At 74.6% G+C, this 89,591-nt stretch carries 43 protein-coding genes (1 of these 43 cut by a window edge); 22 read left to right on the top strand and 21 right to left on the bottom strand.

The window, feature by feature from the left end; all coding sequences use genetic code 11:
• The 5 genes from FHS34_RS19675 to FHS34_RS19695 form a co-directional block, all read right to left on the bottom strand.
• Positions 1-2,505, bottom strand: the 5' portion of a protein-coding gene (locus FHS34_RS19675) for an NHLP bacteriocin export ABC transporter permease/ATPase subunit (protein WP_184967104.1). 321 nt of this gene lie to the left of the window's left edge; only the first 2,505 of its 2,826 coding nucleotides appear in the window; the start codon lies at positions 2,503-2,505; its stop codon lies beyond the left edge, outside the window.
• 1 nt (position 2,506) lies between these two features.
• Positions 2,507-4,729 carry an NHLP family bacteriocin export ABC transporter peptidase/permease/ATPase subunit gene (locus FHS34_RS19680; protein WP_184967106.1) on the bottom strand — a complete coding sequence of 741 codons (2,223 nt, stop codon included), beginning with the start codon at positions 4,727-4,729 and terminating at the stop codon, positions 2,507-2,509.
• Entirely contained in the window at positions 4,726-5,532 is an 807-nt protein-coding gene (locus FHS34_RS19685) for an HlyD family efflux transporter periplasmic adaptor subunit (protein ID WP_184967108.1), read from the bottom strand. The genes FHS34_RS19680 and FHS34_RS19685 overlap by 4 nt, the downstream gene beginning before the upstream one ends.
• Positions 5,533-5,667: 135 nt before the next feature.
• Entirely contained in the window at positions 5,668-5,886 is a 219-nt protein-coding gene (locus tag FHS34_RS19690) for a type A2 lantipeptide (protein WP_184967110.1), read from the bottom strand.
• A gap of 456 nt (positions 5,887-6,342) precedes the next feature.
• The gene (locus FHS34_RS19695; protein WP_184967112.1) at positions 6,343-6,756 is read right to left on the bottom strand and encodes a PaaI family thioesterase; all 414 of its coding nucleotides are present in this window, start codon (positions 6,754-6,756) and stop codon (positions 6,343-6,345) included.
• Between the two features lie 214 nt (positions 6,757-6,970).
• Here FHS34_RS19695 and FHS34_RS19700 point away from each other — a divergent pair, with 214 nt between their 5' ends.
• Positions 6,971-8,458, top strand: coding sequence for a S1 family peptidase (locus tag FHS34_RS19700; RefSeq protein ID WP_184967242.1), 1,488 nt, complete (start codon positions 6,971-6,973; stop codon positions 8,456-8,458).
• Positions 8,459-8,583: 125 nt separating this feature from the next.
• Here the strand turns inward: FHS34_RS19700 and FHS34_RS19705 are convergent, their stop codons facing one another.
• Positions 8,584-10,734 carry a SpoIIE family protein phosphatase gene (locus FHS34_RS19705; protein WP_184967114.1) on the bottom strand — a complete coding sequence of 717 codons (2,151 nt, stop codon included), beginning with the start codon at positions 10,732-10,734 and terminating at the stop codon, positions 8,584-8,586.
• Positions 10,735-11,956: 1,222 nt separating this feature from the next.
• Between FHS34_RS19705 and FHS34_RS19710 the strand changes: the two genes are divergently transcribed.
• From FHS34_RS19710 to qcrB, 10 genes are all read left to right on the top strand, one after another.
• Positions 11,957-13,165: a cytochrome P450 gene (locus tag FHS34_RS19710; protein ID WP_184967116.1), complete on the top strand. Its 1,209-nt coding sequence runs from the start codon at positions 11,957-11,959 to the stop codon at positions 13,163-13,165.
• A 102-nt stretch (positions 13,166-13,267) separates the two neighbouring features.
• Entirely contained in the window at positions 13,268-14,620 is a 1,353-nt protein-coding gene (locus FHS34_RS19715; protein WP_184967118.1) for a serine hydrolase domain-containing protein, read from the top strand.
• 621 nt (positions 14,621-15,241) lie between these two features.
• Positions 15,242-34,189, top strand: a complete 18,948-nt coding sequence (locus FHS34_RS19720) for a non-ribosomal peptide synthase/polyketide synthase (protein ID WP_184967120.1) — start codon at positions 15,242-15,244, stop codon at positions 34,187-34,189.
• A 13-nt stretch (positions 34,190-34,202) separates the two neighbouring features.
• Complete coding sequence (locus FHS34_RS19725; protein ID WP_184967122.1) at positions 34,203-54,173, top strand: non-ribosomal peptide synthase/polyketide synthase; 19,971 nt, start codon at positions 34,203-34,205, stop codon at positions 54,171-54,173.
• Positions 54,174-54,298: 125 nt separating this feature from the next.
• Positions 54,299-54,502, top strand: coding sequence for an MbtH family protein (locus FHS34_RS19730; RefSeq protein WP_184967131.1), 204 nt, complete (start codon positions 54,299-54,301; stop codon positions 54,500-54,502).
• 137 nt (positions 54,503-54,639) lie between these two features.
• On the top strand, positions 54,640-55,398 hold the full coding sequence (locus FHS34_RS19735; protein WP_225817506.1) for a GNAT family N-acetyltransferase: 759 nt from the start codon (positions 54,640-54,642) through the stop codon (positions 55,396-55,398).
• Positions 55,395-56,648 carry an MFS transporter gene (locus FHS34_RS19740; RefSeq protein ID WP_184967133.1) on the top strand — a complete coding sequence of 418 codons (1,254 nt, stop codon included), beginning with the start codon at positions 55,395-55,397 and terminating at the stop codon, positions 56,646-56,648. The genes FHS34_RS19735 and FHS34_RS19740 overlap by 4 nt, the downstream gene beginning before the upstream one ends.
• Positions 56,649-56,739: 91 nt before the next feature.
• Positions 56,740-59,181 (top strand): SpoIIE family protein phosphatase, encoded by a 2,442-nt coding sequence (locus FHS34_RS19745; protein WP_184967135.1) that lies wholly within the window; start codon positions 56,740-56,742, stop codon positions 59,179-59,181.
• Positions 59,182-59,262: 81 nt separating this feature from the next.
• Entirely contained in the window at positions 59,263-59,535 is a 273-nt protein-coding gene (locus FHS34_RS19750; RefSeq protein ID WP_184967137.1) for a hypothetical protein, read from the top strand.
• Positions 59,532-61,025: a cytochrome bc1 complex cytochrome b subunit gene (qcrB, locus tag FHS34_RS19755; protein ID WP_184967140.1), complete on the top strand. Its 1,494-nt coding sequence runs from the start codon at positions 59,532-59,534 to the stop codon at positions 61,023-61,025. The genes FHS34_RS19750 and qcrB overlap by 4 nt, the downstream gene beginning before the upstream one ends.
• On the opposite strand, the gene ctaF is transcribed toward qcrB, so the two are convergent.
• Together ctaF and ctaD are read right to left on the bottom strand one after the other, a co-directional pair.
• Positions 60,961-61,344: an aa3-type cytochrome oxidase subunit IV gene (gene ctaF / locus FHS34_RS19760; protein ID WP_184967142.1), complete on the bottom strand. Its 384-nt coding sequence runs from the start codon at positions 61,342-61,344 to the stop codon at positions 60,961-60,963. The two genes, qcrB and ctaF, sit on opposite strands and share 65 nt — an antisense overlap.
• Positions 61,341-63,023 carry an aa3-type cytochrome oxidase subunit I gene (gene ctaD / locus FHS34_RS19765; RefSeq protein WP_443732463.1) on the bottom strand — a complete coding sequence of 561 codons (1,683 nt, stop codon included), beginning with the start codon at positions 63,021-63,023 and terminating at the stop codon, positions 61,341-61,343. The genes ctaF and ctaD overlap by 4 nt, the downstream gene beginning before the upstream one ends.
• A gap of 144 nt (positions 63,024-63,167) precedes the next feature.
• On the opposite strand from ctaD, the gene FHS34_RS19770 reads away from it, so the two are divergent.
• Together FHS34_RS19770 and FHS34_RS19775 are read left to right on the top strand one after the other, a co-directional pair.
• A complete protein-coding gene (locus tag FHS34_RS19770; RefSeq protein WP_225817505.1) occupies positions 63,168-63,536 on the top strand; it encodes a DUF6479 family protein in 369 nt (122 codons plus the stop codon).
• A gap of 74 nt (positions 63,537-63,610) precedes the next feature.
• Positions 63,611-63,796 (top strand): hypothetical protein, encoded by a 186-nt coding sequence (locus FHS34_RS19775; protein ID WP_184967250.1) that lies wholly within the window; start codon positions 63,611-63,613, stop codon positions 63,794-63,796.
• A gap of 160 nt (positions 63,797-63,956) precedes the next feature.
• On the opposite strand, the gene FHS34_RS19780 is transcribed toward FHS34_RS19775, so the two are convergent.
• Entirely contained in the window at positions 63,957-64,541 is a 585-nt protein-coding gene (locus FHS34_RS19780) for a hydrolase (protein ID WP_184967144.1), read from the bottom strand.
• 139 nt (positions 64,542-64,680) lie between these two features.
• Positions 64,681-65,118 (bottom strand): MarR family winged helix-turn-helix transcriptional regulator, encoded by a 438-nt coding sequence (locus FHS34_RS19785; protein ID WP_184967146.1) that lies wholly within the window; start codon positions 65,116-65,118, stop codon positions 64,681-64,683.
• Between the two features lie 125 nt (positions 65,119-65,243).
• Here FHS34_RS19785 and FHS34_RS19790 point away from each other — a divergent pair, with 125 nt between their 5' ends.
• Genes FHS34_RS19790 through FHS34_RS19810 form a run of 5 tightly spaced genes read left to right on the top strand, consistent with a single transcriptional unit; the run spans position 65,244 to position 71,603 of the window.
• Positions 65,244-68,297 carry an FAD-binding and (Fe-S)-binding domain-containing protein gene (locus FHS34_RS19790; protein WP_184967148.1) on the top strand — a complete coding sequence of 1,018 codons (3,054 nt, stop codon included), beginning with the start codon at positions 65,244-65,246 and terminating at the stop codon, positions 68,295-68,297.
• A 2-nt stretch (positions 68,298-68,299) separates the two neighbouring features.
• Positions 68,300-69,409, top strand: coding sequence for an enolase C-terminal domain-like protein (locus FHS34_RS19795; protein WP_184967150.1), 1,110 nt, complete (start codon positions 68,300-68,302; stop codon positions 69,407-69,409).
• Between the two features lie 54 nt (positions 69,410-69,463).
• Positions 69,464-70,474, top strand: a complete 1,011-nt coding sequence (locus FHS34_RS19800; protein ID WP_184967152.1) for an SDR family oxidoreductase — start codon at positions 69,464-69,466, stop codon at positions 70,472-70,474.
• A gap of 9 nt (positions 70,475-70,483) precedes the next feature.
• Positions 70,484-70,984, top strand: coding sequence for a metallophosphoesterase family protein (locus FHS34_RS19805; RefSeq protein WP_184967154.1), 501 nt, complete (start codon positions 70,484-70,486; stop codon positions 70,982-70,984).
• A 22-nt stretch (positions 70,985-71,006) separates the two neighbouring features.
• Positions 71,007-71,603: a GNAT family N-acetyltransferase gene (locus FHS34_RS19810; protein WP_184967156.1), complete on the top strand. Its 597-nt coding sequence runs from the start codon at positions 71,007-71,009 to the stop codon at positions 71,601-71,603.
• A gap of 107 nt (positions 71,604-71,710) precedes the next feature.
• Here the strand turns inward: FHS34_RS19810 and FHS34_RS19815 are convergent, their stop codons facing one another.
• Genes FHS34_RS19815 through FHS34_RS19845 form a run of 7 tightly spaced genes read right to left on the bottom strand, consistent with a single transcriptional unit; the run spans position 71,711 to position 79,414 of the window.
• Positions 71,711-72,370 (bottom strand): SRPBCC family protein, encoded by a 660-nt coding sequence (locus tag FHS34_RS19815; protein WP_184967158.1) that lies wholly within the window; start codon positions 72,368-72,370, stop codon positions 71,711-71,713.
• Between the two features lie 23 nt (positions 72,371-72,393).
• Positions 72,394-73,500, bottom strand: a complete 1,107-nt coding sequence (locus FHS34_RS19820; RefSeq protein ID WP_184967160.1) for an XdhC family protein — start codon at positions 73,498-73,500, stop codon at positions 72,394-72,396.
• Positions 73,493-74,701 carry a vWA domain-containing protein gene (locus FHS34_RS19825; protein ID WP_184967162.1) on the bottom strand — a complete coding sequence of 403 codons (1,209 nt, stop codon included), beginning with the start codon at positions 74,699-74,701 and terminating at the stop codon, positions 73,493-73,495. The genes FHS34_RS19820 and FHS34_RS19825 overlap by 8 nt, the downstream gene beginning before the upstream one ends.
• A 5-nt stretch (positions 74,702-74,706) precedes the next feature.
• A complete protein-coding gene (locus FHS34_RS19830; RefSeq protein ID WP_184967164.1) occupies positions 74,707-75,582 on the bottom strand; it encodes an AAA family ATPase in 876 nt (291 codons plus the stop codon).
• A gap of 15 nt (positions 75,583-75,597) precedes the next feature.
• Positions 75,598-76,452 (bottom strand): FAD binding domain-containing protein, encoded by an 855-nt coding sequence (locus FHS34_RS19835; protein WP_184967166.1) that lies wholly within the window; start codon positions 76,450-76,452, stop codon positions 75,598-75,600.
• Positions 76,449-78,935: a xanthine dehydrogenase family protein molybdopterin-binding subunit gene (locus FHS34_RS19840; RefSeq protein WP_184967168.1), complete on the bottom strand. Its 2,487-nt coding sequence runs from the start codon at positions 78,933-78,935 to the stop codon at positions 76,449-76,451. Before FHS34_RS19840 ends, FHS34_RS19835 begins: the two co-directional genes overlap by 4 nt.
• Positions 78,932-79,414, bottom strand: coding sequence for a (2Fe-2S)-binding protein (locus FHS34_RS19845; RefSeq protein WP_184967170.1), 483 nt, complete (start codon positions 79,412-79,414; stop codon positions 78,932-78,934). Before FHS34_RS19845 ends, FHS34_RS19840 begins: the two co-directional genes overlap by 4 nt.
• 255 nt (positions 79,415-79,669) lie before the next feature.
• Between FHS34_RS19845 and FHS34_RS19850 the strand changes: the two genes are divergently transcribed.
• Positions 79,670-81,652 carry an elongation factor G gene (locus tag FHS34_RS19850; RefSeq protein WP_184967172.1) on the top strand — a complete coding sequence of 661 codons (1,983 nt, stop codon included), beginning with the start codon at positions 79,670-79,672 and terminating at the stop codon, positions 81,650-81,652.
• An 82-nt stretch (positions 81,653-81,734) separates the two neighbouring features.
• Positions 81,735-83,582 carry a cellulase family glycosylhydrolase gene (locus FHS34_RS19855; RefSeq protein ID WP_184967174.1) on the top strand — a complete coding sequence of 616 codons (1,848 nt, stop codon included), beginning with the start codon at positions 81,735-81,737 and terminating at the stop codon, positions 83,580-83,582.
• 69 nt (positions 83,583-83,651) lie between these two features.
• On the opposite strand, the gene FHS34_RS19860 is transcribed toward FHS34_RS19855, so the two are convergent.
• Positions 83,652-84,911, bottom strand: coding sequence for a YncE family protein (locus FHS34_RS19860; protein WP_184967176.1), 1,260 nt, complete (start codon positions 84,909-84,911; stop codon positions 83,652-83,654).
• A gap of 140 nt (positions 84,912-85,051) precedes the next feature.
• Between FHS34_RS19860 and FHS34_RS19865 the strand changes: the two genes are divergently transcribed.
• Both FHS34_RS19865 and FHS34_RS19870 read left to right on the top strand, forming a co-directional pair.
• Entirely contained in the window at positions 85,052-85,714 is a 663-nt protein-coding gene (locus FHS34_RS19865) for a TetR/AcrR family transcriptional regulator (protein ID WP_184967178.1), read from the top strand.
• Positions 85,715-85,824: 110 nt separating this feature from the next.
• Positions 85,825-86,850 carry an alcohol dehydrogenase gene (locus FHS34_RS19870; RefSeq protein ID WP_184967180.1) on the top strand — a complete coding sequence of 342 codons (1,026 nt, stop codon included), beginning with the start codon at positions 85,825-85,827 and terminating at the stop codon, positions 86,848-86,850.
• 49 nt (positions 86,851-86,899) lie between these two features.
• Here FHS34_RS19870 and FHS34_RS19875 read toward each other — a convergent pair whose 3' ends face one another.
• From FHS34_RS19875 to FHS34_RS19885, 3 genes are all read right to left on the bottom strand, one after another.
• Positions 86,900-88,129 carry a glycosyltransferase gene (locus FHS34_RS19875; protein WP_184967248.1) on the bottom strand — a complete coding sequence of 410 codons (1,230 nt, stop codon included), beginning with the start codon at positions 88,127-88,129 and terminating at the stop codon, positions 86,900-86,902.
• A gap of 104 nt (positions 88,130-88,233) precedes the next feature.
• On the bottom strand, positions 88,234-88,566 hold the full coding sequence (locus FHS34_RS19880; protein WP_184967182.1) for a hypothetical protein: 333 nt from the start codon (positions 88,564-88,566) through the stop codon (positions 88,234-88,236).
• The coding region (locus tag FHS34_RS19885; protein WP_184967184.1) for a cytochrome c oxidase subunit I at positions 88,563-89,591 on the bottom strand (1,029 nt) is incomplete at its 5' end. The genes FHS34_RS19880 and FHS34_RS19885, both read right to left, overlap by 4 nt.

Below are 89,591 nucleotides of genomic sequence, written 5' to 3' on the forward strand. Positions count from 1 at the left end.
GATCGTGTGCAGCCCCATCGGCATCCGCCTGATGTCCTCCGCGAGCCCCGCCAGCTCCGCCGCCGCCATCGCCTCCTCCGGCGTGTACGGTTCGGTGCCGCAGATGACGTCCAGGATCGAGCCGGTGAACGGCTGCGCGTGCTGCAGGACCACGCCGCACTGGCGGCGCACCGCCGACTGGTCGAGCGCCCCGAGGTCCTGGCCGTCGTACAGGACACTGCCCGAGACCGGCCGGTCGAAGCCGATGAGCAGCCGCAACAGCGTGGACTTGCCGCAGCCGCTGGGGCCGACGACCGCCACGAACTCGCCCGGCCGGGCGGCGAAGGACACGTCGTCCAGGACCAGCGGGCCGTCGTCGGCGTACCGGAAGGAGAGCCGCCGGGCCTCCACGGCACCCGACAGCGGACCGGGGCGGGTGCTCCCCGTGCGCACCTCGGGCGTGGCCTCCAGCACCGGCTTGATCTCCTCGAACAGCGGCAGCGCCGCCACCGCCGACACGAACGCGCCGGTCAGCTGGGTGACCGAGGTCAGCACCATGGTCACCGACGTGTTGAAGGTGAGGAAGTCCGCCGCCGACATCGCGCCCCTGGCCGGGCCCGCCAGCAGCATGAACATCAGCAGGGTGCACACCGGCAGATAGACCGCGCCGAGGACCGTGGTGACGTTCTTGATCCGCCCGGCCCGCTGCTGCAGCTCCCGGCTGCGGGCGAACTCCCGCGCCCAGGCCGCGTACGCGTAGTTCTCGGCCGCCGCCACCCGCAGTTTGGGCAGCCCGCGCAGGGTCTGGAACGCCTGGTTGTTCAGCTTGTTGCCGAGCACCACCAGCCGCCGCTGCCAGCGCACCTGCCACAGTCCGAGCGCCCCGAACACCGCCGCGATCACCACGAGCATGCCGATCGCCGCGAGCGCCATCGGCACGCTGTACCAGAGCAGCAGCCCCAGGTTCATCGCGCCGACGGTCACCGACTGGGCGACCACCGGGCCGACGCCCGCCAGCACCCGGCGGACCGCGCTGATGCCCATCGCCGCACTGGCCAGCTCGCCGGTCGAGCGCTGGGTGAAGAACCGGGTGGGCAGGCGCAGCAGCCTGTCCCACACGGCCGGTTGCAGCGCGGCCTCGATACGGCCCTCCAGCCGCAGGATCGACAGGTTCTCCAGCAGGGTGAACGCCGCCGCGACCACCCCGCTGACCATCACCGCCAGGCACACCTGCACGATCAGGCCCTGCTGCGCCCGGGGCACGTACTCGCCGAGCACCTTGCCGGTGGCGATCGGCACCAGCGCGCCGATCCCCACCGTCACCAGGCCCGCGAGCAGCAGGTTCAGCAGGTCGGCCCGGGTGCCGCGCAGGCTGAACCGCAGCAGTCCGAGCGGTGACAGCCGCTTGTCGGGCAGCGGCCGGTAGAACATCACCGCGCGCGGCTCGAACTCCTCCGCGTTCGCCTTCTCGACCGGTGTCTCACGGCCGGTCGCGGGCTGTACGGCCACATAGCCGCCGCGCCGCCACAGCAGCGCGACCGGCGCCCCGGACAGCGCCCGGTGCCCGACCAGCGGGCCCACGTCCTCCCGCCACCAGCGCCCGTCCAGCCGGACGGACCGGGTGCGCACCCGGGAGGCCAGCGCCACCCGCTCGACCGGATCCAGCCGGTCGCTCCCGGTGCCGCTCTGCGCGGGCTCGGCCAACGTGATCCCGGCCGCCTCCGCGACCAGCTTGCAGGCCGCGTACGAGGCGTCCGCGTCGGCCGCCGTGGTACGGCGGGCCGAGCGCTTGCCGATGGAGGCCAGGAGGGTCTGGTCGGCCTGCGCGCGTACCGCCTCACCGGCCTTGATCCCGGCGGCCGTACGCGTCTCGTGGGCGCGCTCCAGCTGCTCGATCCACCGGTCCAGGGCGGTGAGCAGCCGGTACTGCTGGTCCACCATGCTCTGCCACAGCGCCGGGTCCATCAGCAGATCGGCGGCGGCCTCCGCGCCGTACAGCGAGCCGTACTGCACACTGCCCGGCGGCACCTGCATCCAGAACACGTCGTCGTCGGTCGGCGTGGCGGGGCGCTCCTCGCCCATCGGGGCCTGGAACAGCACGGACAGGCCCCGCCCGACACCGAGCGCGACCGCGTACTCCAGGGGGCTGGTGGCGGGCGGCACGTACTGGGGGTTGCCGTACTCGTCGTACGACCAGGTCTGCGTCTGGGCCGGCTGGTACAGCTCGCGCAGGCTGACGCGGTGCACCACGCAGTCCCGGACCGGGCGCGCCACCAGGGTGTGCTGGGGTCCGGCCACCGGGCCGAGCAGCAGCGCGCCGGGCTCCAGCCGGCCGAGGTGGTGCCAGTGGCCCTGCTGGGCGGCGTCCACCGCGAACAGGTCCAGGGCGCCGGACGTGACCAGCCACAGCACCTGCGGGCCCTCCAGCTCCAGGCGGCCCAGGCCGGCGCAGTCCAGCCGGGTGCCCAGGGAGCCGAGCGCGCCGAGGACGAGGTCGCCTCCGTACCCCTCCTGAACAGTCGTCATCTCACCGCTCCCGGACCAGCGTCGCGTACGCGCCGCCGCGCGCCACCAGCTCCTCGTGCCGTCCGCGCTCCACGACCGTGCCGTGCTCCAGGACGACGATCTCGTCGCTGTCGCGGACCGTGCTCAGCCGGTGCGCGATCACCACACAGGCGCACCCGCGCCGCCGCAGGTTGTCCATCACGACCAGCTCGGTCTCCGCGTCCAGCGCGCTCGTCACCTCGTCCAGCACGAGGATGCTCGGCCGGCGCACCAGCGCCCGGGCGATCTCCAGCCGCTGGCGCTGCCCGCCGGAGAAGTTCCGGCCGTCCTGCTCGACCCCGCTGTGGATGCCGCCGGGCCGGCGCGCCACCACGTCGTACAGGGCCGCGTCCCGCAGCGCCTCGACCACCGCCTCGTCGGGGATCGACGGGTCCCACAGGGCCACGTTGTCGCGGACCGACCCCTCGAACAGGAAGACGTCCTGGTCGACGAAGGAGACGGACGCGGCGAGCGCGCCGCGCGGGATGTCCTCCAGCCGCCGGCCGTCGATGCGGATCACCCCGTCCCACGGGGTGTACAGGCCGGAGATGAGCCGGGACACCGTGGACTTGCCGCTGCCCGAGCCGCCGACCAGCGCCACCTGCTGTCCCGGGCCGACGGTCAGGTCGAAGCCGGTGAGCAGCGGCTGGTCGAGCGGGCTGTAGCCGAAGGTGATGTTCTCCAGCTCGACGTGCCCGTGCAGCCGGCGGGTCGAGTCGCCGTCGCCGGGCCGGGCGTAGAGCGGGTCGGCGCGGAAGTTCTCCACGTCCTTCAGCCGGGCCACGTCGGCCGCGAAGTCCTGGATGCGGCCCGCCACGCCGTTGAGCCGGGTCAGCGGCGCGGTGAAGCGGGTGACCAGCGCCTGGAACGCGACCAGCAGCCCCACCGAGATGTGCCCCTCGACCGCGCGCAGTCCGCCGATCCACAGGATGAGCGCGCTGTTGACGGTGGCGAGCGTCGGCGCCACCACGCCGAGCCAGGCGCTCGGCACGCCGAGCCGCTGCTGCTCCTCCAGTGTGGTGGCGTGCTGGCCGGCCCACTTGCGGAAGTAGCCGTCCTCGCCGCCGGTCGCCTTCATCGTCTCGATCAGCTGAAGACCGGTGTACGAGGTGTTGGTGAGCCGGGCGGTGTCCGCGCGCAGCTTCGCCGTCCGGGTCGCGCGCAGCCGTACGACGAGCCGCATGGCCACCACGTTCAGCAGGGCCACGGCGATGCCGACGACCGTCAGCTGCGGGTCGTAGGTGTAGAGCAGGACCGCGTACAGGACGACCACGATCGCGTCCACGCCGGCCGCCGCGAGATCGCGGGCCAGGGTCTCGGCGACCTGGTCGTTGGACTGCAGGCGCTGCACCAGGTCGGCGGGGGAGCGCTGGCCGAAGAACGTGACCGGCAGCCGCAGCAGATGGCGCAGGAAGCGGGCGCTGGAGAGGGTGGAGGAGATGATCCGCCCGTGCAGCAGATTGGCCTGCTGGAGCCAGGTCAGCACCAGCGTGAGCAGCACACAGGCGGCCATCGAGGTGAACAGCACGCCCAGCAGCGAGGTCTGTCCGCCGATGAGGAACATGTCGATGTAGGTGCGGCTGAGCGCGGGCACGGCCGCGCCGACGGCGACCAGCAGCAGGCTGGCCAGTACGGCGGCGGGCAGGGTGCCCGCGGTTCCGCGCAGCCGCGCCGGCATCGCGCCGAGCACGCCGGGCCGGCGGCCGCCCTTGGTGAAGCCCTCGCCGGGCTCCAGCACGAGCACGACACCGGTGAAGCTGCCGTCGAACTCGTCCATGGGGACGAAACGGCGGCCCTTGGCGGGGTCGTTGACGTACACCCCGCGCCGGCCGAAGCGGCGGCCGATCCCGTCGTAGACGACGTAGTGGTTGAACTCCCAGAAGAGGATGGCCGGTGCCCGCACCTCGGCGAGGGCGGCCAGGTCCATCTGCATGCCCTTGGCCGTCAGACCGTAACCTCGGGCCGCCTTCAGCAGGTTGGAAGCGCGGGAGCCGTCACGGGAGACACCGCAGGCGATGCGCAGCTCCTCCAGCGGGACGTGCCGGCCGTAGTGGCCGAGGACCATCGCGAGGGAGGCGGCGCCGCACTCGACGGCCTCCATCTGCAGCACGGTGGGTGTGCGGACCGTGCCGGTACGGGACTTGGGGGCCGGCCGCTTCGGGGGTGCCGCCCGTCTGCGGCCTCGGGTTTCCTGGGCGGTGGTCACGGGAGCAGCCAATCGACGGGGTGCTGGTCGGCGAGCCGGACGGAGCCGGTGGCGAGGGTCATGGAGTCGAGCCGGAACGGCGGCCCGCCGGCGGTGGACCACCGGTAACCGCTCTTCGTGGACGACGACTTCCCGAGCTCCACCAGGACGGCCACCGGGCGGCCCTTACGGGTGAACTGCTCGCCGAGCTGGCTGTCGCCGAGGAACGCGGCGATCGACTGGGCGGACTGCGCGGTGCGGTCCACCGACTTCACCTCGCCGCGCAGGACGCCGAACCGCTCCGTCGGCACGGAGGACACGGTCAGGTCGACCGTGGCGTGCGCCGGGATGGCGGCGGCGTTCTCGGCGGGCACGTACACGGTCGCGTACAGCGGGTCGGAGGCATGGGCGACCTTCTCGACCGCGGCCACCGTGGTGCCGGTGCGGATGATCTGGCCGATGTCGGCGGCGAGCGTGGTCACCCGGCCGGCGGCGACGGTACGGACCACGGAATCGCCCTGTGGCGTACGGACCTTGAGGACCGGCGCGTTCGCCGGCAGTCGTTCGCCCTGCCGGGCCAGGACGGCCGTCACCTGCCCGGACACCGGGCTCTGCAACAGGTAACTGCCCTGTGCGTGGGTGAGGACGGCCGGCGCGCCGACCGTGGAGGCGACGGAGCCGGTCACCGCCCACACGGAGGCGGCGGCCATGACGACGACGGTGACACCGAGCGCGAGCCAGCCCTGGGGACGGGCGAGCCGCACCGGTAGGTCCAGCTCCTCCGGTGACTGGAGCTTGGCGAGGGCCTGTTGGCGGAACTGCACGGAACTTCCCTCACCTGTGGGAGAGACGCATGTGTATCAGAGGCACATGTGTTGGGGAGTCACATGTGTTTCAGAGCACCCGAGAGTCCCGGAGCCGAGGAACGGCTCCGGGACTTCGGTGACACCGAGGTGCGGTCAGAGACCGGCGACCAGGCCGTTGACCGGGGCGGTGTTCAGGCCGGAGACACCCTCGACGGTGCCGACGACCGTGTTCACCAGACCGGTCACGCCCGGGGCGACCTGGTTCAGGGTGCCCAGGGTGCTGTTGAGGGTGTTCACGGACAGACCGCCGGACACGCCGTCCAGCTCGGCGTCCGAGATCTCGACGGTCTCGACCTGGGGGGTGGAGTTCATGGTGGAACTTCCCTTCGTATGGATATTTCACAAGGGGGAGAGCGGCCCCCTCTGGGGACAGACGGACGGCCGCCGACCGAGGGCGTCGGACCTTCCGTCTCCGGTAGGCCCGCCGAACCCCTGCGGTGCGATGGATCAAAGCACGCACGAGGGGCGCGCTTCCAATCAATCAGGCCTCTCACCTGGGCACTTGGCTCACGAAGGGACTCATCCGTGCAGGCGTGCGCACGGCATGTCGGCGACTCCTTCACATGCCGCGCGGCATCGTCGCACCGGGTGCCTTGTCGGCCGCGGAGCGAATCCGGCACTCCTCGCCAATGGCCTGTCAGGGGGCGCGCGGATGTGCAGATCCCCGGATGGCGGTGACGTCACTGGGCAGTGGATGTGCAGATTCCCTGAAGGTGGGATTCCGCTTCGCGTTCGAGACTGACCGTTACCGATCGGTAGCTGAACGTGTCAGCCCAGAATCGCATAGACCGTGCTCGCCCGGGCGGCGAGCGCCCCCGAGCCGGCATCGCTCAACGTGACATCCGCGAACGCCATCCTCCGGCCCAGCTTCGTCAGGACCGCTTCGATCAGGACATCCGCACCGGCCACCGCCCGCTGGAACGAGGTCGACTGCTGGACCGTCGTCATCGGCACGAACCCGCCCCGGGCGGCCGAGACCGCGATCACCGTCGCCGTGTCCGCCGCCGCCATCAGCGCCTGCCCCGACAGCCCGCCGCCCTCCCGGGCCAGCCGCTCCGACCAGGGCAGACGCAGCACGGCCCGGTCCTCGCCCACCGTCTCCACGGTCAGCCCCAGATCGAGCACCCAGGGGGCGAAGTTGGCGGAGAGGATCTTGTCGGCTTCGGCGGAGGTCATCGTCATATGGGGGATTGTTCCCGCCCGCCCGCCGCGACACGCGCGGCATGGCCGATTCACCGCGCCCGTACCGCCGCCGGGAAGCGGAATTGAACACACCACGCGGCGGGTGCGTACGTACGGCCATCCAGGCGCCCCGATACCAACCCCCCAGACACGAACTGCCCATGAGCGGCAGACCCCCGTCCCCAGGAGGTCGAGAAGGTTGAGTCACAAGCGAATGCCCAAGCGCAAGGCGGCCATAGCGGTGGGCGGTGTCGCGGCACTCGGAGCGGCGGCTCTTCTGCTGCCGAACGCCAACGCCTCGCAGGACAAGGACAACGCGACCGCGGGCGGCACGGCGGACGCCAGGACCCTGAAGGCCGGGGACGCCTCGGACCTCGCCGCCCAGCTGCAGAAGATCCTCGGTGACGCCTTCGCCGGCTCCTACTACGACAGCGGCAAGCAGCAGCTCGTCGTCAACGTGGTCAGCGGCGACGACAACGTCATCGTCCAGGCGAAGCAGGCGGGCGCCGTCGTCCGCCAGGTGGAGAACAGCACCGCCGAACTCAAGGCCGCCGCCCGGACGCTGAAGACCAAGGCGACCATCCCCGGGACCTCCTGGGCCGTCGACCCGCGCACCAACAAGGTCATCGTCACCGCCGACTCCACCGTCACCGGCGCCAAGTGGGACAAGCTCGAGTCCACCGTGCAGGGCCTAGGCTCCGGCACGGCCACCCTGAAGAAGTCCTCCGGCGCCTTCAAGACGTTCGTCTCCGGCGGCGACGCCATCTTCTCCCAGACGCAAGGAGGCAACGTCCGCTGCTCCCTCGGGTTCAACGTGACCGCCTCCGACGGCAGCCCCGCCTTCCTGACGGCCGGTCACTGCGGGGTCGCCGCCAAGGACTGGTCCGACTCCGCGACCGGCCAGCCCATCGCCACCGTCGACCAGGCCACGTTCCCGGGCCAGGGCGACTTCTCCCTCGTCAAGTACAACGACGCGGGCACCCAGGCGCCCAGCGAGGTCAACGTCGGCAACGGCCAGACCGTGCAGATCAAGCAGGCCGCGGACGCCACCGTCGGCGCGACCGTGTTCCGGATGGGGTCCACCACCGGGCTGCACGACGGCCAGGTCACCGGCCTGGACGCCACCGTCAACTTCCAGAGCGAGACCGACCCGGGCGGCGTGGACACCGTCACCGGCCTGATCCAGACGAACGTCTGCGCCGAACCGGGCGACAGCGGCGGCTCCCTGTTCACCCAGGACGGCAACGCCCTCGGCCTCACCTCCGGTGGCAGCGGCGACTGCACCAGCGGCGGCGAGACCTTCTTCCAGCCGGTCACCACCGCCCTGCAGGCCACCGGCGCGACCCTCGGCGACGGCGGCAACGGCGCAGGCGAGGGCGGCAACGGCGGCGGTCAGGCGGCCGACGGCGGTCAGGCGGGTGCCGGTGACCAGGCGGCCGACGGTGACCAGGCGGGTGCCGGTGGCCAGGCGGCCGACGGTGGCCAGGCCGGTGCCGGTGGCCAGGCGGCCGACGGCGGTCAGGCCGGTGCCGGTGACCAGGCCGGCGACGGCGGTCACGCGGGCGCGGGCGACCAGGCCGGTGCCGGCGGTGACCAGATCGGCGGCGGCGCCGCTCCGTCCGACCCGGCCGGCTCGGCGGGCGACCAGTCCGGCAGCGGCACGGCGCACGACGGCTCGTCGTCCCTCACCGGGACCCGCTGAGCGGTCCCCCCGGCGGTCGCTGACGGACCGCCACCCCGTACTCCCCGCCGGCCTTCCCCCCTCGGTCCGGCCGGCGGGGAATGGTCCGGCCCTCCGACGGGAGGGCCGGACCACGGCCGTGCGGGTCAGCCGTCGTCGCGGGCCCGCAGCAGCAGCACCGCCACGTCGTCCACCCGCTGCCGCGCCGCCGCACTGTTGCGGACCACCTCGTCCGCCAGGCTCTCCAGCGGCTGGTCACCGATGTCCGTGAGCAGCTCGCCGAGGCCCACCAGCGCGTCCTCGATGTCGACGCCAGGGGTCTCCACCAGGCCGTCGGTGTACAGGACGAGCACCGAACCGGGGGTCAGGGCCACCTCGGTCGTCGGATACACGGCCCCGGCGTCGATCCCGAGGAGCGGGCCCCCCGCCAGGTCCAGCACCCGCACCTGGCCGTCCGGCCGGCGCAGCAGCGGCGGCGGATGCCCCGCCCGCGCCATGACGGCCCGGCCGTGCGCCGGGTCGAGGCGCAGATACAGACAGCTGGCGAACAGATCGGCACCGAGATCGATCAGCAGCCGGTTGGTACTGCTCATCACCTCGTGCGGCGCCTGCCCCACCGCGGTGAACGCGCGGACCCCGGTGCGGATCTGTCCCATCAAACCGGCCGCCGTGACGTTGTGTCCCTGGACGTCGCCGATCACCGCCGCCGCGAGCGGCCGGGTCGGCACCAGGTCGTAGAAGTCGCCGCCGATCTCCATGCCGTGCGTCGCCGGCAGATAGCGGGCCGCCGCCTCGATACCGGCCGGCGGCGTCAGCGAGTGCGGCAGCAGAGCCTGTTGCAGGCCCTGCGCCAGGCGGTGCTTGGCGTCGTAGAGCAGGGCCCGCTCCAGGGCCTGCGCGATCAGCCCGCCGAGCGAGGTCAGCACCGCCCGCTCGTCGGCGGGGAAGACATGCGGGTCGGCGTAGGCCAGCACACAGGTGCCCACCGGCCGGCCGGACGCGATCAGCGGCAGGTACGCCCAGGCCGCGAAACCGTCCGGGGTCTCGTGCCGGCCCGGATACAGCCGTTGCAGCTCCTGCCGGGAGCCGAAGAACGCCGGCACGCCGGTACCGAGCACCTGTGTGCCCGGTGTGCGCTCGGCCAGCGGGAGCCCGTCGAACCGTTCCACGGTGTGCGGATCCGGGTATCCGCGGTGCCCGAGCACATGCAGCCGCCCGCCCTGAGTGCCGAGGACCGCCAGCGCCTGGCTGCCGACGGCCGGGGCCACCTCGTCCCAGACCAGCTGCACCACGTCCTGCACCCCCACCGCCTCGGTCAGCGCGGCGGCCAGGCTCAGCACCTGGGAGATCGTCACCAGCCGGGACGGGCCCGGACCCGTCCGCGGGGCATCGCGCGCCATCTCCGCCACCGCCCGGGCCCGGCTGATGCGTACGCTCAGGCCGGTGGTGCTCGGATACATCCGGAACGACAGCCAGTCGCCGGGCGGGCGCAGCGCCACGAACGAGGCCACCTCCTGGCTGAGCAGCGCGGCCCGGTAACGGTCCTCGTACATCGGGTCGTTCAGCCAGGGCACCGCCGCCCAGAGCAGCATGCCCAGCAGCTCCGCGGGCGGCCTGCCGAGCAGGTCGGCGGCGGCCGTGTTGGCGAAGTTGATCCGGCCGTGCAGATCCAGTGACACCAGTCCGTACGGCAGCCGGGACACCATCCGCGCCGCCTCGATGGAGCCCAGTGTGTCCGCCACCCCCGACACGGGCGTCGACAGCACGTCGTGCTCCCGGCCGGGCGGCGGACTCGTCCGCCGGGACCGCTCCAGCCGCAGTGCCAGCCGTTCGCAGGCCGCCCACAGATGGTCCCGCTCGCCGTCGGACAGCTCCGGCGGATGCGCACCGGGCCAGGTCACGAACACCGCGCCGTACACCTGCCGCTCCGTCGCCACGGGCACCGCGGCCAGCGCGAACGGGTACGGCAGCACCACCGCGATCCGCGGATAGCGGCGGGCCATCTCCTCCTCGCCGCCCACCCACACCAGCCGCCGTTCACGCACCGCATCCGCCACCGGCAGGGACGCGCTCAGCCCGAGCCGCTCCCACGGCGCCGCGAACGCCCGCGGCATGCCCGCGTGCACCGCCATCTCCAGTACCGGTTCGTCCGGTCTGAGCAGATAGACCGCGCCGGAGTGCGCACCCACCGCGTGCATCAGCGAGACCAGCGCGAGCGACAGCACCGGCTGGGCGGCCGGTGCCCCGTGGGCCGCCGGTGCCGGTTTCGGCCCCGGCCCGTCCGACACGCCGACCACCTCCTCGTACGGCCGCGCGTGGCATCCCGGCCACAAGACTCTCTCGGGGCGGCGCCCCGCGCACGGCGAGCGCTCGTGGAATTCCGCTGATGCACCCGTGCGGCGGATGGCTTCGTGCGGCGGACGGCTCCGGGCGGCGCACGCCCTCCTGCGACGGATGCCGGGGCGCCCGGCCGCGCGGGAGGAGAAGCACGGGTGGTGTGCAGGTGCCTCATGTGCGCCCCCGTCGCGCCAGGATGGCCGATTTCATACGCAGGAGAATGAGACGTCGATTCCCGGACCCCGGAGCGGCCGCGTGTCGGGGTGGCGGCGGGCGGGGTGGCCGGGCGTGTCGTCGGCGTGCCCCGGCCGGCCGACGGCGTGTCGCGCCGTGGTTCCGGGCGGCGGCCGCGACAGGTCCGCCGGCCGGATCATCGCCCCAGATCAGGGGAGGTCCCGACCACCGGTCGAGCGGCGGGGCGGAGCGCCGGATCCGTGCGGTCCGGTGCCGAGGACATTCCGGCCGGTGCCCCGGCGGCATCTTTTTCCCGCGTGCCCGGTTTACGGGTGGGGCGCCGGGGCACACGCGGGTGCGACGATCCGGCCGCGGCGCCATGCGCGCGAGTGACGTGACGAAGTGGCCGGATGGTGACGCAAAAGCACCGGGCGAGTACTCTCCGTTCAACTTCAGGGGGTTGCTTGCGTGTGACTCGCCATGAAGACTGTGGCCGAGTTCCATCGAAACGAAGGTGTCCCGAGGTACGCATCATGCCAATCGTGGGGCGGTACGGCATGCGACTGCGTATTCTCACACCTCGTTTCGAGCGGCGGGGGCTGCGTACCCCGTTGTCCGTTGCACGAGCCGGGAGGGACCCGCGCGGTCGCCGCGCGGGAGGTATCGCCGAGGGGGATGGGTTATGCCGGGTTGGCGCGCCACACGACTGGGCTCGCTGCGGGGCCGTGGCCGGCCGCGCGGACTCCGCGTTCTGCACCGCACGTGTTGAGGGCCTCCGGCCCGTACCGGCGACAGACCGCCGGCGGCTGACCGGCGAAAGACCGACCGCGGCCGACCGTCCCGCCGCGCACGAGTGAGGCCACGCGGATCAGGTGCTTTCCCTGTCCGCATGTCCCCGGTAGGGGCACGGCCGTGCCCGGGACCGCCCGCGGCCCCAGCCGGCCCCGCCCTGACATCCCGCTGTGTGCGCGACTCCTCGGTGCCCGCACGCGCTAGCAAGGAGACAAGGTGATCAGCAGACAATCGACGGGCTCACGGCCCCTCCTGGACGAGTTACCGGACCGCTGGCGGGGCTTACACGACGCCGGGCCGGTGCGGTACGACGACAAACAGGGGGTCTGGCAGGTGCTGGACCACGAGACCGTCGCCACCGTGCTCGCCGACCCGGCGACGTACTCCTCGGACCTCTCCGCCCTCGCGCCCACCCAGTCCGACTTCGAGACCTTCACCCAGGGCAACTTCGTCGGCATGGACCCGCCGGAGCACCGCAAACTGCGCACCCTGGTGAGCCAGGCGTTCACCCCGCGGGTCGTGCACGGGCTCGGCCCCCGCATCGAGGCCGTCTGCGCCCGGCTGCTGGACGCCGTCGCCGACCGCGACCGCTTCGACCTGGTCGACGCGCTGGCCTATCCGCTGCCGATCATCGTCATCGCCGAACTGCTCGGCATCCCCGCCGAGGAGCACCGGCTCTTCCAGGAGTGGGCGAGCGTCCTGTTCGGCGGCGACCAGCTCGGCGAGGCGCCCGACATGGCCGACCTGGAACGGGCGCTGGAAGCCATCGCCCCCACGGTGCGTGAGATGAACAGCTACATGCTGGAGCACATCCGTGCCCGCCGGGCCGACCCCGGCGACGACCTCACGAGCAGACTCATCGCCGCCGAGGTGGACGGCGTCCGGCTCGCCGACCAGGAGATGGTCGGCTTCGTGGCCCTGCTGCTGGTCGCCGGGCACATCACCACGACCGCGCTGCTCGGCAACGCGGTGGTCACCTTCGACCGGCACCCCGGCACGGACGCCGCGCTGCGCTCCGACCCCGCACGCATACCGGCCGCCGTCGAAGAGGTGCTGCGCTGGCTGCCGCCCTTCCCGGAACTGGGCCGCCGCGTGACCCGGCCCGTGACCCTCGGCGGTCACGAGCTGCCGGCGGACGCCCTGCTGATGGCTCACCTGGGCGCCGCCAACCGCGATCCCGCCCGCTTCGCCGCACCGGACGTCCTCGACATCGCCCGGACTCCCAATCCCCATCTGACCTTCGGGCACGGCATCCATTTCTGCTTCGGCGCGCCGCTGGCACGGCTGGAGGCACGGATCGCCCTGCGGATGTTGCAAGAACGATTCCGCATCCTGGCGATCCCCTCCTACGAGGACATCGCCTACCAGAACCCGGCCGTCATCATCGGCGTACGGCATCTGCCCGTCGAGGTCCGCAGACCGTAGCCCGAGCGCGCACAGCGCCCCCGGCCGGCCTCGACACCGCTCGTTCACGGGCCGGACCGGTACACCCGCACATGAGACCCACCCAACGGGAGTCCCCTTCTCATGCCGTACACCATGCCCACCGCTCCGGCCGCTGCCCGGACGCCGTCCCTGTTAGGCCAAGAACTCCAGGACCGTCTCGACACCCTCGCCCGGAACCACCGGGTGCCCGGCGCCCAACTGGTCCTCGACACCGGCACGGACGTCGTCTCCGTGCACACCGGTACCGCCGACGTCGCGACCGGCAGCCCCGTCACCGCCCGGACGGCGGTCCCGCTCGGCTCGCTCACGAAGCCCTACACCGCCGCCCTCGTCATGCTCCTGGCCGACGACGGCGACCTCGACCTGGACGAACCCGCCGCCGGTCACCTCCCGGAGCTGCGCGGGACACCACAGGTGACGATACGTCAACTGCTCAGCCACACCGGCGGGCTGCCCACCGGGCCCGACTCGGACACCGCCGCCTCGACCACCGCCGCACGCTACCTCACGGCCGTCTGCACCGGCCGTGACCTGCTGTTCACGCCCGGCACCGACTTCTCCTACTCCAACGCCGGTTACGTCGCCGCCGGACGGCTGGTGGAGACGGTCACCGGCATGCCGTGGCCCGAGGCGGTCCGGGCGCTGCTCCTCGAACCCCTCGGTGTGCAGGGGACGTTCATCGGCGACGCCGCCCCCACCCGGCCGGTGGCCGCCGGGCACGCCGTCAACACCGCCACCGGGCACGCCCGTCCGGCCCGGCAGAACCTGGCGCCGCTGGAGGCGCCGGCCGGCGCCCTGCTCGCGAGCGCCCTGGACCTGGCCGCGTTCGGCAACGCGCTGATCGGCCGCTCGGACCTGCTGCCGCCCGCCGTCGCCAAGGAGATGCGCCGCCCCGAGACCGCCGCCCGGCCGGGTGCGCTGGCCGACGGCTGGGGCTCCGGGCTCGCCCTCTACCAGCGGGACGGCCGCGTGTGGTGCGGACACGACGGCAACGCCCAGGGCACGTCCTGCCATCTGCGGACCGAGCCGGAGAGCGGGGTGGTCGTGGCGTTCACGGGCAACGCCGGGGGCGCCACCGCGCTCTGGCGCGACCTCGCCGACGAGCTGGCCCGGCTCACCGGCATACGGGTCCCCACCGGGGCGCAGGCCACCGACCGGGGCCGTCCCGTCGCCCTGCCCGACTGCGAGGGCACCTATCGCAACGGCACCACGACCTACCGCGTCGCGCCCGGACCGGACGGCGCGCCGGCCCTCTCCGTGGACGGGGACCTGCCCCTCCCGCTGGTCTGCTACGCCGACCTCTCGTGCGATCTGCTCGATCCGGCCACCGGCCGCCCGGAGCCCGGGGGGCGGTTCCACCGAGATCCGGCCACCGGCAGGGTCGACCGGGTCCAGATATCCGGCCGTACGGCGCGCCGCACCGACGACGGCTGAGCCGCGGCCCGCCGTCGGCACCGGATGCCGGTCCCGATCCCGGCCCGGCCTCCGACGTGCTGCCCGCCGCCGGTTCGGTCTGGTCCGGTTGCCCGCCGCCGGTCCGGGTGCCTGCCGCCGGTTCGGCCTGGTCCACGGTGCCGGTTCGGTCTGGTCCGGGTGCCCGCCGGCGGTTCCGGCTGGTCCGGGTGTCTGCCGCTGGTTCGGCCGGTCCCGGGGGCCCGCCGCGGATTCCGGTTCGGGCAGCCGTCGGCGGCTCCGGCTCCGGTACCGGCTCCGGTCGCGCTCGGGTCGGTCGCCGGGCGGTCCCGGTCCTGGTACCGGCGGACGTCGCCCGCCCGGCCGGCACCGTTCCCGGTTCCGGCAGCCACAGGCGGTTCCGCCCCGACGGTCCTGCGGCCCGGTCACCCGCCGGCCCCGCGCCGTCCGGCGGCCCCGCCCGGAGCACGGGGGCGCCCGCGCAGGGGGCCGGATCGCCCGGTCGGCCCACCACCCCACCACTTCGAAGCACCGCCGCACCGTCGCGCCCGCCCGGTGTGTCACCCCGGCCCAGCGCACCGCTCCCGCGGTGGGCCGGGCGCGCCCGTGCCGCATCGTCCCGCTCTCCAAAGGACTTCACCCATGACGGACCTGCACGACAAGCCCGCACCGGCGTCCTCCCTGCCGCAGGCCGGTGGTTCCGCCGCCGGCACGCCGGAGAGCGTCGCGGCTGCGGAGCACCCGACGCTCGGCGGGCTGTTCGCCGCCTGGGTGGCCCGCACCCCGGACGCACCGGCCCTCACCGACGGCCGGCGGACCTGGACGTACCGAGAACTGGCCGCCCGTGCCGACCGGCTGGCCGGGCACCTGTCACGGCGGGGAGCCGGACCCGACCGGGTGGTGGCCCTGGTGCTGCCGCGCTCCATGGAACTGATCGCGGCGGAACTGGCCGTCGCCCGGGCGGGCGCCGCCTTCCTGCCCGTGGACCCCGCCTACCCCGCCGAGCGCCGGGCCCTGATGCTCGCCGACGCGGCGCCGGCGGTCACCCTCGACGACGCGCGCCTGGTCGGTCGGCTGCTGGACACGGACACACCGCCGGACACCGAGGACGCCGCCGACCCCGAGACCAGAACCGAAGCGGCCACCGACCACGCGGCCGGAGCGGAAGCCGAAGCCGACCATGCGGCCGGAGCCGGAGTCGGCGCTGACCACGCGGCCTACGTCATCTACACCTCCGGGTCCACCGGCACGCCCAAGGGTGTGACCGTCACCCACCGCGGCATCGGTGGCTTCACCTCGGCCGCCGCCGAACGGTACGCGGTGGGCCCCGGCGACCGCGTGCTCCAGTTCTCCTCGCCGAGCTTCGACGCCTCCGTCCTGGAACTGTTCGTCTCCGTCCTGTCCGGCGCCACACTCGTCGTACCGCCGCACGGCCCCTGGCTGGGCGACGAACTCGCCGCGGTCCTGGACGAGCACCGCATCACCCACGCCCTCATCCCGCCCGCCGCGCTGGCCACCCTGCCCGACCCCGCCCAGGGCACCGCGCCCCACCTGCGCACGCTGATCGTGGGCGCCGAGGCCTGCCCGGCCGGGCTCGTCGACCGCTGGGCACCCGGCCGCCGCATGATCAACTCCTATGGTCCGACCGAGACCACCATCGTCGCCACCTGGACGGGGCCGCTCACCGCCGGCCAGGGCACCCCGACGATCGGCGGCGCCCTGCCGCACACCCGGGTCTACGTCCTCGACTCCGCGATGCGGCCCGTACCGCCCGGCGCGGACGGCGAGTTGTTCGTGGGCGGCGACGCGGTGGCCCGCGGCTACCTGGGCCGTCCGGGCCTGACCGCCACCCGCTTCGTCGCCGACCCCTTCGGGACGCCCGGCGCCCGCCTGTACCGCACCGGGGACCGGGCGCGCCGGACCGCCGACGGGGAACTGGAGTTCCTGGGACGGCTGGACCGGCAGGTGAAGATCCGCGGCTTCCGCATCGAGCCGGGCGAGATCGAGGCGGCCCTGCGCCGGGCCGGCGCCGTCGGCGAGGCCGTGGTCGTCGTACGCGAGGACGAGCCGGGACACCAGCGGCTCGTCGGCTACGTCACCCCGGCCGGAGAGCCGGCCTCCGCCGCACCCCCGGCCACCTCCGCCACCGCGGCTCCCGTTCCGGAGGCGGAAGCGGAACCGGAAGCGGAACCGGCCCTGGACCCCGCCGTCCTTCGCGCGGCCGTGGCCGCCGTCCTGCCCGCCCACATGGTGCCGTCCGCGATCGTGGTCCTGGAGCGGATGCCGCTCACCCCGCAGCACAAGATCGACCGGCGGGCCCTGCCCGCCCCCCAACGCACGGTGGCGGCCGGCCGGGTGGCGCCGCGGTCACCCCGGGAGGCGGCCCTCGCCGCGATCTGGGCCGAGGCGCTGGGCGTCGACGCCGTCGGGGTGACGGACGACTTCTTCGACCTCGGCGGCGAGTCGATCCTCGCCGCCCGTGTCCTGTCCCGGATCAGGGACGAACTGGGCGTACGGCTGTCCGTACGGGACGTCTTCACCGCACGTACGGTCGCCGCCCTCGCCCCGCTGCTCACCGACCCGTCGGCCGCCGCCCCGCCGGAGCCGATCCCGCCCGCCCCGCGCGAGGACGGCCTGCCCCTGTCGAGCGCGCAGCGGCGGCTCTGGTACCTCGACGACCTCACCGCGGGCGGCACCGAGTACAACACCGGGGTGGCCCTGCGGCTGCGCGGCCCGGTGGACCCGGACGCGCTGCGCCGCTCCCTGCACCGCCTCGCGGGCCGCCACGCCTCCCTGCGCACCACGTTCACCACGGCCGACGGCCAGGGCGCGCAGCGCGTCGCGCCCGAGCCGGACCTGCCGCTGCGGACGGCCGATCTCACCGGCGTACCCGACGCGCGCCGCGCCGAGTCCGCCGAGGCACTGCTCACCGAGGAACTGAGCCGCCCCTACGACCTGGCGGCCGGCCCGCTCACCCGGGCCCTGCTCGTCCGGCTCGCCGCCGAGGACCACCTGCTGCTCCTGGCCCAGCACCACATCGTCACCGACGGCTGGTCGGTGGGCATCCTCACCCGGGAACTCGCCGCCCTCTACCACGCGGAGACCACCGGCGAGCCCGACCGGCTGCCGCGACCCCCGCTGCAGTACCCGGACTTCGCGGTGTGGGAGCGGCGGCAGCGGGCCGCCGGGGGCGACGCCGCCGACCTGGCCTACTGGAAAAGGCACCTGACGGGCCTGCAGCACCTGGAGCTGCCCACCGACCGGCCGCGTCCGGCGGTGCGCACCACCGCCGGGGCGGCCCACCGGCACACCCTCCCGGCGGAGTTGGTGAACCGGCTGCGGCAACTGGCCGCCGGCCGCGGCACCACCGTGTTCACCCTGTTCGCGGGCGCCTCCGCGCTGCTGTTCTCCCGTTACTCGGGACAGCGGGACGTCGCGTTCGGCACCGTCACCACCGGACGCGGCCGACGGGACCTGGAGGACGTGCCGGGCTTCTTCGCCAACACGGTGGTGCTCCGCGGCGAGGTGGACGAGCGGGCCACCGTGGACCGGTTCGTGGAGAGCATGCGGACGACCGTGCTGGACGCGTTCGCCCACGACACGGTGCCGTTCGACCGGGTGGTCGAGGAACTGGCCCCGCCCCGCGACCCCAGCCGCACCCCGCTGGTCCAGGCGCTCGTCGTGCAGCAGACCGCGCCCGCCGTGCCCCCGCTCTCCGGCGGCCTGCGCTTCGCCGACCACCCGCTGCCCCGCCCCGCCGCCCGCTTCGACCTGGTCCTGGAGTTCACACCGGACGCGGACGGCGGCTGTGTGCTGACCGCCGAGTTCAGCACGGACCTGTTCGAGGCGGCCACCGTGGCCCGGCTGACCGCTCATCTGCACCGCCTGCTGGAGGGCATGGCGGACGGCCCCGGCCGCACGCTGGCCGAGCTGTCCATGCTCTCGGCCGAGGAACAGCGCACGCTGGTGGACACCTGGAACCCGCCCGCCGGCCGTGCCCGGGACACCGGGCACATCACGCTGCCCGCTCTGCTGCACGCCCAGGCGGCCCGCACCCCGGACCGTACCGCCGTCGTCTGCGGCCCGGTACGGCTGGACTACGCCGAGGTCGTCCGGCGCGCCGGCCGGCTGGCCCGGCTGCTCGCCGCGCACGGCGCAGGCCCCGAGCGGCTGGTCGCGCTGTGCCTGCCGCGCTCCGCGGACCTCGTGCCCGTGCTGTGGGGGGTGCTCGCCTCGGGCGCCGCCTACCTCCCCGTCGACCCCGGCTACCCCGCCGAGCGCGTCCGCCTCATGCTCGCCGACGCCCGGCCCGCCCTCGTCGTCGCCACCCGGGAGACCGCCTCCGCCCTGCCCGCCGACTGCGCACCGCTGATCCTGGAGGACCACGCGGACACGGCCGGGTCCGGCCCGGAGCCGACCGACGCCGACCGGACCGTACCGCTGCTCCCGGACCATCCCGCGTACGTCATCTACACCTCGGGCTCCACCGGACGCCCCAAGGGCGTCGTGGTCACCCACCGCAGTGCCGGTGCCCTGGCGCAGTGGGCGCGGGAACGCTTCGGTGCCGAGGGGCTGGCCCATGTGATCGCCTCCACCTCCCTCAACTTCGACGTCTCGGTCTTCGAGCTGCTCTGCCCCCTGGTGGCGGGCGGCACCGTCGAGGTGGTCGCCGATCTGCCCGCCCTCGCCGACGGCACCGGCCCACGGCACGCCGGGCTGCTCAGCGGCGTGCCGTCCGTCGTCTCCCGGCTGATATCGGGCGGCACCGCGCCCCTGACCGCGGACACCGTCGTCCTGGCCGGCGAGGCCCTGCCCGCGCAGACGGTGCACGAGCTGCGCGCCGCCATGCCCGGGAGCCGGATCGCCAACATCTACGGCCCCACCGAGGCCACCGTGTACGCCACCGCCTGGTTCGCCGGCGACCGGCTGCCGGAGCAGGCCCCGCCCATCGGCGACCCGGTGGCGCTCACCCGGGCCTACGTCCTGGACCACGCCCTGCGGCCCCAGCCCGTCGGTGTCACGGGCGAGTTGTACCTGGGCGGCGGTGGCCTGGCCCGGGGCTACCTGCGCCGGGCCGGGCTGACCGCCGTCCGGTTCGTCGCCGATCCGTTCGGCGCGCCGGGGGAGCGCATGTACCGCACCGGCGACCTGGTGCGCCGCTGTGCCGACGGCGGACTGGAGTACGTGGGCCGCACCGACCAGCAGGTCAAGGTGCGCGGCTTCCGCATCGAACTGGGCGAGGTGGAGGAGGCGCTGCGCGGCTGCGCGGGCGTGGCCGAGGCGGCGGCCACCGCCACCACCGACGGCGACGGTCACCGGCGCCTGGCCGGCTACGTCGTCCCGGCCGCCGGGGAACGGGTGGAACCCGAGGCCGTACGCCGCGAACTCGGCCGTACGCTCCCCGACTACATGGTCCCGTCGGTCGTCCTCGTCCTGGACGCCCTGCCCCTCAGCCCGAACGGCAAGCTCGACCGCGGCCGCCTCCCCGACCCCGGCCCCGCCGTGCGCGCGGTACGGCACGTCGCACCCCGCACGCCCACCGAGCGCGCGCTCGCCGCGATCTGGGCGGAGGCGCTGCGTGTGGAACGGATCGGCGTCGACGACAACTTCTTCGAACTCGGCGGCGACTCGATCCTGAGCATCCAGGTGGTGGCCCGCGCCCGGCAGGAAGGCCTGCCGCTGACCTCCCGGGACGTCTACCGGCACCAGACCGTCGCCGCCCTCGCCCGCTGCGCGGACGCCGCCGCCGGCCCGCGCGGGGCGGCCCCCGCACCGGAGGCGGCCACCGGCCCGGCACCCCTGACCCCCATCCAGCACTGGCTGTTCGGCACGGCCGCCGAGCGCGCCGGCCACTTCTCCCAGGCCCTGTCCGTCCGGGTGCCCGACGACCTCGACCCGGTGGCGCTGGAGGACGCGCTGGGCGACCTGGCCGCCCACCACGACGCCCTGCGCTCCCGCTTCGTCACGGGCGACGAAGACGGCGGGGCCGAGTGGCGCGTCGACGACCGGACACCCCGCGTCCGCCTGGCCCGCCACACCGGCCCGGAGACGGACACCCCGCACTTCGGCCCCTTCGACCTGGCCCGGGGACCGCTGCTGCGGGCCGTGCTGCACGACCCCGGGGCCGGCCTGCCCCGCGTGCTGCACCTCACCGTCCACCACCTGGTCGTCGACGGGGTCTCCTGGCGGGTCCTGCTGGAGGACCTGGACCGCGCCTACCGGGCCCGCCGGGCCGGCGCCGACGGCGCCGCCGCGCTGCCCGCGAAGTCCTCGCCGCTGCGGCAGTGGGCACGCCGGCTGAACGCCCACGCGGCGGACGGCGGATTCGACGACGAACGGCCGTACTGGGCCGAGGCGTTCCCCGGCGCCGAGCCCGCCCTCCCCGCCGACCTGCCGGACGGCCGGAACACCTACGCCGACCAGCGCGCGGTCACCGTACGGCTGAGCCCCGAGGTCACCTCGGCCCTGCTGCGCACCCTGCCCGACACCTACCGCACCCAGGCCAACGACGTCCTGCTCAGCGCCCTCGGCCGGGCCCTGTGCGCCTGGAGCGGGCGGGACCGGGTGGTGGTCGACGTCGAGGGGCACGGCCGCGAGGAACTCTTCCCCGAGCTGGACATCAGCCGCACGGTCGGCTGGTTCACCACCCGGTATCCCGTCGCGCTCGCCGTGCCGGAGGACGCCGGCTGGGACACCGTGCTGAAACGGGTCAAGGAGCAGCTGCGCGCCGTACCCCGGCACGGCCTGGGCCATGACGCGCTGCGCCGGCTGGCCGGGCCCGGGGCGGCCCCGCGCACCCCGGACGCGCAGGTCAGCTTCAACTACCTGGGCCGGATGGGGCTGCCGGAGGACCCCGAGGGCCTCTACCGGGGCACCGTACGGCCGCTGGAACTGGACGCCGACCCGGCGGCGGAGCGCCCGCACGCCCTGGAGGTCGTCGGACAACTCGTCGACGACATCCTTGAGTTCACCTGGTTCTACCCGGACCGGCGGTACCGGGAGGACACGGTCGCCGGCCTGGCCGGGCGCTTCGCCGACGCGCTCGCGGACCTCGCCCGGCACGCCGCCCGTCCCGGGGCCGCCGGACGCACCCCGTCCGACTTCCCGCTGGCCCGGCTCGACCAGGCCGCCGTGGACCGCGTCACGGCCCCGGACCCGGCCGCGGTGGCCGACGTCCTGCCGCTCACGCCGACCCAGGCGGGCATGCTCTTCCACGGCCTGTCCCAGGACGACCGCGGCGTCTACTTCCAGCAGCTGACGTTCGTCCTCGACGGCGTGCCCGACCCGGAGGCCCTCGCCGCCGCCTGGCAGGACGTGACCGACCGCACCGAGGCGCTGCGCGGCCGGGTCGTCTGGGAGGACGTACCCGAACCGCTCCTCGTGGTGCAGCGCCACGCGACCCTGCCGGTCACCCACCTGGACTGGCGCGGCCTGCCGGCCGAGGAGAGCCGCGCCCGGCTGGACGACGTGCTGGCCCGGGACCGCGCGCGGGGCATCGACCTCGGGCGGGCCCCGCTCCAGCGCCTGCTCCTCGCCCGCGTCTCCGGCACCGCCGTGCGCGTGGTGTGGTCGTTCCACCATCTGCTCCTGGACGGCTGGAGCCTGTTCCAGGTGCTCTCCGACGTCTTCGCCCGGCACGCCGGTGCCGGACCCGACACCCTCCCGCACCGCCCGCCGCACCGCGACTACGTCGCCTGGCTGCGGCAACGCGACCAGGCCGCGGCCGAACGCCACTGGCGGCAGCGTCTGTCCGGCCTCATCGAGGCCACCTGGCTGCCGTACGACCGTGAGCCGCGCGAGGCCCACCGCGCCGAGTCCACGCACGAGGTCCGCGGCACACTGCCCGCGGCCGCCACCCGGACGCTGGAGGAACTCGCGCGCACCGGCGGCCTCACCCTGAACACCCTGGTGCAGGGCGCCTGGGCGCTGCTGCTGGCCCGGCAGGCGGGCCGGGACGAGGTGGTGTTCGGCACCACCGTGTCCGGACGGCCGCCCGAGCTGCCCGGCGCCGAGGCCATGACCGGCCTGTTCATCACCACCCTGCCCACCCGGGTCACGGTTCCCGGCGACGGCACCCTGCTCGACTGGCTGCGCGACCTTCAGCAGGACCAGAGCGAGGACCGGCGCTTCGACCACCTGCCGCTCACCCGGATCAAGGCCCTCACCGAACTCCCCGAACGGGTCGCCCTGTTCGACAGCATCGTCGTCTTCGAGAACTACCCGGTGGACGACGATCTCGCCGCCTCCCACGGACTGCGCCTGAGCGGCCTGGAGGGCATCGAGACCACCAACTACCCGCTGAGCCTGACCGCTTACCCGGGGCCGGAGCTGACGCTGCGCCTCGGCTACGACCCCGAGCTGTTCGACGCCGGCACCGTCGAGCGGATGGCCGAGTACCTGACCGCGCTGCTCGCCGGCCTGGCCACCGGCTCCGGGAACCCGCCCGACCGGCTGCCCCTGCTCACCCCGGACCGTCGCGAGCAGGTGCTGCACGCCTGGAACGACACCGCCACCGACCTGCCCGACACCACCGTCGCCGCCCTCTTCGCCGAGCAAGTGTGCCGCACCCCCGACGCGGTGGCCCTGGAAGCCGGCGACGAACACGTCACCTACCGCGAACTCGACACGCGGGCGGCCCGGTTGGCGGCCCGGCTGGCCGGCCTCGGCGTGCGGCCGGAACGCCCGGTCGGTGTCCTCATGGACCGCTCCGCGGACCTGATCGTCACCCAGCTGGCCCTCGTCCGCACCGGCGGCGTGTGCGTGCCGCTCGACGGCAGGGCCCCGGCCGAGCGGCTGCGCCGCACACTGACCGAGGCCGGCGCCGCCCTGCTGCTGACCGACGCCGGCTGGGAGGAGACGGCCCGGGAGGCGCTGCCCGGCGACGGCGTCCTGCGCGTCGACGACACCTCCGGCACCCCCGCCCCGGCCCCCGCCCGCACGGTCCACCCGGACAACATCCAGTACCTGATGTTCACTTCGGGCTCCACCGGCACCCCCAAGGGGGTCGCGGTGCGCCAGCGCGACGTCGTCGCCCTCGCCCTGGACCGGGCCTTCACCGGGCACGACCGGGTCCTCGTGCACTCGCCGGGGGCCTTCGACGCCTCCACCTACGAGGTGTGGGTGCCGCTGCTGCGCGGCGGCACGGCCGTCCTCGCCCCGCCCACCGACCTGGACGCCGCCCAGGTCCGGCACGCCATCACCGAACAGCGGGTGAACTGCCTGTGGCTGACCGCGGGCCTGTTCCGGCTGCTCGCCCAGGAGGACCCCGCCTGCCTGCGTGGCGCCCGCGAGGTGTGGACGGGCGGCGAGGCCGTGCCCGGCGCCGTCGTGCGCCGGGTCCTTCAGGCCTGCCCCGGCCTGACCGTCGTGGACGGCTACGGCCCCACCGAGACCACCACGTTCGCCACCCGCCGCGTCTTCCGGGCCGGCGACCCGCTGCCCGCCGTGCTGCCCATCGGCCGCCCCCTCGACAACACCCGCGTGTACGTCCTGGACGCCGCCCTCCAACCGCAGCCGCCGGGCATCCCCGGCGAGTTGTACGTCTCCGGCGCGGGCCTCGCCCGGGGCTACACGGGCCGCCCGGGGGCGACCGCCGCCCGCTACGTCGCCGATCCCTACGGCCCGCCCGGCGCGCGCATGTACCGCACCGGCGACATCGTGCGCTGGAGCGCCGACGGCGAGCTGCACTTCGTCGGCCGCGCGGACGACCAGATCAAGATCCGCGGCTTCCGGGTCGAACCCGCCGAGATCGAGGCCCGGCTCACCGCCCATCCCGGCATCGCCGAGGCCGTCGTCTCCCTGTACGAGGACGCCGGACGCAAGCGGCTGGCCGCCCACCTCGTGCCGGCCGGCGCCGCCACGGTGCCCTCCGCCGCAGAGCTGCGCGCCCACCTGGCGGCCGGACTGCCCGACTACATGCTGCCCGCCGCCTTCGTCACCGTGTCCGAACTGCCGCTGACCGGCAACGGCAAGGTCGACCGGCGGCGGCTGCCCGCCCCCGACTGGTCGGCGGGCGGCGAGCGCGCCCACCGTGCCCCGCGCACCGAGACCGAGCGCGTCCTCGCCGGGATCTGGGCCGAACTGCTCGGCGTGGCACGGGTCGGCGTCGACGACAACTTCTTCATGCTGGGCGGCGATTCCATCCTCAGCATCCAGGTGGTCTCCCGCGCCCGGACCGCCGGGCTCACCCTCACCCCGCGCGACCTCTTCCGGCACCCCACCGTGGCCGAACTCGCCGCGGCCACCGGCGGCACCGCGCCCGCCGTCGCCGGTACCGAACCGGTCGACGGAGCCTCGGGCCTCACACCGATCCAGCACTGGTTCCTGGACCCGCGGCCGGAACACCCCGGATTCTTCAACCAGTCCGTCGTCGTCGAGACGGCCGGCGCCGTCGACAGGGACGCCCTGCGCAGCGCCCTGACCGCCCTGTGGACGCACCACGACGCCCTGCGCGCCCGGTTCACCCCAGGCGCCGACGGCACCTGGCACCAGGACGTCGCCACCGCCGACGGCCCCGTCCCCGAACTGCTCCAGGTGCACGACGGGCGGGCCGAGGAACACGCCACGGCACAGGCCCACGGCGGACTCCGGCTGGACACCGGCCCGTTGTTCACCGCCCGCCTGTTCACCGCCGACGGCACCCGGCCCGCCGACCGGCTGCTGCTCGTCGCCCACCACCTGGTGGTCGACGGCGTCTCCTGGCGGATCCTGCTGGAGGACCTGGAGACCGCCTACCGGCAGGCCGCGTCCGGACAGCCCGTACGACTGCCCGCCCGCACCACCTCCGTACGGGAGTGGGCCCGCCGGCTGAGCGACCACGACCGCTTCACCGGGCGGCTCGCCCACTGGGAGCGGACCGCCCGGCACAGCGCCGAACCGCTGCCCGTGGACGGCACCGGCGGCAACACCATGGCCGACGTCCGCGAGGTGACCGTCCGGCTGGACCGCGAGCGCACCGACGGCCTGCTGCGCCGCGTCCCGGGCGTCTACCGCACCCGCGTCGACGACGTCCTGCTCACCGCGCTGGGCCGGGTCCTCGCCGACTGGACCGGACGCGACACCGTCGCCGTCGGCCTGGAGGGCCACGGCCGCGAGGACCAGCTCTTCGACGACGTCGACCTGTCCCGTACGGTCGGCTGGTTCACCTCGCTCTTCCCGGTCGCCCTGTCCGTCCCGCGAGGGGACTGGGGCACCGCTCTGAAGTCGGTGAAGGAGCAGCTGCGGGCCGTACCCGACCGGGGACTCGGCTACGGCGTGCTGCGCCACCTCGCCCGCGAGGAACGGCTGACCGGCGCGCCCGAGCCCGGCATCAGCTTCAACTACCTGGGCCGCTTCGACTGGACCGCCGACGGCGGCACCCTGATCGGGGCGGTGCCCGGCGGCCTGGGCGGCGCGGAGGCGCCCGGCACCGAGCGGCCGCACCTGCTGGACGTCGTGGCCCGGGTCGAGGACGACCGGCTGGAGATCACCTGGCACTACAGCGCCGGACGGCACCGCGAGGAGACCGTCACCGCCCTCGCCGAGGGCATGCTGACGGCCCTCGGCGACATCGTCGCGCACTGCGCCCGGCCGGACGCGGGCGGCCGCACCCCGTCGGACTTCCCGCTGGTCCGGCTGGACCAGGCCGCCGTGGACCGGATCGCCGGGGACGGCCGGGACGTCGAGGACATCCATCCGCTGACGCCGATGCAGTCGGGCATGCTCTTCCACAGCCTGCTGGACCCCGGCGGCCGCACCTACGTCAACCAGGTGCAGCTGGTCCTGTCCGGTGTCACCGACCCGCACGCGCTCGCCGCGGCCTGGCAGCACACCGTGGACGCCAACCCGGGCCTGCGCACGCGCCTGGTGTGGCAGGAGACCCCGGAACCGCTCCAGGTCGTCCGGCGGCGGGTCACCGTGCCCGTCACCCACCACGACTGGTCCGGGCGGCCCGCCGGCCCCGGCGCGCGCGACCTGGACCGGCTGCTGGCCGAGGACCGGGAGGCGGGCATCGACCTGGGCACCGCGCCCCTGATGCGGCTCACCCTGATCCGGCTGGCAGCCGACCGGGTCCGCCTGGTGTGGACCTTCCACCACGTCCTGCTCGACGGCTGGAGCGCCGCCCAGGTCTTCGACGAGGTGTGCGAGCGGTACGCCGCCCTGACCTCGGGGCGCCCGCCGCAGGTGCCGGACCGCAGGCCCTTCGCCGACTACCTGCGCTGGCTGGCCGGGCGGGACACCGGCCGGGCCGAACGGTACTGGCGCGCCGCCCTGGCCGGCTTCCAGGCCCCCACCGAACTGCCCCGGGACCGGCGGCCCGCCGAGGCCCACCGGGCCTCCTCCTCGGAGTCGGTACGGATGACCCTCGACGGGGACGTCTCGGCGCGGCTGCGGGAGACCGCCCAGCGCGCGGGGCTGACCCTCAACACGGTCCTCCAGGGAGCGTGGGCCCTGCTGCTCTCCCGCTACGGCGGCGGCTCCGACGTGGTGTTCGGCACGACCGTCTCCGGCCGGCCCGCCGAGCTGCCGGGCGTGACCTCCATGGTCGGCCTGTTCATCAACACCCTGCCCACCCGGGCCCGCGTCGACGAACGGCGCCCGCTGCTGGACTGGCTGCGCGAACTGCAGGCCGCCCAGTCCGAGTCCCGGCGCCACGACTTCGTCTCACTGGCCCAGCTGCAGGCGTGGAGCGAGGTGCCGGGCGGCACCGGACTGTTCGACTCCATCGTCGTCTTCGAGAACTACCCCTTCGACGAGGGCGCGTTGGCCCGGCACGGCCTGGCCATGGAGCAGGAGCGGGACCTGGAGCCGACGAACTACCCGCTCAGCGTGGTCGTCGCGCCCGGCGACACCCTGGCCGTGCACCTCGACTACGACCCGGCCGCCTTCGACGCCTCCACGGTCCGGGCCCTCGGCGAGAGCCTGCGCACCCTGCTGACGGGCATGGCCGCCGGCCCGGACCGCCGCCTGGCCGACCTGCCGCTGCTGGACCCGGCCGACGGGCGCGCCCTGGTGCACCGGTTCGGCGGACCCGTGGCCGAGGCACCGCGGGACACCCTGCCCGAGGCGTTCCGGCGGCAGGCCGCGCGCACCCCGGACGCCCCGGCGGTCCGCCACGGCGACACCTGCCTCACCTACCGCGAACTCGACGCCCGCTCCAGCCGGCTGGCCCGGCTGCTCGTCGCCGCCGGCGCCGGACCCGAGCGCTTCGTCGCCCTCTGCCTGCCCCGCACCGCCGACCTGATCGTGGCGCTCCTCGCGGTGCTGAAGAGCGGCGCCGGCTATCTGCCGGTCGACCCCCAGTACCCGGCCGAGCGCGTCGCGTTCCTCTTCGAGGACGTACGGCCCGACGCCGTGATCACGGCCACGGAGACCGCCGGCCGGCTGCCCGAGGGCCCGTTCACCAGGATCCTGCTGGACGAGGAGCCGGATCCCGGAGTGCCGGACGCGCCCCTCGGCGACGACGAGCGGCCGGGCGCCCTGCTGCCCGGCCACCCGGCCTACGTCATCCACACCTCCGGCTCGACCGGCCGACCCAAGGGCGTCGTCGTCAGCCACGCCTCCGTGCTGGCCCTGACCGACTGGGCGGCGGCCGAGTTCACCGGCCGCGGACTGGCCCACGTGGTGGCCTCCACCTCGCTCAACTTCGACGTGTCGGTCTTCGAGATCTTCTCGCCGCTGCTGTCCGGCGGCTGCGTGGAGGTCGTCCGCGACCTGCTGGCCCTCGCCGAGCGCCCCGGGCCCTGGCGGGCCGGACTGCTCAGCGCGGTGCCCTCGGCCCTGGACCGGCTGCTCGCCGAGGACGCCGTGCGGATCACCGCGGACACCGTCGTCCTCGCGGGGGAGGGGCTGCCCGCCCGCACCGTCGGCCGGGTCCGCGAGGCCGTTCCCGGCTGCCAGGTGCGCAACATCTACGGCCCCACCGAGGCGACCGTCTACGCCACCGCCTTCACCTGCGACCCGGCCGATCCCGACCGGGACCCGCCGATCGGCCGTCCGCTCGGCGGCGCCCGCGCCTACGTCCTCGACGAGCGGATGCGCCCGGTGCCCCCCGGAGCGCCCGGCGAGCTGTTCCTCGCCGGGACCGGCGTCGCCCGCGGCTATCTGCGCCGCCCCGGCCTGACCGCCTCCCGATTCCTGCCCGACCCGTTCGGCCCGCCCGGCAGCCGCATGTACCGCACCGGCGACCTGGTCCGCTGGACGGCCGACGGCGACCTCGACTACCTCGGCCGCGGCGACGACCAGGTGAAGGTGCGCGGCTTCCGCATCGAACTCGGCGAGGTGGAGGCCGCGCTGGCCCGCCACCCGGCCGTGGCGGCGGCAGCGGCCCGGGTGGTCGAACACGACGGCCACCGCCGGCTGATCGGCTACGCGGTCCCCCGGACCCCCGGCCTGGCGCCCCCCGCCGCCGACGACGCTCCGTCCCGCCCGTCCGGGCCACCGGCCCCCGCCGACGATCTGGTGCCCCGCCCGCCGGGTTCCCCGGCCCCCGCAGTCGACGCGCCGTCCCCGTCCGGTTCGCCGGACGCGGGCGGCCGGGCGGTGCCCGGTCCGACCGGTCTTCCCGACACCGCAGAGCTGCGGGCCTTCCTCGCCCGCAGTCTCCCCGACCACCTGGTCCCGGCCCTCGTCGTCCCGCTGGAGCGGCTCCCGCTCGGTGCCACCGGCAAGCTCGACCGGCGGGCGCTGCCCGCGCCGCAGTGGGCCGGTCCGGGGACCGGCGGGGGCGGCCGGCCGCCGCGCACCGCGGCCGAGCGGACCCTCGCCGCCATCTGGTCCGAGGTGCTCGGCGTGCCCGAAGTCGCCGCCGACGACAACTACTTCACCCTCGGCGGCGATTCCGTCCTCGGCATCCGGATCGTCTCCGCCGCCCGCCGGGCCGGACTCTCCCTGACCCCGCGGCACCTGTTCACCCACCAGACCCTCGCCGAACTCGCCGCCGTGGCCGAGCGGTTGCCGGACCCGGCCGCGCCCGCCGTCGCCGCCGAACAGGGACCGGTGACCGGCGACGCCCCGCTCACCCCCGTGCAGCACTGGCTCCTCGACACCGTCACCGGCGACCCCGCCCACTTCAGCCAGACCGTCGCCCACGAGCTGGCCGGCGATCCCGACGAGACGCTGCTGCGGGCCGCCCTGGCCGCCGTACTGGAGCGGCACGACGCGCTGCGGCTGCGCTTCGAACCGGCCGGTGACGGGCGGTGGCGGCAGTACGGCACCGCCCCCGGCGACGACGCCCCGCACCTGGAGGTGCACCGCCGGGCGGCCCCCCACGAGGTGGCCGACGCCCTCGCCGCCGGCTTCGACCTGGCCCGCGGGCCCCTGCTGCGCGCCGCGCTGTGCCGTCCGGCCGACGGCGGCCGGCCGGTGCTGCTGCTGGCCGCCCACCACCTGGTCGTGGACGCCGTGTCCTGGCGGCTGATCCTGGAGGACCTGGACACCGCCTACCGCGCCCTGCGCGACGGGGAACGGCCCGTCCTCGGCCCCAAGACCACCTCGTTCCGGGACTGGGCCCGACGGCTGGCCGCGCACACCGGCGCGGGCGGCTTCGACGCCGAACTCGCCCACTGGCAGGGCATCGACGCCGACACCACCCTGCCGGCCGACCACCCCGGCGGCGCCAACACCGTCGCCGTCGAGGAGAGCCTGACCGCCGGACTCGACGCCGAGGAGACGCGCCGGCTGCTCCAGGACGTGCCGGACGCGTACCGCACCCGCGTCAACGACGTCCTGCTGTGCGCGCTGGGCCGGGTGCTGGCCCGCTGGACCGGCCGCGACCGGGTGGCGGTGACCCTGGAGGGCCACGGCCGCGAGGAGCTGTTCGAGAACACCGACCTCGCCGGGACCGTCGGCTGGTTCACGGCCATGTACCCGGTCGCCCTGGACGTGCCCCGCGACGCCGGCACCGGCACCGTGCTGAAGGCCGTCAAGGAGAACCTGCGGTCCGTGCCCCACGGCGGACTGGGCTACGGCGCGCTCCGCTTCCTCCACCCCACGGCCGGCGCCGAGCTGCCCGGCCTGCCGCCCGTCTGCTTCAACTACCTGGGCCGGCCGGACCGGACCCCGGCCCCGGGCGGACTGCTGCACGCGCCCCACGGCGGCCTCACCGGCGGCATCGACCGCTCCGCGGACCGCCCGCACCTCCTGGACGTGCTCGGCCAGGTCGTCGACGACCGGCTCGAGTTCACCTGGTCGTACTCCCGCGAGGTGCACCGGCGGGAGACCGTCACCCGGCTGGCGGCCGAGCTGACCGACGAACTCCGGGAGATCGTCCGGCACTGCGCCGCACCCGGCGCCGGCGGCCGCACCCCCTCCGACTTCCCGCTCGCGCCGCTGGACCAGGCGGCCGTCGACCGGCTCGTCGGCGACGGAGCGGACGTGACGGACGTCTATCCGCTCACACCCACCCAGACCGGCATGGTGATGCACGGCCTCGACGAGGCCGAACACGGCCTGTACGTCGAGCAGATCACCTTCGTGGCGGACGGCGCCCGGGATCCGCGGACCCTGGCCGACGCCTGGCGGCACGTCGTGGACCACACCCCGGTCCTGCGCACCTCCGTCGCCCTGCACGGCGTCCCCGTGCCGCTCCAGATCGTCCACCGGGACGTGACCCCGCCGGTCACCGAGCACGACTGGAGCCGGCTCCCCGCGGACCGGCGGGACGCGGAGCTGGAGCGGCTGCTCGCCGAGGAGCGCGGCCGGGGCATCGCCCTGGACCGGGCCCCGCTGCTGCGGCTCGCCCTGGTCCGGCTCGGCCCGGACGCGGTCCGCGTGGTGTGGACCTTCCACCACGTCCTGCTGGACGGCTGGAGCGTCTTCCACGTCCTGTCCGACGTCATGGCCGCGCACGCCGCCCTGGCCCGCGGCGAACGGCCCCGGCTGCCCGGGCGCAGGCCGTTCGCCGACTACGCCGCCTGGCTGGCCGCCCGCGACACCGGCCGGGCGACGGAACACTGGCGCGGCGCCCTGGCCGCTGTGAACGGCCCGACCCCGCTGCCGTACGACCGCAGGCCCGCCCCGGGCGAGACCGCCCGCTCCGGCAGCTGGCTGTCGCGACGGCTCGGCGCCGAGGAGACGCGGCGGCTGAAGGAGTTCGCCCGCCGGCACCACCTCACCCTCAACACCCTGGTGCAGGGCGCCTGGGCGCTGCTGCTGGCGCGCTGGAGCGGGGAGCGGGACGTCTGCTTCGGCACCACCGTCTCCGGACGGCCCGCCGACCTGCCCGGCGCCGACACCATCACCGGCCTGTTCATCACCACGCTGCCCGCCCGGACCGACGTCGACGGCGGCGCGAGCTGCGCCGACTGGCTGCGCGCGCTGCAGGAGGCGCGCGCCGAGGACCGGCGCCACGACCACCTGCCCCTGGGCGAACTGCACGCTCTCGCCCAGCTTCCGCCGGGGACAGCGCTGTTCGACAGTCTGGTGGTCTTCGAGAACTACCCGGTCGGCGACGCGACCGCGGGCGCGCACGGGCTCGCCCTGCGGGACCTGGACGCCCGCGAGGCCACCAACTACCCCCTCACCGTGGTCGTCTCGCCCGGCGACCGGCTGGCCGTCGAGCTCGGCCACGACCCGCGCTACTTCGACGCGGCCACCGCCGAGTCCCTGGCCGCCCAGCTGCTGCACACTCTGCACACCCTGGCCGGCACGGACGGCACCGCCCGCCTGGACGACCTCGACGTGCTGCCGCCCGCGCAGCGGGAGCGGCTGCTGCACGGCCCCGCCCGCCCCGCCCTCGGCCCGGTACCCGCCGCCACCCTGCCCGCCCTCGTCGAGGCCGCCGTCGACCGCCGGCCCACGGCCCCCGCGCTCGAAGCGGCCGGCACGACGCTCACCCTCGCCGAGGTGGAGGACCACGCCAACCGGCTGGCCCACCGGCTCATCGGCCGCGGCACCGGTCCCGGCGACCTCGTCGCGCTGCTGCTGCCCCGCTCGGCCGACATGGTGCTGGCGCAGCTGGCGGTGACGAAGGCGGGCGCCGCGTTCCTGCCGGTCGACCCCGCCTACCCCGAGGAGCGCATCGCCCTGATGCTGCGCGACGCGGCCCCCGCCCTCACCCTGGACGCCAAGGAGGTCGCCGGCCTGCTCGCCGCCCCGCCGGACGACACGCCCGGACACCGGCCCACCGACGCCGACCGGACCCGCCCCCTCGACCTGGACGACCCCGCCTACGTCATCTACACCTCGGGCTCCACCGGCACCCCCAAGGGCGTCGTCGTCACCCACCGCGGGCTCGCCGCGTTCTCCGCCGCCGAGGCCGCCCACTACCGAGTGGACCCCGGAGACCGGGTGCTGGCCTTCGCCACGCCCAGCTTCGACGCCTCCGTGCTGGAGCTGTGCGTGTCCCTGCCGCACGGCGCCCGGCTGGTCGTACCCCGGCCGGGTCCGCTGCTCGGCCCGGAACTGGCCGACGTCCTGCGCACCGGGCGGATCACGCACACCCTGCTGCCCCCGGCCGCGCTCGCCACCCTGCCGGCCGACACGCCCGGCACCCTGCCGGACCTGAAGACGCTGATCGTCGGAGCCGACGCGTGCGGCGCCGAACTCGTCGCCCGCTGGGCGCCGCACCACCGCATGGTCAACTCCTACGGCCCCACTGAGGCCACCGTCGTCGCCACCTGGTCCGCGCCCCTGACGGCGGACGGCGGCGCCCCGCCCATCGGCCGCCCGCTGCCCGCCACCGGGGCCTACGTCCTCGACGCCCGGCTGCGGCCGGTCCCCGGCGGCGTCACCGGTGAACTGTGGCTCAGCGGAACGGCGCTGGCCCGTGGCTACCTCGGCCGGCCGGGCCTGACCGCGGCCCGGTTCGTCGCCGACCCGTTCGGGCCGCCCGGCACCCGCATGTACCGCACCGGCGACCTGGTGCGCCGCGACAGCGCGGGCGAACTGCACTACCTGGGCCGCACCGACCACCAGCTCAAGCTGCGCGGCCACCGCATCGAGGCGGGCGAGGTCGAGGCGACCCTGGTCCGTCACCCCGGCGTGCTGGACGCCGTGGTCACCGTACGCGAGGACGAACCGGGCCTGCCGCGCCTGGTCGCCCATCTGCTCACGGCCCCCGGCGCCGAACCGCCCACGGCCGCCGGACTGCGTGAGCTGGCCGCCCGCTCGCTGCCGGGGCACATGGTGCCGACGGCGTTCGTGGTGCTGGACCGCTTCCCGCTCACCGAGAACGGCAAGACCGACCGGGCCGCCCTGCCCGCCCCGGCCCCGGCCGAGGACCGGGAACGGCCCGGACACGTGGCACCCCGCACGCCCACCGAGGAGGTGCTGGCGGCCATCTGGGAGGAGACCCTCCAGACGGCCGTGGGCGCCGAGGACGACTACTTCCTGCTCGGCGGGGACTCGATGCGCGCCCTGCTCATCGCCTCCCGCGCCAACGACGCGTTCGGCGTCACGCTCACCCCCCGCGACGTCCTCGTCTCCCACACCGTCGCCGCCCTGGCGGAACTCGTGGAGGACCAGGTGCTGAGCGAACTGGAGGACGCCGCGTACGGCGGCGACGGCCCCGAGGACGCCGCGTACGGCGGCCACGACTCCGGGGACGCCGCCGAGCAGGGCCATCACGACGCCGAAGACGCCGCGCACGGCGGCCCCGACCACGAACGGTGAGGATCCGACGACCATGACGTCTTCGACCCCTTCGAACCCCTCCGGTCCCGCGCGGTCCTCCAAGCGGGACCGGGCCGAGGCGCTGCCCGAGGAGATGCGGGAGGCGCTGCGACGGCGGCTCGCCGGACGGGCCGGCGGCGCGTCCCGCGTCCCCCGGCCGGGCATCCCGCGCGCCGGCCGGGAGCACCCGCTGCCCCTCTCCTTCGCGCAGCAGCGCCTGTGGTTCCTGGACCGGCTGCGGCCCGGCGACGCCCGCTACAACAGCGCCGTCGCGGTCCGCCTCACCGGCGCCCCGGACCGCGAGGCGCTGGGCGCGGCCCTGGCCGCCGTCGTGGCCCGGCACGAGGCCCTGCGCACCACCTTCGAGGAGACCGACGGCCGGCCGGTGCAGCGCGTGCGTCCGGCGGCACCCGTGCCGCTGCCGCTGCGGGACACCGGTGACCTCGACGCGGACCTGCTCGCGGAGTACTCCCGCCCCTTCGACCTGACCGACGGGCCCCTGCTGCGTGCCCTGCTGCTGCGCGAGTCCGCCACCTCGCACGTCCTGCTCCTGACGGCCCACCACATCGTCACGGACGGCTGGTCGATGGGCCTGGTCCTGGACGAGCTGTGCACCGCCTACGACGCCCTCGCGCAGGGCACCGCCCCGGAACTGCCCCCGGTGGCCACGCAGTACCCGGACTTCGCGGTGTGGCAGCGGGAACAGCTCTCCGGGGCCCGCCTCGAACGCGCCCTCGACCACTGGAAGGAGCGGCTGTCCGGGGCGGTGGCACCCGAACTGCCCCTGGACCGGCCGCGACGCGGCGAGGAGGCGGGCGAGGGCGCCGTCCACACCTTCACCGTCCCCGCCGGCCTCACCGCCCGCCTGCGCGACCTCGCGAGAGAACACCACAGCACCCTGCACACCGCCCTGGTCGCCGCCACCCAGGCCCTGCTGGCCCGCTGGTCGGGCCAGGACGACATCACGGTCGGCTCCCTCACCCCCGGCCGGTCCCGCACCGACCTCGAACGGACCGTCGGGTTCTTCGTCAACACCGTCGTGCTGCGCACCCCGGTGGACCCCTCCGGGTCCTTCCACGACCTGCTCACCAGGGCGGCCGACACGGTCAACGACGCCTTCGCGCACGGTGACACACCGTTCGAGCGGATCGTGGAGGCGGTGGGCGCACCCCGCGAGGCGGGCCGCAACCCGCTGTTCGACGTGATGGTCCTGCTGCACCCCGACCCGCCCGCCGCCACCGCCCCGCGCGGGCTCGCCACCACCCCGGTCACCGTGCCCCGGCAGGCGGCCACCTTCGACCTCAGCATCGAGTTCGTGCCCGACGGCACGGAGCTGACCGGTCTGCTGGAGTACCGCACCGACCTGTTCGACACCGCCACGGCCGAACGGCTGGCCGGACAGCTGCTGCGCCTGCTCCGGGGCGCCACCGACACGCCGGACCGCCCGCTGGGCAGCCTGCCCCTGATGTCCGCGGAGGAGGTGCGGCGCGTCGTCCACGACTGGAACACCCCGGCACCCCACCCCGTGGACGACACCCCCCACCCGGTCCTCTTCGAGCGCCGCGCGGCCCGCACCCCCGACGCCCTCGCCCTCGTCGCGGCCGGCGAACGGCTGGACTACGGCACGCTCAACGCCCGCGCCAACCGGCTCGCCCACCACCTCATCGCGCAGGGCGCGGGACCCGAAGAGCTGGTCGCGCTGCGGCTGCCGCGCACCGCCGACATGATCGTCGCGATCCTCGCCGTCTGGAAGTCCGGCGCCGGCTACCTGCCGCTCGACCCGGCGCTGCCCGGGGAACGCATCCGCTTCCTGCTGGACGACGCGCGCCCGGCCCTGGTCCTGGACGAGGCCGCCCTTCGCCGGATACCCGCCACCGCCCCGGACACCGACCCCACCGACAGCGACCGGCGCGCCCCGCTGCACCCCGACCACACCGCCTACGTCATCTACACCTCCGGCTCCACCGGCCGCCCCAAGGGCGTCGCCGTCACCCACCGCTCGGCGGCCCGCCTGCTGGCCGCCCACCGGGCCGGCTTCGTCGCCGAGGCGGGCGGCGGCCCGCTGCGGGTCGCGCTCACCGCGTCCTTCTCCTTCGACACCTCCCTCGAAGGCGTGCTGCTGATGGCCGACGGCCATCCCCTGCACCTGGTCGACGAGGTGACCCGGATGGACCCGGCCGCGCTGGTCGAGTACGTCGTCGAGCACCGTGTCGACTTCCTCGACGTCACCCCCTCCTACCTGCGGCAGTTGCTGCCCGCCGGGTTGCTCACCGACCCCCGGCACCACCCCCGGGTCCTGATGCTCGGCGGCGAGGCGGTCGGCCCCGCGCTGTGGCGCGAGCTGGCCGCCCACCCGGACGTGACCGCCCACAACTTCTACGGGCCCACCGAGTGCACGGTCGACGCCCTGTCCTGCCGCATCGAGGGCGGGGACCGCCCGCTGGTGGGCCGCCCCCTGCCCGGGACACGCGCCTACGTGCTGGACGACCGGCTCCAGCCGGTGCCGCCCGGCGTCGGCGGCGAGCTGTACCTCGCCGGCGCCCAGCTGGCCCGGGGCTACGCCGGCCGGCCGGGCCTGACCGCGGCCCGCTTCCTGCCCGACCCGTACGGGCCGCCCGGCACCCGCATGTACCGCACCGGCGACCTGGCCCGGTGGACCGCCGACGGGCGCCTCGACTACCTCGGCCGCGCCGACGACCAGGTCAAGGTGCGCGGCCACCGCATCGAGCCCGGCGAGATCGAGGCCGCCCTGCTCGCCCTGCCCGGCGTCGCCGCCGCCGCGGTCGTCGCCGTGCCCGACACGCACGGCCACACCCGCCTCGCCGCCTACGTCGTCGCCGCGCCCGGCGCGCCCCGGCCCGCCGCCGCCGAACTGCGGGCGGCCCTGCGCCGCGTCCTGCCGGACCCCTGGGTGCCGTCCTCCTTCACCGCGCTGGACGCGCTGCCGCTGACCACCAGCGGCAAGCTGGACCGCCGCGCCCTGCCCGCCCCCGACCTCGAAGGCGGCGACGGTGAAAGGGAGTTCGTCGCTCCGCGCACCCCCGCCGAGGAGACCCTGGCCGGCATCTGGGCCGAGGTGCTCGGGGTGGCCCGGGTGGGTGTCACGGACAACTTCTTCGAACTGGGCGGCGACTCGATCCTGAGCATCCAGGCCGTCTCCCGGGCCCGCGCCGCGGGCCTCGGCATCGGCTCTCAGGACGTCTTCCGGCACCAGACGGTCGCCGACCTGGCCGCCGCCGCGTCCCGGCGCACCGCCGGCGTGCCCGCACCCCGGCTGCCGCACGAGGACGGGCCCGCACCGCTCACCCCGGTCCAGGAGTGGTTCTTCGCCACCCATGGGCCGCTCGCGCACTTCACCATGTCGATGCTGCTGGACCTGCCGCACGACCTCGACGAGGGGGCGCTGGAGCGGGCGTTGGAGGCCGTCGTCGCCCATCACCCGGCGCTGCGGACTCGCTTCGTCCGCACGGCGCGGGGCCGGCGGCAGCTCCCCGGCACCGGCCCGGCCACCGGACTGCTCACCCGTCACGGCCCCGGCACCCCACCCGCCGAGGCCGCGGAGGCCGCCCGCGCGGCCCTGGACCCGGAGACCGGGGCCCTGCTGCGCGCGGCCCTGCTCACCGGCCCGGAGCGTCCCCGGCTGTTCCTGACGGTCCACCACCTGGCCGTCGACAGCGTCTCCTGGCGCGTGCTGCTGGCCGCCCTGGAACGGGCCTACCGGCAGGCCGCGGCGGGCGAGGAGCCCCGGCCGGAACCCGAGCACACCGCCTTCGCCGACTGGGCGCGCGCCCTGGCCGGCCGGGTCCGGGCCGGCGATCTGGACGACGACCTGCCGTACTGGACGCGGGAGGCCGCGCAGCCCCGCACCCCGCTCCCCGTCGACCTCCCCGGCACCCCGCTCGCCGGGTCCGTCCGCACCGTCCGCACGCGGGTGGACCGCGCGACCACGGAGGCGCTGCTGCGGCGGGTGCCGGGCGTGTACCGCACCCAGGTCAACGACGTGCTGCTGAGCGCGCTGGGCCGGGTGCTGGCCGACTGGACGGGCGCGGACCGGGTGACCGTCGCCCTGGAGGGCCACGGCCGGGAGGAGGACCTGGCCGAGGGGGCCGACCTGTCGCGCACGGTCGGCTGGTTCACCACCCAGTACCCGGTCACGCTGACCCCGGCGGGCCCGGACGACTGGGGCGCCACGCTCAAGGCCGTCAAGGAGCGGCTGCGGGCCGTGCCCCGCCGCGGCCTGGGCTACCAGGCGCTGGGCCACCTCGGCTCGCCCCGGCCGGAAGCCCGCGCCCTCGCCGAACTCCCGCTCCCGCAGGTGTGCTTCACCTACCACGGCCAGTGGGAGGCACCCGCCGGAGGGGACTTCGCGCCCGTCGCCGACGTACCCGGCCGCGACATGGACCCCGGCGCGCCGCTGGACCACCTCCTCGATGTGTCCGCCCTGGTCGCCGACGGCGAACTGGAGATCACCTGGCACTACAGCGACCAGGTGCACCGGCCCGGCACCGTCCGGGAACTGGCCGACGGCATGGTCCGGGCCCTCACCGCCATCACCGAGCACTGCTCCCGCCCCGGCGCGGGCGGCCGTACCCCTTCCGACTTCCCGCTGGCCCGCCTCGACCAGGCCGGAGTGGACCGCCTCGCCGGGGACGGCCGGGACGTCGAGGACCTGCTGCCGCTCACCCCGCTCCAGGAGGGCATGCTCTTCCACCGGCTGGTCGGCGGACCGGACGACGTGTACGTCGACCAGGCCGCACTGCTGCTGGAAGGGGTGACCGACCCCGACGCCCTCGCCGTGGCCTGGCAGCGGGTGACCGATCGCACCCCCGCCCTGCGCACCTCCGTGGTGTGGGAGGGCGTGCCGGTGCCGCTCCAGGTCGTCCACCGCCGCGTCGAGGTCCCCGTCACTCTGTCGGACTGGCGGGAGGCGGCCGCGGCGGAACGGGCCGAGCGGCTGGCCCGGCTGCGCGCCGACGACCTCCGACGCGGCCTCGACCTCGGCACGGCGCCCCTGATGCGGCTCACCCTGGTCCGGCTGCCCGACGCCCGGCTGCAGCTGCTGTGGACCTCCCACCATCTGATCCTGGACGGCTGGAGCCTGGCCCAGGTGCTCACCGAGGTGTTCGAGGAGTACACGGCACTCACCACCGGCGCCACTCCTCGGCCACCGGCGCGCCGGCCGTTCGGCGACTACGTGCGCTGGCTGGCCGGCCAGGACGGCGCGGCCGCCAAGGCGCACTGGCGGGACGTGCTCACCGGGTTCGCCACCCCCACCCCGCTGCCCGTCGACCGCGCCCGGCGCCCGGGACACGAGACCCGGTCCGCGGGGGTGCACACGGCCGGGCTGAACGACGAGGTCTCCGCGCGGCTGGCCCGCACCGCCCGCGCCGCCGGACTCACCCTGGGCACCGTGGTGCAGGGCGTCTGGGCGCTGCTGCTGTCCCGCTACAGCGCCGAGCGGGACGTGCTGTTCGGGACCACCGTCTCCGGACGCCCCGACGACCTGCCCGGCGTCGAGTCCATGGTGGGCATGTTCATCAACACCCTGCCCACCCGCGTCCGCGTCGACGGGGACCGCACCGCCACCGACTGGCTCCGGGAACTGCAGGAGGCACAGGCCGAGGCACGGCGGTTCGCGGCGGTGTCCCTCGCCGAGCTGACCTCGCTGAGCGACGTACCCTCCGGCAGCCCGCTGTTCGACAGCATGGTGGCCTTCGAGAACTACCCCTTCGACGACGCCCGTTCGGCCGCCTCCGGCATACGCCTGGCCGACGTCTCCGCCCGCGACGCCACCAACTACCCGCTCGTGCTGCGGGCCTACCAGGGCGAACGGTTCGGCTTCGACCTCGCCTACGACCCCGAACTGTTCGACGCCACCACCGTGCGGAGCCTCGCCGACCGGCTGTGCCTGCTGCTCACCGAGCTGGCCGACGATCCGGACCGGCCCGTGCGCGCCCTCGCCTGGACGACCGCCGGGGAACGGCGGCGGATGCTGTCCGACTGGAACGGCACCGAGGAGGGCCGGCCCGACGCCACCCTCGACGGTCTCTTCGCGGCCCAGGCCGCCCGCACCCCCCACGCCGAGGCCGTCACCTGCGGCGACGACCGGCTCGACTACGCCACCCTGGACGCGCGCTCCGGACGGCTCGCCCACCGGCTCGCCGAACTCGGCGCCGGACCGGAGAAGTTCGTCGCCCTCGCGCTGCCCCGCTCCACCGACCTCGTCGTGGCCGTCCTCGCCGTGCTCAAGACCGGCGCCGCCTACCTGCCCATCGACCCCGCGCTTCCCGCGGAACGCGTCCGGCAGCTGCTCGCGGACGCCGGGCCGGTGACACTGGTGACCACGACGGGGACCCCGGTCGACACCACGGTGCCGCTCCTGCCGCTGGACGACCCCGGGGTACGGGCCGATCTGGCCCGCCGTCCGGCCGCCGGACCGGCCCGCCGTGCCCTGCCCGAGAGCCCCGCCTACGCCATCTTCACCTCCGGCTCCACCGGCCGGCCCAAGGGCGTCGTCGTCCCGCACGCCAACGTGGTGCGGCTGTTCACCCGCACCCGGCACTGGTTCGGCTTCGGCCCCGACGACGTGTGGACGCTGTTCCACTCCTACGCCTTCGACTTCTCGGTGTGGGAGCTGTGGGGCCCGCTGCTGCACGGCGGCCGGCTCGTGATCGTCCCCGAGGACACCGCCCGCTCCCCGGAGGACTTCCTGCGCCTGCTCACCGACGAGCGGGTCACCGTCCTCAACCAGACACCGTCCGCCTTCTATCCGCTGATCCGGGCGGAAGCCGAACGGCCCGGCACCGCCGGCCGGCTCGCGCTGCGCACGGTGATCTTCGGCGGCGAGGCGCTCGACGTGACCCGGCTCGCCGACTGGTACGACCGGCACCCGGACACCGCGCCCCGCCTGGTGAACATGTACGGCATCACCGAGACCACCGTGCACGTCACCTACGCCGCGCTCGACCGCCCGACGGTCCGCGCCCACACCGCGAGCCCCATCGGTACCGGCATCCCCGACCTACGGCTCTACGTCCTCGACGACACCCTCCGGCCGGTGCCGCCCGGCGCCGTCGGCGAGCTGTTCGTCGCCGGCGAGGGCCTGGCCCGCGGCTATCTGAACCGGCCCGGGCTCACCGCGACCCGGTTCCTCGCCGACCCGTTCGGCCGGCCCGGCACCCGCATGTACCGCACGGGCGACCGGGCCCGCTGGCGGGCCGACGGCACCCTGGAGTACCTGGGCCGCGCCGACCAGCAGGTCAAGATCCGCGGCTACCGCATCGAACCCGGCGAGATCGAGGCCGCCCTGCACACCCACCCGGGCGTGGCCGCCGCCACCGTCGGCGTGTACGAGGACACGGCCGGCACCCGCCGGCTGGTCGCCCACATCGTCGCAACCGGCACCGGCACCGGCACCGGCACCGGCACCGGCGACCGCCCCGCACCCCCGTCCGCCGGTGAACTCCGCGCCCATCTGGAGGGGCTGCTGCCCGCGCACATGGTGCCGGCCGCCTATGTCCCGATGGCCGCGCTGCCCCTCACCGTCAACGGCAAGCTCGACCGGCGCGCCCTGCCCGCACCCGGCCCCGACGGCTTCGCCGCCGACCGCGCGCGGACCCCGCTGCGCACCCCCGCCGAACGGCTGGTCGCCGCCGCCTGGACGGACGTCCTGGACACCGACGAGGTCGGCGCCGACGACGACTTCTTCGCCCTCGGCGGCGACTCCATCCTCGCCGTACGCGTCACCTCCCGGCTGCGCGCCGCCTTCGGCACGGACGTCTCGCCCCGGCTGCTGTTCACCCACTCCACGCTGTCCGGCCTCGCGGCGGCGCTGGACGAGCCCCTGACCCAGGCCGCCGCCGACGCCATCCCGGCCGCCGCCGCGGACACCCCGGCACCCCTGTCGTACGCCCAGCAACGCCTGTGGTTCCTCGACCGGTTCGAGCCGGGCAGCACCGAGTACACGACCCTGTCCGTGCTGCGGCTGCACGGCCCGCTCGACACCGCCGCCCTGCACACCGCCCTGAACGGCCTGGTCGCCCGGCACGAGACCCTGCGCACCACCTTCGCCGAACACGACGGCCAGGCCCGGCAGATCGTGCACCCGCCGCGGCCTGTGGACCTGCCCGTGGAGGACCTCCCCGACACCGCGGCCCTGGACGCCCTCCTGGACCGCGCGGCCGCCACCGCCTTCGACCTGGCCGCCGGCCCCCTGCTGCGCGCCCGCCTGGCCCGGCTCGCCGCCGACGAGCACGTCCTCGTCCTGGCCGTGCACCACATCGTCACCGACGGCTGGTCCGGCGGCGTGCTCGCCCGCGACCTGGGCGAGCTCTACGCGGCGGCCCTGGAGCACCGCGCCCCCGAGCTGCCCGCACTGCCCGTGCGCTACACCGACTACGCGGCCTGGCAGCGCGCCCGCGCCGACCGTGCCGAGGCCGAACTGGTCTACTGGCGCCGTGCCCTGGACGGCGTCACCCCGCTCGAACTGCCCACCGACCGGCCACGCCCGGCCGTCCGCACCCGCGACGGCGCCCTGGTGACGTTCACTCTGCCCGCCGCGCTGACCGAGCGGCTGCGCGAGCGCGGCCGGGACGCCGACGCCACCCTGTACATGACCCTGGTGACCGCCTGCCAGATCCTGCTCGCCCGCTGGGCCGGCCGGCCGGACGTCACCGTCGGCACCGTCACCGCCGGCCGCGAACGACCCGAACTGCACGACGTCGTCGGCATGTTCGTCAACACGCTGGTGCTGCGCGCCCGGGTCCGCCCCGAGCTGCCCTTCCGGGAGCTGCTGGCCGAGGTGCGCACGTCCGTCCTGGAGGCGTTCGCCCACCAGGAGGTGCCCTTCGAGCGCGTGGTCGACGCCCTCCAGCCCGAGCGGGACACCAGCCGCACCCCGCTCTTCCAGGTCATGGTCGCCCTGCACAACCTCGACGCCGAGCCGCCCCGGCTGCCAGGGCTGGCGGTGGAGCCGCTGACCCCGCCGGTCCGCAACGCCACCTTCGACCTCGCCTTCGACTTCGTGGCCGGCGACGACGGACTCACCGGCCACCTCGAGTACAACACCGGCCTCTTCGACGCCGACACCGCCGAACGCCTCGCCGGCCGGCTGCGCGTCCTGCTGGAGGCCGTCGCCGAGGACCCGGAGCGGCCCGTGGGCCGGCTGCCGCTGATGACCGACGACGAGCGACGGCAGGTGCTCCGCCACGGGCGGGGAGCCCCGCTGCCCCGGCCGGACACCACCTTCCCCGCACTGTTCGAGGCCCAGGCCGCCCGCACCCCGCACCACACGGCCCTGGCCGCCCGCGACACCACCCTGGCCTTCGCCGCGCTGAACGAGCGGGCCAACCGGCTCGCCCACCACCTCATCGCCCACGGCGCCGGACCCGAGGACGTGGTCGCCGTACGGCTGCCGCGCACCTCCGACCTGGTGGTGGCGCTCCTCGCGGTTCTCAAGTCCGGCGCCGCACTGCTCTGCCTGGAACCGGAACTCCCGCCGGAGCGAGCGGACTTCCTCCTCGCCGACGCCCGGCCGCACACCCTGCTGACCGACCTCGGCGCGGTGCCCTGGGACCGGCTGCCCGCCCACGACCCCACCGACGCCGACCGCGTCCGGCCGCTGCTGCCGGAACACACCGCCTACGTCGTCTACACCTCCGGCTCCACCGGCCGCCCCAAGGGTGTCGCCGTCGAACACCGGCAGCTGGTCAACCTCTGCCACGACCACCGCACCGGCCTGCTCGCCCCGCACACCACCGGCGGACGGCGGCTGCGAGCCGCCCTCAGCGCCTCCTTCTCCTTCGACACCTCCTGGGAAGGACCACTGCTCCTCGCCCTCGGGCACCACGTCCACCTGATCGACGAGGACGTCCGCCTGGACCCGCAGGCGTTCTGCGACCAGGTCGTCGAGCACCGGCTCGACCTGGTGAACGTCACCCCGTCCTACCTGCGCGAACTGACCTCCGCCGGCCTGCTCGCCCCCGGCCGCCACCACCCGCGGCTGCTGCTCGTCGGCGGCGAGGCCGTCACCCCGGCCGACTGGCGCGACCTCGTGCGCGCCGAACGGGAGCTGGGCGTGGCGGTGTACAACATGTACGGCCCCACCGAGACCACCGTCGACGCCGTCTACGGCCGCTGCGCCGACCGGCCCGACCGCCCGGTCATCGGCCGTCCCGGCGGCAACCTGCGCGCCCACGTGCTCGACGGCGCCCTGCGCCCGGTCCCGCCCGGGGTGCCCGGCGAGCTGTACCTGGCCGGGGCGCAGGTGGCCCGCGGCTACCTCCACCGGCCCGGCCTCACCGCCGCCCGCTTCCTCGCCGACCCGTTCGGGGCACCGGGGGAGCGGATGTACCGCACCGGGGACCGCGCCCGCTGGGACGGGGACGGCCTGCTGGAGTTCCTGGGCCGGGTGGACGAGCAGGTCAAGATCCGAGGGTTCCGCATCGAGCCCGGCGAGGTGGAGGCCGCCCTCCGGGACCACCCGGACGTCGCCGACGCCGCGGTCGCCGCGCGCGAACACGCCGGGCGCCGGATGCTCGTCGGCTACGTGGTGCCCGCCGACGGCCGCGCCCCGTCCGCCGACGCCCTGCGCCTCGCACTGCGCCGCACCCTGCCCGACCACATGGTGCCCGCCGCGTTCGTCACGCTCGCCCGCATCCCCCGCACCACCAGCGGCAAGACCGACCGGCGCGCCCTGCCCGACCCGCCCGCACAGCCCGACGGCACCACCCCGTACGTCGCCCCCCGGCCCGGCCCGGAGGAGCGGCTGGCCGCGATCTGGACGGAGGTGCTCGGTGTCGAACGCGTCGGCGCGCACGACAACTTCTTCGCCCTCGGCGGCGACTCCATCCTGAGCATCCAGATCGTCTCCCGGGCCCGGCAGGCCGGACTCGCCCTCACCACCAAGGACGTCTTCCGGCACCAGACGGTGGCCGAACTCGCCCTGCGCACCAAGGAGTCGGAGCCGCCGAGCGAGTCCGCCGCCGGCACCGCGCCCCGCGAGGCGCCGCTCACGCCGATCCAGCACTGGTACCTGGACGGCCGCGACCCCGCGCGCCCGCTCCGCTTCACCATGACACAGCGCCTGGAACTCGCCCCGGACACGGACGGCCGGGCACTCCGGGACGCCACCGGCGCCCTCGTACGGCACCACGCGGCCCTGCGCACCCTCTTCCGCCGCACCGACGACGGCTGGCGCCAGGAAGTCCTGCCCGACGCACCGGAAGGCGTCTTCACCCGGCACGACACGGCGGGGCTGGACGACACGGCGCTGGAGAGCGAGGTCCAGCGGCTCACCGACGAGGCGCAGGCCGCCCTCGACCCCACCACCGGACGGGTCGTACGCGTCCTGTTCCTGGACCGCGGACCGGGCCGGTCCGGACAACTCGTCGTCACCGCGCACCACCTGGTGATCGACGGGGTCTCCTGGCGCATCCTGCTGGCCGACCTGGAGACCGCGCACCGGGCGGCCGCGGCCGGCGCCCCGGTCGAGCTGCCCGCCACGGGCACCTCCTACGGCCACTGGGCCGACCGGCTCGACCGGCACACCCGCTCCGGCGCCCTGGACGCCGACCTGGCGTACTGGACCCGCACCGTTGCGGCCCCGGCCGAGCTGCCCCCCGGCCGGCCCGGACCGAACACCCACGGCACCGCGGCCGCCCTCACGGTCACCCTGGACGCGGACACCACCGACGCCCTGCTGCGCAAGGTCCCGGAGACCTACCGCACCCAGGTCAACGACGTCCTGCTCAGCGCCCTCGGCCGCACCCTGGCCCGCTGGTGCGGGCGCGACACCGTCCTGCTGGGCGTCGAGGGCCACGGCCGGGAGGACCTCTTCGAGGACGCCGACCTGTCACGGACCGTGGGCTGGTTCACCGCCGAGTACCCGCTCGCGCTCACCGCCGGCCCGGACGCCGGCTGGCACGACACCCTCCGCTCGGTCAAGGAACAGCTGCGCGCGGTACCGCTGCGCGGCCTGAGCCACGGAGCCCTGTGCCACCTCGTGCCCGGCAGCCCGCTCGCCGGGGCCCCCGCACCACGCGTCGGCTTCAACTACCACGGCCAGTGGGACACCGGCGGCGCCGACGGCCTGTTCCGCGGCTCCCTGCCCCCGGCCGGCCGGGACACCGACCCGGACGAACCCCGCCCCTACCTGCTGGACATCACCGGAGTGGTGCAGGAGGGCCGCCTCGAACTCGGCTGGACCTACCCGTCGGCCGTCTACGACGAGGCCACCGTCCGCCGGCTCGCCGAGGGCATGCTCGCGGCCCTGCGGGACATCGTGGCGCACTGCGCCCGCCCCGGGGCGGGCGGCCGTACCCCCTCCGACTTCCCCCTCGCCGGACTCGGACAGGACCAGCTGGACCGGCTCGTCGGCACCGGCCGGGCCGTCGAGGACGTCCTGCCGCTCACCCCGCTCCAGTCCGGCATGCTCTTCCACGGCCTGGTGGACACGGAGCACGCCTATTTCGACCGTACGGCCGTACGGCTGTCCGGCGTGGCCGACCCGCGCGCCTTCGCCACGGCCTGGCGGCAGGTCGCCGACCGCACCCAGGCGCTGCGCACCAGCGTCCACTGGCACGGTCTGCCCCACCCGGTCCAGGTGGTCCACCGCCGCGCCGAGCTGCCCGTCACCCACCTCGACTGGCGCGGCCTGACCCCGGCTCAGCGCAGGGAGGCGACCGAGCGGCTGCTCGCCGAGGACCGCACGGCCGGCATGGACCTCACCACCGCGCCGCTCACCCGCCTCACCCTGGCCGCCCTGCCCGGCGACGAGGTGCTGCTGCTGTGGTCCACCCACCACATCGTCCTCGACGGCTGGAGCACCGGGCAGCTGCTCACCGAGGTCTGCGAGCGGTACGCCGCCCTCACCGGCGGCCCGGATCCGGCACCCCCGGCGCGGCGGCCCTTCGCGGACTTCCTGCACTGGCTGCGCGAGCAGGACGAGACCGCGGCCGAACGGCACTGGGCCGACGCCCTCGCCGGGTTCACCGCCCGCACCCCGCTGCCGTACGACCGCACGCCCGCCGAGGCCCACCGCGCCCGGTCCGCAGCCGCCGTCCACCACGAGCTGGACGCGGGGGTCTCCCGGCGGCTGCGGGAGACCGCCGCCCGCGCCGGACTCACGGTCAACACCGTCGTGGAGGGCGCCTGGGCGCTGCTGCTGGCCCGCTCCGGCGGCCGGGACGACGTGGTGTTCGGCACCACCGTCTCCGGCCGCCCGGCCGAACTGCCCGGTGTCGAAGGCATGATCGGCATGTTCATCAACACCGTGCCGACGCGTGTCCGGGTTCCCGCCGGGCCGGTGCTGCCGTGGCTGCGCGGGCTCCAGGAGCGGCAGAGCGACGCCCGCCGCTTCGACTTCCTCGCCCTGCCCCGCATCCAGGCCGTCAGCGAAGTGCCGACCGGGGAAGCGCTGTTCGACAGCATGGTGGTGTTCGAGAACTACCCGGTGGACGAGTCGGCCACGGCCCGCACGGGCGTCCGGGTGGAGGAGGTGCGCGCCGACGACGCCACCACCTTCCCCTGGTGCCTGCGCGCCCACCTGGCCGAGCGGCTCGGCTTCGACCTGGCCTACGACCCCGCCCTGTTCGACCCCGCGACCGCCGAGCGCGCCGCGGACCGGCTGGCCGCCCTGCTCACCGCCCTCGCCGACGGGTTCGACACCGACCTGGCCGACCTGGACCTGCTCACCCGGGCCGACCACGAGCTGCTGGCCGCCTGGAACACCACCGCTCGCCGGACCGCCCCGAGCAGCCCCGTGGCCCTGCTCGCCCAGCAGGTCAGCAGGACCCCGGACGCGCCCGCGGTCCACGACGGTGACCGTGTTCTGACGTACCGTCAACTGTGGGACTGGGCGACTGCGCTGGCCGGACGGCTGGTGGCCGACGGCCTGGCGGCGGAGGACCGGGTGGCCCTCCTGATGGACCGCTCCGCCGAACTCGTCGTCGCCGAACTCGCCGTGCTCCTGGCCGGCGGAGCCTACGTCCCCGTCGACACCCGGGCCCCCGAGGAGCGCCGCGCCGTCCTGCTCGCCCAGGCGGGCGCGACCGCCCGGCTCACCGCCCGCGAGGTGGCCGCGGCCCGCACCGACACCGGGGGGACGCGGACCGCGTCCACGCGTCCCGCAACGCGAGGAGAGGCCGAACAGGCGCCCGCCGTGTGCGAGCGGGTGCCGGCCGTCGATCCCGACCGGCTGGCCTACGTGATGTTCACCTCCGGCTCCACCGGCCTGCCCAAGGCGGTCGCCGTCCGGCACCGGGATGTGGCGGCGCTGGCCACCGACAGCCGGTTCGCCGACGGCGTCTGCGACCGGGTGCTGCTGCATTCGCCGGTGGCCTTCGACGCCGCCACCTTCGAGGTGTGGGCGCCGCTCCTCAACGGCGGCTGCGTGGTCGTGGCCCCGGGCGGGGACGTCGACGCGGCCCTGCTGCGCCGGCTGTCCGGCGACGGCGGGCCGACCGCGCTGTGGCTCACCGCCGGGCTGTTCCGGCTGCTCGCACAGGACACGCCCGACTGCTTCCGGGGCCTCGCCCAGGTGTGGACCGGCGGTGACGTCGTCCCCGCCCAGGCCGTGCGCCGGGTGCTCACCGCCTGCCCCGGCCTGACCGTCGTGGACGGCTACGGACCCACCGAGACCACCACCTTCGCGACCTCCTGCGCCCTCACCGACCCGGCGGCCGTGCCCGACACCGTTCCCATCGGCCGCCCGCTGGACGACATGCGGGCGCACATCCTCGACGCCCGGCTGCGGCCGGTCCCGCCGGGCTGCCCGGGCGAGCTGTACCTGGCCGGCGAGGGAGTCGCCCGCGGTTACCTGGGCCGGCCCGGCGACACCGCGGCCCGCTTCCTCGCCGACCCCCTCGGCCCGCCCGGTGCCCGCATGTACCGCACGGGCGACCTGGCCCGGCTGCGCCCGGACGGCACCGTCGAGTTCCTCGGCCGCGCCGACGACCAGGTGAAGATCCGCGGCTTCAGGGTGGAGCCCGGCGAGGTCGAGGCCGCGCTCGCCGCCCACCCGGACGTCGTGGACGTCGCCGTCCTCGCCCGCGAGGACCGGCCCGGCGCCAAACGGCTCGTGGCCTACGTCGTCGGACCCGCCGGAGCGGACCCCGAGGAGCTGCGGGCCTTCGCCGGCCGCACCCTGCCCGACTACCTCGTCCCCACCGCCTTCGTCCCGCTCGCCGCCCTCCCGCTCAGCCGCAACGGCAAGGTCGACCGGGCCGCCCTGCCCGCGCCGGACGCCGGGTCCCGGCGCCCCCGGGTCGAGCCCCGCAACGAGACCGAGCGCCGCACCGCCGACGTCTTCGGCGAGGTGCTGGGCAGCGAACCACCCGGTGTGGAGGACGACTTCTTCCAGCTCGGCGGCGACTCGATCCTCAGCATCCGGCTCGCCTCCCGCCTCGCCGAGACCTTCGACACCGACCTCACACCGCGCGCGGTGTTCACCCACTCCACCCCGGCCGCGCTGGCCGGCCTGCTCGGCGCCCGGCAGGGCTCCGGCCGCCCGGCGCTCGTCCCGGTCGCCCGCGACGCGGTCGCGCCGATGTCCCACGCCCAGCAACGCCTCTGGTTCCTCCAGGAGTTCGAACCCGAGGGCGCCGAGTACGTCACCGCGCTCGCCGTGCGTCTGCGCGGCACCCTGGACACCGGCGCGCTCCGCGCGGCCCTCGGCGCCGTGGTGGCCCGGCACGAGTCCCTGCGCACCACCTTCGACAGCGTCGACGGCCACGGCATCCAGATCACGCACCCGCCGCAGGACGTACCGCTGCCCGTGCGCGATCTGTCCGGACTCGCCGCGGCCGAACGGGAGCCGGCTCTGCGCCGCCTGCTCGCGGAGGAGCGCGCCCGTCCCTTCGACCTGCGCGAGGGCCCGCTGCTGCGGGCCGGACTGGTACGGCTCGCCCACGACGAGCACATACTCGGCCTGACCCTGCACCACATCGTCACCGACGGCTGGTCCACCTCCGTCCTGCTCGGCGACCTCGCCCACTGCTACCGGGCCGAACTCGGCACGGAGGAACCGGACCTGCCGCCCCTGCCGGTGCAGTACGCCGACTTCGCGCACTGGCAGCGCACCGCCGGGGATGCCGACGCCGACGAGCACCTCGCCTACTGGAAGGACCGACTGGCCGGCGGCGCACCGCTGGACCTGCCCACCGACCGGCCCCGGCCGCCGGTGCGCACCAGCGCCGGCGCGACCACGGGGCTGGTGGTGCCCGCCCGCACCGCACGGCGGCTCACCCGGCTCGCCAGGGACCACGGCACCACCCTGTTCACCACGCTCGTCGCCGCCGCCCAGGCCTATCTCGCCCGGCTCTCCGGCACCGAGGACATCGCCGTCGGCACCGTCACCTCCGGCCGCGACCGGCCCGAGACCCAGGGCCTCGTCGGGTTCTTCGTCAACACGCTGGTGCTGCGCTCGCGGGCCGAGGCCGAGCGCCCCTTCACTGGATTCCTGACCGACGTACGGCGGACCGTCCTCGACGCCTTCGCCCACCAGGACGTGCCGTTCGAGCGGGTCGTGGACGAGGTGCAGCCCGTCCGCGACACCAGCCGCAGCCCGCTCTTCCAGGTCATGGTCGTCCTGCAGAACACCCCGGCCGCCGGTCTCGAACTGCCCGGCCTGGAGGTCACCGACGTCGAACCGGACTCGGAACAGGCCGCGTTCGACCTCACCCTGGAGTTCGCCGAGACCGGCTCCGGCGCCCTGCACGGCCTGCTCACCTACAACACCGACCTGTTCGACCCGGCCACGGCCGAGCGCATGGCCGGCCAGCTCGGCAGCCTGCTGGGCGCCGTCGCGGAAGACCCCGGCCGGCCGCTCGGCGCCCTGCCGCTGACCTCCGACGACGAGCTGAAGACCGTACTGGACCAGGGCCGGGGCACCTTCCGGCCGGTGCCCGAGTCCACCCTGCCCGCCCTGTTCGAGCACCAGGTGGCCCGTACCCCGGACGCGGTGGCGCTGGTCGACGGCGACCGGGAACTGACCTACGCGGAGGTGGACCGGGCGGCCAACCGGCTGGCCCACCGGCTCGTCCGGGACGGCGTCGGACCGGAGAGCGTGGTGGCCCTGGCGCTGCCCCGCTCGGCGGCGACCGTGGTGGCCCAGCTCGCCGTCGCCAAGGCCGGCGGCGCCTTCCTGCCCGTGGACCCCGACTACCCGCCACAGCGCCGGGAGTTCATGGTCCGGGACGCCGAAGCCCGACTGGTCCTCGGTGACCCGGCCGAGGTGTGGGCCGCCGACGGACCGGAGACGGCACCCACGGACAGCGACCGGGCCACGCCCCTCACCCCCGCCCACCCCGCCTACGTCATCTACACCTCCGGCTCCACCGGAACCCCCAAGGGCGTCGTCGTCACCCACCGGGGACTCGCCTCCTTCGCCGCGGCGGCCGCCGAACAGTACGCCGCCGGTCCCGGCGACCGGGTGCTCCAGTTCGCCTCGCCGAGCTTCGACGCCTCCGTGCTGGAGCTGTGCGTCTCCCTGCTCAGCGGGGCCGCGCTGGTCACCGGCGAGGAGGGCCCCCTGGTCGGGGAGCGCCTCGCGGAGGTCCTCGCCGGCCGGCGGATCAGCCAGGCGCTGATCCCCCCGGCGGCGCTGGCCACCGTCCCGCCGGAGACCGCCGCCGCCCTGCCCCAGCTGCGCACCCTGATCGTGGGCGCCGAGGCCTGCCCCGCCGACCTGGTCGACACCTGGGCCCCCGGCCGCCGGATGATCAACTCCTACGGGCCCACCGAGGCCACCGTGGTGGCCACCTGGACCGGCCCGCTGGACCCCGGCACCGGCGCCCCGTCCATCGGCCGCCCCTCCGGGCACACCCGCGTCCGGGTGCTCGACGCCGCCCTGCGCCCCGTACCGCCCGGCGTCACCGGCGAGCTGTACCTCGCCGGGCCCGGTCTCGCCCGCGGCTACCTGGGCCGGCCGGGACTGACCGCCCAGCGGTTCGTGCCCGACCCGTTCGGCGCGCCGGGGGAGCGGATGTACCGCACCGGGGACCTGGTCCGCTGGACCGCCGACGGCCGGCTCCGGTTCGCCGGACGCGCCGACGACCAGGTCAAACTGCGCGGCTTCCGCATCGAGCCCGGTGAGATCGAGAGCGCGCTGCGCCGCAGCCCCCTGGTGCGGGACGCGGCCGTCGTGGTACGCGCCCAGGAGACGCCCGGAGCCCCGGCCCGGCTCGTCGCCTACGTCGTCCCCGTGGAGCCGTCCGGCACCGGGCTGCCCGTCGGCGAGCTGCGGCTGCACCTCGCGGGGCTGCTGCCCCCGCACATGGTGCCCTCGGTCTTCGTACCGCTCGACCGGCTGCCGCTCACCCCGAACGGCAAGACCGACCGGCCGGCCCTGCCCGCGCCCGGCCCGGCCCAGGCCGCCGACGGCCCGCGGACCGCGCCGCGCACCGACACCGAACGCCGGGTCGCCCGCATCTGGGCCGATGTGCTGGGCATCGAGGAGGTCGGCGCCGACGACAACTTCTTCGCGCTCGGCGGCGACTCCATCCTGAGCATGCAGGTGGTCTCGCGGCTGCGCCGGGACGGCCTGCACGTCGCCACCCGGGACCTGTTCACGCACCAGACCGTCGCCGAACTCGCCCGCGTGGTCCGCACCGCGCCCCGGCGGACCGACGACGGCCCGGTGACCGGCGAGGTGCCGCTCACCCCGATCCAGGAGTGGTTCCTGACCACCCCCCGCGCGGCCCACCACCACTTCAACCAGTCGGCGCTGCTGGAGCTCGACGGGACCCCCGACCCGCGGGCGCTGCGGGCCGCGCTCGACGCCCTCCTCGACCACCACGACGCGCTGCGCATGCGGTTCACCCGCGAGGAGGACGGCTGGCGGCAGTTCAACCCGCCGCCCGCCGCCGGCCACGACATCCTCGTCCCGCACGACCTGACCGGGCTGTCCGCGGAGGAGGCCGACGCCGCCATGGCGAAGGCCGCCGACGAACTGCACGCCGGCTTCGACCTGGCCCACGGACCGCAGTTGCGGTCGGCCCTGTTCACCGGGGACCCCGGCCGGCCCGCGTTCCTCCTCCTCGTCGCCCACCACCTGGTGGTGGACGCCGTCTCCTGGCGCATCCTGCGCGACGACCTGGAGACCGCCTACCGGCAGGCCCTCCAGGGCGGACCGGTCACGCTGGGGGAGCGCGGAACCAGCTTCCTGGAGTGGTCCCGGCGCCTGGCCGCGCACGTCACCGAAGGCGGCCTCGACGACGAACTGCCCCACTGGGAGCAGGCGGTGGACACCGCGCCCACCGCCTCCGGACCCGCCCCCGAGCCCGACGCCGGACCGGCCGCCACGGTGAGCGTGGAACTCGGCGAGGAGGACACCACGGCGCTGCTGCGCTCCGCGCCGACCGCCTACCGCACCCGGGTCAACGACGTCCTGCTCGCCGCCCTCTCCCTGGCGCTGGCCCGCTGGACCGGACACGACCGGGTCCGCCTGGACCTGGAGGGCCACGGCCGCGAGGACCTGCTCGACGGCGTCGACCTCTCCCGCACCGTCGGCTGGTTCACCACCGTCTACCCCGTCGCTGTCCAGGTGCCCGACCCCGGCGACCTCGGCCCCGACCGGGACTGGCGGTCCCTGGTGAAGTCGGTGCGCCGCCAGCTGCGCGCCGTACCCGGCAACGGCATCGGCTTCGGCGCGCTGCGCACCTTCGGTCCGCCCGAGGTCCGCGAACGCCTCGGTGCCCGGGCGCACGGAGAGGTGGTGTTCAACTACCTCGGCCAGTGGGACGCCCGCCCCGAGACCGCGGACGGCGGACTGGTCCGCGCCGAACACGGCTCCTTCGGACAGGACCACGACCCCCGGGACCCCGGCTCCCACCCGGTGGAGGTGGTGGGCGCGGTGCAGCACGGCCGGCTCGCCTTCACCTGGCACCACCGGCCCGCCGTCCACGACACGGCGACCGTGCGCCGGGTGGCCGAGGAGTTCGCCGAGGCCCTGCGCCACCTCGCCCGGCACGCCAGGGGAGGCCGGTGACGACACTCCCGCCCCGCGAGGCGCCGCCCCGGCCGACCGCCCGGCGCGGCCCTCGTTCCCCCCGCGCCCCGACCGCCCGCCCCGACTCCGCCCCCCATCCGATCCGCACGACGAAGGAACCCGACATGGACGAGAACACCCGCTACCAGGTGCTGCGCAACGACGAGGAGCAGTACTCCCTCTGGCCCGTCGACATCGAGGTGCCCGCGGGCTGGCAGCCCGTCGGCAAGGAGGGCACCGAGACCGACTGCTCCGCCTACGTCGACGAGGTCTGGACCGACATGCGGCCCAGGAGCCTGCGCGAGCGCATGGAGAACGCCGGCTCCTGACCCGGCCGCGTCCTCACCGACACGCCGGGCCGGCCGCACCCGCGCCGGCCCGGCGCCTCTTCCCCCCACGCGTCGCCGTCCAGGTGCCCCACCGCCCTCGGCCCCCACCGCACCGCGTCACTCCCGAGGAGCCCGCCATGACCCCCGTCCTGCGTACCGAACGCCTGGAGTTCCTTCCCTACCGGCCCGAGCACGAGGACGTCTTCGTCGCCCTGCTGCGCGACGAAGAGGTGTGCCGCTGGATGGGGCAGGACCTCGTGCCCGAACCGGAGATCCGCGCGCTGTTCCGCGCCATCCTCACCGAGGTCTACCCCCAGCGCCGGTTCGACGTGTGGGGGCTGTGGCTGGCGGGCGACTACGTCGGCCACGCCGAGGTGAAGCCGACCGGCAACGTCGACGGCCATGAACTCGTCACCGCGCTCGCCCCCGGGTACTGGGGGCACGGACTGGGCGGCGAGGCGGTGCGCGGCCTCCTCCGGCACGCCGCCGAGAACCTCGGGCTCAGCGAGGCGTACGGCATGGTCGGCGCCGAGAACACCGCCAGCCTGGCCATGTGCCGCCGCCTGGGCTTCCGGGAGGTCCGGGACGTGGTCGGCGACGACGGTTCCGTGACGAAGCTGGTGGTCATCTCCACCAAGGACCCGTCCGCACCCGCGGAACCGGGCACGGCGGAGAGCGACGTGCGTCCCGCCGTGACCGCGGCCGCCGGGCACCCGGGCGACCCGGGCGGGCGGGGTGGCTCGGGGGGCCCGGGTGGAGGCCCGGGTGCCGGGGCTCCGGCTCCGGCTCCGGCTCCGGCACCGGGCGGGACGGTCGCCGCCGTCGCGGCGGACGCCGGAGCTGCGGGCGGGGCGGGAAGCGGCGTCCCGGCGGCGCGTGCCGAGGACCCGGTATGAGCGGGCCGCCGCTCGCCGAGGGTGCCGCCGAGGCGGCCGGCACCGGACCGGCGCCGAGCCTGTGGCGCAACCGCGACTTCAACCTGCTGTGGACCGGCCAGTGCCTGTCCGACCTGGGCGGCGCCATGGTGGACCTGGCCCTGCCCCTGCTGGTGCTCCAGCAGACCGGCTCCCCGGCCCGGGCCGGGCTCGTCGGCACCGCCGGGCTCGTCACCGCCCTGGTGTGCCGGCTGCCGGCCGGTGTCCTCGCCGACCGTGTCGACCGGCGCCGGCTGATGATCGCCTGCGACCTCCTGCGGCTCGCCGTGCACGGCCTCCTCGGCTGGGCGGTGGTGACCGGCGCCGCAAGCCTGCCGGTGATCCTCGCGGTGGTGGTCGCCGGTGCCGCCGCCACGGCCGTCTTCAGCACCGCCGAACACGCCTCGGTGCGCAACCTGGTCCGCCCCGACCAGCTGGTCTCCGCCGTGGCGCGCAACGAGGCACGCACGTACGGCGTGTCGCTGGCCGGTCCGCCGCTGGGCGGGCTGCTGTTCGGGTTCGGCAGGCCCCTGCCCTTCCTCGGTAACGCGCTGAGCTTCCTGCTCTCGCTGGTGGCCGTCTGCCGCATCCGGCGGCCCCTCCAGGAGACCCGGCAGGAGGCCGCCGCCCCGACCGCCCGCGCCTCCGCCGCGGAGGGCCTGCGCTTCCTGCTGGGCCATCCGTTCCTGCGGGCCCTGCTGGTGATCGCCGCCCCGCTGAACATGGCCTTCACCGGCATGATCTTCGCCATGACCCTCGCGCTGCGCCGCGCCGGTGTCCCGCCGTACCTGGTGGGCGTCGCCGGCACGATCTTCGCGGTGGGCGGCCTGCTCGGCGCCTTCGCGGCCCCGGCCCTCCAGCGGCGGCTGCGGCTGCCCGTCCTGATCACCCTGCTGTGCTGGGTGACCGCCGCGCTGATGGCCGCCGCCGCGCTGCTGTCCCACAGCGTCCTGGCCGCCGTACCGCTGGCCGCAGCCGTGTTCCTCGGGCCCACGGCGAACGCGGCGCTCTTCGGCCACCAGGCCGCCGTCACCCCGGACCATCTGCAGGGGCGCGTGGTCAGCGGCGTGCTGCTCGCCGCCGGCTCGGCGGCCGCGCTCGCCCCCGCCCTGGCCGGTGCCCTGCTGGCCCGCTGGAGCCCGGCCCCGGCCATGCTGGTCTTCCCGCTCCTGGTCACCGCAGCCGCGGTGACGGCCACCCTCAGCAAGGGCCTGCGGACGATGCCCGCCTGACCCGCGGCCCGGGCGCGCGCGTAATGCGCGCGCCCGGGCCACGGTCACAGGGGCTGCGCGGGCGGCTCACACGCGCTGTAATGGCGACGTGGTGAGTGAGGGCGCTGCGATCAGCAGAACGAGGGCGGAGCGTGCCGAAGTCGCCCTCGCATCGCTGATGGCGGCACCGGCCACGCCCGACCGGCTGCGCCGGGTCCTGGAGCAGGCGCTCGTGTTCGCCGGGGCGTCCTTCGCCGGGGTGTACACGCCCGGCGGCGACCCCGCGCTGCTCCGTCTCGCCGAGTCGGCCGGCCTGCCCCGCACCCTGTACGGACTGCGGGACGGCTATCCGGCCGGCGGAGCGTCGCCGGTCGCCGAGGCGCACCGCACCGGACGGCCGCGCTGGCTCGGGCCCGCCGAGCTGGCCGACGCCCCGGACGCGCGCCGCACCCCGTCCCCCGACTTCTCCGTGGCCGTCCTGCCGCTCGGCCCGGCGGGCGCCGGCTGCCTGCTCGCCGTCGGGGAGTACCCCGGCGGCTTCGGCACCGACGACCGCTCCTGTCTGGAGCTGATCGCCCGCTCGATCGCGGTACCCGTCCCGGCTGTCGCCGACGACACCGGTGAGCTGCCCGAGAACGCCTTCAGGCTGGGCATGGACAGCGGCCGGGTCGAGGTCGGCGACGCGATCCTGCGGCTGTTCGACCTCGACCGGCAGGAGTTCGACGGCCGGGTGGAGTCCCTGCTCGGCCGTACGGTGCCCGAGGACCTGCCCGCGCTGATGTCCGTGGTCGAGGCCGACCACATGTCCATCGGCGACCGGGAGCTGGAGTTCCGCATCCTGCAGACCTCCGGCTCGCCCAAGTGGCTGCGGCTGCGGGGCCGGCTGCTGCCCGGCGGAGAGGGCCGCCCCGCCGAGCTCGTCGGCACCGTCACCGACGCCTCCACTCTGCGTTCCGACGTCACCGACGTCGCTCGCGTGCAGCGCCTCGCCGCCGCCCTCGCCACCGCCGGCACCGTCAAGGACGTCGGCCAGGCCGTCGTCGCCGCCCTGCGCGCACCGCTGCGCGCCGACCGGATCGCCCTGGCCGAACTGGAGAACGACCGGCTGGTGGTCACCGTCCTCGACCCGCCCGAGCCCGAGGCCTGGCCCGCGGTGTGGCGCAGCGAGTGGCGCACCGAGTGGCCCGACGCGCCGGTGCGCGCCATGCCCACCCTGGCCACCGCGCTGCGCGAGGGCCGCGCCCGGATCTGGCCCGCCGGCACCCCGCTGGAACCCGCCCTCGCCGAGGTCGGCCCCGGCGGCCTCGCGGTGCTGCCGCTGCCCGCCGGCGGCCGCATGGCCGGTGCCTGCCTGATCGGCTGGGACCGCCCGCACGACTTCGCCCCCGACGAGCGCGCCCTGCTCACCGCCTGCGCCGCCCTGACCGGCCAGGCCCTGCTGCGCGCCCACGCCTTCGACGCCGAGCACGAACTCGTCGGCATGCTCCAGCGCACCCTGCTGCCCCGCCGGCTGCCCCGGCTGCCCGGCGCGGTCGCCGTCGCCCGCTATCTGCCCACCACGGCCGGCCTGGAGGTCGGCGGCGACTGGTACGACGTGATCCCGCTCGCCGACCACCACGTCGCCCTCGTCATCGGCGACGTCCAGGGCCACAACGCGGGCGCCGCCACCCTGATGGGCCAGATGCGCACCGCACTGCGCGCCTACGCCGCCGAGGGCCACGCCCCGGACGTGGTCGTCGCCCACGCAAACCGGCTGCTGCTGGACATGGAGACGGACCTGTTCGCCACCTGCGCGTACGTCGACGTCGACATGGAGCGGGGCACCGCGTGGTGCGTGCGGGCCGGACATCTGCAGCCGGTGCTGCGCCACCCGGACGGCACCGCCGAGATCCTGCGCACCGAGGGCGGACCGCCGCTCGGCGTGCTCGCCCAGGCCGAGTTCCCGATGACCCCGCTGCGGCTCCAGCCCGGCACCGTGATCGCGCTGACCACCGACGGCCTGGTCGAGTCCGCCGAGGCCGACCTCGACTCCGGCATGGACCGGCTGGCCGGCGAACTGGCCGCCGCCGATCCGGCCCACCTCGGCCTGGTCGCCGACGCCCTGCTCACCGGCGCCCACCGCGGCGACGACGTGGCCCTGCTGCTGATGCGCTACGACGGCATGGCCGTACGGCCGCTCCGGGAGAGCTGGACGGTGTGGCGGGTGCCCGAGGCGGCCCGGCACGCCCGCCGCTTCACCCGGCGCACCCTGCGCGCCTGGGAACTGCCCCGGGACACGATCGAGACGGCCCTGCTGGTGGTCTCCGAACTCGTCACCAACGCCCTCGTGCACACCGGCGGCCCGGTCCGGCTCGACATGAGCCTGGTCAACCACCGGCTGCGGCTGGCCGTCGCCGACTCCTCCCCGCGCAGCCCCGTGAAGCCCACCAGCATCGGCTGGGAGGCCACCGGCGGCCGGGGCATCCTGCTGGTGGAGGCCGTGTCGGAGGCCTGGGGGACGGTTCCGGTCAGCGGCGGCAAACAGGTGTGGGCGGACCTCGTACCCTCCGGCTGACCCGCCACCCGGGTGCCGATGAGAGCCGTTCGGACAGGCTGGGGAGGCGCGCTGCGGCACCCTTGCCTAGGGTCGGTTGATGTGGCACACACCTTCGAGGAACTGGTGCAGAAGCAGCGCGCCGCCCAAGCGGCCCACACCACGGTCGCGGACCTGCGGGAGACCTACGGCCCGCCGGCCGAGCGGCGGATGACGGGCGCCCAGTCGGGCACTTACGAGACCGCCCTGCGCGCCTGGCGGGACCTGGCCCGCGATGTGCAGACGGCGGTCAGCGAGTACGCCAGGGAAACGGGCCGGCCACGGGCCGAGGTGGAGGCCGAGGTGGAGCGGGCCGCCGCGACGGGGGACACATGAGCCGAGCCGGCCGGCGCGCCGAGCGGCTCGCGGACGCGGCCGACGCGCGGCTGCCCGTCCTGGAGGGCGGCTCGCTGCTGCGCAAGGCGTTCCCGGAGCACTGGTCCTTCTTCCTCGGCGAACTCGCCCTCTACAGCCTGCTCGTGCTGATCCTGACCGGCGTGTGGCTGACGTTCTTCTTCCAGCCGGAGACGCGCGAGGTCGTCTACGCGGGCTCCTACGTGCCGCTGCGCGGAGTGCGCATGTCGGCCGCGTTCGACTCCACCCTGCACATCAGCTTCGACGTGCGCGGCGGCCTGCTGATGCGGCAGGCCCACCACTGGGCGGCGCTCGTCTTCGTCGCCGCGATCGGCGTGCACATGCTGCGGATCTTCTTCACCGGCGCCTTCCGCCGGCCCCGGGAGCTGAACTGGGCCATCGGGGTGAGCCTGTTCGTGGTCTCGCTCGCCGAGGGGTTCGCCGGCTACTCGCTCCCCGACGACCTGCTCTCCGGGACGGGGCTGCGCATCGCGCAGGGCATCATGATGTCGATCCCGGTGGTGGGCACCTACGTGGCCTTCTTCGCCTTCGGCGGCCAGTATCCGGGCCACGACATCATCACCCGCCTCTACCCGCTGCACATCCTGCTGCTCCCCGGTGTCCTCATCGCCCTGGTGACGGTGCATCTGGTGCTGGTCTTCCACCTCAAGCACACCCAGTGGCGGGGCCCCGGCCGCACCAACCGCAACGTCCGGGGCAAACCCCTCTTCCCGCAGTTCACCGCCACCTCCACGGGCCTGTCCCTGATCGTCTTCGGCGTTTCGGTGCTGCTGGCCGGCATCGCCCAGATCAACCCGGTCTGGACGTACGGCCCCTACCGCTCCGACCTGGTCTCCACCGGCTCCCAGCCGGACTGGTACGTCGGGTTCCTGGAGGGCGCGCTGCGGCTCGTACCGCCGTGGGAGACGAACGTCGCCGGCCACACGCTCATGTGGAACGTGCTGCTGCCGGCCGTCGTCCTGCCCGGCCTGCTGTTCGCCGTGCTCTACGCCTATCCGTTCGTGGAGCAGCGGCTGACGGGGGAGTGGCACCACGAGCAGCACCTGTGCGACCGCCCGCGCGAACGTCCCGTGCGCACCGGTCTCGGCGTCGCGGGCACCGTCTTCTACGGCGTGCTGCTGCTGGCCGGCGGCAACGACATCATCGCCCTTACCTTCCGTGTCTCCGTCAACGCCCTGACCTGGGTGTTCCGGGTCGCCCTCGTGGTGGCGCCCGTCCTCGCGTTCCTGGTCACGCGGTGGTTGTGCCGCGCCCTGACGGCGGCCGAACGGGAACGCCTCGCCGAGGGCGTGCCCACCGGGGACATCCGGCAGACCGTCGCCGGCGGCTACGAGAGCGACCACGAGCCCGTGGACACCTTCCGGCCCGGCGCGCCCCGCAGACCGCTCACCGGCGCGCGTACTGGAACACCATCCCGAACACCCCGCGAGCCAGAACACCGAGGCCGATGAGGAACAGCCACAGCCCGTAGACCACACCGGTGGCCGTCACCGCGAAGCCGAGCGCGGTGACGATCGGCCAGGGGCTCTCGTCGGGGAAGAACGCCACCGGCCCGGCCCCGTCCGCCACCTCCGCGTCGGTGCGGTCCTGCGGGCGCGAGCCCCGGCGCCGGTACTGGACGAGACAGAAGAAGGAGACGAGCGCCGCCATCAGGAACGCGACGACCAGCGCGGTCGTACCCGTCGCGTCCCGCGACCACGCCCCGTACAGGACTGCGGCGCCACCGAAGAACAGTGCCACGCCGCCGAACAGCATCGCCTCCGCCTTCATCGCGCGAGCTCCTCGCCGGCCGGGCTCTCGACCTCGGGATGGTGCAGGTCGAAGGCGGGTGACTCGGACCGGATACGGGGCAGCGCGACGAAGTTGTGCCGGGGTGGCGGACAGGACGTCGCCCACTCCAGACCGCGCCCCCAGCCCCAGGGGTCGTCCAGGGAGACCTTCTTGCCCTTCGCCGCGGTGCGCCAGACGTTGTAGAGGAACGGCAGCGTGGACACGCCCAGCAGGAACGCGCCCGCTGTCGACAGCGTGTTGAGCAGCGTGAAGCCGTCCCCGGGCAGATAGTCCGCGTACCGGCGGGGCATCCCCTGCTCGCCGAGCCAGTGCTGGACCAGGAAGGTCAGCTGGAACCCCGGGAACAGCAGCCAGAAGTGCACCTTGCCGAGCCGCTCGTCCAGCATCTTCCCGGTGAACTTCGGCCACCAGAAGTAGAAGCCGGCGAACATCGCGAACACCACCGTGCCGAACAGGACGTAGTGCAGGTGCGCGACGATGAAGTACGAGTCGGTCAGGTGGAAGTCGAGCGGCGGGGAGGCGATCAGCACGCCGCTCAGCCCGCCGAGCAGGAACGACACCATGAAGCCCAGCGACCACAGCATCGGCGTCTCGAACGAGAGCGAACCGTGCCTCATCGTCCCGGTCCAGGCGAAGAACTTGATGCCCGTGGGCACCGCGATCAGGAACGACATCACCGAGAAGAACGGCAGCAGCACCGCCCCGGTGGCGAACATGTGATGCGCCCACACCACTGCCGACAGCATGGTGATCGAGATGGTCGCCCCGATCATCGGCAGATAGCCGAACAGGGGTTTGCGGGAGAAGACGGGGATGATCTCCGAGACGATCCCGAAGAACGGCAGCGCCACGATGTACACCTCGGGATGCCCGAAGAACCAGAACAGGTGCTGCCACAGCAGCGCGCCGCCGTTGGCCGCGTCGAAGACGTGCGCCCCGAACTTCCGGTCGGCCTCCAGCACCAGCAGGGCCGCCGTGAGCACCGGGAACGCGGGCAGGATCAGGATCGAGGTGAACAGCACGTTCCAGGTGAACATGGGCATCCGGAACATGGTCATGCCGGGCGCGCGCAGGGACAGGATCGTGGCGATGAAGTTCACCGCGGTCAGGGTCGTCGACACGCCCGACACCACCAGTCCCATGGCCCACAGGTCACCGCCGGCGCCGGGGGAGTAGTAGGCGCTGTTGAGCGGCGCATAGGCGAACCAGCCGAACGCCGCCGCCCCGCCCGGCACCAGGAAGCCGGACACCACCATCAGGCCGCCGAACAGGTACATCCAGTACGACAGCGCGTTCAGCCGGGGGAAGGCGAGGTCGGGGGCGCCGATCTGCAGCGGCATGACGGCGTTGGCGAACCCGGCGAACATCGGCGTCGCGAACAGCAGCATCATGATCGTGCCGTGGACCGTGACGAACTCGTTGTAGCCCTGTTCGCTCAGGAACTGCAGACCCGGCCGGGCCAGTTCGGTGCGCATGCCGAGCGCCAGCAGCCCGGCCAGCAGGAAGAAGCAGAACGCCGTGACCATGTAGAGGCGGCCGATCACCTTGTGGTCGGTCGTGGAGACCCAGCGCAGCAGGGTCCGGCCGGGTCGCGGAGCGGGCGCCGAGTACCGGGCGGTGATCTCCGTGATTTCTGGCATCTGCGGCGATTCGGTCATCGCGGGTGACGCTACTGCAGACGGCGGGGGGCCCGGTCACGCCACGCCCTGCGCGCACGCCGGGGTGGGTGCGGCCGGCTGGGCCGTTCGGCTGACGGCCGGGTCACCGGGCATTCCCGGCGGGCGCCCGGGTACCCGGCGTACATGGACACTGCCATGTACGAAGCAGCAGCCGGTGTACAGGTCTTCGGGTACATCGCCCTTCTCGTCGCCGGGGTGGCCTGCGTCGCCGGGCTGATCTGGGCCTTCCGGATGGGGTTCAAGGTGCGCCGACGCGAACCGCGTCCGCCGAGGCCGGAGGAGCAGCCCAGGATGCCGGCGTCCGGGCCGGTGCGCGAGACCCTCGAGATGCGCGAGCCCGACGAGGTGCCCCGGGCCGCCGGGGACGCCGAACGGCTCACTCCGTACCAGGTCGGCAACGTCCGCAGCAAGCGCGCCGAGGACCAGCGCCGCACGCGCTGGTCGCCCGGTTCCAGCGGGTCGTTCGGCGGCGGTGGCGGCGGCCGGACCTGACCGTCGCCGGCCCCCCGGGGTTTGCCCGCGCTCCGGCGCGGGGACCCGGGGAGGCCACACAGCGCAGAAGGAAGATGAACGACGTGACCGCCCACAGCAGCGAGAAGCCCGCCCAGCCCCACGCCGAGACCGGCTGGGCCGAGTCCCGCCGCCGGAGCGGCCGGGGGATGCGCACCTGCCTTCCGGCCGTCCTGGACCGGACGCCCACCGCGCCGCGCGGCGGCCCGGCCGAGGACACCATAGTGCGCGGCGAGGACTGAACCGGCCCCGGCACGGGCGCCCGGCGGGCATGCCGCGTCCCGCCCCCGTTTCGCTCAAGGGCGGCGAGGTGGCGGCGGACGCGTGGGTGAGGCGGCGGCCGGCCGACGGGAGCCGGGCGTGGTCAGGGCCCGGCGCCGGTGACCGGCCGCCGCCCGTCGGTCAGTCGCGGGTCTTGGCGAGGAGTTCCAGGATCTCGGCGGTCGTGCCGCTCTCGCCGAGGCGCGGGAAGATCCGCCCGACACTGCTCGCGTGCGCCTCCCCGTCGGCGTCGGCCATGGCGTCCGTGGCGAGGGTGACGTGGTAGCCGTGCGCATAGGCGTCGCGGGCCGTGGACTCGACGCCGATGCTGGTGGCGATCCCGGTCAGCACGATCTGTGTGATGCCCCGGCGGCGCAGCTGGACGTCCAGGTCGGTGCCGTGGAAGGCGCTCCAGTTGTGCTTGGTGACGCGGATGTCCCCGGGGTGCCCGGACAGTTCGTCGACGATGAGGTCCCAGCCCTCCGGAAAGGCGAGCCCGCGCGCCTGCCGCTCGGTGCGGCCGGGCACGGCGTCCGCCCCGTCGGCCGCGAAGGAGACCCGGACGAGGACCACGGGCAGCCCGTGGGAGCGGAAGGCGTCGGCGAGTTCGGCCGTGCGGGCCACGACCTCGGGACCCGGGTACGGCTGGGTGGGCATGGCCACGACGCCCCGCTGCAGGTCGATCGCGACGAGGGCGGTACGGGCGTCGAGGGTGGTGAGCGACATGGGTCGGTCAGGCCTTTCGGGGTGATGAGGGGTTCGGGGGCTCAGGGATGGTGACGGGCCCGGGGGTGGTCATGCGGGGTGGGCCTGCCGTCGGAGCCGACGGGGTGGGGACCGGCCCGGCGCGGCGGGCGGCCCGGTGTCACGGCCGGGACAGCCGGTCCAGCAGTTCCAGCGCCGAGAGGACCGTCCGCCGCTCCTCCTCGGTGTAGCGGTCCTGGAAGGCACGGGCCAGCCACTCCTCGCGCACCTGCTTGTTCCCCTCGACGCGGGCCCGGCCCGCGTCGGCCAGGGTGACCAGCTGGCGGCGGCCGTCGTCCGGGTCGGGGGCACGGCGGATCAGCCCGTGCCGCTCCAGGGCGGCCAGCGTCGTCGCCATGGACTGCGGGCGCACCCCCTCGGCGGCGGCCAGCGCGCTGGCCGTGGCCGCGCCGTGCTTGCCGACCAGGGTGAGCGCGGACTCCTGGGAGGGGCTGAGGTCGGCGTCCTGCGCCACCTCCCGGATGCGGCGCCGCAGCCTGCTGAAGACCACGCGCAGGTCGCGCGCGGCGCGGGCGGCGGAGTCGGAGATGTCAGCCATGACCCCAGGCTATGACCGGCAGACACAGCTGTCCAGTTGAAACTGTTCAGTTTTGCCTGACTATTCGCCGGGTACTCGCCCGGCCTCGGACAGGGCAGCACGGCGGAGAAGACCAAGGAGACCAGATGACCCCTCCGGACACGTCCGGCCTGGAGGCGGCACTCCGCGCCGAGGTGGACGGCGAAGTCCGCTTCGACGCCGGCAGCCGCGGCGCGTACGCCACGGACGGTTCGAACTACCGGCAGGTCCCCATCGGCGTCGTCGTCCCCCGCACCGTGGAGGCGGGCGCCCGGGCGGTGTCGGTGTGCGCACGCTTCGACGCCCCCGTCCTCTCCCGGGGCGGCGGCACCAGTCTGGCCGGACAGTCGACCAACACCGCCGTGGTGATCGACTGGAGCAAGTACTGCACCGGCGTACTCTCGGTCGAGCCCGAGCGGCGCACCTGCGTGGTCGAACCCGGCATCGTCCTGGACGAACTCAACCGGCACCTGGCCCGCCACCGGCTCCAGTTCGGCCCGAAGCCGTCCACCCACAGCCACTGCGCCCTCGGCGGCATGATCGGCAACAACTCCTGCGGCGCCTCCGCGCAGGCCTACGGCAAGACCGTGGACAACATCCGGCGCCTGGAGATCCTCACCTACGACGGACAGCGCGCCTGGGTCGGTCCCACCCCGCCCGACGAGCGGGCCCGGATCGTCGCCGGCGGCGGCCGGCTCGCCGAGATCTACGCCGGCCTCGACCGCATCGCCACCGCGTACCTGGCCGACATCCGCCGCGGCTATCCCAAGATCCCGCGCCGGGTCTCCGGCTACAACCTGGACTCCCTGCTGCCCGAGAACGGCTTCGACGTCGCCAAGGCGCTCGTCGGCAGCGAGGGCACCCTGGTGACCGTCCTGCGCGCCGAACTCGACCTCGTGCCCGTGCCGTCGTACCAGTCCCTCCTCGTCCTCGGCTACGACGACATCTGCGCCGCCGCCGACGACGTCCCCCGCCTGCTGGAACACTGCTCGCCCACCCAGCTGGAGGCACTGGACGGGCGGATGGCCCAGCTGATGCGCGAGGAGGGCGCCTACCTCGAATCGCTCGCCGTGCTGCCCGAGGGCGACAGCTGGCTGATGGTGCAGTACAGCGGCGACAGCCAGGACGACGTCGACGAACAGGCGCACGCCCTTCTGCACGCCCTCGGCCGCGACGAGAAGGACGGACGCGTCGCCTTCTCCGACAACCCCGAGCGCGAGCAGAAGATGCTCAAGGCCCGCGAGGCCGGACTCGGCGTGACCGCCCGACCGCCGGACGACCGGGAGACCTGGGAGGGCTGGGAGGACTCCGCCGTACCGCCGGAACGGCTCGGCGACTATCTGCGCGACCTCAAGCGGCTGTTCGAGGAGTTCGGCTACGACCACCCGTCCCTGTACGGCCACTTCGGGCAGGGCTGCGTCCACACCCGCATCCCCTTCGGACTGAAGACCGCCGAGGGCGTGGCCGGCTTCCGGCGCTTCCTGGAGCGCGCGGCCGACCTCGTCGTCTCCTACGGCGGATCCCTCTCCGGCGAGCACGGGGACGGCCAGTCCCGGGGCGAGCTGCTCACCCGCATGTTCGGGGAACGGCTCGTGACCGCGTTCGGCGAGCTGAAGGCGCTCTTCGACCCCGGCAACCGGATGAACCCGGGCAAGATCGTCCACCCGAACCCCGTCGACGGGCAGCTGCGGCTCGGCCCCGCCTGGCGGCCCGCCACCCCCGCCACCCACTTCGGCTTCCCCGAGGACGACCACTCCTTCGACCGCGCGGTGATGCGCTGCGTCGGCATCGGCAACTGCCGCAGCCACTCCGGCGGCGTCATGTGCCCCTCCTACCGGGCCACGAGGGAGGAGGAACACTCCACCCGCGGCCGGGCCCGGCTGCTGTTCGAGATGCTCGACGGGCACGCGGACTCCGCGATCGAGGACGGCTGGCGCTCCACCGCCGTGCACGACGCGCTCGACCTCTGCCTGGCCTGCAAGGGCTGCAAGTCCGACTGTCCCACCGGCGTCGACATGGCCACCCTGAAGGCGGAGTTCATGTCCCACCACTACGCGGGCCGGCTGCGCCCCATGGCCCACTACTCCATGGGCTGGCTCCCGCTGTGGGCCCGGCTGTCGCGCGCCGCCCCCTCCCTGGTCAACTCCGCCCTCCACGCCCCCGTCCTGGCCCGGCTCGGCAAGCGGCTCGCCGGCATCGACGAGGCCCGCCCGGCCCCGGTGTTCGCCGAGGAGTCCTTCGTCCAGTGGTGGCGGGCCCGCGACCGGGACGAGCCGGACCCGGCCGACCCGCGCACGGTCGTCCTGTGGCCGGACACCTTCAGCACCTACTTCCACCCCGCCATCGCCAAGTCCGCCGTACGCGTCCTGGAGGACGCCGGGTTCCGGGTGGCCGTCCCCACCGAACCGGTGTGCTGCGGCCTGACCTGGATCTCCACCGGTCAGCTCCCGGTCGCCAAGAAGGTGCTGACCCGCACCCTCGCAGTGCTGCGGCCCTATCTGGAGGCCGGCACACCGATCATCGGCCTGGAACCCTCCTGCACGGCCGTCTTCCGCGCCGACGCCCCGGAACTGATGCCCGGCGACCAGGACGTGACACGGCTCGCCGCGCAGACCCGCACCTTCGCCGAACAGCTCGTCCACCACGCCCCCGACGGCTGGCGGCCACCGGGGCTCGCCCGGCAGGCCACCGTGCAGACCCACTGCCACCAGCACGCCGTCATGAAGTTCGACGCCGACCGCGAGCTGATGCGCCGCGCCCATCTCGACGCCGAGGTGCTCGACGAGGGCTGCTGCGGCCTCGCCGGGAACTTCGGCTTCGAACGCGGCCACCACGAGGTCTCCATGGCCGTCGCCGAACAGGGCGTCCTGCCCGCCGTCCGCGGTACCGCCCCGGACAGCCTGGTCCTCGCCGACGGCTTCAGCTGCCGCACCCAGATCGAACAGGGCGGCACCGGCCGCCGCGCGCTGCACCTCGCCGAGGTCCTCGCGCTCGCCCTCGACGGCAACCTGCCCAGCGACCACCCGGAACGCCTGGCCGACCGCCCCGACGAGCCGTCCCGGACGGCCCGCTGGGGCACGGCCGCCGCCGTGGCCGCCCTCGCCCTGGCCGCCGCGGGTGCCGTGGGCGCCCTGGCCGGACCGCGGCCGCCGAGGAGGTGACCATGAGCGACCAGCCGGCCGTGGACGCGGTCGAGGCCGCCGTCTACACCGTGCCCACCGACGCCCCCGAGGCGGACGGCACCCTCGCCTGGGACAGCACCACCCTCGTCCTGGTCACCGTCCGCTCCGGCCCCACGACCGGGCTCGGCTACACCTACGCCCCCGCCGCCACCGCATACGTCGTCCGCGAACCGCTCGCCGGCACCGTCACCGGTCTCCCCGCCCACGACGTGCCACGCGCCAACGAGCTCATGTGCCGGGCCGTGCGCAACGCCGGACTGCCCGGTGTGGCCGCCCAGGCCGTCGCCGCCGTCGACATCGCCCTGTGGGACCTGAAGGCCCGACTGCTCGGCCTGCCCCTCGTCCGCCTGCTGGGCGCCGTCCACGACGACGTGCCCGTCTACGGCAGCGGCGGCTTCACCACCTACGACAGCGCGCGGCAGGAACGCCAACTGCGCGGCTGGACCGAGGAACAGGGCATCCCCCGCGTCAAGATCAAGATCGGGGAGTCGTGGGGCGGCCGCGAGAAACGCGACCTGGAACGCGTCGCCCGGGCGCGGGCCGCCATCGGCGACACCGCCGAACTGTACGTGGACGCCAACGGCGGCTACACCGGCGGCCAGGCGATACGCGTCGCGGGCCGCCTCGGCGACCAGGACGTGACCTGGTTCGAGGAACCCGTCTCCTCCGACCACCTCGGCACCCTCGCGGACATCCGCGGCCGGACCCCGATGGACGTCACCGCCGGCGAGTACGGCTACACCCTCCCGTACTTCGCGCACATGCTGGCCGCCGGGGCCGTCGACTGCCTGCAGGCCGACGTGACCCGGTGCGGCGGCATCACCGTCTGGCTGCGCGCCGCCGCGCTCGCCCACGCGCACGGGCTCGACGTCTCCGGGCACTGCGCGCCCCACGCCCACGCCCATGTGGCCGCCGCCGTGCCCAACCTGCGCCACCTGGAGTGGTTCCACGACCACGTCCGCATCGAAAGGCTCCTGTTCGACGGCGTCCTCGACCCCGGCGGCGGCAGCGTCACGCCGGGCGCCGACGGAGCACCGGGCCTCGGGCTGACCCTCGCGGAGGAGCGGGCGGCGGCGTACCGGGTGGAGTGACACGGACCAGGCGACAGACCACGCGACAGACCTCGTACGCACAAGGAGAGGACCATGCCCCCCACCGTCGTCATCACCGGTGCCAGCGCCGGCATCGGCCGCGCCACCGCGCGCCTGTACGCCCGGCGCGGCGCGAACGTCGTCCTGGTCGCACGCGGACAGGGCGGCCTGGAGGCGGCGGCCGACGAGGTCGCGGCCCTCGGCGGACGCCCCCTCGTCCAAGCGGCCGACACGGCCGACCCGGAGCGGGTGGAGGCCGTCGCCGACGCCGCCGAGAAGGAGTTCGGCCCGATCGACGTCTGGATCAACTGCGCCTTCTCCACCGTGTTCGCGCCCTTCGAGGAGATCACCGCCGAGGAGTTCGAGCGGGTCACCGCGGTGACCTACCTCGGCTTCGTCAACGGCACCCGCTCGGCACTGAAACGCATGCTGCCCCGCGACCGCGGCACCATCGTGCAGGTCGGCTCCGCGCTCGGGGAACGCTCCATCCCGCTGCAGTCGGCGTACTGCGGAGCCAAACACGCCATCAACGGCTTCACCTCCTCCGTGCGCACGGAGCTGCTGCACCGCGGCAGCAACGTGCGCGTCACCGTCGCCCAGATGCCCGCGGTCAACACGCCCCAGTTCCAGTGGGTGCGCTCCCGCCTGTCCAAGCATCCGATGCCGGTGCCGCCGATCTACCAGCCGGAGGTCGCCGCGCGGGGCGTCCTGTACGCCGCCGACCATCCCGGCCGCAAGCAGTACTACGTCGGCGCCAGCACCGTGGCCACCATCTGGGCCAACCGGTTCGTCCCCGCGCTGCTCGACCGCTACCTGGCCCGCACCGGCTTCGACTCCCAGCAGACCGACAGCGTCCCCCCGGCCGGCCTGGACAACCTCTTCGAACCGGTCGACCGCACGCCCGCCGACGACCAGGGCGCGCACGGCGCCTTCGACGACGGCTCCCACGCCCGCTCCTGGCAGGAGACCCTGGTCCGGCACCCCGCCGCCACCGCCCTCGGCGCGGGCGCCGCGGCACTCGGCGTCGCGCGTGGCCTGCGCCGGCTGACCTCCCGGAACCCCTAGGCTGACGGCGTGCGCCTGCTGCTCATGTCCGACACGCACCTGCCCAAGCGCGCCAAGCTGCTGCCGGAGCAGCTGCTCGCCGAACTCCCGCACGCCGACGTCGTGTTCCACGCGGGGGACTGGGTCGACACCGCCACCCTCGACCTGCTGGAGAGCCGCAGCCGCCGGCTGATCGGGGTCTACGGCAACAACGACGGCCCAGAGCTGCGCGCCCGGCTCCCCGAGGTCGCCCACGCGGAACTGGGCGGCCTGCGCTTCGGCGTCGTCCACGAGACCGGCCCCGCCCAGGGCCGTGAGGCCCGGTGCACGGCCCGCTTCCCCGGCCTCGACGTCCTGGTCTTCGGGCACAGCCACATCCCCTGGGACACCACCGCGCCCGGCGGCCTGCGCCTGCTCAACCCAGGCTCCCCGACCGACCGGCGCCGCCAGCCCCACTGCACCTACCTCACCGCGACGGTCGCCGACGGAGCGCTCACCGAGGTGACCCTGCACCGGCTGCCACGGCGGTGACGGCCCGTGACATCATCCCCGGATGATCAACAGCTCCGGGATACCCGCCGTCGTACCCGCCGGCCGCCTCGCCGACCGTGACCAGCCCGTGCTGCCGCTGCCCGGCGGGCTGGAACTGCGGCCCTGGCGCCTCGACGACGCCGACGCCGACGCCCTGCACACCGCTGGGCAGGACCCGGCGATCAGCCGCTGGAACCTCTTCACCGTCGCCGGCCGTGACGAGGCGCGCGCCAGGATCGAACGCCTGCACGCGCGCCGGCGGGCCGAGACCGGGGCGATCTGGGCCGTCGCCCCGACCGGCGGCGCGGCCGTCGGGCTCGCCGGCCTCAACGACGTGGACCTGGCGGGCGGCACCGCCGAGGTCGTCTACTGGGTACTGCCGGAGGGGCGCGGCCGCGGCATCGCGGTCGCGGCGACCCGGCGGCTCAGCGGCTGGGCCCTGGACGAGCTGGGACTGCACCGGCTGGTGCTGTGCCACTCGACGGCCAACCCCGCGTCCTGCCGGGTGGCCGAGAAGGCCGGATACACCGCCGAGGGCACCCACCGCAGCGCCCTGCTGCACGCCGACGGCTGGCACGACCAGCACGTGCACGCCCGCGTGGCCGGAGATCCCGCTTAGCGGGCACGGGAGCAGTCGGTGCCGGGTGCGGGTTGGCCGGTGGGTGTGGGTGTGGGTGTGGGTGCGTCGTGGTTGTTCGCGCAGTTCCCCGCGCCCCTTTCGGGGCGCTACCGGCGTCGTTTGCCGTGGCGCCGTCGGTTGCGGCGGCACAGGCGTAGGGCCACGGTCAGGGCCGCCAGGGCCGCTGCCAGGGCCGCCGCCCGTTTGGCCACCGGGAGGCCGGCGACGTGCAGCAGGTCGAGCGGTTCCGGTTCCGGTTCCGCCGGGCCGGCCGTAGCCGTCGCCGTCCCGCCCTCCCGCGGCTGCTCCTCCGTGGCCGGGGGCCGCTCGGTCAGCCGCTTCGCCAGACAGTCCGCGAACTGGGACACCAGGCGGTCGCCCACCTCCGCCAGCACCCCGCGCCCGAACTGCGCCGGGCGCCCGGTCACCGTCAGATCGGTCCGCACCGACACCGCCGTACCGCCGTCGCGCCCGCTCAGTTCCGCGGTGACCGTCGCCCGGGCCGTGCCCTGCCCCCGCGTCTCCCGGCCGCTCGCCACGAGCACCATCCGGTGCGCCGACTCGTCCTGCTCCTCGAACACCGCCGTGCCCCGGTAGGTGACGGTGACCGGGCCGACCTTGACCTTCACCGAGCCGGTCACGGTCCTGCCGTCGTACTCCTCCACCGTCGCGCCCGGCAGGCAGGGTGCCACGCGCTCGATGTCCAGGAGCGCGGGCCAGGCCTCGTCGACCGGGACGGGGACGGTGAACTCGTGCTGCAGCTCCATGACTTCTCCTCGCACTCAGAGCATCAGACGGCGGCGGGCGGGTGGATGGCCCCGGTGGTCGCGGTCAGCGGCGTTCCGCTGCCGCCCCAGCGCAGGGCGACGATCTCGGCGGCGACGGACACGGCGACCTCCTCGGGCGTACGGGCCCCGAGGTCGAGCCCCAGCGGTGAGCGCAGCCGGGACAGCTCCACCGGGGTGAGACCGGCCTCGGCCAGGCGTTCGCGCCGCTCGTCGTGGGTACGGCGGCTGCCCATCGCCCCGATGTAGGCCGCCGGCCGGCGCAGCGCCTCCTCCAGCAGCGGCACGTCGAACTTCGGGTCGTGGGTGAGGACGCAGATCACCGTGCGCTCGTCGGTGCCGGTGCTCCGCAGATAGCGGTGCGGCCACTCCACGACGACCTCCACACCCGGAGGGAAGCGCTTGGGCGTGGCGAAGACCGGGCGGGCGTCGCACACGGTGACCCGGTAGCCGAGGAAGGCGCCGATCCGGGCCACCGAGGCCGCGTAGTCGATCGCGCCGAACACCAGCATGCGCGGCGGCGGCGCGAAGGACTGGAGGAACACGGTGACGTCGTCCTCCCGGCGCTCGCCGCGCGGCCCGTAGTGCCGCAGGACCGTCGCGCCGAGGGCGAGTTCGCCGCGCGCGTCGGCCGTGACGGCGGCGTCGAGCCCGCTGGTGCCGAGGGTGCCGGACGCGGTGTCCGCCCAGACCGCGCGGGCGGCCCCGCGCGGGGCGGGCCCGTCGACCACCGTGGCCACGGTCACCGGCTCGCCCGCGTCCACCGACGCCGCGACCGCCCCGAACACCGGGTCCGTCCCGGGCGTCACCGGCCGCACCAGCAGAGTGATCTCCCCACCGCAGGTCAGCCCCACCGCGAACGCGTCCTCGTCGCTGTACCCGAAGCTCTCCAGCCGGGCCTCGCCGCTCGCCACCACCTCTCGCGCGAGTTCGAACACCGCGCCCTCGACGCAGCCGCCCGACACGCTCCCCACCACCTCGTCGTCCGGGCCCACGGCCATCGCGGCACCGGGCCCGCGCGGCGCGCTGCGGCTGACCGCGACGACGGTGGCGAGCCCGAACGGGGCCCGGTCGCTGTACCAGCGTTCCAGCGCCGGGAGGATCTCACGCACGCTGCGCTCCTTTCACGACGGCCGCGCCGTCCGCGGCCCCGCGCACCACCGCCGCCAGTCGCTCCAGTGCCGCGAGGCTGTGCCCCTCGACGAAGGCGTCGACACTGGGCAGGGCGGCGGCCATCCCGGCCGCCAGCGGCGCGTAACCGGGGCGGGCCTTGCGGGGGTTGGCCCAGATCACCTGGTGGGCGAGGGCGTGCAGCCGGCGCATCTGCGCGCCGAGCAGCTCCGGATCCCCACGCTCCCAGCCGTCCGACATGAGGACGACGACCGCGCCGCGCGCCATGCCGCGCTGCCCCCAGCGGTTCAGGAACTCGCGCAGCAGCTCGCCGAGGCGGGTGCCGCCGCGCCAGTCCGGTACGGCCGCGGCGAGGGCGGCCATCGCCAGGTCAGGGTCCCGGTGGGACAGTTCGCGGGTCGTCCGGGTCAGCCGGGTGCCGATGGTGAAGACCTCCGTGCGGCCGGCCCGCACCGCCGCGTGCGCGAACCGCAGCAGCGCGTCCGCGTACGGCGCCATCGAACCGCTCACGTCGACCAGCAGCACCACCCGGCGGGGGCGCTCCACGCGCGCGTGCCGTCGCAGCCGGGCGGGTTCCCCACCGCGCCGCAGCAACTCCCGTACGGTGCGCCGCGGATCGACGTCCCCGCGCCGGGCCGGACGGCGCCGGGCCGTGCGCCGGGTCTGCCCGTGCAGCGCGAAGGCGGCGAGCAGGCAGCGCAGCTGGGCGCGTTCGGCGGTGTCCAGTTCGGCCACGTCACGATGGCGCAGCACCTCCGCCGAGCTGGCCAGCGTGGCCGTGGGCGGACCCGCGGGCTCGCTCCCGGCCGGCCCGCCCGGCACACCGGCCGCCTCCCGCACGGTGAGCCGCAGCCGGGGCGGGGGAGCGGCACGCACCCGCCGCGGGGCCGCGTCGCCGCGCGCCCCGAAGTACGCGGCGAACACCCGCTCGTACCGCTCCAGGTCGTCGTGGCCGCCGCACAGCGTCGCCCGGCCGGCCCAGTACACGTCCGCCCGCATCCCGGGCCGCAGTACGGCCACGGCACGCAGGAACGCGTACAGCCGCTCGGTGCTGACGTCGAGCCCGGCCGCCCGCAGCGCCCGGGCGAAGCCGACCAGCACGGCGTCGGCGCCGAGTGGTGTCCCGGGAGGGCCGCCCTGCGTGCCGGGCGGCCGGTCCACCGCGCCGTCGGCCGTGCCCATCGCCGTCACACCCCCCGGGCGGCCAGGGCCGCCGCGAGGTCCAGGCCCCGGGCCCGGTCCATGTCCTCCCGGTACTTCAGCACCGAACCCAGCGTCGTCACCGCCAGGTCCGCGTCCGCCTCCCGGGCGCCCAGCGCGTCCAGCGCCTGCGCCCAGTCGATCGTCTCGGCCACACCCGGGGGCTTGAGCAGGTCCGCGCCCCGCAGGGTCTGCACCAGCGAGGTCACCTGCTCGGCCAGCCGCGCCGACACCTCGGGGAGCCGGCGCCGCACGATGGCCAGTTCCCGCGCGAAGGACGGATGGTCGAACCAGTGGTAGAGGCACCGCCGCTTCAGCGCGTCGTGCACCTCCCGGGTCCGGTTGGAGGTCAGCACCACCACCGGCGGCACCTCGGCCCGCAGCGTGCCGAGTTCCGGGATCGAGACGGAGTACTCGGACAGCAGCTCCAGCAGGAACGCCTCGAACTCGTCGTCGGCACGGTCGATCTCGTCGACCAGCAGCACCGACGGCTGCGTCTGGAGGGCCTGGAGCAGCGGCCGGGCGATCAGGAACCGCCGGTCGTACAGCTCGCTCTCCAGACGGTCGGCGTCCGTCACCCCGGCCGCCTCGGCGGCCCGCAGGTGCAGCAGCTGACGCGGGAAGTCCCAGTCGTACAGCGCCTGCGAGGCGTCGATGCCCTCGTGGCACTGGAGACGGATCAGCGGCGCGCCGAGCGCCTCGGCGAGGGCGGCGGCGAGCGCGGTCTTGCCGACGCCCGCGTCGCCCTCGCAGAACAGCGGCCGGTGCAGCCTCAGGGCCAGGAAGCAGGTGACGGCCAGCCCCTCGTCGACGAGGTACCCCGTCTCCTCCAGGCGGGCCCGCACCTGCTCCGGGCCGTCCATCCGGGTGATCGGCGCTCACCCCCATCCGGTGGCGGTCAGCACCGCCCGCCGGGTCAGCACGCGCGCGAGGTGCCGCCGGTACTCGGGGGAGGCCGCCAGGTCCTGCGACGGCCGGGCTCCCTCGGCCGCCGCCTCGGCGGCCCGGGCCACGGCCTCGGGGCCGTCGGCGCCGGACAGCGCCTCCTCGGCGGCCGTGGCCCGCAGCGGTGTGGAGCCCATGTTGGTGAGGCCGACGCGCGCCTCGGCGATGTGCCCGTCGTCGCGCCGCACGAGCGCCGCGACACCGACGATGGCCCAGGACTGGGCGACCGGGTGGAACTTCTCGTAGTGGAAGCTCCAGCCGTCCGTCTTCGGGATCCGCACCTCCACCAGGAGTTCGTCGGGTGCCAGCGCCGACTGGAGGTAGTCCACGAAGAACTCCCGCGCCGGTACCGTGCGCCGGCCGCCGGGGCCCGCCACCACCAGCTCGGCGTCCAGCGCCAGGGCGACGGCGGGCAGGTCCCCGGCCGGGTCGGCGTGCGCGAGGGAGCCGCCGAGGGTGCCCCGGTGCCGTACCGCCGGGTCGGCGACCGTGGCGGTCGCCTCGGCCAGCAGACCGGCGTGCCGGCGCACCAGCGGGTCCCGGACCACCTCGTGGTGCGTGGTCATGGCGCCGATGACGAGCGTGTCGCCGTCCTCGCGGACCCCGCGCAGCTCGCCGATCCTGCCGACGTCCACGACGAGTTCGGGGAAGGCCAGCCGCATCCGCAGCAGCGGCAGCAGGCTCTGCCCGCCGGCCAGCACCTTGCCGTCCTCGCCCGCGCCCGCGAGGACGCGCACCGCCTCGTCCACGCTGCCGGGCCGGGCGTACTCGAATGCGGGGGGAATCATGCCTGGTCCTCCTTCCCCGAGGGGTCGTACTGGCCCACGTCGCCGGACTGCGCCGCCTGCCCGGACTGGCCGGACTGCGCGGGCCCCGTCCCCTCGACGTCCTCGGCCGGGACGCCGCCGCCGGACCGTGCCGCCTGGACCGCCTGCCACACCCGGTGCGGCGAGCAGGGCATCCGGACGTCCCGCACACCGAGCGGCCGCAGGGCGTCCACCACGGCGTTGACGACCGCGGGCGTCGACGCGATGGTCCCCGCCTCGCCGACGCCCTTGACACCCATCGCGTTGTCGACGGCCGGGGTCTCGGTGCGGTCGGTGACGAAGTCCGGCAGGTCCGCCGCCGACGGCACCAGGTAGTCGGCCATCGTGCCGGAGACCAGGTTGCCCTGGTCGTCGTAGACGGCCTCCTCGAACAGCGCCTGCGCGATGCCCTGGGCGAGCCCGCCGTGCACCTGGCCCTCGACGATCATCGGGTTGACGACCGTGCCGACGTCGTCCACGCACACGTACGCGCGGATGCGCACCTTGCCGGTCTCCGTGTCGACCTCGACCGCGCACAGATGGGTGCCGTGCGGGAAGGAGAAGTTCTCCGGATCGAGGACCGTCTCGGCGTTGATCGACGGCTCCATCCCGTCGGGCAGGTCGTGCGAGGTGAACGTCTCGAAGGCGATCTCCTGGATCGTCCTGCGGGCCTCCGGGGAGCCCTTCACCGAGAACGCCCCGCCACTGAACTCCAGGTCCTGCTCGCTGGCCTCCAGCAGGTGGGCTGCGACCTTGCGCGCCTTGTCCACGACCTTCACGGCAGCCCGGTGCACGGCCTCGCCGCCGACGGCCAGCGAACGCGAGCCGTAGGTGTCCATGCCCATCGGGGACGACTTGGTGTCGCCGTGCACGACCTCGACGTCGTCGAACGGCACGCCCAGCACGTCGGCCGCGATCTGGCTCCAGCAGGTCTCGTGGCCCTGCCCGTGCGGGCTGGTGCCGGTGACGACCTCGACCTTGCCGGTCGGCAGCATGCGGATGCTCGCCGCCTCCCAGCCGCCGGCCCCGTACCTGAGGTCGCGCAGCACCCGGCTCGGCGCGAGACCGCACATCTCCGTGAAGGTCGACACACCGATGCCGAGGCGTACGGTGTCGCCGCGCTCGTTGCGCTTGCGCTGCTCGGCGCGCAGGTCGTCGTAGCCGAACAGGGCCAGCGCCTTCTCGGTCGCGGCCTCGTAGTTGCCGCTGTCGTAGGTCAGGCCGGCGATCGTGGCGTACGGGAACTCCTCGTGCCGGATCCAGTTCCGGCGCCGTACCTCCACCGGGTCCAGGCCGAGTTCCACGGCCAGCTCGTCCATGATCCGCTCGATGGCGAACGTGGCCTCCGGGCGGCCGGCGCCGCGGTAGGCGTCGGTGGGGGTCCGGGTGGTGAAGACGCCGGTGCAGTTGAATTCGTAGGCGTCCATCTTGTAGATGCCCGGGTACATGAAGGCGCCGAGGATCGGGATGCCCGGGGTGACGAGCATCAGGTAGGCGCCCATGTCGGCGAGCAGGTCCACCTTCAGGCCGAGCAGCCTGCCCTCGCGGGTGGCGGCGATCTCCACGTCCTGGATCATGCCGCGGCCGTGGTGCGTCGCCAGGTAGCCCTCGGAGCGGGACTCGGTCCACTTCACCGGGCGCCCGAGCCTGCGGGCCACCGCGAGGGCCAGCGCCTCCTCGCCGTACACCTGGAGCTTGGAGCCGAAGCCGCCGCCCACGTCGGGGGCGATCACCCGCAGCTTCTGCTCGGGGATGCCGGTGACCGTGGCCAGCATGATCCGCAGGATGTGCGGGATCTGGGTCGCGGAGTGGACCGTGTACTCGCCGGAGGAGGCGAGCGGTGTGACGACCACCGCGCGCGGTTCCATGGCGTTGGGGATCAGCCGCTGCTGGTGGTAGCGGCGCTTCAGGGTCACCTCGGCGCGCTCGCGGACCGCGTCGAAACTCTCGCCGGTGGCGAGCGGCCAGGTGTAGCAGCGGTTGGTGCCCTTGTCGGCGTGGACCAGCGGCGCGTCCTCGGCGAGCGCGGCCTCCAGGTCGAGCACCGGGGGCAGCGGGTCGTAGTCGACCTCCACCGCCTCCAGCGCGTCGGCGGCCGCGTACCGGTCGCGGGCGACCACGACGGCCACCGGGTCACCGGCGTAGCGGACCTCGTCGACGGCGACCGGCGGGTGGTCGGGCAGCACGATGTCCTCGGTCACGGGCCAGGCGCAGGGCAGCGAGCCCAGTCCCCCGGCGAGGTCGGCGCCACTGAAGGCGGCGACGACACCCGGCCGTTCCAGGGCGGGGGAGACGTCGACGCGGGTGAGGCGGGCGTGGGCCATCGGGCTGCGCAGCACGGCGAGGTGGAGCAGGCCCGCGACCTGGATGTTGTCCGTCCAGTTGGTCTGGCCGGTGATCAGCCGGGCGTCCTCCTTGCGGAGCCGGGAGCGGCCGATCTCGTGTTCCACGGCCTGATCGGTCATGCCCTGGCCTCCTCGCCGACCTGGTGCTCGGCCGCCGCGAGCACGGCACGGACGATGTTCTGGTAACCCGTGCACCGGCAGAGGTTGCCCTCCAGCGCCTGTCGCACCTCGTTTGGGGCCGGGTGCGGATTCTCACGGAGCAGATCGCGGGCCGCCATGATCATCCCGGGGGTGCAGTAGCCGCACTGCAGGCCGTGCCGTTCGTGGAAGGCGTGCTGCAGCGGTGTCCACTCGCCGTCCCGCGCGAGCCCCTGGACCGTCGTCACCTCGCCGCCGTCCGCCTGGACGGCCAGCACCGAGCAGCTCTTGACCGTCGCGCCGTCCAGTTCGACGGTGCACGCCCCGCAGTTCGAGGTGTCACAGCCGATCGGGGTGCCGGTGAGGCCGAGGCGGTCGCGCAGGTAGTGGACGAGGAGGAGACGCGGTTCCACGTCGTCCTCGTACGCCGTGCCGTCCACCTTGACCTTGATGTGGGTCATGCGCCCTCCAAGGCGTGCGCGCAGGAGTGGAGAACAAGCCAGATTGGCGTGATGTAGGTCACTCTAAGTCCGCCCCCTGATGGCGGCGAGTGCTACGGGCGGGGAGTCGTTGAACGTTAATGCATTGCCGTCGCGTCAGCGGTTCTGCTGCACTGCTGGGCGACCCCGACGACACACCGAAAGGCCCTCCGATGCGAGCTGCGCGCATGTCCTCACCGAAGCAATCCATCCCCACGCCGAAGGACATCGCGCTCAGTGCACCTGCTCAACCTCGGAATCCTCGCGCACGTCGACGCGGGTAAGACCAGCCTGACCGAACGGCTGCTGTACACCGCCGGAGTGATCGACGAGATCGGCAGCGTCGACGCCGGCAGCACCACCACCGACACGCTCGCGCTGGAGCGGCGGCGCGGCATCACCATCAAGTCCGCCGTCGTGTCGTTCCCGCTCGCCGGCGTCACCGTCAACCTCATCGACACCCCCGGTCACCCGGACTTCATCGCCGAGGTCGAGCGCGTGCTCGGCGTCCTCGACGGCGCCGTCCTGGTCGTCTCCGCCGTCGAGGGCGTCCAGGCACAGACCCGGGTGCTGATGCGCACCCTGCGCCGGCTGGGCATCCCCACCCTGGTCTTCGTCAACAAGATCGACCGGCGCGGCGCCCGGGACGCGGCCGTGCTCCGCCAGATGGCGCAGCGGCTGGCCGTACCGCTCGTCCCGATGGGGACCGCCGCCGGGCTCGGCACACGCGCCGCCCGCTTCGTCCCGGACCTCGGCCCGGCCGCGCTGGAGGCGCTCGCGGACCGGGACGACGACCTGCTGGCCGCCTATCTCGACGGCGGGGTCCCCGAAGGCCGGCTGCGCCGGTCCCTGACCGCGCAGACCCGCGGCGCCTCGGTCCACCCGGTGTACTTCGGCTCCGCCGTCACCGGAGCCGGTGTGCCCGAGCTGATCGGCGGCATCGAGCGGCTTCTGCCCACCGCCCCCGGCGACCCGGGCGGCCGCCTGTCCGGCACGGTCTTCAAGGTGGAGCGGGGCCCGGCGGGCGAGAAGGTGGCCTACGCCCGCCTCTTCTCCGGCACCCTGCGCGTCCGCGACCGCATCCCGTTCGGGGACGGCCGCCGTGGCGCCGGTGGCGAAGGCCGCGTCACCGCGCTCACCGTCTTCGACCGTGGCACGGACAGCCGGGCCGACCGGGCGGGACCGGGGCGGATCGTCAAGGTGTGGGGCCTGGGCGGCGTCCGGACCGGCGACGCGCTCGGCGCGCCCGGCCGGTCCTGCGAGCACCATTTCGCGCCGCCCACCCTGGAGACGGTCGTCGTGCCCGGCCCCGGCACGGACCGGCGCTCCCTGCACCTCGCGCTGACCCAGCTGGCCGAACAGGACCCGCTGATCGGCGTCCGCCACGACGAACGGCGCGGCGAGACCTCGGTGTCCCTCTACGGCGAGGTGCAGAAGGAGGTCGTCCAGGCCACCCTCGCCGAGGAGTACGGCCTCGACGTCGCCTTCCGCGAGACGACGACCCTGTGCGTCGAACGGCCGTCCGGCACCGGGCACGCCGTCGAGTTCAACAAGAAGGACGCGAACCCCTTCCTCGCCACCGTCGGCCTGCGCGTCGACCCGGCCCCGCCGGGCTCGGGCGTCGCGTTCCGCCGGGAGGTGGAGCTGGGGTCGATGCCGTACGCCTTCTTCAAGGCCGTCGAGGACACCGTGCGGGAGACGCTCGGCCAGGGACTGCACGGCTGGGAGGTCACCGACTGCACGGTCACCATGACCCACTGCGGCTACTCGCCCCGCCAGAGCCATGCGCACCAGGGCTTCGACAAGAGCATGTCGAGCACCGGCCACGACTTCCGGGGCCTGACCCCGCTGGTCCTGGTCGAGGCGCTGCGCCAAGCCGGCACCCTGGTGCACGAGCCGATGCACCGCTTCCGCCTGGAGGCGCCCGCCGACACGCTCGGCGCGCTGTTGCCGGTGCTGGCCCGGCTCGGGGCGGTGCCGGAGAGCACCGGCACCCAGGCCGCCGCCTGTGTGCTGGAGGGCACGGTGCCGGCCGCCCGGGTGCACGGCCTGGAGCAGCGGCTGCCGGGGCTGACCCGGGGCGAGGGGGAGCTGGAGACGGCCTTCGACCACTACGCGCCGGTGACCGGCGGCACGGTCCCGCGGCGGCCGCGCACCGACCACAACCCGCTGAACCGGAAGGAGTACCTGCTGAACGTCACCCGCCGGACGGGCGAGTGATCCCTTGGTCTGACTGATAGTCAACTTACCGAGAAGTCAGTACCTATTGACGCCTCCGGGAGAGCGCCGGACTGTGGTGTACATGCCGAATTTCTGGGCGCGTCTGCCGGCTGTCCTGGTCGTCCTCTGCGGATCCCTGACGGTGGCGGGAGCCCCGCCCGCCACCGCCGCCGGCCCTTCCGGCTCCCTCTGGTTCGACGGCGCCCCGCTGACCGTGCGGGACGGCCGGTTCACCGACGGGCAGGGCCGCGAGGTCGTCCTGCGCGGCTACAACGTCTCCGGCGAGAGCAAACTCGCGGAGAACGGCGGCCTGCCCTTCGCCTCGGTGGCCGACGCCAGGAAGTCCGCCACCGCGCTGCGCGCCCTCGGCGGCGGCAACGCGGTCCGGTTCCTGCTCTCCTGGGCGCGCGCCGAGCCCGTGCGCGGTCAGGTGGACACCGCCTATCTGACCGCCGCCACGGAACAACTGCGCGCCTTCCTGGACGCGGGTGTCCGCGTCCACCTCGACTTCCACCAGGACCTGTACTCCCGCCACCTGTTCGACGCGGGCAGCTGGTACACCGGCGACGGCGCCCCCGAATGGGCCGTCGACGCCGGGAGTTACCCCAGGGAGTCCTGCGGGATCTGCTTCTTCTGGGGCCAGAACATCACCCAGAACGCGGCCGTGCGGCAGGCCCAGTACGACTTCTGGCACAACGCCCACGGCCTCCAGGACGCCTTCCTGGCCACCGCCCAGGCCACCATGGACCACATCCGACGGCACCTGTCCGCCGAGGAGTTCGCGGGAATCGCCGGCTTCGACCCGTACAACGAGCCGTACGCGGGCGACTACGACTCCGGGCAGACCTCCCGCACCTGGGAACGCGACCTGCTCTGGCCGTTCTACGTGAGGTTCCGCGCCCGCATGGACGCCGCCGGATGGCAGGACAAGCCCGCCTTCGTCGAGCCGAACCTGTTCTGGAACGCCAACATCTCCGCCCAGAGGCAGGAGGGCGGCCTGCTGGACGCCGGCCCGCTCGGCCCGGGCTACGTCTTCGACACCCACTTCTACGACCAGAAGGCCATCTCCGGCATCCTCATGTGGGGCAAGGCGGCCGACGGCCAGTACGCCGCCGACTTCGCCGCCGTCCGCGACCGCGCCTCGGCCGCCGGCACCGCCGCCGTGGTCAGCGAGTTCGGCCACCCCCTGTCCGGCACGGTGTCGGACAAGGCGCCGACCGTGCTGAAGGCCATGTACCAGGCCCTCGACTCCGGCCGCGCCGGGGCGCGTTGGTGGACGGATCCGGCCGCCTCCGGCCCGGTGCTGTCCGGCACCCAGTGGCAGTGGGACCTCTACAGCGGCCGGCACCACGAGCCGATGAACGGCAACCCCGGCAAGGTGCTCACCGCCAAGGACGCCTGGAACGACGAGGACCTGTCCGCGGTACGGCTGGACGGCTCCGGGAACGCCACCCTGCGTCAGGACGCCCGCCTCCTGGACCGGCTCTACCCGGGCGCCACGGCCGGCACCACCCTCGCCTTCACCTACGAGGACCGCTCCCGCGACGGCTCCACCACGCTCACCTGGAACCCGGTGCCGGCCTCCCTGCCGCACGTGGCGGAACTGGTCGGCTCCGGCCAGTACGGCGTGCTCGTCTGGCGTTCCGGCGACGGCACCGCACCCACCGAACTCCACCTGCCGGCGTCCTTCCCCACCGCCGCCACCACCGTCGTCTCCGACCTGGGCACCGTGTCCGCCCCGCCCGCCGCCGGCCCGGTCGCCGTGGTCCCGGAGCCCGGCGGCACCGGAAGCCGCCGGCTGCTGCTCACCGACGCCGACTCCGGTGTCCCGCACTACGCGCTGGTCACCAACGGGGCGACGGCGCCCGCCCCGGACCTGCTGACCGCGGCGAGGTCCGAGCTGGCCGCGTGGGCGGCGACCCGGTTCTGACCGGTGAGCGGCCTCCGGGGTGAGTGGGGGCATCCCGGAGGCCGCGTCCGGCGGCCGGCCGGGCGCCGCTCAGCCGCCGTTCGGACCCGTCCAGTCCGCCGGTACACGCCCCAGCCGGACGCGCTGCGGGTGGTCGCCGACCGGGACCGACGTGACCTTCCGGCCGGTGGCGAAGTCGATCGCGGTCACCTGGTCGGCGCCGCTCTCGGAGACGATGCAGTCCCTGCCGTCCCCGCTGACCGTCGCCCAGTACGGCTTGGACGTCGACACCAGCGGGCCCTCCTGGAGCGAGGCACGGTCGACCACGGTCGCGTAGTCGTCCATGGTGCCCGCCACGCACAGCTTGGTGCCCTCGGGGTTCATGGAAATGCCGTGGTGCCGCGAGTCGTTGACCCAGGTGGTGCGGTCCTCGCTGGTCGCCGGGTTCTTCGGCAGGGTCTTCATCCGGGTGATCTTGTCGGTGGCCAGGTCGTACTCCAGGAAACCGTTGAAGAACGACACCTGGAAGTACAGCTTGGACTCGTCGGCGGAGAACACGGCCGGCCGGACGGCGTCGGAGAAGTTCCTCAGCCCGAAGGCGTCCAGCCGCTGCCGCATGTCGATGACCTTGACCTGCTTGTACGTCGTCGCGTCCACGACCGTGATGCGCCGGTCGCCCTTGGTCCAGTCCCAGCCCGGGTCGTCCAGGGCGGTGTTGACGTCGCCGATGGACATGTTCCAGATGTACTTGCCGTCCTTGGTGAAGATGTTCTCGTGCGGCTTGTCGCCGGTCGCGAACGACCCCAGCTGCCTGCCCGTGCCGATGTCCAGGACGTGCACGGTGTTCGCGGTCGAGGCGGAGACCGCCACCCGGGTGCCGTCCGGGGAGACCGCCATGTGGTCGGCGCGGTAACCGGACACCGGGAAACGCCAGTTGACCCTGCCGCTGGCCAGGTCGATGGAGACGACGTCCGCGAAGCTGGGCCGGGACACCACCACCGACCTGCCGTCCGGGGTCGCGTACATGTCGTCGGCGAACTGGTCGTGGCCCTCGCCGACACTGTTGCGGATCGCCTGGAAGTAGATCCACTTGATCGGGTCCGCGTTGATCTCCGCCATCCGCGCGTCCTTGTCCGGGACGACGTCGATCCGGCCGACCTTCGCGAAGTCGCCGGAGGACTCGATGACATCAGCGGTGCCGTCCCAGTTGTTGCCGACGAACAGCACCTCGCGCAGGCCGCCGGGCGCGGCGGAGCCCGCCGCGGCGGAGGCGGCGGTCGCCGGACCGGCGACGGTCAGGGCGAGGGCGGCGGTGACGGAGCACAGGTGCCTGGTTCTGGAGGCGGCCATGACGGCTCTCTTTCCTCTGGGGAGTCTGAACACGGGCGCATTCACAGTGAACTTACTGAAAAGTAAGGAGAGGGGGCCCTTCTCGACAAGATGTGTGCACGACAAGATTGGGGGTCCGGTGAGATGACGGAGGGGGACGCGTGGGGGGCAGGCTCAGAACGCCGACGGGACGCTACGGCGGCAGGTCCGCCGAGGAGCGGCAGGCCGAGCGGCGCCGCCGCTTCCTGGACGCGGCGCTGCGGCTGTTCGGCGACACCCCCGGCTACCGCGGCACCACGGTCGCCGCGCTGAGCCAGGCCGCCGGCCTGTCCACGCGCCAGTTCTACGAGGAGTTCCGCACCCTGGAGGACGTCCTCGCCGCACTCCACCTCCAGGTCAACGGCTGGGCCGAGCAGGCCGTCCTGGCCGCCCTCGCCGACGCGGAGGACCTGCCGCTGGCCGACCGTGCCACCGTGCTCTTCAGGGCCTACGCCCACGACGTCACCCGCGACCCGCGCCGTATCCGCATCGCCTTCGTGGAGATCATCGGCGTCAGCCCCCGCCTGGAGGAGCAGCGACTGGCCCGCCGGGCCCGCTGGGTCGACCTGATCCGCGCCGAGGCGGACGCGGCCGTGGCCCGCGGGGAGGCGGCGCCCCGCGACTACCGCCTCGCGGCCACCGCCTTCATCGGCAGCGTCAACGGCCTGCTGCACGACTGGACCGCCGGCTGGCTGGACGCCACGCTGGACGAGGTGGTGGACGAGCTGGTCCGGCTGCTGCTGGGGATGCTCCGGCCGGAGGACTGGCGGCCCGGGAGCCCCTGACACCGGCGCCGCCCAGGTCAGCCGGGGTGCCGGAGCCTCGGCGCGCAGGATCGGGCCCGAACTGGTCTGCTGGTGGCGAGGACCGTCGTACCCGTTCACCGGAGAGACAGATGAGCACTTACCGAGTTGCGCAGGTGACGACCGCGGGCGGCGCGGTCGAGCTGGCCGAGCGGGAGGTGCCCCGGCCGGGGCCCCGTCAGGTGCGGATCGCCGTCGAGGCGTGCGGGATCTGCCACAGCGACGCCCTCTTCGTGAACGCCGCACTGCCGGGCGTCAGCTTCCCGGTGGTCCCCGGGCACGAGATCGCCGGACGGGTGGAGGAACTGGGCGAGGGCGCGCAGGAATGGGGATACCGGACCGGCGACCGGGTGGCGGTCGGCTGGTTCGGCGGCAGCTGCGGCCACTGCACGCCCTGCCGCCGCGGTGACTTCATCGTCTGCGTCAGCCTCAAGGTGCCCGGCTGGACCTACGACGGGGGCTTCGCCGACCAGGTGATCGCGCCCGTCGACGCCCTGGCCCGGATTCCCGACGCGCTGGCGGCCACCGACGCGGGGCCCCTGGCCTGCGCGGGTGTGACCACGTACAACGGGCTGCGACACAGCTCCGCCAGGCCGGGCGACCGGGTCGCGGTCCTGGGCATCGGCGGCCTCGGCCACCTCGGCGTGCAGTACGCGGTGGCGATGGGCTTCGAGACGGTGGCGATCGCCCGGGGCCCCGAGAAGGCCGACTTCGCCAAGCGGCTCGGCGCCCGCCACTACATCGACAGCACGTCCGGCACCCCGGTCGCCGAGGCTCTGCAGTCCCTCGGCGGGGCCAAGGCGGTGCTGGCCACCGCCGGGAACTCCGAGGCCATCACGGCCACCGCCGACGGGCTCACGCCCCGAGGAGAGCTGGTGGTCATCGGTGCCGACAACGCGCCCCTCGGGATCAACCCGGCGCAGCTGCTGCTGGCCGGACGTGTCGTCCGCGGCCACCCGTCCGGCACCGCGCAGGACGTGGAGGACACCATGGCCTTCAGCGCCCTGCACGGCATCCGCCCGATGACCGAGACCGTGCCGCTGGACGACGCGGACCAGGCGTACCGCAAGATGCTCTCCGGCGGTGCCCGCTTCCGGATGGTCCTCACCACCGGCTGACGCGCCCGGCCGCCCGCGCCGGGAGCGCGCCGTCCGCCGGCCCGGCGGGTCAGCCGCCCAGCCGGTCCAGCGCGGCGAGCACCGGTGCGGTGCCGTCCTCGCCCCGGATGCGGGCTCCCAGGGCGTCGGCGCGCCGCCGGTACGCCGGGTCCCGGGTGGCCCGCACCAGCGCCGAGGCCAGCGCGTCCACAGTCAGGCGGCGCAGCGGTACGACGGCCGGGGCGACGCCCAGGGCGACCAGCCGGGCCGACCAGAAGCCCGCGTCGAACTGGACCGGGACCGGTACCGCCGGCACCCCGGCGCGCAGCCCGGCCGCCGTGGTGCCCGCGCCCGCGTGGTGGACCACCGCGGCCATCCGCGGGAAGAGCGCCGAGTGCGGTACCTCGCCGACGGTCAGCATGTCGTCCCCCTGGGCCGCGAGCCCGCCCCAGCCGCGCTGGATCACCCCGCGCAGCCCGGCCCGCCGCAGCGCCGCCACCACCCGTGCGCTGAGCCGCCGGGCATCCGGCACGGTGGCGCTGCCCAGCCCGACGAAGACCGGCGGCGCACCGGCGTCCAGGAACTCCCGCACCGCCTCGGGAAGTCGTGCCCCGGCGTCGTACGGCCACCAGTAGCCGCCCACCTCCAGGCCCGACCGCCAGTCGCGGGGCCGGGGCACCACCAGGGGGCTGAAGCCGTGGTGCACCGGCCAGCGCCGTCGCTCCCGCGCCCGCCACGCCGCACCGGCCCGCACCGGGGGCAGGCCGAGCCGCTCCCGCACGGCCGGCACCGCACCGGCGAACACATGCTCCACGGCCAGGCCGACCCCCTGCCCGGTGAGCCGGTTGACCGGCCCGCCCCAGGCGCCGCCGCCGAGCACCGGAGGCGCGAACTCCCGTGTACCGGCGAGGGGCTGCAGAAAGACGCCGAGGCTCGGCAGCCGCAGCCCTTCGGCGATCGTGTGACCGAGCGGGGCCAGCGAGGAGGACAGGAGCAGGACGTCGTTGTGGCGGGCGGCGGCGAGCAGGTCCTCGGTCATCCGTCCGACCACGCGCCGTGCCAGGTCCCCGACCCGCAGCAGTTTGCCGGGACCGCTGGTGCTGCGGTGCAGTCCCCGGCCCCGCGGGGACTCCAGTTCGGCCAGCGGATCCACCGGCAGCGCGTGGAACCGCACCGTCGAGCCCGCCACCAGCGGTTCGAAGCGGCCGTGGGTGACCAGGGTGACCTCGTGCCCGGCCAGGCCCAGCCGGTGCCCGAGCCCGGTGTAGGGGGCGGCGTCGCCCCGGGATCCCGCCGTCATGATCGCAACGCGCACGACGACCAGTATGGCGGGTCCGGCGCTCCCCGGGACCCCGGACGACCGGTGCGACACGACCGGTTCACGCCCCGGCGGCCGGAGGCCGGCTAGGCGGCCGTCGCCACCAAGGCCGCCGCCGCCAGCAGCGCGCACCCCAGGACACAGCAGGCCAGCAGCCGTCGGCGCAGCGCGCGGTAGCGCGTCTCGTACGCCTGCCGCAGTTCCTGCGCCCGCTCGGCCGTGCGCCCCCACGAGAGCCGGGCCAGCGCCAGGTACTCCGCCTCGAAGTGCCGTTCCAGGTCGTCCCGTTGGGATTCGGTGAGCCAGCCCAGCCGGGAGCTGAGGCGCAGCGCGGCGCCGCGCCCCTCTTCCCGCGCGGCGGCCAGCATCAGATGACCCTCGACCTGCCGGACGAGGTCTCGCTCGTCGTGGGCCGTCACCGCGCGGTCAACTCCCGCTCGGGCACGTGGGGGTGGTGCAGGTCGAACGCCGGGGACTCGCTGCGGATCCGCGGCAGGGTGAGGAAGTTGTGCCGGGGCGGCGGGCAGGAGGTCGCCCACTCCAGCGAGCGGCCGTAGCCCCACGGGTCGTCGACGCCGACCGGCTCGCCGTACCTGGCCGTCTTCCAGATGTTGTAGAAGAAGGGGAGCAGGGACGCGCCGAGCAGGAACGAGGACACGGTGGAGACCGTGTTGAGCGTCGTGAACCCCTCCGCCGCCAGGTAGTCGGGAATCCGGCGCTGCATCCCCTCGGCGCCCAGCCAGTGCTGGACCAGGAAGGTGCCGTGGAAGCCGACGAACAGCGTCCAGAAGGTCATCTTGCCCAGGCGCTCGTCCAGCAGCTTGCCCGTGAACTTGGGCCACCAGAAGTGGAAGCCGGAGAACATCGCGAAGACGACCGTGCCGAAGACCACGTAGTGGAAGTGGGCCACCACGAAGTACGAGTCGGAGACGTGGAAGTCGATCGGCGGCGAGGCGAGCATCACGCCCGTCAGCCCGCCGAAGACGAACGTGACGAGGAATCCCATGACCCACAGCATCGGCGCCTCGAAGGAGAGGCTTCCCCGCCACATCGTGCCGATCCAGTTGAAGAACTTCACCCCGGTCGGTACGGCGATCAGGAACGTCATGAAGGAGAAGAACGGCAGCAGCACACCACCGGTGACGTACATGTGGTGGGCCCACACCGTCACCGACAGGCCGGCGATCGCGACGGTCGCGGCGATCAGACCCATGTAGCCGAACATCGGCTTACGGGAGAAGACCGGGACCACTTCGCTGATGATGCCGAAGAACGGCAGGGCGATGATGTACACCTCTGGGTGGCCGAAGAACCAGAAGAGGTGTTGCCACAGCAGAGCTCCGCCGCCCGCCGCGTCGAAGACATGGGCGCCGAACTTGCGGTCCGCCTCCAGGGCGAACAGCGCGGCCGCGAGGACCGGGAAGGCCAGCAGGACCAGCACGGC

The sequence above is a fragment of the Streptomyces echinatus genome, assembly GCF_014203595.1.
In the GTDB taxonomy this organism is placed as follows: Bacteria; Actinomycetota; Actinomycetes; order Streptomycetales; family Streptomycetaceae; genus Streptomyces; species Streptomyces echinatus.

What these genes read in the sequence shown, in the direction of transcription:
- FHS34_RS19690 (WP_184967110.1), bottom strand. Translation starts at nt 5,886, where the DNA reads ATGAACTCCACCCCCCAGGTCGAGACCGTCGAGATCTCGGACGCCGAG.
- FHS34_RS19695 (WP_184967112.1), bottom strand. Translation starts at nt 6,756, where the DNA reads ATGACGATGACCTCCGCCGAAGCCGACAAGATCCTCTCCGCCAACTTC.
- FHS34_RS19700 (WP_184967242.1), top strand. Translation starts at nt 6,971, where the DNA reads ATGCCCAAGCGCAAGGCGGCCATAGCGGTGGGCGGTGTCGCGGCACTC.
- FHS34_RS19715 (WP_184967118.1), top strand. Translation starts at nt 13,268, where the DNA reads ATGCCGTACACCATGCCCACCGCTCCGGCCGCTGCCCGGACGCCGTCC.
- FHS34_RS19720 (WP_184967120.1), top strand. Translation starts at nt 15,242, where the DNA reads ATGACGGACCTGCACGACAAGCCCGCACCGGCGTCCTCCCTGCCGCAG.
- FHS34_RS19725 (WP_184967122.1), top strand. Translation starts at nt 34,203, where the DNA reads ATGACGTCTTCGACCCCTTCGAACCCCTCCGGTCCCGCGCGGTCCTCC.
- FHS34_RS19730 (WP_184967131.1), top strand. Translation starts at nt 54,299, where the DNA reads ATGGACGAGAACACCCGCTACCAGGTGCTGCGCAACGACGAGGAGCAG.
- FHS34_RS19735 (WP_225817506.1), top strand. Translation starts at nt 54,640, where the DNA reads ATGACCCCCGTCCTGCGTACCGAACGCCTGGAGTTCCTTCCCTACCGG.
- FHS34_RS19740 (WP_184967133.1), top strand. Translation starts at nt 55,395, where the DNA reads ATGAGCGGGCCGCCGCTCGCCGAGGGTGCCGCCGAGGCGGCCGGCACC.
- qcrB (WP_184967140.1), top strand. Translation starts at nt 59,532, where the DNA reads ATGAGCCGAGCCGGCCGGCGCGCCGAGCGGCTCGCGGACGCGGCCGAC.
- ctaF (WP_184967142.1), bottom strand. Translation starts at nt 61,344, where the DNA reads ATGAAGGCGGAGGCGATGCTGTTCGGCGGCGTGGCACTGTTCTTCGGT.
- ctaD (WP_443732463.1), bottom strand. Translation starts at nt 63,023, where the DNA reads ATGACCGAATCGCCGCAGATGCCAGAAATCACGGAGATCACCGCCCGG.
- FHS34_RS19770 (WP_225817505.1), top strand. Translation starts at nt 63,168, where the DNA reads ATGGACACTGCCATGTACGAAGCAGCAGCCGGTGTACAGGTCTTCGGG.
- FHS34_RS19775 (WP_184967250.1), top strand. Translation starts at nt 63,611, where the DNA reads ATGAACGACGTGACCGCCCACAGCAGCGAGAAGCCCGCCCAGCCCCAC.
- FHS34_RS19780 (WP_184967144.1), bottom strand. Translation starts at nt 64,541, where the DNA reads ATGTCGCTCACCACCCTCGACGCCCGTACCGCCCTCGTCGCGATCGAC.
- FHS34_RS19785 (WP_184967146.1), bottom strand. Translation starts at nt 65,118, where the DNA reads ATGGCTGACATCTCCGACTCCGCCGCCCGCGCCGCGCGCGACCTGCGC.
- FHS34_RS19790 (WP_184967148.1), top strand. Translation starts at nt 65,244, where the DNA reads ATGACCCCTCCGGACACGTCCGGCCTGGAGGCGGCACTCCGCGCCGAG.
- FHS34_RS19795 (WP_184967150.1), top strand. Translation starts at nt 68,300, where the DNA reads ATGAGCGACCAGCCGGCCGTGGACGCGGTCGAGGCCGCCGTCTACACC.
- FHS34_RS19800 (WP_184967152.1), top strand. Translation starts at nt 69,464, where the DNA reads ATGCCCCCCACCGTCGTCATCACCGGTGCCAGCGCCGGCATCGGCCGC.
- FHS34_RS19810 (WP_184967156.1), top strand. Translation starts at nt 71,007, where the DNA reads ATGATCAACAGCTCCGGGATACCCGCCGTCGTACCCGCCGGCCGCCTC.
- FHS34_RS19815 (WP_184967158.1), bottom strand. Translation starts at nt 72,370, where the DNA reads ATGGAGCTGCAGCACGAGTTCACCGTCCCCGTCCCGGTCGACGAGGCC.
- FHS34_RS19825 (WP_184967162.1), bottom strand. Translation starts at nt 74,701, where the DNA reads ATGGGCACGGCCGACGGCGCGGTGGACCGGCCGCCCGGCACGCAGGGC.
- FHS34_RS19830 (WP_184967164.1), bottom strand. Translation starts at nt 75,582, where the DNA reads ATGGACGGCCCGGAGCAGGTGCGGGCCCGCCTGGAGGAGACGGGGTAC.
- FHS34_RS19835 (WP_184967166.1), bottom strand. Translation starts at nt 76,452, where the DNA reads ATGATTCCCCCCGCATTCGAGTACGCCCGGCCCGGCAGCGTGGACGAG.
- FHS34_RS19840 (WP_184967168.1), bottom strand. Translation starts at nt 78,935, where the DNA reads ATGACCGATCAGGCCGTGGAACACGAGATCGGCCGCTCCCGGCTCCGC.
- FHS34_RS19845 (WP_184967170.1), bottom strand. Translation starts at nt 79,414, where the DNA reads ATGACCCACATCAAGGTCAAGGTGGACGGCACGGCGTACGAGGACGAC.
- FHS34_RS19855 (WP_184967174.1), top strand. Translation starts at nt 81,735, where the DNA reads ATGCCGAATTTCTGGGCGCGTCTGCCGGCTGTCCTGGTCGTCCTCTGC.
- FHS34_RS19860 (WP_184967176.1), bottom strand. Translation starts at nt 84,911, where the DNA reads ATGGCCGCCTCCAGAACCAGGCACCTGTGCTCCGTCACCGCCGCCCTC.
- FHS34_RS19870 (WP_184967180.1), top strand. Translation starts at nt 85,825, where the DNA reads ATGAGCACTTACCGAGTTGCGCAGGTGACGACCGCGGGCGGCGCGGTC.
- FHS34_RS19875 (WP_184967248.1), bottom strand. Translation starts at nt 88,129, where the DNA reads ATGACGGCGGGATCCCGGGGCGACGCCGCCCCCTACACCGGGCTCGGG.